This is a genomic window from Streptomyces sp. NPDC002734 (assembly GCF_040295685.1).
Classification (GTDB): Bacteria; Actinomycetota; Actinomycetes; order Streptomycetales; family Streptomycetaceae; genus Streptomyces.
The window spans coordinates 1-104,489 of record NZ_JBEOVU010000028.1 but is presented as its reverse complement, the minus strand read 5'-3'; the positions used below and the strand labels follow the sequence as shown (position 1 = coordinate 104,489).

85 protein-coding genes and 2 pseudogenes are annotated in these 104,489 nt (G+C 73.7%); 50 read left to right on the top strand and 37 right to left on the bottom strand.

The window, feature by feature from the left end:
- Positions 1–49 precede the first annotated feature (49 nt).
- A complete protein-coding gene (locus ABT026_RS23565) occupies positions 50–1,690 on the bottom strand; it encodes a phospho-sugar mutase (protein ID WP_351117100.1) in 1,641 nt (546 codons plus the stop codon).
- 202 nt (positions 1,691–1,892) lie between these two features.
- The gene (locus ABT026_RS23560; RefSeq protein ID WP_351117098.1) at positions 1,893–2,705 is read right to left on the bottom strand and encodes a purine-nucleoside phosphorylase; all 813 of its coding nucleotides are present in this window, start codon (positions 2,703–2,705) and stop codon (positions 1,893–1,895) included.
- 160 nt (positions 2,706–2,865) lie between these two features.
- Here ABT026_RS23560 and ABT026_RS23555 point away from each other — a divergent pair, with 160 nt between their 5' ends.
- Complete coding sequence (locus tag ABT026_RS23555; RefSeq protein WP_351117096.1) at positions 2,866–4,302, top strand: NAD(P)H-quinone dehydrogenase; 1,437 nt, start codon at positions 2,866–2,868, stop codon at positions 4,300–4,302.
- A gap of 231 nt (positions 4,303–4,533) precedes the next feature.
- Positions 4,534–5,493 (top strand): DeoR/GlpR family DNA-binding transcription regulator, encoded by a 960-nt coding sequence (locus ABT026_RS23550; protein ID WP_351117094.1) that lies wholly within the window; start codon positions 4,534–4,536, stop codon positions 5,491–5,493.
- A 671-nt stretch (positions 5,494–6,164) separates the two neighbouring features.
- On the opposite strand, the gene ABT026_RS23545 is transcribed toward ABT026_RS23550, so the two are convergent.
- The gene (locus ABT026_RS23545) at positions 6,165–7,937 is read right to left on the bottom strand and encodes an acetyl/propionyl/methylcrotonyl-CoA carboxylase subunit alpha (protein WP_351117092.1); all 1,773 of its coding nucleotides are present in this window, start codon (positions 7,935–7,937) and stop codon (positions 6,165–6,167) included.
- 427 nt (positions 7,938–8,364) lie between these two features.
- Between ABT026_RS23545 and ABT026_RS23540 the strand changes: the two genes are divergently transcribed.
- Positions 8,365–8,844, top strand: a complete 480-nt coding sequence (locus ABT026_RS23540) for a hypothetical protein (protein WP_351117090.1) — start codon at positions 8,365–8,367, stop codon at positions 8,842–8,844.
- A gap of 736 nt (positions 8,845–9,580) precedes the next feature.
- On the opposite strand, the gene ABT026_RS23535 is transcribed toward ABT026_RS23540, so the two are convergent.
- From ABT026_RS23535 to ABT026_RS23525, 3 genes are all read right to left on the bottom strand, one after another.
- A complete protein-coding gene (locus tag ABT026_RS23535) occupies positions 9,581–10,432 on the bottom strand; it encodes an enoyl-CoA hydratase/isomerase family protein (protein ID WP_351117088.1) in 852 nt (283 codons plus the stop codon).
- Between the two features lie 59 nt (positions 10,433–10,491).
- Positions 10,492–11,916, bottom strand: coding sequence for an adenylate/guanylate cyclase domain-containing protein (locus ABT026_RS23530; RefSeq protein WP_502968038.1), 1,425 nt, complete (start codon positions 11,914–11,916; stop codon positions 10,492–10,494).
- A gap of 155 nt (positions 11,917–12,071) precedes the next feature.
- On the bottom strand, positions 12,072–12,965 hold the full coding sequence (locus ABT026_RS23525; RefSeq protein ID WP_351117086.1) for a biotin--[acetyl-CoA-carboxylase] ligase: 894 nt from the start codon (positions 12,963–12,965) through the stop codon (positions 12,072–12,074).
- 148 nt (positions 12,966–13,113) lie between these two features.
- On the opposite strand from ABT026_RS23525, the gene ABT026_RS23520 reads away from it, so the two are divergent.
- From ABT026_RS23520 to hutH, 6 genes are all read left to right on the top strand, one after another.
- Positions 13,114–14,718, top strand: a complete 1,605-nt coding sequence (locus ABT026_RS23520) for an acyl-CoA carboxylase subunit beta (RefSeq protein WP_351117084.1) — start codon at positions 13,114–13,116, stop codon at positions 14,716–14,718.
- A 14-nt stretch (positions 14,719–14,732) separates the two neighbouring features.
- A complete protein-coding gene (locus tag ABT026_RS23515; protein WP_351117082.1) occupies positions 14,733–14,945 on the top strand; it encodes an acyl-CoA carboxylase epsilon subunit in 213 nt (70 codons plus the stop codon).
- Positions 14,946–15,224: 279 nt separating this feature from the next.
- The gene (gene mmpB / locus ABT026_RS23510) at positions 15,225–15,371 is read left to right on the top strand and encodes a morphogenic membrane protein MmpB (protein WP_351117080.1); all 147 of its coding nucleotides are present in this window, start codon (positions 15,225–15,227) and stop codon (positions 15,369–15,371) included.
- Entirely contained in the window at positions 15,368–16,009 is a 642-nt protein-coding gene (locus ABT026_RS23505) for a Maf family protein (RefSeq protein WP_351117078.1), read from the top strand. Before mmpB ends, ABT026_RS23505 begins: the two co-directional genes overlap by 4 nt.
- A 90-nt stretch (positions 16,010–16,099) precedes the next feature.
- Complete coding sequence (locus ABT026_RS23500; RefSeq protein ID WP_351117077.1) at positions 16,100–17,344, top strand: GGDEF domain-containing protein; 1,245 nt, start codon at positions 16,100–16,102, stop codon at positions 17,342–17,344.
- A gap of 10 nt (positions 17,345–17,354) precedes the next feature.
- Positions 17,355–18,923: a histidine ammonia-lyase gene (gene hutH, locus ABT026_RS23495; RefSeq protein WP_351117075.1), complete on the top strand. Its 1,569-nt coding sequence runs from the start codon at positions 17,355–17,357 to the stop codon at positions 18,921–18,923.
- 51 nt (positions 18,924–18,974) lie between these two features.
- Here hutH and ABT026_RS23490 read toward each other — a convergent pair whose 3' ends face one another.
- Together ABT026_RS23490 and ABT026_RS23485 are read right to left on the bottom strand one after the other, a co-directional pair.
- Complete coding sequence (locus ABT026_RS23490; protein ID WP_351117073.1) at positions 18,975–19,721, bottom strand: hypothetical protein; 747 nt, start codon at positions 19,719–19,721, stop codon at positions 18,975–18,977.
- Positions 19,722–19,791: 70 nt separating this feature from the next.
- Entirely contained in the window at positions 19,792–20,124 is a 333-nt protein-coding gene (locus tag ABT026_RS23485) for a hypothetical protein (protein WP_502968039.1), read from the bottom strand.
- Between the two features lie 130 nt (positions 20,125–20,254).
- Here ABT026_RS23485 and ABT026_RS23480 point away from each other — a divergent pair, with 130 nt between their 5' ends.
- The 5 genes from ABT026_RS23480 to ABT026_RS23460 all read left to right on the top strand — a co-directional run bounded on the left by ABT026_RS23480 (position 20,255) and on the right by ABT026_RS23460 (position 25,831).
- Complete coding sequence (locus ABT026_RS23480; protein WP_351117070.1) at positions 20,255–20,650, top strand: hypothetical protein; 396 nt, start codon at positions 20,255–20,257, stop codon at positions 20,648–20,650.
- A gap of 212 nt (positions 20,651–20,862) precedes the next feature.
- A complete protein-coding gene (locus tag ABT026_RS23475) occupies positions 20,863–22,116 on the top strand; it encodes a L,D-transpeptidase (RefSeq protein ID WP_351117106.1) in 1,254 nt (417 codons plus the stop codon).
- A gap of 236 nt (positions 22,117–22,352) precedes the next feature.
- The gene (locus ABT026_RS23470) at positions 22,353–23,840 is read left to right on the top strand and encodes an ABC transporter permease (protein WP_351117068.1); all 1,488 of its coding nucleotides are present in this window, start codon (positions 22,353–22,355) and stop codon (positions 23,838–23,840) included.
- Positions 23,841–23,932: 92 nt separating this feature from the next.
- Complete coding sequence (locus ABT026_RS23465; RefSeq protein WP_351117066.1) at positions 23,933–24,598, top strand: ABC transporter ATP-binding protein; 666 nt, start codon at positions 23,933–23,935, stop codon at positions 24,596–24,598.
- 192 nt (positions 24,599–24,790) lie between these two features.
- A complete protein-coding gene (locus ABT026_RS23460; protein WP_351117064.1) occupies positions 24,791–25,831 on the top strand; it encodes an NAD(P)-dependent alcohol dehydrogenase in 1,041 nt (346 codons plus the stop codon).
- Positions 25,832–25,907: 76 nt separating this feature from the next.
- Here ABT026_RS23460 and ABT026_RS23455 read toward each other — a convergent pair whose 3' ends face one another.
- Positions 25,908–27,401 (bottom strand): glycerophosphodiester phosphodiesterase family protein, encoded by a 1,494-nt coding sequence (locus ABT026_RS23455; protein ID WP_351117062.1) that lies wholly within the window; start codon positions 27,399–27,401, stop codon positions 25,908–25,910.
- Between the two features lie 240 nt (positions 27,402–27,641).
- Here ABT026_RS23455 and ABT026_RS23450 point away from each other — a divergent pair, with 240 nt between their 5' ends.
- On the top strand, positions 27,642–28,577 hold the full coding sequence (locus ABT026_RS23450) for an NAD(P)-dependent oxidoreductase (RefSeq protein ID WP_351117060.1): 936 nt from the start codon (positions 27,642–27,644) through the stop codon (positions 28,575–28,577).
- Between the two features lie 246 nt (positions 28,578–28,823).
- Positions 28,824–29,873, top strand: coding sequence for a hypothetical protein (locus tag ABT026_RS23445; protein ID WP_351117058.1), 1,050 nt, complete (start codon positions 28,824–28,826; stop codon positions 29,871–29,873).
- Positions 29,874–29,906: 33 nt separating this feature from the next.
- On the opposite strand, the gene ABT026_RS23440 is transcribed toward ABT026_RS23445, so the two are convergent.
- The 6 genes from ABT026_RS23440 to ilvA form a co-directional block, all read right to left on the bottom strand.
- The gene (locus ABT026_RS23440) at positions 29,907–30,713 is read right to left on the bottom strand and encodes a hypothetical protein (RefSeq protein ID WP_351117056.1); all 807 of its coding nucleotides are present in this window, start codon (positions 30,711–30,713) and stop codon (positions 29,907–29,909) included.
- A 145-nt stretch (positions 30,714–30,858) separates the two neighbouring features.
- Positions 30,859–31,542 (bottom strand): peptide-methionine (S)-S-oxide reductase MsrA, encoded by a 684-nt coding sequence (msrA, locus tag ABT026_RS23435; RefSeq protein WP_351117054.1) that lies wholly within the window; start codon positions 31,540–31,542, stop codon positions 30,859–30,861.
- 174 nt (positions 31,543–31,716) lie between these two features.
- Positions 31,717–32,871 (bottom strand): hypothetical protein, encoded by a 1,155-nt coding sequence (locus ABT026_RS23430; protein ID WP_351117052.1) that lies wholly within the window; start codon positions 32,869–32,871, stop codon positions 31,717–31,719.
- 7 nt (positions 32,872–32,878) lie between these two features.
- Positions 32,879–34,522, bottom strand: coding sequence for a M48 family metalloprotease (locus ABT026_RS23425; protein ID WP_351117050.1), 1,644 nt, complete (start codon positions 34,520–34,522; stop codon positions 32,879–32,881).
- Between the two features lie 231 nt (positions 34,523–34,753).
- Positions 34,754–35,878: a hypothetical protein gene (locus ABT026_RS23420; RefSeq protein ID WP_351117048.1), complete on the bottom strand. Its 1,125-nt coding sequence runs from the start codon at positions 35,876–35,878 to the stop codon at positions 34,754–34,756.
- 94 nt (positions 35,879–35,972) lie between these two features.
- On the bottom strand, positions 35,973–37,202 hold the full coding sequence (gene ilvA / locus ABT026_RS23415) for a threonine ammonia-lyase (protein WP_351117046.1): 1,230 nt from the start codon (positions 37,200–37,202) through the stop codon (positions 35,973–35,975).
- 175 nt (positions 37,203–37,377) lie between these two features.
- Between ilvA and ABT026_RS23410 the strand changes: the two genes are divergently transcribed.
- Both ABT026_RS23410 and ABT026_RS23405 read left to right on the top strand, forming a co-directional pair.
- Positions 37,378–37,926 carry a MarR family winged helix-turn-helix transcriptional regulator gene (locus ABT026_RS23410; RefSeq protein ID WP_351117045.1) on the top strand — a complete coding sequence of 183 codons (549 nt, stop codon included), beginning with the start codon at positions 37,378–37,380 and terminating at the stop codon, positions 37,924–37,926.
- A gap of 128 nt (positions 37,927–38,054) precedes the next feature.
- Positions 38,055–38,744, top strand: coding sequence for a SigE family RNA polymerase sigma factor (locus ABT026_RS23405; RefSeq protein ID WP_351117043.1), 690 nt, complete (start codon positions 38,055–38,057; stop codon positions 38,742–38,744).
- 284 nt (positions 38,745–39,028) lie between these two features.
- Here the strand turns inward: ABT026_RS23405 and ABT026_RS23400 are convergent, their stop codons facing one another.
- Positions 39,029–40,189, bottom strand: a complete 1,161-nt coding sequence (locus ABT026_RS23400) for a cystathionine gamma-synthase (protein WP_351117041.1) — start codon at positions 40,187–40,189, stop codon at positions 39,029–39,031.
- A 315-nt stretch (positions 40,190–40,504) separates the two neighbouring features.
- Here ABT026_RS23400 and ABT026_RS23395 point away from each other — a divergent pair, with 315 nt between their 5' ends.
- Both ABT026_RS23395 and ABT026_RS23390 read left to right on the top strand, forming a co-directional pair.
- The gene (locus ABT026_RS23395; RefSeq protein ID WP_351117039.1) at positions 40,505–41,473 is read left to right on the top strand and encodes an ATP-binding cassette domain-containing protein; all 969 of its coding nucleotides are present in this window, start codon (positions 40,505–40,507) and stop codon (positions 41,471–41,473) included.
- A complete protein-coding gene (locus tag ABT026_RS23390; protein WP_351117038.1) occupies positions 41,470–42,336 on the top strand; it encodes an ABC transporter permease in 867 nt (288 codons plus the stop codon). Before ABT026_RS23395 ends, ABT026_RS23390 begins: the two co-directional genes overlap by 4 nt.
- Before the next feature lie 136 nt (positions 42,337–42,472).
- Here ABT026_RS23390 and greA read toward each other — a convergent pair whose 3' ends face one another.
- Together greA and ABT026_RS23380 are read right to left on the bottom strand one after the other, a co-directional pair.
- Positions 42,473–42,970 (bottom strand): transcription elongation factor GreA, encoded by a 498-nt coding sequence (gene greA, locus ABT026_RS23385; protein ID WP_351117036.1) that lies wholly within the window; start codon positions 42,968–42,970, stop codon positions 42,473–42,475.
- Between the two features lie 169 nt (positions 42,971–43,139).
- Entirely contained in the window at positions 43,140–43,592 is a 453-nt protein-coding gene (locus tag ABT026_RS23380) for a DUF4307 domain-containing protein (protein ID WP_351117034.1), read from the bottom strand.
- A 166-nt stretch (positions 43,593–43,758) separates the two neighbouring features.
- On the opposite strand from ABT026_RS23380, the gene mca reads away from it, so the two are divergent.
- Complete coding sequence (gene mca, locus ABT026_RS23375; protein ID WP_351117032.1) at positions 43,759–44,640, top strand: mycothiol conjugate amidase Mca; 882 nt, start codon at positions 43,759–43,761, stop codon at positions 44,638–44,640.
- Entirely contained in the window at positions 44,633–44,890 is a 258-nt protein-coding gene (locus ABT026_RS23370) for a hypothetical protein (protein WP_351117030.1), read from the top strand. The genes mca and ABT026_RS23370 overlap by 8 nt, the downstream gene beginning before the upstream one ends.
- Positions 44,891–45,196: 306 nt before the next feature.
- Here ABT026_RS23370 and ABT026_RS23365 read toward each other — a convergent pair whose 3' ends face one another.
- The gene (locus ABT026_RS23365) at positions 45,197–45,814 is read right to left on the bottom strand and encodes a TetR/AcrR family transcriptional regulator (RefSeq protein ID WP_351117028.1); all 618 of its coding nucleotides are present in this window, start codon (positions 45,812–45,814) and stop codon (positions 45,197–45,199) included.
- A gap of 64 nt (positions 45,815–45,878) precedes the next feature.
- Between ABT026_RS23365 and ABT026_RS23360 the strand changes: the two genes are divergently transcribed.
- Both ABT026_RS23360 and ABT026_RS23355 read left to right on the top strand, forming a co-directional pair.
- The gene (locus ABT026_RS23360) at positions 45,879–46,736 is read left to right on the top strand and encodes an alpha/beta fold hydrolase (RefSeq protein ID WP_351117026.1); all 858 of its coding nucleotides are present in this window, start codon (positions 45,879–45,881) and stop codon (positions 46,734–46,736) included.
- A gap of 212 nt (positions 46,737–46,948) precedes the next feature.
- Positions 46,949–50,122, top strand: a complete 3,174-nt coding sequence (locus tag ABT026_RS23355; protein WP_351117024.1) for a tetratricopeptide repeat protein — start codon at positions 46,949–46,951, stop codon at positions 50,120–50,122.
- A gap of 268 nt (positions 50,123–50,390) precedes the next feature.
- Here the strand turns inward: ABT026_RS23355 and ABT026_RS23350 are convergent, their stop codons facing one another.
- Positions 50,391–52,253 carry a phosphoenolpyruvate carboxykinase (GTP) gene (locus ABT026_RS23350; RefSeq protein WP_351117023.1) on the bottom strand — a complete coding sequence of 621 codons (1,863 nt, stop codon included), beginning with the start codon at positions 52,251–52,253 and terminating at the stop codon, positions 50,391–50,393.
- 288 nt (positions 52,254–52,541) lie between these two features.
- On the opposite strand from ABT026_RS23350, the gene trhA reads away from it, so the two are divergent.
- Both trhA and ABT026_RS23340 read left to right on the top strand, forming a co-directional pair.
- Positions 52,542–53,222: a PAQR family membrane homeostasis protein TrhA gene (gene trhA / locus ABT026_RS23345; protein WP_502968037.1), complete on the top strand. Its 681-nt coding sequence runs from the start codon at positions 52,542–52,544 to the stop codon at positions 53,220–53,222.
- Between the two features lie 178 nt (positions 53,223–53,400).
- Positions 53,401–54,126 (top strand): Mut7-C RNAse domain-containing protein, encoded by a 726-nt coding sequence (locus ABT026_RS23340; RefSeq protein WP_351117019.1) that lies wholly within the window; start codon positions 53,401–53,403, stop codon positions 54,124–54,126.
- A gap of 192 nt (positions 54,127–54,318) precedes the next feature.
- Here ABT026_RS23340 and ABT026_RS23335 read toward each other — a convergent pair whose 3' ends face one another.
- The 3 genes from ABT026_RS23335 to ABT026_RS23325 form a co-directional block, all read right to left on the bottom strand.
- Entirely contained in the window at positions 54,319–56,364 is a 2,046-nt protein-coding gene (locus ABT026_RS23335) for a thioredoxin domain-containing protein (protein WP_351117018.1), read from the bottom strand.
- A 218-nt stretch (positions 56,365–56,582) separates the two neighbouring features.
- Complete coding sequence (locus tag ABT026_RS23330) at positions 56,583–57,011, bottom strand: SCO4983 family protein (RefSeq protein ID WP_351117016.1); 429 nt, start codon at positions 57,009–57,011, stop codon at positions 56,583–56,585.
- Positions 57,012–57,134: 123 nt separating this feature from the next.
- Positions 57,135–58,346: a pyridoxal phosphate-dependent aminotransferase gene (locus tag ABT026_RS23325; protein WP_351117014.1), complete on the bottom strand. Its 1,212-nt coding sequence runs from the start codon at positions 58,344–58,346 to the stop codon at positions 57,135–57,137.
- A gap of 193 nt (positions 58,347–58,539) precedes the next feature.
- On the opposite strand from ABT026_RS23325, the gene ABT026_RS23320 reads away from it, so the two are divergent.
- Positions 58,540–59,595 (top strand): hypothetical protein, encoded by a 1,056-nt coding sequence (locus ABT026_RS23320; protein ID WP_351117012.1) that lies wholly within the window; start codon positions 58,540–58,542, stop codon positions 59,593–59,595.
- A gap of 105 nt (positions 59,596–59,700) precedes the next feature.
- Here the strand turns inward: ABT026_RS23320 and ABT026_RS23315 are convergent, their stop codons facing one another.
- A complete protein-coding gene (locus ABT026_RS23315; protein ID WP_502968036.1) occupies positions 59,701–61,338 on the bottom strand; it encodes an N-acyl-D-amino-acid deacylase family protein in 1,638 nt (545 codons plus the stop codon).
- Between the two features lie 67 nt (positions 61,339–61,405).
- Positions 61,406–62,680, bottom strand: a complete 1,275-nt coding sequence (locus ABT026_RS23310; RefSeq protein ID WP_351117010.1) for an amino acid deaminase — start codon at positions 62,678–62,680, stop codon at positions 61,406–61,408.
- Positions 62,681–62,764: 84 nt separating this feature from the next.
- On the opposite strand from ABT026_RS23310, the gene ABT026_RS23305 reads away from it, so the two are divergent.
- The 4 genes from ABT026_RS23305 to ABT026_RS23290 all read left to right on the top strand — a co-directional run bounded on the left by ABT026_RS23305 (position 62,765) and on the right by ABT026_RS23290 (position 68,380).
- A complete protein-coding gene (locus ABT026_RS23305; RefSeq protein ID WP_351117102.1) occupies positions 62,765–63,172 on the top strand; it encodes a RidA family protein in 408 nt (135 codons plus the stop codon).
- A 313-nt stretch (positions 63,173–63,485) separates the two neighbouring features.
- Complete coding sequence (locus tag ABT026_RS23300; RefSeq protein WP_351117009.1) at positions 63,486–66,191, top strand: ATP-binding protein; 2,706 nt, start codon at positions 63,486–63,488, stop codon at positions 66,189–66,191.
- 85 nt (positions 66,192–66,276) lie between these two features.
- On the top strand, positions 66,277–67,008 hold the full coding sequence (locus ABT026_RS23295; RefSeq protein ID WP_351117007.1) for a hypothetical protein: 732 nt from the start codon (positions 66,277–66,279) through the stop codon (positions 67,006–67,008).
- Positions 67,009–67,090: 82 nt separating this feature from the next.
- Positions 67,091–68,380, top strand: a complete 1,290-nt coding sequence (locus tag ABT026_RS23290) for an Nramp family divalent metal transporter (RefSeq protein WP_351117005.1) — start codon at positions 67,091–67,093, stop codon at positions 68,378–68,380.
- 8 nt (positions 68,381–68,388) lie between these two features.
- On the opposite strand, the pseudogene ABT026_RS23285 reads toward ABT026_RS23290, so the two are convergent.
- The 5 genes and pseudogenes from ABT026_RS23285 to ABT026_RS23265 all read right to left on the bottom strand — a co-directional run.
- A pseudogene (locus tag ABT026_RS23285) lies at positions 68,389–68,826 on the bottom strand (class I SAM-dependent methyltransferase); the annotation flags it as partial.
- 18 nt (positions 68,827–68,844) lie between these two features.
- Positions 68,845–70,548, bottom strand: a complete 1,704-nt coding sequence (locus ABT026_RS23280; protein WP_502968035.1) for a nuclease/transposase family protein — start codon at positions 70,546–70,548, stop codon at positions 68,845–68,847.
- A gap of 36 nt (positions 70,549–70,584) precedes the next feature.
- Positions 70,585–70,803 carry a hypothetical protein gene (locus tag ABT026_RS23275; RefSeq protein WP_502968034.1) on the bottom strand — a complete coding sequence of 73 codons (219 nt, stop codon included), beginning with the start codon at positions 70,801–70,803 and terminating at the stop codon, positions 70,585–70,587.
- Between the two features lie 177 nt (positions 70,804–70,980).
- On the bottom strand, positions 70,981–72,708 hold the full coding sequence (locus ABT026_RS23270) for a chitinase (RefSeq protein ID WP_351117001.1): 1,728 nt from the start codon (positions 72,706–72,708) through the stop codon (positions 70,981–70,983).
- Positions 72,709–73,424: 716 nt separating this feature from the next.
- Entirely contained in the window at positions 73,425–73,751 is a 327-nt protein-coding gene (locus tag ABT026_RS23265; protein WP_351117000.1) for a hypothetical protein, read from the bottom strand.
- A gap of 1,868 nt (positions 73,752–75,619) precedes the next feature.
- On the opposite strand from ABT026_RS23265, the gene cpaB reads away from it, so the two are divergent.
- The 10 genes from cpaB (at position 75,620) to ABT026_RS23215 (ending at position 83,833) form a co-directional block, all read left to right on the top strand.
- A complete protein-coding gene (cpaB, locus tag ABT026_RS23260) occupies positions 75,620–76,330 on the top strand; it encodes a Flp pilus assembly protein CpaB (RefSeq protein ID WP_351116998.1) in 711 nt (236 codons plus the stop codon).
- A gap of 10 nt (positions 76,331–76,340) precedes the next feature.
- Positions 76,341–77,966, top strand: a complete 1,626-nt coding sequence (locus tag ABT026_RS23255; protein ID WP_351116996.1) for a CpaE/TadZ family protein — start codon at positions 76,341–76,343, stop codon at positions 77,964–77,966.
- A gap of 152 nt (positions 77,967–78,118) precedes the next feature.
- Positions 78,119–78,457, top strand: a complete 339-nt coding sequence (locus tag ABT026_RS23250; RefSeq protein WP_351116994.1) for a TadE/TadG family type IV pilus assembly protein — start codon at positions 78,119–78,121, stop codon at positions 78,455–78,457.
- Positions 78,458–78,478: 21 nt separating this feature from the next.
- Positions 78,479–79,858 (top strand): TadA family conjugal transfer-associated ATPase, encoded by a 1,380-nt coding sequence (locus ABT026_RS23245; protein ID WP_351116992.1) that lies wholly within the window; start codon positions 78,479–78,481, stop codon positions 79,856–79,858.
- The gene (locus tag ABT026_RS23240; protein ID WP_351116991.1) at positions 79,855–80,796 is read left to right on the top strand and encodes a type II secretion system F family protein; all 942 of its coding nucleotides are present in this window, start codon (positions 79,855–79,857) and stop codon (positions 80,794–80,796) included. The genes ABT026_RS23245 and ABT026_RS23240 overlap by 4 nt, the downstream gene beginning before the upstream one ends.
- Before the next feature lie 3 nt (positions 80,797–80,799).
- Positions 80,800–81,708 (top strand): DUF5936 domain-containing protein, encoded by a 909-nt coding sequence (locus tag ABT026_RS23235; RefSeq protein WP_351116989.1) that lies wholly within the window; start codon positions 80,800–80,802, stop codon positions 81,706–81,708.
- A 54-nt stretch (positions 81,709–81,762) separates the two neighbouring features.
- On the top strand, positions 81,763–81,963 hold the full coding sequence (locus ABT026_RS23230) for a hypothetical protein (RefSeq protein ID WP_351116988.1): 201 nt from the start codon (positions 81,763–81,765) through the stop codon (positions 81,961–81,963).
- Positions 81,964–81,971: 8 nt separating this feature from the next.
- Positions 81,972–82,565, top strand: coding sequence for a hypothetical protein (locus ABT026_RS23225; RefSeq protein ID WP_351116986.1), 594 nt, complete (start codon positions 81,972–81,974; stop codon positions 82,563–82,565).
- 15 nt (positions 82,566–82,580) lie between these two features.
- Positions 82,581–83,165: a hypothetical protein gene (locus tag ABT026_RS23220; protein ID WP_351116984.1), complete on the top strand. Its 585-nt coding sequence runs from the start codon at positions 82,581–82,583 to the stop codon at positions 83,163–83,165.
- A gap of 2 nt (positions 83,166–83,167) precedes the next feature.
- Positions 83,168–83,833, top strand: a complete 666-nt coding sequence (locus ABT026_RS23215; RefSeq protein ID WP_351116982.1) for an OmpA family protein — start codon at positions 83,168–83,170, stop codon at positions 83,831–83,833.
- Between the two features lie 128 nt (positions 83,834–83,961).
- On the opposite strand, the gene ABT026_RS23210 is transcribed toward ABT026_RS23215, so the two are convergent.
- The 3 genes from ABT026_RS23210 to ABT026_RS23200 form a co-directional block, all read right to left on the bottom strand.
- Positions 83,962–84,966, bottom strand: coding sequence for a hypothetical protein (locus ABT026_RS23210; RefSeq protein ID WP_351116981.1), 1,005 nt, complete (start codon positions 84,964–84,966; stop codon positions 83,962–83,964).
- A 281-nt stretch (positions 84,967–85,247) separates the two neighbouring features.
- Positions 85,248–86,813 carry an MDR family MFS transporter gene (locus tag ABT026_RS23205; protein WP_351116979.1) on the bottom strand — a complete coding sequence of 522 codons (1,566 nt, stop codon included), beginning with the start codon at positions 86,811–86,813 and terminating at the stop codon, positions 85,248–85,250.
- A 145-nt stretch (positions 86,814–86,958) separates the two neighbouring features.
- Entirely contained in the window at positions 86,959–87,954 is a 996-nt protein-coding gene (locus ABT026_RS23200) for an ArsR/SmtB family transcription factor (protein ID WP_351116977.1), read from the bottom strand.
- A 129-nt stretch (positions 87,955–88,083) separates the two neighbouring features.
- On the opposite strand from ABT026_RS23200, the gene ABT026_RS23195 reads away from it, so the two are divergent.
- Positions 88,084–89,391, top strand: a complete 1,308-nt coding sequence (locus tag ABT026_RS23195; RefSeq protein WP_351116975.1) for an MFS transporter — start codon at positions 88,084–88,086, stop codon at positions 89,389–89,391.
- 84 nt (positions 89,392–89,475) lie between these two features.
- Here the strand turns inward: ABT026_RS23195 and ABT026_RS23190 are convergent, their stop codons facing one another.
- Together ABT026_RS23190 and ABT026_RS23185 are read right to left on the bottom strand one after the other, a co-directional pair.
- A complete protein-coding gene (locus ABT026_RS23190) occupies positions 89,476–89,637 on the bottom strand; it encodes a hypothetical protein (RefSeq protein WP_170145095.1) in 162 nt (53 codons plus the stop codon).
- A 216-nt stretch (positions 89,638–89,853) separates the two neighbouring features.
- A complete protein-coding gene (locus ABT026_RS23185) occupies positions 89,854–91,599 on the bottom strand; it encodes a hypothetical protein (protein ID WP_351116973.1) in 1,746 nt (581 codons plus the stop codon).
- A 635-nt stretch (positions 91,600–92,234) separates the two neighbouring features.
- Here ABT026_RS23185 and mscL point away from each other — a divergent pair.
- The gene (mscL, locus tag ABT026_RS23180; RefSeq protein ID WP_351116971.1) at positions 92,235–92,726 is read left to right on the top strand and encodes a large conductance mechanosensitive channel protein MscL; all 492 of its coding nucleotides are present in this window, start codon (positions 92,235–92,237) and stop codon (positions 92,724–92,726) included.
- A gap of 285 nt (positions 92,727–93,011) precedes the next feature.
- Here mscL and ABT026_RS23175 read toward each other — a convergent pair whose 3' ends face one another.
- A complete protein-coding gene (locus ABT026_RS23175) occupies positions 93,012–93,179 on the bottom strand; it encodes a hypothetical protein (RefSeq protein ID WP_351116970.1) in 168 nt (55 codons plus the stop codon).
- Positions 93,180–93,366: 187 nt separating this feature from the next.
- Here ABT026_RS23175 and ABT026_RS23170 point away from each other — a divergent pair, with 187 nt between their 5' ends.
- From ABT026_RS23170 to ABT026_RS23140, 7 genes are all read left to right on the top strand, one after another.
- The gene (locus ABT026_RS23170; protein ID WP_351116968.1) at positions 93,367–94,392 is read left to right on the top strand and encodes a hypothetical protein; all 1,026 of its coding nucleotides are present in this window, start codon (positions 93,367–93,369) and stop codon (positions 94,390–94,392) included.
- Between the two features lie 56 nt (positions 94,393–94,448).
- On the top strand, positions 94,449–97,700 hold the full coding sequence (locus ABT026_RS23165) for a DEAD/DEAH box helicase (protein WP_351116966.1): 3,252 nt from the start codon (positions 94,449–94,451) through the stop codon (positions 97,698–97,700).
- Entirely contained in the window at positions 97,697–99,136 is a 1,440-nt protein-coding gene (locus ABT026_RS23160) for a hypothetical protein (protein WP_351116964.1), read from the top strand. The genes ABT026_RS23165 and ABT026_RS23160 overlap by 4 nt, the downstream gene beginning before the upstream one ends.
- A 110-nt stretch (positions 99,137–99,246) precedes the next feature.
- A complete protein-coding gene (locus ABT026_RS23155; RefSeq protein ID WP_351116963.1) occupies positions 99,247–100,254 on the top strand; it encodes an endonuclease/exonuclease/phosphatase family protein in 1,008 nt (335 codons plus the stop codon).
- Positions 100,255–100,712: 458 nt separating this feature from the next.
- Positions 100,713–101,486 (top strand): isoprenyl transferase, encoded by a 774-nt coding sequence (locus tag ABT026_RS23150; RefSeq protein ID WP_351116961.1) that lies wholly within the window; start codon positions 100,713–100,715, stop codon positions 101,484–101,486.
- Between the two features lie 372 nt (positions 101,487–101,858).
- Positions 101,859–103,184 carry an RNA 5'-3' helicase PhoH2 gene (phoH2, locus tag ABT026_RS23145; protein ID WP_351116959.1) on the top strand — a complete coding sequence of 442 codons (1,326 nt, stop codon included), beginning with the start codon at positions 101,859–101,861 and terminating at the stop codon, positions 103,182–103,184.
- A 471-nt stretch (positions 103,185–103,655) separates the two neighbouring features.
- Complete coding sequence (locus ABT026_RS23140) at positions 103,656–104,354, top strand: aggregation-promoting factor C-terminal-like domain-containing protein (protein WP_351116957.1); 699 nt, start codon at positions 103,656–103,658, stop codon at positions 104,352–104,354.
- 42 nt (positions 104,355–104,396) lie between these two features.
- On the opposite strand, the pseudogene ABT026_RS23135 reads toward ABT026_RS23140, so the two are convergent.
- Positions 104,397–104,489, bottom strand: a pseudogene (locus tag ABT026_RS23135) (non-homologous end-joining DNA ligase); the annotation flags it as partial.

Here is a 104,489-nt window from a genome sequence, read left to right as displayed (position 1 = left end):
GTGAGCCCCGGATTCACTGCTGGAGCAGTGAATCCGGGGCTCACCTCCGTCAGAGGCCTGCGGCCTCGGCCAGGTCGGTGCGGAGGGCGGCCAGGGTCTCGGCGGCGCGGGCGCGGGCGGCGGGGAGACCGGCGTGGTCCGCGACCGGGACCACGGCCTCCAGGTAGCACTTCAGCTTCGGCTCCGTGCCGCTCGGCCGTACGATCACCCGCGCGCCGTCCAGCGTGTAGCGCAGCCCGTCGGTCGGCGGCAGCGCCTCCGTGCCCTCGGACAGGTCCTCGGCCCGGGTGACCGCGAGGCCGGCCAGGCGGGTGGGCGGGTTCTCCCGCAGCCGCCGCATCGCGTCGGCGATGACGGACAGGTCCGCGACCCGCACCGACAGCTGGTCGGTCGCGTGCAGACCGTGCTCCACGGCGAGGTCGTCGAGCAGGTCGAGCAGGGTGCGCCCCTGCTCCTTGAGCCCGGACGCCAGCTCGGTGATCGCCAGCGCGGCGGTGACGCCGTCCTTGTCCCGTACGCCGTCCGGGTCGACGCAGTAGCCGAGGGCCTCTTCGTAGCCGTAGCGCAGGCCCTCCACGCGGGAGATCCACTTGAAGCCGGTGAGCGTCTCCTCGTACCCGAGGCCCGCCGCCCCGGCGATCCGGCCGAGCAGCGAGGACGACACGATCGACTCGGCGAAGGTGCCACGCGCGCCCCGGGACACCAGGTGCGCGGCCAGCAGCGCGCCCACCTCGTCGCCCCGCAGCATCCGCCAGTCGCCGGAGCCGTCCGGCACCGCGACCGCGCACCGGTCCGCGTCCGGGTCGTTGGCGATCACCAGGTCGGGGGCGGGGTCGGCCTTGCGGGCGGTGGCGAAGGCGAGGTCCATCGCTCCCGGCTCCTCCGGGTTGGGGAAGGCCACGGTCGGGAAGGCCGGGTCGGGCTCCGCCTGCTCGGCGACCAGCACCGGCTCGGGGAAGCCGGCGCGGGCGAAGGCCGCCAGCACCACGTCCTTGCCGACGCCGTGCATGGCCGTGTAGACGGTCCGGGCGGTCCGGGCGGAGCCCGGCGCGAGCACCGCGTCGGTGCGCGCCAGGTAGGCGTCCAGGACGGAGTCGTCCAGGATCTCCCAGCCGGACTCCGGCCGCGGCACGTCGTGCAGCGAGGCCACCGCCGCGATCTCGGCGGCGATCTCCGCGTCTGCCGGCGGGACGATCTGCGAGCCGTCGCCCAGGTACACCTTGTAGCCGTTGTCCCGCGGCGGGTTGTGGCTCGCGGTGACCTCGACGCCGGCCACCGCGCCCAGGTGGCGGATCGCGAACGCCAGCACCGGCGTCGGCAGCGGCCGGGGGAGCACGGCGGCGCGCAGACCCGCGCCGGTCATCACGGCGGCGGTGTCCCGCGCGAAGTCGGCGGACTTGTACCGGGCGTCGTAGCCGACGACGACCAGCCCGTCGCCCTGGCCGCGGGCGCGCAGGTAGGCGGCCAGGCCGGCGGCCGCGCGGATCACCACCGAGCGGTTCATCCGCATTGGGCCCGCGCCCAGCTCGCCGCGCAGGCCGGCGGTGCCGAACTGGAGGGTGCCGGCGAAACGCTCGGCGAGCGCGGCCTCGTCGCCCGCCTCGATCAGGGCGCTCAGTTCCGCCCGGGTGTCCGGGTCCGGGTCCTCGGCGAGCCAGGCCTGCGCCCGGGCGATCAGGGTGTCCTGCACGGTGGGTTCGTCCTCCGGTTCGGTGTTCGGTTCGCGGTGGGGCGGGTTCCCCCGCACGGGGATTCCGCTCCCGGTCCGTGAACCCGGCCTGCCCGGGGCGGGTCGTCCTGCCGGGGGCCGACCTCCCCGGGACGGGAAGCCCGCCGGGGCGGAGCCGCAGCCTCGTGCGGGCCCACCCCGGTGCGCGCGGGGCGCGGCGCCGTCAGAGGCGCGGCAGCAGCCGGGCGAGGAGCTCGCCCATGCGGGTGGCGCTGTCGCGGCCGGACTGCAGGACCTCCTCGTGGTTGAGCGGCTCGCCGGTCATGCCGGCCGCCAGGTTGGTGACCAGGGAGACGCCCAGCACGTCGGCGCCGGCCTCGCGGGCCGCGATCGCCTCGAGGGTGGTGGACATGCCGACCAGGTCCGCGCCCATGGCGCGGGCCATCCGGATCTCGGCGGGCGTCTCGTAGTGCGGGCCGGGGAACTGCGCGTAGACGCCTTCCTCCAGGCTCGGGTCGACCTCACGGCACAGCTCGCGCAGGCGCGTGGAGTACAGGTCGGTGAGGTCCACGAAGTTCGCGCCGACGATCGGGGAGGTGGCCGTCAGGTTGATGTGGTCGGAGATCAGCACCGGCTGGCCGGGACGCATGCCTTCGCGCAGGCCGCCGCAGCCGTTGGTGAGGACCACCGTGCGGCAGCCCGCGGCGGCCGCGGTGCGCACGCCGTGGACCACGGAGGCGACGCCGCGGCCCTCGTAGTAGTGGGTGCGGCCCAGGAAGACCAGGACCCGGCGGTCGCCGAGCAGGTACGACCGGACGCGCCCGCCGTGGCCTTCGACCGCCGGGGGCGGGAAGCCGGGGAGCTCGGTGACCTCCAGATCGGTCTCCGGAGTGCCGAGGGCGTCGACGGCAGGGGCCCAGCCCGAACCCAGCACCAGGGCGACGTCGTGGGTCTCGGCGCCCGTGAGCTGCCGGAGGCGGTCGGCCGCCGCCGCGGCGGCCGCGTAGGGGTCGTCCCGAAGAAGAGAAGCGTTCACCCGCCAGACCCTATCCCTTCTACCCCTACGCGCGTAGATCCGAGGGGGTTCGCGGCCCGATCGTTGCCGTGTCGTTTCCGTCCCCGCACAGGGGCCCCGCCGCCCCCGCGAGGTGGCGTCGGCGGACCCCGGGCGGTGTGATCTTGAAGGGTGCGGGACAATGGGGCACGTGACTCGGATCGTGATCATTGGTGGCGGGCCCGGCGGATACGAGGCGGCCCTGGTCGCCGCGCAGCTCGGCGCGGAGGTGACCGTCGTCGACGCGGACGGTCTGGGCGGTGCGTCGGTGCTGACCGACTGCGTGCCGTCGAAGACGCTCATCGCGACGGCCGAGGTGATGACCACCTTCGACTCGTCGTACGAGGAGCTGGGGATCATCGTCGCCGACGACACCCCGCACATAGACTCTCCCGCCCGTGTCGTGGGCGTGGACCTCGGCAAGGTGAACCGTCGTGTGAAGCGGCTGGCGCTGGCCCAGTCGCACGACATCACCGCCTCCGTCACCCGGGCGGGCGCCCGGGTGCTGCGGGGCCGCGGCCGCCTGGAGGGCCTTCAGGCCGCCGACGGCTCGCGCAAGGTGGTCGTGCGGGCGGTGGACGGCAGCGAGGAGACGCTCACCGCGGACGCCGTGCTGATCGCCACCGGCGGTCACCCCCGTGAGGTGCCCGACGCCCGGCCCGACGGCGAGCGGATCCTGAACTGGACCCAGGTGTACGACCTCGACGAGCTCCCCGAGGAGCTCATCGTGGTCGGTTCCGGCGTCACCGGCGCCGAGTTCGCCGGCGCGTACCAGGCGCTGGGCTCCCGCGTCACGCTGGTCTCCAGCCGTGACCGCGTGCTGCCGGGCGAGGACCCGGACGCCGCCGCGGTGCTGGAGGACGTGTTCCGCCGGCGCGGCATGAACGTGATGTCCCGCTCGCGCGCCGCGTCCGCCAAGCGGGTGGGCGACCGGGTGGAGGTCACCCTCTCCGACGGCCGGGTGATCAGCGGCACGCACTGCCTGATGGCGGTCGGCGCGATCCCCAACACCCACGACATGGGCCTGGAGGAGTCCGGCGTCCGGCTGAAGGACTCCGGCCACATCTGGACCGACAAGGTCTCCCGGACCACCGCGCCCGGCGTCTACGCGGCCGGCGACGTCACCGGCGTCTTCGCGCTGGCCTCGGTGGCGGCCATGCAGGGCCGGATCGCGATGTACCACTTCCTGGGCGACGCGGTGGCCCCGCTCAACCTGAAGGCCGTCTCCTCCAACGTCTTCACCGACCCGGAGATCGCCACCGTCGGCTACACCCAGGCCGACGTGGACGCCGGCAAGATCGACGCCCGGGTGGTGAAGCTGCCGCTGCTGCGCAATCCGCGCGCCAAGATGCAGGGCATCCGGGACGGCTTCGTGAAGATCTTCGCGCGGCCCGGCACCGGGATCGTGGTCGGCGGCGTGGTGGTCGCCCCGCGCGCCTCCGAGCTCATCCACCCGATCTCCATCGCGGTGGACAACAACCTGACCGTGGAGCAGATCGCAAACGCGTTCACGGTGTATCCCTCGCTGTCCGGCTCCATCGCCGAGGTGGCGCGCCAGCTGCACACCCGCAAGTCCTGACCCCCCCTTCTCCAGCGCAGCGCCGGCCCCAACTCGGGGCCGGCGCTTGGCGTTTCCGGGGCCCGTGCGGAGCCGGCCGACTTCGCCGATCACGGTCCGTCGTCGCCCATGCGTGTGGCATAGTCCCCCGCGCGACGCCTTATACCACCCTGGACCTTCGAGTGCGTACATCTTCTGCAATTCGCCGCAAACTGCTGAAACCCGGCGGTCGTTGGGGTTACTGTCAGTTTCGTGTTCGCTGCAGAACGTCGTCAATTGATCCTCGAAATGGTGCGCGCCAACGGAGCGGTGTCGCTCCGTGAGCTCGCCCGCGTCGTCCAGACCTCCGAAGTGACCGTGCGGCGGGACGTGCGCGCGCTGGAGGCAGAAGGACTCCTCGACCGCCGTCACGGCGGTGCGGTACTGCCCGGCGGGTTCACGCGGGAGTCGGGCTTCCCGCAGAAATCCCATCTCGCCACCGCCGAGAAGACCGCCATCGCCGACCTCGCCGCGGGCTTCGTCGAGGAGGGCGAGGCCATCGTGGTCGGGGCAGGCACCACTACGCAGGAGCTGGCCCGCCGGCTCGCGCGGGTGCCCGGCCTGACGGTGGTCACCAACTCCCTGCTGGTGGCGCAGGCGCTCGCCCACGCCAACCGGGTGGAGGTCGTGATGACCGGCGGCACCCTGCGGGGCTCCAACTACGCGCTGGTGGGCAGCGGGGCGGAGCAGTCCCTGCAAGGGCTGCGGGTCTCCAAGGCCTTCCTGTCGGGCAGCGGCCTGACCGCCGAGCGGGGCCTGTCCACGTCCAACATGCTCTCCGCGTCCGTCGACCGTGCGCTGGTGCAGGCCGCCTCCGAGGTGGTGGTCCTGGCGGACCACTCCAAGCTGGGCACCGACACGATGTTCCAGACGGTTCCGACGGAGCTGATCACCCGTCTGGTGACGGACGAGCCGCCGGGTCACGACGAGCGCTCCGCGACGGAGTTGCAGGCGCTGGCCGATCAGGGGGTGCAGATCGCGGTGGCCGGGACGCCGGGGTCGGAGCGGGCGGAGCCGCCGGGGAGCGGGCGTCAGCGGCGGGACGTGCCGCTGCCGGGGCCGCGGCGGGGGCACGCGCCCGGGGGGCCGCAGCTTCGCGCCGCGTCCGTCCTCGGGGAGGGCGCCCAGCAGGAGCGGACCGCGGCCCGCGTCGCCGACATGCGCCGCCGCTGACCCCGCCCGTGTGACGGGGCCTCCCTTTCACGAGGGCGGGGGCTCCCTTTCGCGGGGCGCGTCCCAAGGGCGAAGCCCGCGCAAACACCGCGTCCCCCTGGGCCCCGCCCCCGGGGGGCGGCGCCGGGTGCACTCCCCTCCACCCCTGCGGGCAATCGTGCCGCTGGGCGATGGGGGTCCCCCCGGACGAAGTCTGGGGGAGGGTGGGCGCAGGGGCCCACGTACTCGGGGGACGGTTCGCTCCCCGGAACCTCAGGTCCCTCCTGGGAAGGGGGCGGGTCGGGGGACAGAACGGTGCTGTCCACCTGGGCCGGTGCTCAGGTCGCGCTGCGGTGAGGACACGTGCGTGCGGTGCCGTTGGCTTGCGCGGGGTGGGGGGAGCCGCTCGCCGCGGAGGCGCCGCCCTGCGCCCGCCTCCCCCAAGGACTTCGTCCAGGGGGTACCCCCACCCCCAAGCTCTCGGCTTCGCTCGAGCAGGGGGGACCCCCATCGCCCCCTGGGCGGCCCAGCCGCCCGCAGGGGGTGGCACCGGCACCTCCCCGCGCGGGCCGGCCGGGCAGGGGGCGGAGGCGGTGGCCGGGCGGTGGTGTCCGGTGAGGCGCCGGGAAACGACGCCGCCCGCGCCGGTGGGGGCGCGGGCGGCGGGGTGGACGGGAGGCTCCCGGGGGAGGTCAGTCCTTGATCTCGCAGATGGGGGCGCCGGAGCTGATGGAGGCGCCGATCTCCGCGGAGAGCCCCTTCACCGTGCCGGACCGGTGCGCGTTCAGCGGCTGCTCCATCTTCATGGCCTCCAGGACGACGATCAGGTCGCCTTCCTTGACCTCCTGGCCCTCCTCGACCGCGACCTTGACGATCGTGCCCTGCATGGGCGAGGCGAGGGTGTCGCCGGACGCGGCCGGCCCGGACTTCTTCGCGGCGCGCCGCTTCGGCTTGGCGCCCGCGGCCAGCCCCGTGCGGGCCAGGGACATGCCGAGCGAGGAGGGCAGCGAGACCTCCAGCCGCTTGCCGCCGACCTCGACCACGACCGTCTCGCGGTCGGCCTCGTCGTCGCCCTCGGCGTCGGCGGGGGCCGCGAACGGCGGGATCTCGTTGACGAACTCGCTCTCGATCCACCGGGTGTAGATGGTGAACGGGTCCTCGGAGCCGGTGAGCTCCGGGGCGAACGCCGGGTCACGGACCACCGCGCGGTGGAACGGGATGGCGGTGGCCATGCCCTCGACCTTGAACTCGTCCAGGGCGCGCGCGGCCCGCTGAAGGGCCTCCTTGCGGGTGCGGCCGGTGACGATCAGCTTGGCGAGCAGGGAGTCCCAGGCCGGGCCGATGACGCTGCCGGACTCGACGCCCGCGTCCAGACGGACACCCGGACCGGACGGCGCCTCGAAGACGGTGACGGTACCCGGCGCGGGCAGGAAGCCGCGGCCCGGGTCCTCGCCGTTGATGCGGAACTCGAAGGAGTGGCCCCGCAGTTCGGGGTCGCCGTACCCGAGCTCCTCGCCGTCGGCGATGCGGAACATCTCGCGCACCAGGTCGATGCCGGCGACCTCCTCGGTCACCGGGTGCTCCACCTGGAGACGGGTGTTGACCTCGAGGAAGGAGATCGTGCCGTCCGCGCCGACCAGGAACTCGACGGTACCCGCACCGACGTAGCCGGCCTCCTTGAGGATGGCCTTGGACGCCGCGTACAGCTCCTCGACCTGCGCCTCGGAGAGGAACGGCGCGGGGGCCTCCTCGACCAGCTTCTGGTGGCGGCGCTGGAGGGAGCAGTCACGGGTGGAGACCACGACGACGTTGCCGTGCTTGTCGGCGAGGCACTGGGTCTCGACGTGACGCGGCTTGTCCAGGTAGCGCTCGACGAAGCACTCGCCCCGGCCGAAGGCCGCGACGGCCTCGCGGACGGCGGAGTCGTAGAGCTCCGGCACCTCTTCGAGGGTGCGGGCGACCTTCAGGCCGCGGCCGCCGCCGCCGAACGCCGCCTTGATGGCGATGGGCAGGCCGTGCTCCTTGGCGAACGCCACCACCTCGTCGGCGCCGGACACCGGGTCCGGGGTGCCGGCGACCAGCGGGGCGCCCGCGCGCTGCGCGATGTGACGGGCGGCCACCTTGTCGCCGAGGTCGCGGATGGCCTGCGGCGGCGGACCGATCCAGTTCAGCCCGGCGTCGATCACCGCCTGCGCGAACTCCGCGTTCTCGGACAGGAACCCGTAGCCGGGGTGGATCGCGTCCGCGCCCGAGTCCGCGGCGGCCTTGAGCACCTTGGCGATGTCCAGGTAGCTGGTCGCCGGGGTGTCACCGCCGAGGGCGAACGCCTCGTCCGCGACCCGCACATGCAGAGCGTCCCGGTCGGGGTCGGCATACACGGCCACGCTCGCGATACCGGCATCCCGGCACGCCCGGGCGACGCGGACTGCGATTTCGCCACGGTTGGCGATGAGCACCTTGCGCACGATTGAGGCTCCCTCCTTGAAACAAGCCGAGTTTAGGGACTGCCGACACGTCACTACGACCCGTACACAGTGGTGAGCTTGCCCACACGGAGTGTGAAGCGAGGGCCTGGCGGCGGGTGCCGAACCGTGAAATCCCTTGTAGCACCGGGCGGTGCGGGACTCCCCCCGGAAACCCTAGCCCGGCGATGTGGCCCAGGTCTCTGTAAAGCCACGCCGCCGCGGGCCGTGTTTCTTTGTCGGGTCCCTACGAACACCTCGTGGAATCTTTGCGGTCGCCGGAACTCTTGTCGCTTCTCTTACCCGTGAGTAACGTTCACGCCACCTTGGGAAGTACCCCGGGTAATACGCCGGGCGGGTCAATGGGAGCCTTGCGGAGGGCTCTTCCAGCCCCAGGGCACGGCGGAATCAGCGGAAGTGGGTGGGGCCGGTGGTGCGCAGGACGGTGGGCTTCGTCCTGGCGGTGGCGATGTTCGCCGAGGCGGCCGGGGTGGCGTGGCTCAACTGGTTCTTGGCCATGATGGTGCAGAACCAGCAGATGTCTCTGGCGGGCCTCGACCCGGACATGGTGGCGCGGTCGTCGCGCGTCGGGGCGGTGCTGTTCGCCCTCTTCTTCGTGGGGTGCGGCGTGCTGGTCGTGGTCTCCGCGGTCCGCAACCGCGCGCCGGGACGGTTCGCCACGGGGCTGCTGGTGACGGTGGCCGTGGTGCACGGAGTCCTCGGCGCGGCGGCGTTCGCGCTGGTGGGGGTGAAGGCGTTCGCGGTCCTCGCGGCGGTGCTGGTGCTGATCCTCCTCTTCCTGTCCTCGCCGGGACGGCCGCGGGTCGCCGGCCCCGACGCCGCCTCCGGCCCCGGGGCCGAGCAGCCGCCGGCGGCACCGTCCGACCCGGCGCCGGCCGTCGCGGGCTGACCCCGCCGCACGACGGGAGCCGGGCGGGGCGCCGCCGATGCGCGTTGGGGCGGCACCACCGGTTCACCCGGCCGGTGCCGTCCCGGCCGCCGTCCCCGGCGCCCCGTTCGGCGCACCACCCGCGTGCCGTTCACGGGGCCGGCGACGGGGGCGTCTCGCCCATCCCTCCACCGCGCCTCGACCCGCCGCCGAGCCGGGTCAGCCCCCGCTCCGTCGCGACCCGAGCCGTCGTCGAGCCGGGTCAGCCCCCGCTCCGTCGCGACCCGAGCCGTCGTCGAGGCGGTGCGAGCCCCGCTGCACCAAGGCCCGACCCGCCGTCGAGGCGTATGAGCCTCCTTCGACCCCGGCCCGACCCTCCGTAGAGAGGGCGCAAGCACCGCTCCACCGCCGCTCGACCTGCTGTCGAGCCGGGCAGGCGCCGCTCCACCGCAGACCCGCCTCCCGTCGAGCCGCAGCACAGCGGGAGTCGACCCCGGCGCTCGCGCCGGAGTGACACATCGTCCGGGGCGGCGCCGGCCGAACCGGGCGCTCGAGCCTCGCCCCACCGCGCCCCGACCCGCCGTCGAGCCGGGTCACGTTCCGCCCCACCGCGCCCCGACCCGCTTGCGAGGCGGCGGACGCCGGTGCGGGTGTGCCCGGGCCGCCGCTCCGGCACCGCCGGACGCCGCCTTCGCGTGCCCTTCAGCCGGGCCGGGCCGGGCCGTGCCGCACAACTGTGGCCCGGCCCGGTTGCGGTCTACTCGCCGGGCCAGTTCGGGCGGCGCTTCTCGTTGAACGCGGCGACCCCCTCCGCGCGGTCGCCGGAGAACGCCACCGTGCGCCACGCGTTGTCCTCGAGGTCGAGGCCGGAGGGGAGGTCCTTGCCCCAGCCGAGCCGCATCGCCCGCTTGGCGGCGCGCAGGCCCACCGGGGAGTTCGCGGCGATCCGTGCGGCGAGGGCCAGGGATTCCTCGCGGTCCGTGCCCTCGTCGACGAGCAGGTCGACCAGGCCCAGTTCACGGGCCTCGGCCGCCTCCACCCGCCGCGCGGTGAAGATGAGCTCGGCGGCCCGCGCCGCGCCCACCCGGCGCGGCAGCAGCTGCGTGCCGCCGCCGCCGGGGATGACGCCCACCGACACCTCCGGCAGCCCCACCACCGCCGTGCGGTCCGCGACGATCAGGTCGCAGGAGAGCGCGATCTCGAAGCCGCCGCCCAGGGCGAAGCCGTGCACCGAGGCGATCGTCGGCATCGGCAGTTCCAGCACGCCCGTGTACGCGGCCCGGTTGACGGGCCGCTGAAGCCGCAGCTGCGCGTCGCTGAAGCCGTTCCGCTCCTTGAGGTCCGCGCCCACGCAGAACGCCCGCTCGTGACTGGAGGTCAGCACGACGACGCGGGCGTCCGGGGCCGCCGACAGCGCGTCGCAGGCGGCGGTGAGGGAGCGGGCCATGTCCGTGGAGACCGCGTTCATCGCCCGCGGACGGTCCAGCACCAGCTCGGCGACGTACCCGTGCCGGACCACCCGCACGAACTCCCCGTACCGCTCGCCGTCCTTCGGCTCCGCCTGCTCCGCGCCCCGCGCGCGTTCCGCTGGGGCCTGGTGCTCGCTCATGGTGGACGACCTCCCGGTTCGACGACTGCACTGTTGTCGCCGGGGATCATCTCAGGGCGTCAGGGACGGTTGCCCCGCCGGGTGAGCAGCCACGGCTCGACCACGCCGAGGCCACGCACCGGCCGCTGCCACATGGGCTGCAGGGCGAACCGGTACCGCTCCTCCTCGTCCTCCTTGACCTGCTCCTCGGCGGCCGGCGCGTCCTGGGTGCGGCGCAGCTCCTGAGCCAGCTCGCTGTCGACCAGGACGGCGTCCTTCGGGGCTATGGAGGTGAGGCGGGAGGCCAGGTTCACCGTCGTGCCGAAGACGTCGCCCATCCGGGTGGTGACGGTGCCGAAGGCCATGCCGACGCGCAGTTCGGGCATGGTCTCGTCGTGGGAGAGGGTCTCGATCAGACGCAGCGCGATGTCGGCGGCGACCCCCGCGTCGTCGGCGACGTAGAGGACCTCGTCGCCGAGGGTCTTCACCAGCCGGCCGCCGTGCGCGGCGACCAGGTCGGCGGCGGTCGTCTCGAACGCCTCCACCAGCTCGCCCAGCTCCTCCTCCTCGAGGCGGCGGGTCAGCCGGGTGAAGCCGACCAGGTCGGCGAAGGCGACGCACAGGCGGCGGTCGACCATCTCCTCGTCGTCGGCCGTCTGGATGACGCGCCCGGTCGCGGCGGCGAGCTGGCGGCGCCAGACGTAGACGAGGAACTCCTGAAGCTCGGGCAGGAGCAGCTCGATGAGCGGGTAGGTCACCTCGGTGCGGGTCATGCCCGGCTCGGGGGGCTCGGTGAGGCCCTCCAGAAAGGAATCGATCTGCCATTCCGCCAGACGGGCGGTGGTCTGGCCGGTCGAGCGGGCGACCTGGACCGCCATGGCCTCGCTGAGCAGGCCCGCCTCGACGAGACCGGCGAGGCGGCGCAGGGCGAGCACGTCGGCCTCGGTGAGGGCCTTGGCCTGGCCGATGTCGGCGAAGCCCATGGCGCGCCAGAAGCGGGAGGCCAGCTCCATGGAGACGCCCGCGCTCCGGGCCGCCTGGAAGGGGCTGTAGCGGCGCTCGGCACCGAGGATCAGGGACTCCAGGCGCAGGGCCAGCGGGTCCTCGTCGGACGTGCCCGTGGTGTTCTGCGCGGCGGTGCGGTCGGCGGCGGTGGGTTCCTCGCCGCGGTCGGAGCCGGAGAAGGGGCGCTCGTCGCCGGCTCTGCCGGGCCGGCTGTCGCCGTCCGTGGACCCGGCGGCGCCCTCACCCTCGGAGCCGTCGTCGGCGGGTGCCGCGGAACCGTCGGAGCCGTCGGAGTCACGGGACCCGGAGCCGGAGCCCGGGCCGGACTCGGAGGCCGGGCCGGAGTGGGAGCCGGAGTCGCCCGCGGCCTCCGCGTCGGCGGGCCGGGGGCCCAGGGAGGCGTCGGCGGAGCGGTCGGCAGCGCGGCCGGGGCCGGGCCGGGGGTCGCCGTCCGGTCCGGGATGTCCGCCGGTGCCGGAGCCCGCGTCGTCGACGGTCACGCCTGTTGCCCTTCCGATCTGCCGAGGTCAGGTTTGGACCGGCCTCAACTCTACGGCAGGTGTGCCGCAGCTCACTCCCCGATCGCACCGCCGGAGTGGTGTGCCCCGGGCGCACCGCTCCGCGGCCCTCACCACCCCGCGTGGGCGGGCCCTCGTCACGCCGGGCGGAGGTGGACGATGTCGCCGGCGGAGACGGGGTGGCGGGAGCCGTCGGCGGCGGTGATGACGAGGCGGCCGTCGCCGTCGAGCGCGGTGGCCTCGCCCACCAGGTCGTCGCCGCCCGGCAGCTGGGCGCGCACCTGCCGCCCGAGGGTCGCGCAGCCCGCCGCGTACGTCTCCAGGAGCCCGCTCATCTCGGGGTCGCCGCCGACCACCCGCCAGCGGGTGTACCACTGCTCCAGGGAGCGCAGGACGCCGCGCAGCAGCGTGTCGCGGTCGGTGACCTCCGCGCCCGCCAGCGCGAGGGAGCCCGCCGTCGGCACGGGCAGCTCGTCCGCACGGAGCGTGACGTTGAGGCCGACGCCCACCACCACGCCCTCGGTGCCGGCCCGTTCCGCGAGGATCCCGCCGGCCTTGCGCTCCTGCCCGTCGACCGTGACCAGCAGGTCGTTGGGCCACTTCAGGGCCGTGTCGAGGCCGGCCGTGCGGGCCAGACCGGTCGCCACCGCGACGCCGGTGAGCAGCGGCAGCCATCCCCAGCGGGTGACCGGGACGTCGTTGGGGGCCAGCAGCACGGAGAAGAACAGCCCCGAGCGGGCGGGCGCCGACCACACCCGGTCCAGCCGCCCGCGCGCCGCGGACTGCTCCTCGGCCACCAGCACCGCGCCCTCCTCGGCCCGGCCCGCGCGCGCCGCCGCGACCAGGTCGGAGTTGGTGGAGCCGGTGACCGGCACGACGTCGAGGGCGGTCCACACGGAGTCCTCCCGCACCAGCGCCCGCCGCAGCGCGGCGGCGTTCAGGGGCGGGCGGTCGAGGTCCGACCAGCGGCCTGCGGCCGGGACCCCGTCGCCGGGGGAGGAAGGGCGTTCTGAGCGATCACGCGGCGTCATGCAACCCAGCGTAGGTGTGGGATACGCCGCACTGCCGGACGGGCGGTCCGCCATTACGCTACGGCTGAGTAACCATCCTCCCGCCGACACCCCCCTCCACGCCGAACACCGACGTCAAACACACCACCAGCAGGGAGCCGCACCCCCGATGGCCGAGCCGGAAGAGCTGCAGCAGGGCGACATTCACACCACCGCGGGCAAGCTGGCGGATCTCCGGAACCGCATCGAGCAGGCCACGCACGCCGGTTCGGGCAAGGCGGTGGAGAAGCAGCACGCCAAGGGCAAGCTGACCGCCCGTGAGCGGATCGAACTCCTCATGGACGACGGCTCGTTCGTGGAACTCGACGAGTTCGCCCGGCACCGTTCCACCAACTTCGGCCTGGAGCGGAACCGGCCGTACGGCGACGGCGTGGTGACCGGCTACGGCACCGTCGACGGCCGCCCGGTCGCGGTGTTCTCCCAGGACTTCACCGTCTTCGGCGGAGCCCTCGGCGAGGTCTACGGGCAGAAGATCGCCAAGGTGATGGACTTCGCGCTGAAGACCGGCTGCCCGGTCATCGGCATCAACGACTCCGGCGGCGCCCGCATCCAGGAGGGCGTGGCCTCGCTGGGCGCGTACGGCGAGATCTTCCGCCGCAACACGCACGCCTCGGGCGTGATCCCGCAGATCAGCCTGGTCGTCGGCCCGTGCGCGGGCGGCGCGGTGTACTCGCCCGCCATCACCGACTTCACCGTGATGGTCGACAAGACCTCGCACATGTTCATCACCGGCCCCGACGTCATCAAGACGGTCACCGGCGAGGACGTCGGCTTCGAGGAGCTGGGCGGCGCGCACACCCACAACTCCCTGTCGGGCGTGGCCCATCACATGGCCGGCGACGAGAAGGACGCGGTCGAGTACGTCAAGCAGCTGCTGTCGTACCTGCCGTCGAACAACCTGAGCGAGGCGCCGTCCTTCCCGGAGGAGGCCGACCTCACGGTCACCGACGAGGACCTGGAGCTCGACCGGCTGATCCCGGACAGCGCCAACCAGCCGTACGACATGCACACCGTGCTCGAACACATCCTGGACGACGGGGAGTTCTTCGAGACGCAGCCGCTGTTCGCGCCGAACATCCTCACCGGCTTCGGCCGCGTCGAGGGCCGCCCGGTGGGCGTGGTCGCCAACCAGCCGATGCAGTTCGCCGGCTGCCTGGACATCAAGGCCAGCGAGAAGGCGGCACGGTTCGTCCGGACGTGTGACGCCTTCAACGTGCCGGTGCTGACGTTCGTGGACGTGCCCGGCTTCCTGCCGGGCGTCGGCCAGGAGCACGACGGCATCATCCGCCGCGGCGCCAAGCTGATCTACGCCTACGCGGAGGCCACCGTCCCGCTGATCACCGTGATCACCCGGAAGGCGTTCGGCGGCGCGTACGACGTGATGGGCTCCAAGCACCTGGGCGCCGACCTCAACCTGGCGTGGCCGACGGCGCAGATCGCGGTGATGGGCGCGCAGGGCGCGGTCAACATCCTGCACCGCAGGACGCTGGCCGAGGCCGAGGCCAACGGCGAGGATCTCGAGGCGGTGCGGGCGCGGCTGATCCAGGAGTACGAGGACACGCTGCTGAACCCGTACATCGCCGCGGAGAACGGTTACGTGGACGCGGTGGTCGCGCCGTCCCAGACCCGCTCGCAGATCGTCCGCGGGCTGCGTCATCTGCGCACCAAGCGGGAATCACTTCCGCCGAAGAAGCACGGCAACATCCCGCTCTAGGAAGGGTCCTGGCTATGACGATCAAGGTCGTGCGCGGCAACCCGACACCCGAGGAGCTGGCCGCCGCACTGGCGGTGGTCCGAGCCCGCGCCGCGGCCGTCGCCGCGGCGCCGGGGGAGGGGGCCGACGGGACGCGGGACGCCTGGTCCGACCCGGCCGCCCTGGCCGCGCGCCGGCTCCCGCAGCCGGGCCCGGGCGCCTGGGCCCGCACCTACTGGCCCGCCTGACCCGCACCCCCAGGGAGGCCGGGGCCGAACGACACGCAGGGGCCGGTGGACGACCACCGGCCCCTGCGCCGTTCCCGCGGCGCCGTTCCCGCGACGCGGCGCCCCGCCGTGCCGCCCCGAGTGCCCCGTGCCGCGCCGCCCCGGCCCGTGCCGTGACGCGGGCCACTCCACCGCGGTGACCCGTGTGACCTGCGGGGACGTGGGCGACGGGGGAGGCCGGGGGCGGCCTGAGTACGCGTACTCAGGCGGCGGGCGGGGCGGGGCCGCATGCTCGGTGGTGTGCTCTGGTCCGACCCCGATCCCCAGGCCGGGCCGCCCGAGGAACTGCGCAGGACGCAGGTCATGCTCCGGCGGCTCGGCGTCCTGATGGCCCTCGCGATGATCCTCGCCATGGTGGTCCTCGGCGTCGATACGCTGCCCCTATGACCGATCAGATCGACCACCGGCCCGCAGGCCACGCCGCCGGCCGGCCCCGCCGCCTCGTCCTGGCGTCCCAGTCCCCCGCCCGGCTCGGACTGCTCCGGCAGGCCGGGTTCGCCCCCGAGGTGATCGTCAGCGGCGTGGACGAGGACGCCGTGACCGCCCCCACCCCCGCCGAGCTGGCCCTCGCGCTCGCCGAGGCCAAGGCATCCGTGGTCGCCGCCCGCCCCGAGGCGGCCGGCGCCCTGGTGATCGGCTGCGACTCCGTGCTCGACCTGGACGGCGAACCGCTGGGCAAGCCGGCCGACGCCGCCGAGGCCACCGCCCGCTGGAAGGCGATGCGGGGCCGCGCCGGCGTCCTGCAGACCGGTCACTGCGTGTACGACACCACCACCGGCCGGTACACCTCCGGCACCGCCTCCACTGTGGTCCGCTTCGGCGACCCCACCGACGAGGAGATCGACGCCTACGTCGCCACCGGCGAGCCGCTGCACGTGGCGGGCGCGTTCACCCTGGACGGGCGGTCCGCGCCGTTCGTCGAGGGGATCGACGGCGACCACGGCAACGTCATCGGTCTCAGCCTCCCGCTCCTGCGGCGCCTGCTCGGCAAGCTCGACGTCAGCGTCACCGAGCTCTGGGTCTGACCCCGTCCACCGAGCGGTCCCGTCACGGAAAGTGACTGCCGCTCGCTCTCCGACGTCACGTTTGCGGCGAAACGTCCCTAGCCTGAAGGCATGGCAGAGGAGAACCGCCTGCGCGCGGTCGTCACGCTGGCCCAGGGCATGGCCGCCGCCAGGACGCCCCGGGAGTCCTGGCGGGCCGCCGCCCTGGGCGCGAGTCACGCGCTGGGCGGCAGCTTCGCCGCGCTGTCGGTGTGGGAGCGGGAGATGGGCCGGCTCCGCGTCCTGGTCAACGTCGGCGAGCGCGCCCCGGACGAGGAGGAGTTCCCCCGCTCCGAGTCCTACCCGGTGCACCAGTTCCCGGAGATCACCGAGTTCCTGCACGAGCGCTGGGCCAACGGCGGGGAGCCGGACGCCTGGGTGGAGACCGTCGACGGCGGCCCGGCGAAGGGGTCCCCCGACGACCGCGCCGGGTACTGCCACCAGCGGGTCGCCGCGCTGCGCCGCCGGGGCCGCGGCTGCTGCGTGATCGCGCCGATCGTGCTGCACGGCCGCGCCTGGGGCGAGCTGTACGTGGCCCGGCCGCTGGGCGCGCCCGTCTTCGGCCGCTCCGACGCCGACTTCGCCACCGTCCTGGCCGCCGTGGTCGCCGCCGGGCTCGCCCAGATGAAGCGCCTGGAGGAGGCCGAGCGCCTCGCCTTCACCGACGCCCTGACCGGCCTCGCCAACCGCCGCGCCGTCGACGCCCGCCTGGACGAGGCCATCGAACGGCACCGCAAGGAGGGCGCCGTGGTCAGCCTGGTGGTCTGCGACCTCAACGGGCTCAAGCAGGTCAACGACACCCTCGGTCACGCGGCCGGCGACCGCCTCCTGGAACGGTTCGGCTCGGTGCTGTCGCTGTGCGGGGCGATGCTGCCCGACGCGCTGGCCGCCCGCCTCGGCGGCGACGAGTTCTGCCTGATCGCGGTCGGCCCGTCCACCGAGGAGGTGGTGCGCGCCGCCGAGGAGCTGTGCCGGCGCGCCCGGGACCTCGAACTGGGCGAGGGCGTGGCCTGCGGGATCGCCACCACGGAGGAGCCGGTCGGCCCCGTCACCTCGGCGCGGCGGCTGTTCCGGCTGGCCGACGCCGCCCAGTACCGCGCCAAGGCCGGGCGCACCGCCGGGCCCGTGGTCGCGGGCGTCGAAGGGCCGCAGGACCCGGTCCTGCGGCTGGCCGACGCGCCCCCGCCGGAGGGCGGCGGGGAGCGGCGCGCGCTGCGTGGCCGGGACCTCCCGCCGCCGGGCGCCGACCGCCCCCTCAAGGACGCGCCGCCCGGTGTGGCCCAACCCACCCATGACACCGATGAATTCAAGCTCTAGGCTCCTGAATATGGATATGCACACCGGTTCGACGGAAACTGTGGTGGTGGGAACCTCCGGCCTCACCCCCGAGCAGGTGCTCGCCGTGGCACGGCACGGCGCGCGCGTGGAGCTCTCGGACGAGGCGGTGCGCGAACTGACCGCGTCCCGCGAGGTCATCGACGCCCTCGCCGCCAAGCCCGATCCCGTCTACGGCGTGAGCACCGGCTTCGGCGCGCTGGCCACCCGGCACATCGGCCCGGACCTGCGCACCCGGCTCCAGCGCAACATCGTCCGCTCGCACGCGGCCGGCATGGGCCCGCGGGTCGAGCGCGAGGTGGTGCGCGCCCTGATGTTCCTGCGGCTCAAGACCGTCTGCTCCGGCCGCACCGGCGTGCGCCCCGAGGTCGCGCAGGCCATGGCGGACCTGCTGAACGCCGGCATCACCCCCGTGGTGCACGAGTACGGCTCCCTCGGGTGTTCCGGCGACCTCGCCCCCCTCTCGCACTGCGCGCTCGCCCTGATGGGCGAGGGCGAGGCCGAGGGCCCCGACGGCGAGCTCCGCCCCGTCCGCGAACTGCTCGCGGCGCACGGGCTGCGCCCCGTCGAGCTCAAGGAGAAGGAGGGCCTGGCCCTCCTCAACGGCACCGACGGCATGCTCGGCATGCTGCTGATGGCCCTGGCGGACCTGCGCCTGCTGTACACCTCCGCCGACGTCACCGCCGCGATGACCCTGGAGGCGCTGCTGGGCTCCGAGCGCGTCCTGGCGCCCGAGCTGCACGCCATCCGCCCGCATCCGGGCCAGGCGGACTCCGCCGCCAACATGCTGGCCGTGCTGCACGGCTCGGAGATGACCGGACAGCACCAGGGCGACGAGCCGCGGGTGCAGGACGCCTACTCGGTGCGCTGCGCCCCGCAGGTGGCGGGCGCGGGCCGGGACACCCTCACGCACGCCGAGCTGGTGGCCGGGAGGGAGCTGGCGGCAGCCGTGGACAACCCGGTGGTGCTGCCGGACGGCCGCGTCGAGTCCAACGGCAACTTCCACGGCGCGCCGGTCGCCTACGTCCTCGACTTCCTCGCGATCGCCGCGGCCGACCTGGCCTCCGTCGCCGAGCGGCGCACCGACCGGCTGCTGGACAAGGCCCGCTCGCACGGGCTGCCCGCGTTCCTCGCCGACGACCCCGGCGTCGACTCCGGGCTGATGATCGCCCAGTACACCCAGGCGGCCCTGGTCAGCGAGCTGAAGCGGCTCGCCGTCCCCGCCTCGGTGGACTCCATCCCCTCCAGCGCGATGCAGGAGGACCACGTCTCCATGGGCTGGTCCGCGGCGCGCAAGCTGCGGCACGTGGTCGACAACCTGGCCCGGGTCGTCGCCGTGGAGCTGGTCGCCGCCTCCCGCGCGCTGGAGCTGCGCCGCGCCGCCACGGGGCTGGGCGCCGCGCCCGCCACCTGGGCGGTCGTCGAGGCCGCCCGCGCGGCCGGTGTCGAGGGCCCCGGCCCGGACCGCTACCTCGCCCCCGACCTCGCGGCGGCCGAGGCCTTCGTCCGCGAGGGCGGCGTCGCTCGCGCGGCCGCGGCGGTCACGGGCCCGCTGAGCTGACGGCACGCATCGCCACCGGGCCGGTCCTCATCGGCCGGTCCGGTGGCGGCTTCAGCCTCGGCTCAGCTTCTTCGACTGTGCGGTGACGACCGTGGCGTCGAGCTCGTACGGCGTGCCGTCCGTCATCTTGCCCATGTTGAGGGTGACGTACGTGACCACGGTGTTCCCGTGGCGGACCATCTGGCAGTAGACGCTGCTGGTCGTCGGGGAGTTCGGGGTCGGGCCCTTGCCGCTCAGCGAGAAGGCGACGGCCTCGTCGGCGCCCTTCGCGGCCACCGCCTTCCGCGGTGTCACGGCGGTGTAATCCGTCGAGCTCCGGTCCCGTGCCGTACGGCTGACCCACTCGCGGCAGGCTTCGACCGCGTCGGCGACCGTTCTCAGCGCCCGCTGCGCGCCCTGCCCGTTGTACGAGGCCAGGTTGACCGAGGTGACGTCCACCCGCAGCGCCTCCTTGAAGTCCGCGCCAGGATCAGGATCTGGTAGCGCCACGCGGACGGTCTCGGCGGCCGGGGTGCCGACCGCGCCACCCCTGTACACCTGCGCGAGCGGCCCGCAGAACCTGTCGGGCTTCGCCTGGTCCTTCGCGCCGGACCTGTCCTGCCGCACGACCTCGACGGCGAAGCCCTCGAGGTCGTGCCCGGTGAGACCGAGTGCGGTGAGCTCCTTCTCGGAGAGCGCCACGGGCGCGGATGCGGCGGCCTCGGCGCCGGAGCCGCAGCCGGTGAACAGAGCCAGGGTCAGGGCCGCCGCGCCTGCGGCGGCGACGGCGCCCGTACGCGCCCGCGGGGTGATCTTCACCGTCGGACTATGCGGTCTCCGTCACAAGCGGTCAAGGGAGTGCACGCCCGCGTCCCGAGCGGTTCTCCGTCTACAGCCCCATGCGCTCCCGTCGGACCGAGTACGCCACGAAGGCCGCCCCGATACCGAGGAACGCGGTGCCGCCCATGATGTACGGCGTCGTGTCGAACGCGCCGGTGTCGGCGAGCTCGGTGCCGTCGGCCTGGGAGTGGACCGTGGTCGACGTCGAGGTGGTGTCGGAGACGGTGGTCATGGTGCGCACCCCGGAGGCGTCCTCCGCGCCCGCGGCGGCGGGAGCGGCGGCGGACCGCGGTTCCGGTTCCTCCGGCGTCATCGTCGCGTTGGCGGACGGGACGAAGGAGAGGGCGCCCAGCAGGGCACCCGCGGCAGCGGCGGTCAGCAGTGAGCGGCGCGTCGTGGACACGGATATCGATCCCCTTGTGGCGCTGGCGAATTGACCGTGTGACCTGATGCTAGTGAAAGGCGCGGGTCGCGGGAAACCCGAGGGCCCGGACCACCGTACTCTCCCTGCCATGACTGCAACCGAAAACAGCCGCTTTGTCCGTCTCGACGTCCAGTTGATCGTGGAGGTCGACGACCCGGAGGCGCTCCGGCGCACCGCACAGGACCGGATCGCCGCGGACGGCGCCCTGCCGGACGGCGAGCGGGGCCGGATCGGGGCCGTGGTGACGCATGACACCGCGGAGGCCCTGGCCTACCTCGTCGACCCGTTCGACCTGGTGGGGGCGCTGCCGGGGATCGAGCTGACCCACACCTCGTGGAGCGCGGAGCACGTGGACGGGGGCCTGGATTCGCTCGACGGCGACCTGTACGGCGATGATGGCGAGCACGAGGAGGACTTCCCCGGCGATCGGGCCGGCGGTCCCGTCGCAGGCGGGGACGTGACGGTTCGCATCGGCATCGGCTGACCCCTGGCGGGGAAGGCGACCCCTACGGAACGATGTCTTCCGGTCCTCCGCGGGCCGTTCCGGCGGTCCGCGGCGTGGCGCATTGCACAATTCACCGCGAGACGGAACCGGAACGGCCCGTCCTGGCGTTGAGAATGCTGAGGGGGATGTCTGCCCGCACCGGGCCGCGGCACGGGCGGGGGCCTCCCCACGGGGTCGGGTGACCAGCGATGATGGAGATACGTGTGAAGACGGTCGGTGAGCGGCGGCGGCGCAGGGGTCTGGCGGTCGCGTCCGCACTTCTGGGCGGCGTGATGGTCCTGTCCGGTTGTGGAGGGGGCGACGAGCCTGCCCGTCCGGACGCCCAGGAGAGGGCCGACGAGGCGGCCGCGAAGGAGACGTCGGTCGCCGAGATCTCCATCACGCCCAAGGACGGCACGGACAACGCGTCGATCAACAACGCGGGTCACGTCTCCGTCAAGAAGGGCAAGCTGACCGAGGTCGAGGTGAAGACCAAGGACGGCGAGGCGGTCGAGGGCGAGATGTCCGGCGACAAGACCTCCTGGAAGCCCTCCGTGCAGCTCGAGCGGGCCACCACCTACAAGATGTCGGTGACGGCCGAGGACTCCAAGGGCCGCGCCTCCCACGAGAACGCCACCTTCACCACCGTCTCGCCCACCAACAGCTTCATAGGCAACTTCTCCCCCGAGGACGGCTCCACCGTCGGTGTCGGCATGCCCGTGTCGATCAGGTTCGACAAGGAGATCACCGACAAGAAGGCCGTCCAGCAGGGCGTCGACGTCTCGGTGAGCAGCGGCCAGGAGGTCGCCTGCCACTGGTTCAGCACGACCCGGATGGACTGCCGTCCCCAGGACTACTGGAAGGAGGGGGCGACGGTCACCATGAAGCTCGCGCTGGACGGCGTCGAGGGCGCGCCGAACGTCTACGGCGTCCAGCAGAAGACCGTCACCTTCCACATCGGCCGCAACCAGGTCTCCATCGTCGACGCCGAGACCAAGCAGATGAAGGTCACGCGCAACGGCGAGACCATCCGCACCATCCCCATCTCCGCCGGCTCGCCCGACAACAAGACCTACGAGGGTCAGATGGTGATCTCCGAGAAGTTCAAGGAGACCCGGATGGACGGCTCGACCGTCGGCTTCACCGACGACGACGGCAAGGGCGAGTACGACATCAAGGACGTGCCGCACGCCATGCGGCTGACCACGTCCGGCACCTTCATCCACGGCAACTACTGGGGCCAGGGCGTCTTCGGCAACGTCAACACCAGCCACGGCTGCGTGGGCCTGGAGGACGCCAAGGGCGCGAAGGACCCGAACAAGCCGGGCGCCTGGTTCTTCGACAACTCGATGATCGGCGACGTGGTGGTCGTCCAGAACACCGGCGACAAGACGGTCGCCCCGGACAACGGGTTCAACGGCTGGAACATGCCGTGGGACCAGTGGGTGGCGGGCTCCGCCGTCTGATCCCGACGGCGGTGATCCCCCGGCCCTGACGTGGCGCCGCCCCCCGAGGCGGTGCCGGAGGCGCCCGGTGACGCGTGCACGACGCACGCGTCACCGGGCGCCTCCGCCGTTTCCGGGACTCCCGCGTTCCCGGAGCTCTCGGCCTCGCGTTCCCGGAGCTCTCGGCCCTCGCGTTCTCGGGGTTTTCTCACACAACCCACGGGGGTCTACCAGCCCGCCCCTCTAGCGTCCCGCGCATGTTCCTCACCTATCTCCGCCGCGAACTGCGCCGCCGCAGAAAGGCGTCGCTGGTCGTCGCCTCCGGTCTGGCGCTCGGCATCGCGCTCGTCATCGTCGTCAACGCCGTGTCCTCCGGCATGGGCAGGGCACAGGACCAGGTCCTTCAGTCCCTCTACGGGCTGGGCACCGACATGACCGTCACCAAGGCCCCCGAGGCGCCCTCCGGCGACGGGGACGACAACGGCGGCCGGCCCAGGTTCAGGTTCGACGCCAAGCCCGGTGAGGACGGCGACGACAGCGGCGACCGGCAGAGCAGCGACCGTGTGATGGTCCAGGGCTTCCAGACCCTGTCCGCCTCCACCGCCGCGAAGGTCGCGAAGACCGACGGGGTGGCCGAGGCGGTGGGCGGGCTCAGCCTCGACGTGATGAAGGTAGACGGCCGGTTCACCCGCGGCGAGTTCAAGCAGGACCAGGGCGGTGGCGGCCGTCCGGCCGCCGGCGGCGGTCCCGGCGGCTCCGTGGAGGGCGGCGGCGCCGACTTCTCCATCGACAGCTTCAGCGTGTACGGCACCGACGTCACCCAGCCCGGCCTCGGCCCGCTGACCTCCTCCGAGATCACCTCCGGTCGCGGCTTCGAGGAGTCCGAAACCTCGGCGAGGACGGCCGTGGTGGACAGCGCCTACGCCAAGGAGAAGGAGATCGGGACCGGCGACAAGGTGACCGTCGGCGGCACGAAGTTCACCGTCGTGGGCGTGGCCACCGCCTCCAGCGGCGACGCCGCCGCCGACGTCTACATCCCGCTCGCCCAGGCGCAGACGCTGGCCGACGCCAAGAACAAGATCACCACCGTCTACGTCCGGGCGGACGACGCGCAGCAGCTGGACACGGTGAAGAGCGCGGTGCTCGAGGCCGTGCCGGACGCCACCGTGACCACCTCCGAGGACCTCGCCGACACGGTCTCCGGGTCCCTGTCCACCGCCTCCGGGCTGGCCGTCACGGTCGGCCGGTGGCTGTCCGTCGTGGTCCTCGCCGCCGCGTTCCTGGTGGCCGGCCTGCTGACCTCCTCCGCCGTCGCCCGCCGGGTCCGCGAGTTCGGCACCCTCAAGGCACTGGGCTGGCGCTCGCGCCGCGTCACCGGCCAGGTGGTCGGCGAGGCCGTGGTGACCGGCCTCCTCGGCGGCGCGCTGGGCATCGCGCTCGGCCTTGCCGGCGCGTGGGCCGTCACCGCCTTCGGGCCCTCGCTGACCGCGCAGCTGGGCGGCTCCACCGGCTCCGGCGCGGGCGGTGCGGGCGGTCCCGGCGGCGGCATGGGCGGCGGCCCCGGCGGCGGCATGCGGCAGGCGGCCTCCCGGTCGCTCGACGTGGCCCTCACCGCTCCCGTGAACCTTTCCGTGATCGCGCTGGCGGTCGGTCTGGCCGTCGCGGGCGGCCTGGTCGCGGGCGCCTTCGGAGGGTGGCGTGCCTCCCGGCTGCGCCCCGCCGACGCCCTCTCCCGCGTCGCCTGACGGGTGCCCCGCCCGACCCTCCCGCACCCGGTACGCCCCTCTCCGCCCCTCCCCGCCCTTCCTTCCGCCTTTTCAGCAGGAGCAACGACACCATGTACGAACTCACCGGCGTCACCCGCCGCTACACCCGCGGCAAGGGGGTCGTGGACGCGCTGGCCGGCATCGACCTCACCATCGCCGACGGCGACCGCCTGGTCATCCAGGGCCCCACGGGCGGCGGCAAGTCGACCCTCCTCCAGATGCTCGGCGGCCTCGACCGCCCCACCGCCGGCAGCGTCGTGCTGGACGGCGTGGACCTCGCCAAGCTCTCCGAGGCGCGGCTGACCCGGATCCGCAGCGAGAAGATCGGCTTCGTCTTCCAGGGCTTCAACCTCATCCCGACCCTCACCGCGCAGGAGAACGTCGAGACGGCCTTGGTGCCGCTCGGCGTGCAGCGCAGGGAACGGCGCGAGCGGGCCGCCGAGGCCCTCGCCTCGGTGGGGCTGGGGGAGCGGCTCGGGCACGTGCCGAGCGAGCTCTCGGGCGGCCAGCAGCAGCGGGTGGCCATCGCGCGCGCCCTGGTCAAGCAGCCCAAGGTGCTGCTCGCCGACGAGCCGACGGGCAACCTGGACGAGTCCACCCGGGACGAGATCATGGCCGTGCTCGAGACCCAGTGGAAGGAGCACGGACTGACCTTCGTCATGGTCACCCACGACTCCCACCTGGCCCAGCGGTCCCCCCGCGTGGTGACCCTCCGCAAGGGCCGCGTCGCGAACTGAGGCGGAGGCGCGCGCTGTGGGTGACTCCCTGCTGCCCCGTGTCCTGGTTCCCTCCGATCCGCCATGCGGAATGAACCGGGTCACGGGGCAGTTGTCTCTGAAGGACGTTCGCGCCACGCGCACGGACGTCCGTGCGCGCCGATCAAGCGCGCGAGCCACCCAGCACCCGAGGAAACCGGAGAACCACCCGGCATGACTTCTGTCGCCGCCTACGCCGCCCCCGCCGCCAAGGCTCCGCTGGAGCGCACCACCGTCGAGCGCAGGGAGGTCGGCGAGCACGACGTCCTGATCGACATCAAGTACGCCGGTATCTGCCACTCCGACATCCACACCGTCCGCGAGGAGTGGGGCAAGGCCCACTTCCCGCTGACCCCCGGCCACGAGATCGCCGGTGTGGTCACCGAGGTCGGCCCCGGCGTGACCCGCTTCAAGGTCGGCGACCGCGTCGGCGTCGGCTGCATGGTGGACTCCTGCCGTGAGTGCGAGAACTGTCTCAACGGCATCGAGCAGCACTGCCTGAAGGGCAACGTCGGCACCTACGGCTCCCGTGGCCGCGACGGCGAGATCACCCAGGGCGGTTACTCCACCCACATCGTCGTCGACGAGAACTACACCGTCCGCATCCCCGAGGGCCTCTCCCTCGATGTCGCCGCCCCGCTGCTGTGCGCCGGCATCACCACGTACTCCCCGCTGAAGAACTGGGGCGCGGGCCCCGGCAAGAAGGTCGCCGTGGTCGGCCTGGGCGGCCTCGGCCACATGGCCGTCAAGATCGCCCACGCCATGGGCGCCGAGGTGACCGTGCTGTCGCAGTCGCTGCGCAAGAAGGAGGACGGCCTCAAGCTGGGCGCCGACCACTACTACGCGACGGCCGACCCCCGCACCTTCGAGGAGCTGCGCGGCGAGTTCGACCTGATCGTCTCCACGGTCTCCGCCAACGTCGACTTCAACGCCTACCTGGGTCTGCTGAAGACCGGTGGCACCCTGGTCAACGTCGGCGCCCCCGAGAACCCGATCTCGCTCCAGCTCTTCGCCCTCATCGGCGGCAACAAGAACCTGGCCGGCTCCATGATCGGCGGCATCGCCGAGACCCAGGAGATGCTGGACTTCTGCGCCGAGCACGGGCTGGGCGCGGAGATCGAGCTGATCTCCGCCGACCGGATCAACGAGGCCTACGAGCGCGTCGTCGCCTCCGACGTGCGCTACCGCTTCGTCATCGACACCGCCACGATCTGACGGAACGTCTCCGCGCAGTGAGGAAGGGCCCCGGCGGGCGACGCCGGGGCCCTTCCCCGTGCTCCTCCCCTGCGGCTCAGCCCTGCTGTGTCTGCTGCGTCTGCTGCCAGGCGATCAGCTCCGCCGAACGGTTGGTGATGACGGCGTCCACCCCCAGGGCGTCCAGCGTCTTCCACTGCGCGGGCTCGTCCACCGTCCACGCCATCGTGGCGACGCCCGACCGGTGCAGGTCGCCCACCACGGACGGCCTGGCGGTCAGCGCCGACGCCTTCGGGTTGTACGCGGTGAGGCCCAGGTCGCGGGCGACCGCCACCGGGTCGGCGTCCAGCGTGGACGTCAGGTAGCCGCGGGGCAGCGTGGGGGCCAGTTCACGCGCCCACTTCAGGTGCTGCTTGCTGAAGCTCTGCACGAAGACCCGGTCCGGCGAGAGGACCCCGGCCGCCCGGAGCGCGTCGAACATCCGGGCCACCTGGTCCTTGGACGAGGCCCGCTTGATCTCCAGGAGAAGCTTCCCGCCCCGTGCCTTCAGGTCCGCGCCCTGTGCCCGCAGGGTCGGCACGTGCTCGCCCTTGTACGCCGAGGAGAACCACGACCCGGCGTCCAGCTTGTCCAACTGCGCGGAGGTGAGCGTGGTGAGGTCCCCGGTCCCGTTCGTGGTGCGGTCCACCGTGCTGTCGTGCATGACGTACGGGACGCCGTCCTCGCTGATCTGCGCGTCCGTCTCGATGAGGTCCGCGCCCGCCCGGCGCGCCAGCTCCTGCGCCGCCAGCGTGTTCTCCGGCGCGGCGGCCGACGCCCCCCGGTGCGCCACCGCCAGCGCGGGCTCGCCCGGGCCGCGCAGGTAGGGGTTGAGCGAGGGCAGGGCGGTGACTCTCACGTCGTCGAACGCGACGGTCGCGCCGTCCACCAGCAGCGCCTGACGGCCGTTCGCGGAACGCCGCAGCTCGTTCGTGCTCAGCACCTTCCGCCCGTCGAGGTACCAGGTCGCCTTCATGCCGTGGACGTCCACCCGCACCCGCACGTCCTTGCCGGTGCCGGCCGCGGCGGGAGCGGCGGCGGTGTCGGTGACGTTCCAGGTGCCGGCCGTCGTCCGCTGGGCGAACTCCACGCCGTTGGCGGCGGTGGAGCGGGAGCGCAGGGTGGCGATCCACCACGGGGTGGCCCCGCTCGACGGCAGGTCGAGGCCGAGCGCGAACCAGCGGGAGGTGTCGTCCACCGACTCGAACCGGGCGGTGGCCTCGAAACGGTAGTCGATGAGCTGGGTGCCGAAGGTGATCCGGGCGCGGGTGCCGCCGTCGCCGACGAGACGGCCGTTGCGCACCTTCCAGGCGCCGCTGACGGCCTTCCAGCCGGAGGGCAGGGCGGTGCCGCCGAAGGATTGACGGACCACCGTGGTGCCGGGGGCGGCGGCGGTCGCACGGATGGGTGTCGGTGCCGCCGGGACGTCGGGCATGGCCACCGCCGACGGGGCGGACGCCCCCGCGGTGAACGCGACGCTGATCGCCAGTACGGTCGGTACGGTCGTGGGCCTGAAGGTCCGGCTTCGCGTGTCCCTGGTTTCCCTGGTCATGTTCACGACGCTAGGGAGCGGCGGGTAACGCGCCGGTACCGCGAAGTGACGGTCCGTGGACGGTCGGATGGCGGGCGGACGCCGGGATTCCACGGGCGTGACACCGGAGACCCCGGGGGTGCGTGAGGTGCTCCCGCGGGTTCTGCGGCCGGGTCTCGCCGCTTGGGGATGCGTCGGGGTGACCCGGGGCGGGCGCACGGTGGGCGCAGGTGACGTGAGAGGCACGGGATGAGCGTGAGCGTGGAACGGCAGACGGCGGCGGCGACGGACGTCGCGCGGGAACTGGACCGGGCGGTGGTGGTCGCCGGGGACGAGGTCTCCGCCCCGTTGCGGGCCGCCCTCGCGGAGGCCCTGGGCCGCCCCGTACTCAGCGGCCCCGCCCCCGACGGCGCCCCGGTGGTCCGGGTCGGCTCCCGGCGGCCCGCCTTCACCGAGGGCGGTGAGCGCGTGGTCTGGTTCCACAGCGTCAACGCCGGCGTGGACGCGCTGCTGCGCGGCGGCGAGGACCAGGACGCCTGGCCGGCCGACGTCCTCCTGACCCGCACGGTCGGACGGATGGGCGACCGCATGGCCCAGTACGTCCTCGGCTGGGTCCTGGCCGAGTGCCAGCGCGTCCCCGACTTCCTCGCCGCCCACGACCGCGCCGACTGGGGCCGCCGCGACACCGAACTCGCCGCCGGCCAACTGGCCCTCGTCTACGGCGCGGGCCGCATCGGCACCCGCGTCGCCGACTACCTGCGCGGCGCGGGCATCCGCGTGGTCGAGGCGGGCCGCGCGGCCGTGCCCGACGCCGACGCCCTCCTCCCCGACGCCCGCTGGGTCGTCGACGTCCTCCCCCTCACCCCCGCCACCCGCGACTTCTTCGGCCCGCGCCGCCTCGGCGCGATGCGCGGCGCGACGTTCCTGAACATCGGCCGGGGCGCGACGGTCGACCTGGCGGCACTGGAGGCGGCGCTGCACGCGGACGCCGTCCGCTCCGCCGTCCTCGACGTCCTCCCCGACGAGCCCGCCGGCCCCGACCACCCCGCCTGGCGCCTGCCCCGCACCACCGTCACCTCCCACACCTCGGGCCCCACCACGGACGAGGACGTCGTCACCGACCTCCTCTCCGCCTGGCGCTCCCTGGAGGCGGGGCAGCCCCCAGCCCTGGCCGTCCCCACGGGCCGCGGCTACTGACGCACCCCCGCCCTTCCGCGCCCGGAGCCGCCCTGCTGCCGGGGCCCCGGCAGTCGTCCCCAGCGGGTGAGCCGTGAATGTGCTGCTCCAGCGACACATTCAGGGCTCACCCGCACCAGGGTGGGGTGGCCGCAGATGCCGGTGTGGGGCGGGGACGAAATCCACTGGAGCCCAGGTCGAGGGCGGGGCACAATCCGGCCGGGGCAAGAACCCGTGCAAGAGGGTTCGGGGCAAGGGGGAGCTCGGTTGGACGTGTTCATGTGCGCCGGGTGCGGCGCGGAACTGACGGCGCCGGTGTCCCGGGTCGCTCTCCCGGTGCACACCGGCCACGGCGGGTGGGAGGAACTGCATCCCCCGCTGATGGACCCCGCGACGTACGCCGTCGACCCCCGCCCCTCCGGGCCGCCCTGGCGGCGGTGGGAGGACGTGGGGGAGGACGAGGCCGCCCGTCGGGGCGTGTACGCGCCCGTGTACTCGCTCTCCTTCGGCGCGCCGAACAGGATCGTCATCGCTCCCGGCGACTCCCGGAGCATGCGGTTGATCCCCGAGAAGTGCGAGGGCTACTGCCGGGGCGTGGACGGCCGGGCCGGCCCCAACCTGGCGTGCGAGGGGTGCGGGCGGGCCGTGGCGACCCGTGAGGACGACTGCGGGATGTGGCAGACGGTGTGGCTGGAGCCCGACGCGGTCGTCCGCCGCCCCGCGCCGGGCCCGGCCGCACGGACTCCCGGATGGGACGACCTGTTGCGCCCCGAGCACCGCCTTCCGCCCGTGGAGACGGACGGGTCGTGGAGCCGCCGCTGGGACGCGGCGGTCGGGGTCGCGCTCGCCCACCTCGTGGCGGTCACCGGGGCCCGCCCGGTGACCCTCCCCGCCGGCCCCGTCACCGAACTGCTCGGCCACGCCGTCGGCCGCCACCTCCCCACGGGTCCCGATCCCCGCTCGGTCGGCCTGGCCGGCCCAGGGGTCGGCACGCCGCGGCCGCGTCCCGACGTCCTCCTCGTCCCCCGGCACCCCCTCACGGGCGAACCGTGGCGTGAGCCCGACGACGCCGGGGCGGTGGTGCCGCTGGACAGCGGGGTGTGGGCGTACCTCGCCCTCCCGGGCGAGACCTCGCCGCTCCCCGCGACCGGCGTCCTCCCCCCGGGCGTCCTGCGCGACGACTACCCCCTTCCGCCGCTCCCCTGGCACGCGCTGACGGGGCACCCCGGTGCCTTCCGCGCCACCCTGATCCGCCTCCCCGCCGTCCGCACGCCCCGTCTGCGGGAGTACCTCGAGGGGCGTCGCAGTCGGCGCTGAGGCGTCGCGGGGTCCGTCCGTTCCACACGGCGGTCAGGTCGCGGTGGGGATGTGGGGCGCCGCGGCGACCTGGGCCATCGTCCGTAGCCTCGTGAAGTAGAAGGCGCAGTACTCCTCGTGCACCAGGGGGACGACCCTGTCGAGGTCGGTGATGCGGTGCCGGAGGAACGCGACGCCGTCGTCGTCGAGTCCGCCGTTCAGTTCCGTATGCACAAGGCCTGCGACGTCGGAGTCCAGGAGGACCAGATCCACTCCGTCGATGTCCACGCCGCGGAACCCGTCGGGGAACAGAGCGCGCCGATGGTCCTCCCACAGTGTGGCGAGACCGTCCTCGGGCTGTGTTCCGTCGACAGGGGCCACCGTCCCGGCAGCGGACGGCGGAGGGAGAAGCAGAGAGACGGCGTCGAAGACGGCACGCAGCAGTGCCACGGCCCCGAGCGGGCGGAGGGCTGCGCTGGACACGGCGCCCCGCGTGAGCTTGTCGCGGAGCAGCCGGACACGGTGAAGTTCGGCGGCGAGTTCGGCCGTGACGAGCCCTGTGTCGGTGGCCTGCTCGATGAGGTCGTGGAGTGGTCCGTCCGTGGCCAGGCGCTCGGCGAGGACGTGCTCCAGGGCGAACAGGGAATGCGTGACCGCGACGGTGGCGAACTCGTAGCGGTAGTAGGAGTGCCGGAGGAGTTCGCGGCAGGTTTCCATCGCGCTCATGACGTACATCGAAGCGCCGCGCGGCAGAACCAGGTCGGCGACCAAGGCGTGCATGCCCGCGTAGTCGAGAGCAAGGTCAAGGGAGCGGGGGTCCCGCACCGGCATGAGGGACGGGTCGGGCGGCGGGGTGATCACCGGTGCAGTCTCACCGTCGGAAGGTTGCCTGCGCCATCGCTTTTGCTCGGGTGCTGTCGTGATCCGCCGCCGCCCATGAGGAGCCGGCGGGCGGTCCCTTCGCCCCACCGCTCGACGGGGTGGGGCGAACCAGGGACCGCGTTGCTCAGCTCGCGTCCGGGGCCGCTGCCACGCCCACCGGGCAGGAGAGGCCCGTGCCGCCGATGCCGCAGTAACCGTTCGGGTTCTTGGCGTCGGAGAGGTACTGCTGGTGGTAGAGCTCGGCCGGGTAGAAGGGGTGGGCGGCGGCGGGCTCGATCTCGGTGGTGACGGAGCCGTAGCCGGCCTCGGCGAGGACCTGCTGGTAGGCCGCGCGGGAGGCCTCGGCGGTCGCCGCCTGCTCGGGGGTGTGGGTGAAGACGGCGGAGCGGTACTGGGTGCCGACGTCGTTGCCCTGGCGGTAGCCCTGAGTGGGGTCGTGGGACTCCCAGAACGTCTTGAGGAGGGCCTCGTAGGAGAGGACGTCCGGGTCGTAGACCACGCGGACGGTCTCGGTGTGGCCGGTGAGGCCCGAGCAGACCTCCTCGTACGTGGGGTTCTCGGTGAAGCCGCCCTGGTAGCCGACGAGGGTGGTCCACACCCCGGCCGGAAGCTGCCAGAACTTGCGCTCGGCGCCCCAGAAACAGCCGAGGGCGAAGTCGGCCACGGCCATGCCCTCGGGGTGGCCGAAGAGCGGCGTGCCGAGGACGGTGTGGGCCCCGGCGGCCTCCGGCGTGAGGACCGGCGCGGCGCGGCCGGGCAGGGCCTGGTCGGCGGTGACCATCACGGGCGTCGTACGGCCGAAGAGCATGGGGGTCCTCCCGGGTCGGGTGGGGACCGGCGGGCCTGGGGCCGCCGGAGGGTGCGCTCGTACAACGCGCGGGGCGGGCCGGTGATTCCTCGGCTCCGCCCCGGAAACGGCAGCGGCCCCGTCCCCTTGGGAAAGGGGGCGGGGCCGGGTGGGCGGGAGCCGCGGACGGCCGGGTCAGGCGGTCGTCGCCGTGCGGGCCTCGGCCGCCTCCAGGACGCGCTGGGCCGTGAAGTCGCGGATCGCGATGTACCGCTCGGCGAAGCGCGGCTTGCCGGCCAGGTAGGTCCACGGGCTGGTGCCGATGTGGCCGTCGATCAGCGTGAACTGCTCCATGGCGGCCTCGTACCGGTCCTGCCAGTACAGCATGTACGCGAGCATGTGCCGCATCGGCAGCAGGCGCCGGGCCTTGGGGTCGCCGGCCTCGGCAGCGGCGGCGGCGAGGTCGAGGAGCGCGGCGTCGACGGCCTTCATCAGCTCGGGGCGCTTGTAGTACTCGTCCTCGTCGAGGTCGCTGTGGGCGAACTCGAACTCGAAGTGCGCCTCCAGCAGGACCAGCGTCAGCAGCTGGCCCGGAGTGCCCTTGGCCGCGGCCTCGCGGGCGAAGGAGAGGGCCAGCTCGTGCGAACCGCGCCACTTGGCGCACCAGTACTGGAGGGCGGACTGGTGCGCGCCGAGGTGGTGCGGGGCGCGCGCCATGGCCTGGTCCCACAGCTCGTCGAAGTCCTTGTGGGAGTAGCCGAGGCCCATCGCCAGCGGCATCTCCACGACGTACGGGTTGGGGTCGTCCCCGCCCAGCGCCTGGGCCTCCGCGCAGGCCTCCCGCGCCTGGGCGAGGATCCGGTGGAAGCTGTCGAACTGCTCACGGGTGGTGTTCTTGGCCTGGAGGCTGCCCCGGACGTCCCAGGCCAGGTAGATCATCGAGTCCGCGTTGACCAGCGCGGCGTCCGCGTCGCCGGGGCGCGCCGCACGCCAGGCCAGCAGCCAGGCGTCCTCCTTGGCGGCCTCATGGCCGAGGATGCTGACCCGGCGGCCGCGTTCCTCCCAGTCCCGGCCGGCCTCGGCCAGGAACCGGGCGCCGGCCTCCCAGTCACCGCGCCGGACGGCCTGCAGGACGGCCTCGGCGGCGGGGTCCGCGACGCCGGGCCGGTCCAGGTCGAGCCGGGAGAGGGGGAGCAGTCCGAGCTTCGCGGCCGCCTCGGCCCCCGCGTTCTCGTCGGGGGCGTCGGGGTCGTGCTTGATGAACGTCTTGACGAAGACGAAGGCGATGTAGAGGCCGAACGCGACCACGGGCAGGGCGAGGATCCCGAGGACCCAGAGCAGTGCGGTCATCAGGAAGTCACACGCTTTCGATGTCGGTGTCGGTGCCCGTCTCGGAGGGCGTCGGCGGGAGCAGGGCGCGCAGCGGGGCGGTGTCCGGGCGGTCGGCGACCGCGGCCGTGACGGCGGCGTCGAGCGCCTCGCCCGCGGCCTCCGGGTCGCCGCCGGGGAGGACCACGGTGGCCGACTCGGACCAGGAGAACTCCCAGTCCAGCAGGCCCTGCTTGCTCAGCTCGGAGATCACCCAGGTGCGCACGAGACCTTCGAGCGAGGGGCGGACGAACTCGCGGAAGGCGCGGCCCTGCGCGGCGGACGCCTCCTCGGAGAGGGGGAGGCGGCGGGCGAGCTGCCAGAGGTGGCCCTCGTCGATCACCTGGAGGAGGGCGGGCAGCGTCGGCGCCGACTTGGTGTACACGGCGAGGGCCCGGTGCAGAGGGGTGTCGAGCTCGCCGAGGCGGGCGGTCATGCCGGAACGCAGGAGTTCCGGCCAGTCCTCGGCGCGGCGGAAGCCGAGCAGTTCCTCGGCGAGGACGGCCGGCTCCAGGGCGGTGGCCAGGGCGCGCGGGTCGGCGAGCAGGCCGAGGGCGGAGCCGCGGCCGTCGTCGGCGCGGCCGTCGTCCGGCAGGGCCTCGACGGCGCGCACCCGCTCGCCGATCGGCGGGTGGGAGTCGTAGGGGGAGAGCTGCTGCACGGGGAGCTCGGCGCGCATGTCGGCGAGCTGCAGCTCACGGGCGGTCAGCAGGTCGTTGAAACCGCCGAAGAAGGCGCCGCGCGGGGGCATGGTGCGGGCGTCCAGGCCCAGGGTGGCGTACGACTCGAGGTAGAAGTCGTAGGCCGAGGACAGGACCGGGATCTCGCGCAGGGCCGAGGCTGTGGCGTCACGGCCGGCCAGGCGGGCGGCGGAGCGGTCCGCGGCGAACTCCTCGGCGCGGGCGGTGGACTGCGAGGCGCGCAGGAAGAACTTGCCGTACCAGGTGTAGATCTTCGCCATGGCCCGGTAGGTGGCGCCGGCTCCCGTGGTGTCGACCTCCTTCGCCTCCTTGCCCTTGGCGACCCGGCGGGCGGACTTCTTCTCCTGCTGGGCGCGCTCCCGCGCGACCTTCTTGTCGGCCTTCTCATGGAAGTGGGCGATGGTGCGCCGGATCTGCAGGCGGCCGCGGGCCACGATCGGGCCGAGGCGGGTGTCACCGCCGACGTAGTGGCCGTACTCGTGGGCGAGGACCGAGCGGAACTGGGCCTCGCTCAGGCCGGTGAGCAGCGGCAGACCGAGGTGGAGGCTGCGGCGGCCGGGGAGCAGGCCGCCGAACCGGGGGCGCTCCATCACGGACGCGTTGACCTCGGCGGTCAGGATGATGGTGTCCGGGGCGCGGGTCCCGGCGGCCTCGGCCAGTTCGCGGACCATGGCCCACAGGCGGGGCTCGGCCTCCTCGGTGAGCGGGACGCCCGGGGGCTCCTCGATGTCCGGCAGGCGGAGCATGAACATGCCCCGGACCACGGGGATCGCGAGCACGACCGAGACCAGCCAGACCTTGCCGGTGACGCTGGTCGGGGCGTGGATCGCGGCCCAGTCGACGGCCGCCAGGACACCGAGCAGGACCAGGCTGAGCAACTGGAATCCCGCGAGCAGGATCAGGGCGCGGACGGCCCGCAACGTGGAACTCATGGAGCTTCCCTACACATCACTGGAAGAGGGCAACGGGGAGGAATGACGGCTGGGTATTACGGGGAAAGCGGCTGGAAACGGGCATGACAAGGCGCGGCCGGGGCCGTGTGGGGGATGCGGATTATGACGCACCGCCGCCCCGAACCGCAAAGGTGTTCGGGGCGGCGGTGGGCGGTGGTGACGGCCGTGAGGAGTCCCCGCCCGCGGAGAGCCCCGGGCGGTGACGCGCGGTCAGCGCAGGAGCGACGCCGGGTTGCCGCCGTTGGCCTCGAAGCCGGCCACGGCGAGGGCGCGGTAGACGGCGTACTCGGCGGCCGGGTCCTGGCTGAGCGTCCAGGGCAGCGCGCCCACGTGCCCGTCGACGTGGATCAGCTGACCCATCGCCTCCGACCAGCGGGAGCCGTTGACCAGGAACCAGATCAGCAGGTGACGCACGTGGGGGAGGACCGCGTCGTCGGGCCGGGCCCGGCCGGCCGCGTACAGCGCGCCGTGCATCGCCTTGGTGACGACCTCGCTCTCGTACAGGTTGGCCACCAGGGTCAGGTCCTGAAGGTGCTCGAAGACGGCGAACAGCGGGAGCGCGGAGAGGAGCGAGCCCTCCGGGGCCCGGGCGGCCGCCGACTCGGCGAAGGAGTAGGCCAGTTCACGGGAGCCGTACCACTTCTCGCACCAGTAGTGCAGCGCGGCCAGGTGGGCGCCCATGTGGTGCGGGGCCCGGTCCAGGACCTTGAGCCAGAGCTGCTCGAACTCCTCACGGGAGTAGCCCAGTCCGCGGGCCACCGACAGCTCGGTGAGGTACGGGACGGGGTCGCCGGGGGCGAGCAGCGCGGCCCGGCCGCACGCCTCCTTGGCCTCCTCCATGATGATCCGGAACTCGTCGCTGCCGGGCGTGGACGTGCGCCAGGCCTGCTGGACCAGGAACTCCGCGTGCACGGCCGCGCCGCCCGCGTCCTTGGGCTGCTCGGTGCGCCACACGCGCAGCCACTGGCCGCCGGGCGTCTGCGACGGGTCGCCGGCCGGCTTGCGGGCGAGCTCCAGCGAGGCAGCCCCGGCGAAGGACTGCACGCGCTGCCAGCGCGCCTCGCCCTCGTTCTCGGTACCGGCCAGCAGCTGGGCCGCGGCCCGGTAGTCCTGGGTGCGCTGCACCAGGTCCAGGACGTCGGTCAGGTCCTGGTCCGGGCCCGGCAGCCGGACGTCCAGGTCCTCCTGGCGCAGGAACCCGTACGCCGCCGGGTCGGCCGCGTCGGGGTCGCCGGGGCGCGCCAGGGCGATGCCTCCGGCGCTCCTGCGGCGGTAGATCGACGCGACGACGAAGCCGAGGAGGGCGACGGCGAAGAGCACCCAGATGAATTCCATGCCACCAGCGAACCAGACGGGGTGGGGGTGGGGCCAATGTGGGGGTGACCTGCACGGCCTCCACGCCGGGCAGCCGCACCCGCCTTCGGCCGGGTCAGTCCGCTATGGCGTAGCCCGCGGCGCGCAGCGCCCGGTGCACCTCGGCGCAGTGCTCCGGGCCCTTGGTCTCCAGATGGACCTCCACCTCCGCCTCGGTGGGCCCCAGGCGCGGGGCCGTGCGGCGGTGGCTGACGTCGAGGACGTTGGCGTCCATCTCGGAGAGGACCGACAGGAGGGTGGCGAGGGAGCCCGGGCGGTCGTCGAGGCGGACGCGGACCGCGAAGTAGCGGCCCTGCACCGTCATGCCGTGCCGTAGGACGCCCTGGAGCAGCACCGGGTCCACGTTGCCCCCGGAGAGGACCGCCACCACCGGGCCCCGGAACGACCTCGGGTCGGCGAGCAGGGCGGCGACCGGGCTCGCGCCGGCCGGCTCCACCACCAGCTTGGCGCGCTCCAGACAGTGCAGCAGCGCCGCCGACAGCTGGTCCTCGCCGACCGTGCGCACCTCGTCGACCAGCTCGCTGACCAGGGCGAACGGCACCTCACCCGGCCGGCCCACCTTGATGCCGTCGGCCATCGTCACCGGCCGGGGCACCGCCACCGGATGACCCGCCGCGAGCGAGGGCGGGTAGGCGGCCGCGCCCTCGGCCTGCACGCCCACGATCCTGACGTCCGGGCGCAGCGACTTCACCGCGACCGCTATGCCGGCGGCCAGCCCTCCGCCGCCGACGCCGACCACGATCGTGCGGACCTCGGGACACTGCTCGAGGATCTCCAGCCCGACCGTGCCCTGCCCCGTGATCACGTCGGGGTGGTCGAAGGGGTGGATGAAGACCGCGCCGGTCTCCTCGGCGTGCGCGATCGCCGCGGCCATGGTCTCGTCGACCACCTGGCCGTGGAGTATGACCTCCGCGCCGTACTCCCTGGTCGCGCTGATCTTCGGCAGCGGGGCGCCCTTCGGCATGAAGACCGTCGCCTTCACGCCGAGCAGCGAGGCGGCCAGGGCGACGCCCTGCGCGTGGTTGCCCGCGCTGGCGGCCACCACGCCGGCCGCGCGCTCCTCAGGGAGCAGGCCGGCGATCCGGATGTAGGCGCCGCGCAGCTTGAACGACCCGGTGCGCTGAAGGTTCTCGCACTTCAGGAGCACCGGGGAGCCCACCAGCCGGGACAGGTACCTGCTGCCCTCCAGGCCGGTGACCCGCGCGATGCCGGAGAGCATCTTCTGGGCGCCGCGGACGTCGTCGAGGGTGACGGGAGACGGAGCCGCGGATGTGCGGTGATTCATGGGGCCAGTCTCGCAGGGAGAACTCGCGCGCCACCTGCCCTGTGGAAAACCGCGGCCGGTCGTGCCCAAGGCCTGACGCTCCGGGGGCGGGTTTTCCACAGGCTCATTACGCACCGGTGCGAGTCCGCGTAGCCTGTCCCCCATTACCGGCCCAGATCGAAGTGAGCTTCCGGCCATGCCCACTGCACCCGACATCTCGACGGAGTCGACGGACGTGACGACCACCGACGACGACGGTCTCCTCGAGTCGCTCCAGTATCAGATGGCCCTGTTCGCGCGCCGCGCCGAGCAGACCCGGCTGGGGGCAGTCGGACGGCTGCGCGACTCGATGGACCGTGCGGCGTACCTGCTTCTCCACCGCCTCGAACAGGAAGGCCCGATGGGGGTCAAGGCGCTGGCCGCCGGGATGGGCATCGACTCCTCCACGGTCACCCGTCAGGTGGCGCCCCTGGTCGAGGCCGGCCTGGTCCGGCGGACCTCGCACCCCGAGGACGGCCGTGCCGTCGTGCTCGACCTGTCGCCCCGCGGGCGCGGGCGGCTGGAGGAGGTCCGTGCGTCCCGCCGGCAGTTGATGGCGGAGCTGACCGAGGACTGGTCGGAGGAGGAGCGGGACTCCTTCTGCGGGCTGCTGACGCGGATGAACGACGCGCTGTCGGAACGGATGGCGGGGCAGGCGGGCGGTGCCGGGGGCGTGCGGGGGGCGGCGGAGCCTTCCGGCTCCTGAGCCCGACGGGTCCGGCCGGTCCCGAAGATCCCGAAAGTCCCAAAGGTTCCGAAGGTCCGAAGGTTCCTGAGGCCGCCACATCGCGGGGGCGGTTCCTGACGGGTGGGTGACCGGAGGAGGGGGCGGGTGTGACGGCTCTCGGAGTCGGCGAGGAGTGGGGCGAGGAGGAGTTCCGGGCCTTCGCCGCGGCGTCCGGGGGACGGCTGCTGCGCACGGCCTTGCTGTTCACCGCCGAGGATCCACGGGACTGCCCGTTGGCGCGGCGGCTGCTGGTGGAGGCGCTGGCGCGGACCTATGCCCGGTGGGGGCGGATCGACGGGGAGGACCCGTACGACCTCGCTCGGGTCGAGCTCACGCGGGGGTGTCTGCGGCGGATCCGCTTCCGGCGAGGTGTGCGGGAGGGGCGGCGCGGGCGGGGCGGCGGCGTTTCGCCCGGTCCCGGTGGTGACCTCGGGCCGTTGGTCCAGCTGCGGCCGCTCGTCCGGATGGTGCTGGTGCTGCGGCTCCACGAGGGGATCGACGCGGAGCGCGCGGGGGTGCTGCTGGGGATCACGGCCGGTCGGGTCGATGCCCTGACGACGCGTGCGACCAGGGGGTTCGCGGCGGGGGCGGGACCGCAGTGCGAGGCAGCGGCGCGGCGCGCGCTGGGGGCGGTGCGGTTGCCCGCGGTGCCGGTGGGGGTGCCGGAGCGGGCCGTCACGGAGGGGCGGCGGGTGCGAGGGCGCGTGTGGGTGGTGCGGGGGGTGGGAGTGGTGGGGGTGCTGCTCGGAGTCGGCGTGCTGATCGCTGTGGCCCTGGGGGAGGGCGGCTGGGGCTAGGGGGTGGTGGCGCGGGGTTCCGCCCGGGCGGCGGGCTGTTCACCGGGCCCGAGACTTCCCTGTGCCCGAGACTTCCCCGGAGCCGGGCGGGCCCGCCCCCGGGAAGGGAGACGGGCCCGGTGGACTTCCCCCGATCCGTCCCCTCCCCGGAGACCGAACCGCCGCGGTGAGAGCCGCGCGTGCGCACGTGAGGCCTGCGCCCACCCGTGCCGCGCCGGCGGCACGACTGCCCGCAGAAGTGCCCGCAGAAGTGAGGGGCGTCCGCGGGATGGCTGACCCTAGGCCTAGGCCTGGTCCAAGGCCTGGCGGAGGTCCTCGACGAGGTCTTCGGCGTTCTCGATGCCGACGGACAGGCGCACGAGGTCCGCGGGGACCTCGAGGGCGGAGCCCGCGGCGGAGGCGTGGGTCATGCGGCCCGGGTGCTCGATCAGGGACTCCACACCGCCCAGGGACTCGCCCAGGGTGAAGACCTTGGCGCGGTCGCAGACCGCCACGGCGGCCTCCTCGCCGCCGGCGACCTGGAAGGACACCATGCCGCCGAACGCCCGCATCTGCTTGGCGGCGACCTCGTGTCCCGGGTGCTCCGGCAGGCCCGGGTACAGGACCTTCGTCACCTTGGGGTGACGGCTCAGCATGTCGACGACCTTCGCCGCGTTCTCCGAGTGACGGTCCATGCGGACCGCCAGCGTCTTCGTGCCGCGCAGCACCAGCCAGGAGTCGAACGGGCCGGACACCGCGCCCATGGCGTTCTGGTGGTAGGCCAGCTCCTCGCCCAGCTCCTGGTCGGCGGTGATCAGCGCGCCGCCGACCACGTCGGAGTGGCCGCCCATGTACTTGGTGAGGGAGTGCACCACCACGTCCGCGCCGAGCGCCAGCGGCTGCTGGAGGTACGGCGTGGCGAAGGTGTTGTCGACGACCAGACGGGCCCCGCCGGCGTGGGCGATCTGCGCGGCGGCGGCGATGTCGGTGATGCCCAGGAGCGGGTTGGAGGGGGTCTCCACCCAGACGGCCTTGGTCTTCGGGGTCATCGCGGCGCGCAGCGCCTCCGGGTCGCTGCTGTCGGCGACCGACCACTCCACGCCCCAGCGGGAGACGACCTTCGCGAACAGGCGGAACGTGCCGCCGTAGGCGTCGTTGGGGATGACCACGTGGTCGCCCGGCGCGAGCAGCGTGCGCAGCAGGCAGTCCTCGGCGGCGAGGCCGGAGGCGAAGGCGAGACCCCGGCGGCCGCCCTCGAGCGCGGCGAGGTTCTCCTCCAGGGCGCTGCGGGTGGGGTTGGCGCTGCGGCTGTACTCGTAACCGCCGCGCAGGCCGCCGACGCCGTCCTGCTTGTACGTGGAGACCTGGTAGATGGGGGGAACGACGGCGCCGGTCAGGGGATCGGCGGTGTTGCCCGCGTGGATCGCCAGCGTCTCGAAGTGCTCGCTGAAGTGGGTGTCACTCATGTGCACCGAGCGTAACGGGTCGCGGGCGAGGACCTCGTCGCGGTGACGGCGTGTGGGCCGTGTGGGGCGGTACGGGGAAGTGCGGGGCCTTGTGGGACCGACGGACGGTGCCCGCCCGCCACTGTGCGTGCCACCCCCGCCCGCCACCGCGCCCGCCGCCGTGCGCGCCGCGGCGGGCGGCGAACCCGCGGCGGGGCGGGCGGCGAACCCGCGGCGGGGGAGCCCACCCGTGCCGCCCAGTCCGGCGCGCGGCGGAGGGCAGGCGAACCTAGGCTCGGAGGCGGACGACTGTCGTCGAGCGGGGCCGGAGGCGGTATGCCGGGGGCCATTCGGGCGGAAGGGCTGGTCAAGACCTTCGGGGACGTGCGGGCGCTGGACGGCGTCGATCTGGACGTTCCCGAGGGGACCGTGCTGGGGCTGCTCGGCCCCAACGGCGCGGGGAAGACGACCGCCGTGCGGTGCCTGACGACGCTGTTGCGCCCGGACGCCGGGCACGCCGTCGTCGCCGGGATCGACGTGCTGAAGGACCCCGACGCGGTGCGGCACAACATCGGGCTGTCGGGTCAGTTCGCCGCCGTGGACGAGTACCTCACCGGGCGGGAGAACCTGGTGATGGTGGGCCGGCTCTACCAGATGGGCCGCCGCGCGGCGAAGGTCCGGGCGAACGAACTGCTGGAGCAGTTCCACCTCACCGACGCCGCCGACCGGATCACCAAGAACTACTCCGGCGGTATGCGCCGCCGCCTGGACCTGGCCGCGGCGCTGGTGGTGCGGCCGCCGGTGATGTTCATGGACGAGCCGACCACCGGCCTGGACCCGCGTAACCGGCTCCAGCTGTGGGACGTGATCAAGGACCTGGTCTCCGGCGGCACGACGTTGCTGCTGACCACCCAGTACCTGGAGGAGGCGGACCACCTCGCCCACGACATCGCGGTGGTCGACCACGGCAAGGTGATCGCCCGCGGCACCTCCGACGAGCTGAAGTCCCGCACCGGCGGGGAACGCATCGAGGTCATCGTCCGCGCCCGGGAGCTGATGCCGGAGGCCGCCACGGTGCTGACCGGGTACGGGGTGGGCGAACTCGCCGTCGAGGACCACACCCGCAAGCTGACCGTCCCGGTGAGCGGCGGCCCCAAGCTGCTGGCCGAGGTGATCCGCGAGCTCGACGCGCGGGGCATCGAGATGGACGACGTCGGGCTGCGGCGCCCGACGCTGGACGACGTGTTCCTCTCGCTGACCGGCCACATGGCCGAGGCGGCCGGGACCGAGGAGGCAAACGGATGAGCGCCGTCACCGGGACCGAGGGACGCCGGCCCGTCACGAGCCGCGGCGGGCGGGTGCGGCAGTCGTGGCGTGACTCCGTGATCGTGGCGCAGCGCAACCTGATCCGGATGACCAGGATTCCCGAGATCGTGCTCTTCGGGCTCATCCAGCCGGTCATGTTCGTGGTGCTGTTCACCTACGTGTTCGGCGGATCCCTGAAGGTCGGCGGCTCGACGAGCTCCGAGGCCTACAAGAACTTCCTGATGGCCGGCATCTTCGCGCAGACCGTCACCTTCTCGACCGCCGGCGCGGGCGCGGGCATCGCCGAGGACATGCACAAGGGGCTGATCGACCGGTTCCGCGCCCTGCCGATGGCCCGCGGGGCGGTGCTCACCGGGCGGACGCTGGCCGACCTGGTGCAGACCGCGCTGACCGTGATGATCCTTGCCGCGGTCGCCCTGCTGCTGGGCTGGCGGGTCGGGACGAACGGCGACACCGACCCGCTCCGGGTGGCCGCCGGGTTCGGGCTGCTGCTGCTCTGCGGCTACGCGTTCACCTGGATCGGCGCGCTGATCGGCCTCTCGGTGCGCAGCCCGGAGGCGGCCACCAACGGCGGGCTGATCTGGCTCTTCCCCGTCACCTTCATCTCCAACGCGTTCGTCGACCCGGCCAACATGACGCCCTGGCTGCGGCACATCGCCGAATGGAACCCGTTCAGCGCGATCGTGCAGGCGTGCCGTGTGCTGTGGGCCAACCCGGGGCAGTCCACCTCGGACGCGTGGCCGATGCAGCACCCGGTGTGGGCGTCGCTGATCTACTCGGTGGCGATCATCGTGCTCTTCCGGACGCTGTCCGTGCGCAAGTACCGGTCCGCCACCGTCTGACGCGTCCGCGACGCACGGCGGGAGGCGGCGGCACACGGCGGGAGACACGCGAGGACCCCCGGGCTCGGCGCCCGGGGGTCCTCCTCGTTCCGGTTCCGTGTCCTGCGCGGGGACCGCGCGGCACGCCTGCGGCGGCTCAGCCCTTGTAGGGCTCGGCCTTCAGGATGCGCACGGAGGCCTTCTTGCCGTTGGGCAGCTCGTACTCCGCGTCCTCACCGATCGAGTGGCCGATCACGCCGCGGCCGAGCGGGGACTGCGGGGAGTACGTCTCGATGTCCTCGCTGGCGTACTCCCGGGAGGCGAGCAGGAAGGTCAGGGTGTCGTCCTCGTCGCCGTCGAAGGCGACCGTGACGAGCATGCCCGGAGCGACCTCGCCGTCGGCGGCCGGTGCCTCGCCGACCTGCGCCGACTCCAGCAGCTGCTGGAGTTGCCGCACCCGGAGCTCCTGCTTGCCCTGCTCCTCCTTGGCGGCGTGGTAGCCGCCGTTCTCCCGCAGATCGCCCTCTTCGCGCGCGGCCGCGATCTTGGCGGCGATTTCGGTGCGCGCAGGACCAGTAAGGTACGCAAGCTCGTCCTTGAGCTTGTTGTACGCCTCCTGGGTGAGCCAGGTGACGTTCTCGCTGGTCTGGGTCACAGGTGCTCCTCGTCCGTACTGGAAATACAAAGCAACGCCCTACCCAGAAGAATGGTCCCTCATGGGTGGGCGAAACCACGAGCCTAACAATCGCGCCGCGAAAGTGGGAGAAGAAATGCCAGGCGGCCGGCGGTCCGCGGCCGCCCGGCCGGTGCGGCGGTCCGGCAGCTCAGCCGGTGTGGCAGCCCAGCAGCTCGGCGGTGGTGCCGCGGCTGGTGGTGCGCAGGGTGACCGTCTTGTGGACGCGGGTGGAGTCCTCGTCGAACCGGAAGTCGGCGCGGCCGACCTCGGCGCCGGTCTCCGCCTGGGAGCGGACCGTGCAGTAACCGGTGACGCCCTCGTCCTTGAAGACCTCCAGCTCGACCCGGACGGAGTCCTCGGCGGTCTTGAAGGTGATCATCTGACCGCTGATCTCGCTGCCGCCGACGTGGTAGAAGCCGAACCAGGCGACGACGGCGATCAGCACGGCCCCGAGGACCGAGCCCACGATCTTCAGCGTGCGGTCGGCGCGGCGGTCCGCCTCCGCGTCCGCGGCACGGCCGTAACGGCCGGCGGGCGGCCGGGAGCCCGTGGGCTGCCCGGTGGGCCGGCCCTCGGACTGCTGGGCATTCGCCGTGCTCATGATCGGTCCTCTCGGGCGGGGGCGGAGCGTCCTGTCCGGACCCCGGAATCAATCGTCCCCCGATTCCGTCACTATAGAAGGCGCGGATGGTACCCACGCCCACCGGGGACCGCTCGCGCACGCGTGTGCGCCGCCCGGGCGCCGACCGATCTCTGAGGATTGAGCCTTGACCGAGCAGCTGCGACTGATGGCAGTCCACGCCCACCCCGACGACGAGTCGAGCAAGGGCGCCGCCACCATGGCGATGTACGTGTCCGAGGGCGTCGACGTCCTCGTGGTGACCTGCACCGGTGGTGAGCGCGGTTCCATCCTGAACCCGAAGCTCCAGGGCGACCCGTACATCGAGGAGAACATCCACGAGGTCCGCCGCAAGGAGATGGACGCCGCGCGGGAGATCCTGGGGATCAAGCAGGCGTGGCTCGGTTTCGTCGACTCCGGCCTGCCGGAGGGCGACCCGCTGCCGCCGCTTCCCGACGGGTGCTTCGCGCTGGAGGACGTCGACAAGGCGGCCGGTGAGCTGGTGCGGCAGATCCGGTCCTTCCGCCCGCAGGTCGTCACCACGTACGACGAGAACGGCGGCTACCCGCACCCCGACCACATCATGACCCACAAGATCACGATGGTGGCCTTCGAGGGTGCGAGCGACCTGGAGAAGTACCCGGAGTCGGAGTACGGGGCCGCCTACCAGCCGGTGAAGCTGTACTACAACCAGGGCTTCAACCGGCCGCGCACGGTCGCGCTGCACGAGGCGATGGAGTCGCGCGGGCTGGAGTCCCCCTACGGGGACTGGCTCAAGCGGTGGGACGAGTTCGAGCGGGTGGAGCGCACGCTCACCACGTTCGTGCCGTGCGGGGAGTTCTTCGAGACGCGGGACCGGGCGCTGATCGCGCACGCCACGCAGATCGACCCCGACGGCGGCTGGTTCCGCATTCCGCTGGACCTCCAGCGGGAGGTCTGGCCCACCGAGGACTACGAGCTCGCGAAGTCGTTGGTGGAGACCTCCATCCCCGAGTCGGACCTCTTCGCAGGGGTCCGGGAGAATGGCTGACATGAGCGCAAGCGCAAGCCTCCTGGTTCTGGCCGCGGAGGAATTCGACGAGAACAAGGTCACGCCCGGTGTGCTGGGGTTCATCGTCTTCGCCGTCATGGCGTTGGCGGTGTGGGGACTGATGAAGTCCATGAACAAGCACATGGAGCGGGCGAAGATGGTGGGCCGCGAGGACGAGGCCGCCGCCTCCGGCGCCGCGTCCGCCTCCGGGACGGCCTCCACCGCCTCGGCGCCCTCCGCCGAGAAGTAGCCGCCGCCCGCCGGTCCCGCCCGACGTGGCGGGACCGGCGGCCACGCGCCACCGACCGCCCCGCCTCCGCGCCCCGCGCGGCGGGGCGGCCGTCGCGTTGGCCTGCCCCCGCCCCGGGCCGGGGGGCACCGCCGCATCCGCAGCGCACGCCCGGGCGGGAGACCGGCCCCGGGCCCGCCCGGCTCCGGCCGCACGCTGCCTGCCGCTGCCCGGTCCCGACGCCGGTTCGGGCCGCCCTACGTCCGTCCGGCCGTGCCGCGTGCCCCTCGCGTCCCCGTGACGATCACGGGTGGCCGGGGCGGTGCCTCAGTTCTGGTCCGTCCGGGTGATCGTCGCGTGGAACAGGTCGGCCATCGCGCGGCCGGCGACGCGCAGCGGTTCCGGGTCGCGGGCGGCCCGGCTGAGCATGAAGGCTCCCTCCAGCATCATGACCAGCGAGGTGGCGAGCGACCTCGCCTCCCGTGGCTCGGGCACCCAGCGGCCGAACCACCCCGCCGCGCCGTCCACCCACTCCCCGAACACGTCCGCCGTCGCGACCCGCAGCACCTCGTCGCTGCTCGCGACCTCCAGGGCGAGCGTGCCGATCGGGCACGCGTCGGCGTAGTCGGCCGCCGCGAGGTCGTCCGCGGCTGCCTCGAAGGCGCGCACGAGGGAGGCGGCAGGGTCCGGCTCGCTCTCCAGTACGGCCAGCACCATGCGGCCGTACTCCGGCCCGGTCGTGCGGATCATGTCCTCGGCCAGTTGCTGCTTGCCGCCGGGGAAGAAGTGGTAGATCGAGCCGAACGGGGCCTGCGCCTCCGCAGCGATCCGCTTGAGTCCGGTGGCCGAGTAGCCGAAGCGGCGGAACAGCGTCGCGGCCGCCCCTTTGATCCGGGTGCGCGTGTCGCGCGTGTCGCGGATGCCGCCACTGTCGGGACGTCCCATTGCTCTCCACTCTCCGCGCATGCAGGATGACAGTAGAACAATCTATCAAGTGGGGGAGGCTGCCATGCCGAGTGTCGAACTGTCGGCCGGACCGGTGGACTACCAGGACACCGGCGGTGAAGGCCCGGTGCTGGTCTTCGGGCACGGCCTGCCGATGAACGAGACCCAGTGGCGCAAGGTGGTCCCGCTGCTGGACGGATACCGCTGCGTCCTTCCCACGCTGCCCCTCGGCGGTCACCGCCGGCCCATGAGGCGGGACGCCGACCTGACCCAGCGCGGAGTCGCCCTGCTCCTCGGCGAGTTCCTCGAACGCCTGGGCCTGGAGGACGTGACCCTGGTCCTGAACGACTGGGGCGGGGGCCAGTTCCTGGTGTCCGAGGGGCGTGCGGAGCGGCTCGCGCGCATGGTGCTGGTGGCCTGCGAGGCCTTCGACAACTTCCCCCCGGGACCGGCCAGGGCGATGGCCCACGTGTGCCGGATTCCCGGCGGCGTCCGGCTCCTGACCCGGCTCATGGGCGTCCGCGCGGTCCGCCGTGCCCGGGGCGGGTACGGCGGGATGAGCCTGCGGGGGATCCCGGACGAGGTCATGGACGACTGGTTCGGCCCGGCCACCCGCAGCAGGGCCGTTCGCCGGGACTTCGCCAAGTTCGCCACCGGGGCGCCCGACCGCGCGACGCTGCTGGACTGGAGCGGGCGGCTGCGCGACTTCGACCGCCCGGTCCTGGTCGTCTGGGCGGCCGAGGACCGGCTGATGCCGCGCGAGCACGGACCCCGGCTGGCCGAGCTCTACCCCCAGGGACGGCTGGTCGAGATCGCCGACTCCTCCACCCTCGTCCCCGAGGACCAGCCCGAACGTCTCGCCGAGGAGATGACCCGCTTCCTCGTCGCGACCGGAGCCTCACCGGTCCGCCCCGCCGGCTGACCGGCCCCGGCCCGACCGCCCCGCACGGGGCCCGGAGCGAACCCCGGCGCCCCAACCCGTGGCCGGGAAGGGGCTGTTCGGGGAGAAGGGGCGGTTTCGGCCCCCCGGGGGGTGGGGGAGGAACACTGGGCGGCTTCGGGGGACGCACGGGGGCGGAACACCTCCCCGGGCCGCCGCAGGCGCACGGCATCGCCACCGGAGGGGGACCGGACATGCGCGACCCGCACCGCCAGGACGCCGAGAACCTGCTCGACCGCACGGTCAAGGAGGAGGCGCGCCGCAGCGGCACGGACCCCGCGGTCCTGCTCACCCGCGCCCGCGCCGCCCTGGACGGCATGGCCCGCGCCGCCGAGCCGGAGTACCAGGCCTACCTGCGCGCCCTGGACGCCGCCCGCGACGCCCACCCCACCTTCGCCCGGCGCTTCGCCCGCGAGGGCGGCGGCCCCACCACCTTCCTGGTGGCCGGGGTGGCCGCCGCGACCGCCACCGTCGCCGACCTCGCCCTCGGCACCGGCGGGGCGGTCGCCCTCGGCGCGGGAATCTCCGTCGGGCTGACCGCCACCGCGACCGCCGTCGTGCGGGTCACCGCCTCGCACGTGCCCGCAGCCCACCACCACGCCGGCGCCGTGCTGCAGCCCGGAGGGCACGAGGCGCTGCGGCTCCAGTGGCTGACCGCACTGGAGTTACGCGGCATCCGGCCCTGGCTGGAGCAGCACCGCCGGCTCGCCGCCCCGCCCCGGACGCCGACCGCGCCGCCCCGGCTGCGCGGCACCGACAAGAGCGCCGCCGCCCGCCGCCGCGCCGTGCTGGAGCGGTCGTTCGACCAGTTACCGCCGGCGGACGCCCCGTTCGCCGGCCGCCGCGAGGAACTGGCCGCCATCCGCCGCTGGGCCCGTGCCGCCCGCGCCGACGCCGACAGCCGCCCCACCGTGGTGGTGCTGCACGGCGCCCTCGGCTCCGGCCGCACCGCGCTGGCCGCCCGCGCCGCCCACGACCTGCGCGACGAGTACCGCGGCGCCTGCCTGGTCGACCTGCGCGGCGACTCCCCCTCCGACCCGCCGCTGCCCACCAGACAGGCCCTGCTCCACCTGCTGAACCGCCTGGGCGCGCCCCGCGAACAGCTCCTGTTCCGCGAGGGCTCGACCCCCGAGCAACAGCTGACCCGCCTCACCGAGCTCTACCGCCGCCACCTGGCCGGACTGCCGGTGATCGTGGTGCTGGACGACGCCTCCGACCCGGAGCAGGTGCGCGCCCTCCTTCCGGAGCGTTCCGAGAGCCTGGTGCTGGTCACCTCCCGCACCCCGCTGGCCCTGCTGCGCGACATGCCTGCCCACTCCCACCAGCTGGCCGTGCAGCCACTGCCGGTGGAGGCCTCCCGGGAGGCCTTGGCCGCCTACACGCCACCCGGCGCCGAACGCGCGCAGGACGACGAGGCCACCGAGCGCGTCCACCGGCTGTGCGGCGGCCTGCCGCTGGCCCTGCGCGTCGCCGGCACCGCCCTCGGCGCCCGCGGCGCGGCCCGGCTCGCCGACGACCTGGGCGCCTACGGCCCGGTCACCCCCGTCCAGCGGGCCCTGTGGCTGCGCTACTCCGACCAGCCCGAGCAGGCCCGCCGCCTGCTGCGGCGGCTCGCGCTGGCCGGCCGGGCCTCGCTCGGCGCGGCGGCCGCCGCCTCGCTGCTGGACACCGACGAGCGGGACGCCTGGCGGCACCTCGCCTCGCTGGCCCGGGCCGGCCTGGTCGAGCCGGTCCGCGGCACCCGCTGCCGGCTGCACGACGTCGTCCGCGCCTTCGCCCAGGAACGCCTCCAGGAGGAGGAGACCCCGGCCGAGCGCACCGCCGCCCAGACCCGGCTGATCACCACCTACGCCGCCCTCGCCGACTCCGTGCTGCGGCTGATCGACGGCAACATCTCCACCCGCACCGGCCTGTCGACCCCGGCCGGCGCGGCCCCGCAGGGCTTCTCCTCCCTCAAGGAGGCGCTGCGCTGGCTGGACGACGAGTCCGCGTTCATCACCGCCGCGCTGCGCAACGCGGACGGCGTGGACAGCTCGGCCGTGCACGCCCTGCTCGGCGCGCTCTGCGACTACTGCCTGCTGCGCGGCGACATGTACCGGCTCGGCGAGATCAACGAGCTGGCCCGGTCCGTCGACGAAGGACTGATGCTCCGCTCGGTGACCTGGCGCACCGGCATCGCCGCCCGGCAGATCGGCGACCTCGACAAGGCGAGGAGCACGCTGTCGTCGCTGGTGGACGACTACCGGGCGTCCGAGCAGGAGGCCGAGGCGGCGCGGGCGATGGGCTCGCTCGGCATCACGCTCCACCACCAGGGCAACCTCCCGGAGGCCGCCGCCAAGCTGCGGGAGGCCGTCAACCTCCAGGGCGCGCCGGAGCTGTCCGCCGACCGGGCGTGGACCCTGCACGCGCTGGGCGCCGTGGAGCGCGACCGGGGGAACCTCGCCGAGGCGCGTCAGCTGCTGCGGCAGTCGCTGGCGCTGCACCGGGCCGCCGAGGCGGTGCACGGAGAGGCGTGGGCCCGCTACCAGTTCGGCCAGCTGGCGCTGCGCGCCGGCGACGTGGAGCGCGGACGCCAGGAGCTGCGGGCCGCGCTCGACGGGTACCGGCGCACCCGGGACACCCGCGGCCAGGCGTGGACCCGCACCCAGCTGGAGCGGGCCCGGCTGGCGGACGGGGAGGCGGCCGCCGCCGTGGAGGGCCTGCGCAAGGCGGTCGCGCTGCACCGTGAGGTGGAGGACCTGCGCGGCGAGGCGTGGACGCTGCACTACCTGGGGCAGGCGCTGGAGGAGACCGGCGACCTCGACGAGGCGGGCCGCGAACTGGAACGCTCCCGCGCGCTGTTCTCCCGGATGCGGGACGTCTACGGGCTGGGCTGGGCCCGCCACCACCTGGCCCGGGTGACGCGCGACCAGCGCGCCGCGCGGGCCGGGTCGCTGCGCAACTCCGGCTTCGCGCGGCAGCTGCTGGTGGACGCGCGGGCCGACTTCCGGCGTGCCGGGGTGGTGCACGGGGAGGCGTGGAGCTGCGTGGAGCTCGCGGTGATCGACGCGGGCAACTCGCGCGAGGAACGGGCGCTCGCGCTGTGCGACGAGGCGGTGGAGCTGGCGGCCGCCTGCGGCGACGTCCGGGCGGAGGGCTGGGCGCGGTTCCTGCGCTGCACGCTGCTGCCGTACGCCGCGGCGGACGGCGCCACGGTGGCCCAGCGGGAGCTGGCCGAGCTGCTCCCCACGGTGAAGGACCCCCGGCTGGCCGACTGCGCGGCCACCTGGGAGCTCTACCTGCGCCGCGGCCTCCCGCCCGGCGAGGCGTGGGCGGCCTGGCGCCTGGGCCTCACCCCCACCCGCGCCGCCCGCGAGATCCTGGGCTGAGGCCCCGAGGCCCCGAGGCCCCGAGGCCCCGAGGCCCCGAGGCCCGGGAGCGGCCCGGGAAGGCCCGGGAGGACCAGGCCCGGGAGGCGTGCGAGGCCCGGGAGGCGTGCGAGGTCCGGGAAACGCGGGAGCGGCCCGGGAGGCGTGCGAGGCCCGGGAGTGCCCCGCGGGCTCGCCGCGGTCCGCAAACGGCCGCGGCCGGCCAGGGCGACGTCGCAGGTCAGGGCATACGTCGGGGCGGCCGGCCGCGGGGTGCGGGGGAGCAGGGTCAGCCGAGGCGGCGGACCAGGGACTCGTACTGGTCCCACAGCTCCTTCGGCGTGTGGTCACCGAAGGTGTTGAGGTGGTCGGGCACCAGGGCGGCCTCCTGCTTCCAGACGTCCTTGTCGACGCTCAGCAGCAGGTCGAGGTCCTCCTCCGGCATGTCCAGGCCCTCGGTGTCGAAGGACGCCTTCGCCGGCAGGATGCCGATGGGCGTCTCGACGCCCTCCGCCTTGCCGTCGAGCCGGTCGACGATCCACTTCAGCACGCGGCTGTTCTCGCCGAACCCGGGCCACACGAAGCGGCCGGCCTCGTCCTTGCGGAACCAGTTGACGTAGTAGATCTTCGGCAGCTTGGACTGGTTCTCGCCGGCGGCCTTGCCGACCTCGATCCAGTGGGCCATGTAGTCGCCCATGTTGTAGCCGCAGAACGGCAGCATGGCGAACGGGTCGCGGCGCAGCTCGCCGACCTTGCCCTCGGCGGCGGCCGTCTTCTCGCTGGCCACGTTGGCGCCGAGGAAGACGCCGTGGTTCCAGTCGAAGGACTCGGTGACCAGCGGCACCGCGCTGGCGCGGCGGCCGCCGAAGAGGATCGCGGAGATCGGGACGCCCTTGGGGTCCTCCCACTCCGGCGCGATGATCGGGCACTGCGCGGCCGGGACGGTGAACCGGGCGTTCGGGTGGGCGGCGGGCGTGCCGGACTCCGGCGTCCAGTCGTTGCCCTTCCAGTCCGTGAGGTGGGCCGGGGGCTCCTCGGTCATGCCCTCCCACCAGACGTCGCCGTCGTCGGTGAGCGCCACGTTGGTGAAGACCGCGTTGCCCCAGAGGGTCTTCATCGCGTTGGCGTTGGTGTGCTCGCCGGTGCCGGGGGCGACGCCGAAGAAGCCGGCCTCCGGGTTGATGGCGTACAGCCGGCCGTCCTCGCCGAAGCGCATCCAGGCGATGTCGTCGCCGATGGTCTCCACCGTCCAGCCGCGGACCGTGGGCTCCAGCATCGCCAGGTTCGTCTTGCCGCAGGCGCTCGGGAACGCGGCGGCCACGTACTTGGACTCGCCCCGCGGCGGCGTGAGCTTGAGGATCAGCATGTGCTCGGCGAGCCAGCCCTCGTCGCGCGCCATCACGGAGGCGATGCGCAGGGCGTAGCACTTCTTGCCGAGCAGCGCGTTGCCGCCGTAGCCCGAGCCGTAGGACCAGATCTCACGGCTCTCGGGGAAGTGCGAGATGTACTTCGTCGAGTTGCAGGGCCACGGCACGTCCTGCTCGCCCGGCTCCAGCGGGGCGCCGAGGGTGTGGACGGCCTTCACGAAGAAGCCGTCGTCGCCCAGCTCGTCCAGCACCGGGCGACCCATCCGGGTCATGGTGCGCATCGAGACGGCCACGTACGCCGAGTCGGTGATCTCCACGCCGATGGCGGAGAGGTCGGAGCCCAGCGGGCCCATGCAGAAGGGGACGACGTACATCGTCCGGCCGCGCATCGAGCCGCGGAAGATACCGCCCTGCCCGTCCGTGCCCCGGAAGACCTCCCGCATCTCGGCGGGGGCCTTCCAGTGGTTGGTCGGACCGGCGTCCTGCTCGCGCTCGGAGCAGATGAACGTGCGGTCCTCGACCCGGGCGACGTCGGTGGGGTCGGAGGCCGCGTAGTACGAGTTCGGGCGCTTGACCGGGTCCAGCCGCTTGAAGGTGCCCTTGCCGACGAGCTCCTCGCACAGCCGGTCGTACTCGGCCTCCGAGCCGTCGCACCAGACCACCCTGTCGGGCTGCGTCAGTTCGGCGATCTCGTTGACCCACGAGACCAGTTCACGGTGCTTGGTGGGGGGTTCTTCCGTCGCGTCGGTGGGGACGGACGGGGGAGCCTCGATGTCGCGCGCCACGAATTGCTCCTAATCAGGGTTGCTGCGGCTGGTCTTGCCCGGGACGTGGGTGGTGCCCTTTTGGTGCGTTTCGACCGCCCCGGATGATTGCGGGTGCTCATTCGCGGCAGGTCTCACTCATATGATCTTCGAGGAAGAGTGCCCATCTGTCCAGGGGGGCGCACACCTGAGCGGCGTGAGCAACCTCACTGATTGTGGCGTTCGGGCGCGGGGAAAGGCACACTTGGCTGATCACGGGTCCCTCCGTGACCTGGGCACTCACCTGTGACTTACGGTCCCGTAGGTACGATGATTGACATGAGCGCACCCTCACTTCCGGAGCAGATCTCGCAGGAGATCAAGCCCCGGCTGCGCGGCTGGCTGCATCTGGGGATGTTCCCGGCAGCTCTGATCGCCGGACTCGTCCTGACCGCTCTCGCCGACTCCACCCGGGGACGGATCGCCTGCGGGGTCTACACCCTCACGGCATGTCTTCTCTTCGGTGTGAGCGCCCTCTACCACCGGGGCGACTGGTCCCCCCGAATGGACGGCGTACTGCGCCGACTGGACCACGCCAACATCTTCCTGATCATCGCCGGCACCTACACGCCGCTGACGATCCTGCTGCTGCCGGACGCCCAGGGCCGGTGGCTGCTGTGGGGCATCTGGGCCGCCGCGGTGGCGGGCATTCTCTTCCGGGTCTTCTGGGTCGGCGCGCCCCGCTGGCTCTACACGCCCTGCTACATCGCGATGGGCTGGGCCGCGGTCTTCTTCCTGCCGGACTTCATGCGCTCCGGCGGCGTCGCGGTCCTGGTGTGCGTGGTGATCGGCGGGGTGCTCTACAGCGTGGGCGGCGTGATCTACGCCATGAAGAAGCCGAACCCGTCGCCGCGGTACTTCGGGTTCCACGAGGTCTTCCACGCGTTCACGCTGGCGGCGTTCATCGCCCACTACGTCGGCATCTCGCTGGTCGCCTACACGAAGGCGTAGTCCGCGCGCCGTGGACCGTGCGCCCGGGAGGGCCGGAAATCGCTCCGGTCCGCCCGGGCGCACGTGTCATTCTGGCCGCATGGTCGGCAGTGCGAGCACAGGCGCGGGAACGGGTGCGGGAACGGGTGCGGGCGCCGCGGGCGCCGGAGCGGGCGCGGGGGCCGGAGCGGGGGCGGGGGTGACGGGGATCCACGTGCGCGTCGCGCCGGAGCTGCGGCTCTTCGTGCGCGCCGGGGAGGCGACGGCGCGGGTCGACGGGGTGTCGACGCTGGGGCACGTCGTGGAGTCGTTGGGGGTGCCGCTGACCGAGGTCGGAGAGCTGTTGGTCGACGGCCGGACGGTGCCGGTCTCGCACCATCCGACGGCGGGGGAGAGCGTGGAGGTCCGCGCGGTGCGGCCGCCGCAGCTCACGCCGGGGGCGCCGGAGGTGCCGCTGCGGTTCCTGCTCGACGTCCACCTGGGGACGCTGGCACGGCGGCTGCGGCTGCTGGGCGTCGACGTCGCCTACGAGTCGACCGACATCGGCGACCCCGCCCTGGCCACGCGGTCCGCCGCCGAGCGCCGGGTCCTGCTCAGCCGGGACCGCGGGCTGCTGCGGCGGCGCGAGATCTGGGCGGGCGCGTACGTCTACAGCACCCGGCCCGAGGAGCAGCTGGGCGAGGTCCTGCGCCGGTTCGCCCCGCGGCTGCGGCCGTGGACCCGGTGCACCGCGTGCAACGGGGAGCTGCGGTCCGCCACCAAGACGGACGTCGCCGACCGGCTGGAGGCCGGGACGTCGCGGTCCTACGAGGTGTTCGCCGAGTGCGCGGGGTGCGGGCGGGTGTACTGGAAGGGCGCGCACCACCAGCAGCTGGTCGACATCGTCGACCGCGCCGTCGCCGAGCACGGCCCCGGCACGTCCTGACTCGCCCCGCATGACCTCGCGCCAGGTCTCGGCCCGCACGGCGGCCGGCCGTGCGGTCGTGCGGTCGGTTGACCGCCCCCGGGGCCCGGGACCTGTGTCGCCGGCGATCGTGCCGACGACCCTCGAACCCTGCGCCGGGGCCGACCTCCCTCGGCTCCTGCCGGGGCGACCGGCGCACCCGCGCCCCCGGGATCAGGCCTGGGGGGCGTTGAGCACCTGGGCGAGGTGGGAGGGGTCGGTGGTGGGGGCGTCGCAGGTGAAGTGGCGGCAGACGTACGCGGCGGGCGCGCCGCCCACCAGCGGCCGGTCGGCCAGCAGCGGGAACTCGTCGCCGCCCTCCGCGCCGACCGCCACCACCGCGCCCGGCGCCGTGCCGAGCAGCGCGGTCCGGTGCAGCGCGCGCGTCGCCTCGTCGTCCCGCGGGCCGACCAGGGCCACCTCGCGCGGACCGTCGATGCCCGCCTCGGCCACCGCGAGGCCCCAGCCGATGAAGCGCGGGACCCGCCGGGCCAGCAGCCGCACCACGCCCAGCGCCCGCTCCGCCGCCGTGCGGTGCGCGTCGGAACCGGTGTGCGCCGCGTAGGACAGCATCGCCCCGGCCGCGGCCGTCCAGCCGGAGGGCGCCGCGTTGTCGGTGGGGTCCTGCGGGCGCCGGAACAGCCGCTCGGCGTCCGCCGCCGTGTCGTACAGCGTCCCGGTCTCCTCGTCGGTGAACCGCTCCCGCACGTGCCCGAGCAGCAGCCCGGCGAAGTCCAGCCAGACGCCCTCCCCGGTGACCCCGGCCAGGGTGATCAGGCCCTCGGCGACGTCGCCGTAGTCCTCCAGCACGCCCGCGTTGGCGCCCGCCCGGCCGTCCCGGCTGGTCCGGGTCAGCCCGGCGTGCTCGTCCATGTGGACCCGCACCAGCAGGTCCGCCGCGGCCACCGCCGCCTCCACCAGGTCCGGCCGGGCGAAGTACGCGCCGGTCTCCGCGAGCGCGGCGACCGCCAGCCCGTTCCACGCCGCGACCACCTTGTCGTCCCGGCCGGGAGCCGGCCGCCGGGTACGGGCCTCGGCGAGCCGGCGACGGATCGAGGCGACGCGGTCGGCGTCGAAGACGGCGTCCTGCTGCGGCAGCCGCAGCACCGAGGCGCCCTCCTCGAAGGTGCCCTCCTCGGTCACGCCGAAGACGCGGGCGGCCAGTTCGCCGTCCTCCTCGCCGAGCACCTCGGTCAGCTGTTCCGGCGTCCAGACGTAGTACGCGCCCTCCACGTGACGGCCCGCGCCGTCGTCGCTGTCCGCGTCCAGCGCGGAGGCGAACCCGCCCTCGGCGGTGCGCAGCTCGCGCACCATGAAGTCGGCGGTCTCCAGCGCCACCCGGCGGGCCAGGTCCGAGCCGGTGGCCCGCCACAGGTGGGCGTAGACCCGGCAGAGCAGCGCGTTGTCGTAGAGCATCTTCTCGAAGTGCGGCACGACCCAGTCCCGGTCCACCGAGTACCGGGCGAAGCCGCCGCCGAGCTGGTCGTAGATGCCGCCGCGCGCCATCCGCTCGCAGGTGTCGGCGGCCATCTGCAGCGCGCCCTCCGAGCCGGTGCGGGCGTGGTGGCGCAGCAGGAACTCCAGCACCATGGACGGCGGGAACTTGGGCGCGCCCCCGAACCCGCCGCGCACCGCGTCGTATTCGCGGGTCAGCCCCAGCAGGGCCGCCGCCATGTCCTCCTCGCCGGGCGCCGCGTCGCCCGCGTCACCGAACGGCATGACCCGCCCCGACAGGTCCTGCACGATCTTCCCGGCGACCTCGGTGACCTCGTCGCGCCGCTCCGCCCAGGCGGCGTGCACGCCCTGCAACACCTGGAGGAAACCGGGCTGGCCGTGCCGGGGCTCGGGCGGGAAGTACGTGCCGAAGTAGAACGGCTCGGCGTCCGGGGTGAGGAAGACCGTCATCGGCCAGCCGCCCTGCCCGGTGGCCGCCTGCACCGCCTCCATGTACACGGCGTCCACGTCCGGCCGCTCCTCGCGGTCGACCTTCACGGGCACGAAGTGCTCGTTGAGGTAGGCGGCGACCGTCTCGTCCTCGAAGCTCTCGTGCGCCATCACATGGCACCAGTGGCAGCTGCTGTACCCGACGCTGAGCAGCAGCGGGACGTCCCGCCGGCGGGCCTCCTCGAAGGCGGCGGGCTGCCACTCCCGCCAGTCGACCGGGTTGTCGGCGTGCTGGAGGAGATAGGGGGACGTGGCCTGCGCGAGTCGGTTTGCCATGCCCCCATCCTTGCGCACGCCACACGACGGGGGGCGGCACGGCCGCGCGGACCGAGGCGGTGCGCAGGACACGCCGGCGCCTACGGCGTGAGCGACGTGACCCTCGCGGGCGAAGCCCCGCACGGGAGCGCCGAGGCCCGGGCCGCGGGACAGGTGTCGTGGCACCCGGCCCGCGCCGCTTCGTGGCAGGCGCGGACCGGGGCCGCTCGGGGGAGCCCTCAGCAGGGGCTGAGGGGACGCGCGGCGGCCTCGGCGTGGGCCTCCATGCGCTGGGCGGCGAGGATGGCCGCCCGGGTGTCGGCACGGGACGCGGCGACCACCAGCGCCCGGCCGGCGAGGTCGTGCGCCCGGCGGTGCAGGGCGGTGACCCGCGCCCGGTGCCCGTCCCGCGCCGACGGGCCGGGGAACGCCGCGCGCGCCGGGGCTGAGCCGCCGCGCAGCCGGGCCACCTGCTGGGCCAGCTGTTCGGCCGCCTCGTCCAGATCGGCGCACGGCGCCAGGGCCCGGAGCTCGTCGGTCACCGCGAGCAGCGCGGCCAGGTGGCCGGCCAGCTGGAACTCCAGCTCCGCCTCGCGTGACCTGCGGGGAATGTCCGTGCCGGGGCCGGCCATGGTGTGGACCGACTTGCTGCGGATCGGTTCGTACATGGGGAGGCCTCCTGCGCTCTGACAGGAAGCCATCCTACATTGGAACGAGTCTAAAATTGTGTCGAGTCCCAGCTCGGCGCGGCGTGTCGGACCCGCCGACGGACCGCCCGGGCCGCCCGTCGCTCAGTTCTGGCGGTAGGTCTCCAGGAACCGTCCGATGCGCCCGATCGCGTCCCGCAGATCGGTGACCGAGGGCAGCGTGACGATCCGGAAGTGGTCGGTGTCGGGCCAGTTGAAGCCGGTGCCCTGCACCACCATGATCTTTTCCCGGCGCAGCAGGTCCAGGACCATCCGCCGGTCGTCCTTGATCGGGTAGACCTTCGGGTCCAGCCGGGGGAAGAGGTAGAGCGCGCCCTTCGGCTTGACGCAGCTCACGCCCGGGATCTGCGTCAGCAGCTCGTGGGCGACGTCGCGCTGCTCGCGCAGCCGGCCGCCCGGGAGCACCAGGTCCTGGATCGTCTGCCGGCCGCTGAGCGCGGCGACCACGCCGTGCTGTCCGGGCATGTTGGCGCACAGACGCATGTTGGCGAGGATGTTGAGGCCCTCGATGTAGGAGTCCGCGTGCGCCTTGGGGCCGGAGATCGACATCCAGCCCACCCGGTAGCCCGCCACCCGGTACGACTTCGACATGCCGTTGAAGGTGAGCGTCAGCAGGTCCGGGGCGATCGCCGCCGTCGGGGTGTGGGTGGCGTCCTCGTAGAGGATCTTGTCGTAGATCTCGTCCGAGCAGACCAGCAGGTTGTGGCGGCGCGCGATGTCCGTGAGCCCGCGCAGCAGGTCGTCGCTGTAGACGGCGCCGGTCGGGTTGTTCGGGTTGATGATCACGATCGCCTTGGTGCGGTCGGTGATCTTGGCCTCGATGTCGGCCAGGTCCGGCATCCAGTCGGCCTGCTCGTCGCAGACGTAGTGGACCGGGGTGCCGCCGGACAGGGCCACGGCCGCCGTCCACAGCGGGTAGTCCGGGGCGGGGACCAGCACCTCGTCGCCGTTGTCCAGCAGGCCCTGCATGGCCATCACGATCAGCTCGGACACGCCGTTGCCGACGAAGACGTGCTCGACGTCGGTCTCGATGCCGAGCGTCTGGTTGTGCATCACCACCGCGCGGCGGGCGGCCAGCAGGCCCTTGGCGTCGCCGTAGCCGTGCGCCGAGCCGACGTTGCGCAGTATGTCCTCGAGGATCTCCGGCGGGCACTCGAACCCGAAGGCGGCCGGGTTGCCGGTGTTCAGCTTGAGGATGCGGTGACCGGCGGCCTCCAGCCGGGTCGCCTCCTCGAGCACCGGGCCCCGGATCTCGTAACAGACGTTGGCGAGCTTGGACGACTGGATCACCTGCATGACGTGAGCCTACGGGGATACGTCCCGGGTCGCCTCGTGTTCTCCGACACGTCCGGACGTCCCGCGCGGGGGAGGCCGGGGGGACGGTTCGCCCCTGTTCGCGGTGTGCGGGGACCCGTCCGGCGGTCCGTGCGGGCGGGATGGGGGACTCCGGGTGTGTTCTGCGCCACGCCTGTCTTTACAATTCGCACCCATGTCCATCACCCCAGAACACGGGCCGGGCGCACACGATGCGCCGGAGCCGCCGGCGGTACCTCCGACCGAGGTGCCCGCCCCCTCCGTGTGGCCTGCCGCGGGCGACGCGGAGGCCACCCGTGAGCTGCCGCCGGTGCGGGGTGACCGCCCGGACGGTGAGGACGAGGCGGCCACGCGTGAGCTGCCGGTGACGCCCGGCGGCCCGGGACCGCACGGCGCCCGGCCGCCCGCGCCCGGCGCCCACGCCGCGCCCGAAGGGCCCGCCGCGCCCGGTGGGCCCGCCGGATACACGGCTCCCGGTGGGCACGAGGTCCTCGGGGGGCCCGGCGGCTCGTACGGGTATCCGTCGGCGGGGTACGCCGGTGAGGCCTCCGGGAGCGGTGCGCACGGGTATCCGGGCCACGGCGTGTACGCCGATTCCGCCGCGTACGGGGCGGCCTCGGCCGCCGCCGACTTCGACGACTTCGCGTCCTACGGCGCCTACGGGGCGGCCGCCGGACACGGAAGCCAGGCCGGATACGACGGGCAGACCGGACTCGGCGGGCAGGCCGGGCGGACGGGGGCGGCGCCGGCCGGCCGGGCCGCGGCGCGGGAGGCCGCCCGGGCGGCGGAGCGGGAGGGTGCGCGCACCCGCCGCGTGCGCAGCCGCCAGATGCTGCTGGCCACCGGCGCGGGCGTCGTCGGGCTCGGGGCGCTGACGGTGCTGGGGTTCGCGCTGTCCTCCGGTTCCGAGGAGCCGTCCCGCGGCGGCAACGGCCCCAACGCGCCGGGGCTCTCGGTGGGCGACATGGCCGATCCCGGGCTGATGCCGTCCGTGGAGGCGTCGAAGCCTCCCGCCACGGTCACGCCCAGTGCGGCGCCGTCGAGGACCGCGTCCCCGACCCCCACCCCCTCGGCCACCCGGACGGCTTCGCCCACGCCCACCAGGGAGCCGGTGAAGGAGACGACGTCCGCGCCCGCCTCGCCCACGACGGGATGGCCGGGTTACGACGACAACGACGACGGCGACGGCCGCGGCAACGGCTGGGGCAACAGCACCCGCCGCCCCCGCTAGGACGCACCGCCGGGCAGGAAGCACCGCCGGGCGTCGCGCGCGGCGACGCGGCAGCCCCGCACGCGGCAACGCGGGAGCCTCACCCCCACGCCCGCGCCCGCCGCGTCAGCCGCGGGGGCGGCCCGCGCGCACCGAGCGGCCGGCCAGGACGTCCGTGCGGCGGCCGTCGTCGACGGCGAGGCGGCCGTCCACCAGGACGTAGGGGATGCCGGCCGGCGGTGTCCGGGGCGCCGCGAAGGTGGCGCCCTCGGCGACGGTCGCGGGGTCGAAGAGGACCAGGTCGGCCCGGTGGCCCTCGCGGACCAGGCCCCGGTCCGGCAGGCCGAGCCGCGCGGCCGGCCGCCCGGTGAGGTGCGCGACGCACTCCTCCAGCGTCAGCACGCCCAGCTCCCGCACGTACCTGCCGAGGTACCGGGGAAAGGTGCCGTACGCCCGGGGGTGCGGCTTGGTGCCGTGCAGGATGCCGTCGGAGCCCCCGGTGTGCGCCCGATGCCGCATCAGCGCGCGGACGTTCTCCTCGTGACCGACGTGCTGGAGGACGGACGTGCCGAGCCGGTCCGCCAGCAGCAGGCGGCGGGCCTCCTCCCAGGGCGAGGACCCCGAGCCGGACGCCAGCTCCGCCACCGTCCGCCCCACCCGCCCGGTCAGCGCGGGGTCGACCACCCCGGAGATCTCCACGGTGTCCCACTCCACCGGAACGCCGTGGCAGCCGTCCGAGCCGGACACCTCCAGGACGTGCCGGATCCGCTCCGCGACCGCGTCGTCCCGCAGCCGCTCCAGGATGGCGGCGGGGCCGCCCTCGCTCGCCCACCCGGGCAGCAGCGCGGCCAGCGTGGTGGCGCCCGGGGTATAGGGGTAGGTGTCCAGCGTCAGGTCGCGGCCGGCGTCCAGCGCCTCGTCCAGCAGGGCCTCCAGCTCGCCGTGACGCCCCTCGTTCTCCGAGAAGTTGAGCGTCGCGTGGGCCAGGTGCAGGGCGCAGCCCGCCTCCTGGGCGATGACGATCACCTCCTGGTACGCCGCCAGGGCCCCGGCCCCGTACGAGCGGTGGTGCGGGCACCAGTAGCCGCCCGCCCGGGCGACCACCCGGCACAGCTCGGTCAGCTCCCCGGCGCCGGCGTACATGCCGGGCGGGTAGGTGAGCCCGGACGACATGCCCACCGCCCCCTCGCGCAGCCCGGCCGCCACCAGCTCGCGCATCCGGTCCAGCTCCGCCTCCGAGGGCGGGCGGTTCTCCCAGCCCATCGCCAGCATCCGGACGGTGCCCTGCGGCACCAGGTACGCGGCGTTCACCGCGATGCCCTCGCCGTCGACACCCCGGTCCAGCCGGTCCAGGTACTCGCCCACCGACCGCCAGTCGAAGTCGACGTCCTCGCCCGGACCGTTCCAGCCGGCCACCGCCTGCCGCACCTCGGCCAGCGTGCGGTCGTCGACGGGCGCGTAGGAGAGCCCGTCCTGACCCACGACCTCCAGGGTGACGCCCTGCGCGAGCTTCGCCGAGTGGTCCGGGTCGGTGAGCAGCGCCAGGTCGCTGTGGGAGTGCATGTCCACGAAGCCGGGCGCCAGGGCCAGGCCCTCCGCGTCCAGCATCCGGGTGCCGACCGGGCGCTGGCACCCGGCCGCGGCCGCCTCACGGACGATCTGCACGACGCGGCCGTCCTTGACCGCCACGTCGGCCCGGTAGGACGGGCCCCCGGTGCCGTCCACCACCTCGGCGTCCTGAACGACCAGATCGGCCAGATGCACGGCGGCCCCCACTTCGCTGGGCGGACGGCCGCGGAGCCGTCCGTCGGAAGATCCCTCAGAAGATCCGTCAGAAGAACGTACGGATGTAGTCCACCACCGTGCCGTCCGCCTCGACCAGAGGGATCAGCTGCCATTTGTCGAAGACGGTGCACGGGTGCGACAGCCCCATGCCCACCCAGTCGCCGACCTCCAGGTCCGCGCCGGGCCCGGTCTCCAGCCAGGCGTGCTGGTCGGACAGCCGGGTGACGGCGATGCCCTCGGCCGGACGCTCGACGTCGCCGCGGCGCACCACCTGCGCCTCCGGCATGCCCAGGTCGTACGCGGCGTCCCGCTTGCCCGCGTTGAGGAACGCCTGCTCGCCGGTGGGACGGGAGACGACCTGCGCCCACAGCCGGAACGCCGGCTCCAGCGCGCCCTCCTCGGGAACGCGGACGAACGGCGTGATCGACCGGTAGTGGCCGTCGTCGTGCGAGACGTACGCGCCCGAGCGCAGCAGCTTCAACGGGGGCCGGCTGAGCCCCGGCAGACGGGTGAAGACCTCGGCGACCGTGTCGAACCAGGCGCTGCCGCCCGCGCTGACCACGATCTCCTCCAGGCCGGTACCGGTGAACAGCCCCGCCTTGTCCAGCCTTGCCGCCAGCTCCACCAGCCGCACCAGCCAGGCGCGCACCCGCTCCTCGGTGGCGTCCGGGACCTCGCCCTCGTAGCCCGCCACGCCCGCCAGCCGCAGCGACGGCGCCGCGGCCACCGCCTCGGCGACGGCCAGGCAGTCGGCCTCGGTCCGCGCCCCGGTCCGCGCGCCGTCCCCGGCGGCCAGCTCCACCACCACGTCCACCGGGCGCCCGCCCACCGGCCGCAGGGCCGCGTCCATCAGCTCGACGCCGCGCACCGAGTCGGCGTAACAGATGAAGCGGAACGCCGGGTCGGCGGTCAGCTCGGCGGCGACCCAGCGCAGCGCGGCCGGGTCGACCAGCTCGTTGGCGAGGAAAATCCGCCGCACCCCGAAGGCCCGGGCCACCCGCACCTGGTGCGGCACCGCCAGCGTGATGCCCCACGCGCCGTGCTCCAGTTGCTGCCGGAACAGCTGCGGGGCCATCGTCGTCTTGCCGTGCGGGGCGAACGCCAGGCCGTGACGCTCGGTGTACGACTCCATGAGCCGCAGGTTGTGGCGCAGGCGCTCGGCGGACAGCGTCAGCACGGGGGTGGTGAACCCGCCGGTGAACAGATTCCGCCGCTGCGCCGCCAGCTCGCCCACGGTCAGACCGTCCGCGTCGAGCGGCAGACCCTTGAACCGGTGGTCGATCCGCTCCCCGGAAAGACGGGTGACGGCATCCGCGGACATTCGGGCCTCCTGTGCGCTGCGGGATCCGGGCTGTTTCACTTTCCCATGATCGGGACCCCGTCCACGAGCATCCGGAGGATGACCATGACAGAGAAGACCGCACTGACCCCCAGCACCCACACCGCTCCGCCCGCGGCCTTCTCCCACGGCCTGCGCAAGGGCAACATCCTCCAGGTCGCCGGACAGGTCGGCTTCCTGCCCGCCGAGGAGGGCAGGCCGCCCACGCCGGCCGGCCCGACGCTGCGCGAGCAGACCCTCCAGACCCTCGCCAACGTCGAGGCGGTGCTGAAGGAGGGCGGCTCCGGCTGGGACGACGTGATGATGCTGCGCGTCTACCTCACCGACGTGGACCACTTCGCGGAGATGAACCAGATCTGGAACGCCTATTTCGGCGAGCGGCTCACCCAGCCGCCGGCCTGCCGGACCACGGTCTACGTGGGGCTGCCGCCCGGCCTGCTGATCGAGATCGACGCGATGGCCGTCCTGGACTGACGCCGGACCGGGCCGCCGAGGGTCCGTCTCCGTCCGGGGCGCCGCGGGCCGGTCTCCGCCGGGCCGCGCCGACGCGGCCCGGCGGAGATCAACTCCTCCGCGGAGAGGCCCACATGATGGCCCCCATGTTCCCCAAGACTTCTCCGCGAAGAAGCACCGGCGCCCGACGGTCCCCCGATCACCGGCGAGCGCGGCGAAGGCCATCCTGACCGCTCGTCATGTTGACCACGCGTGCCCAGGCGTCACTGGACAATTACTGGACAACGTGAGATCAAAGCGAACATCGCCGAGTGGCCGGGGGGTCGCACACGACATGGGACGCCGGGAGAAGCCGATCGAGCCCGGGCAGGGGAAGGCCGCCGAGTTCGCGGCCGACCTCCGCATGCTCCGGCGGCGCACCGGCAACGTGCCGTACCGCGAACTAGCCTCCCGGGTGCCCTACTCGGCGTCCAGCCTGTCCGCCGCCGCCTCCGGGCACCGGCTGCCCGCCTGGCCGGTGGTCGCCGCCTACCTGGAGGCCTGCGGAGTCACCGGCACCGGCGAGTGGCACCGTCGCTGGCGGCAGGCGGCGGGCCTGCCGCCCGAGGCGGAGCCGGCCGCCCGTCCCCCGGGCGGGCCGCCGACCCGACCGCCGGCCGGGTCCTCCTTCCCGTTCACGGGCTCCGCGGCGGGCCCCGCCCGCGCGCCGGACCCGTCGGGCGAGCCGCCCTACGGCCCGCCGGTCGGCCCGCCCCGCCGGGGGACGGCCGCCGTGGCGCCGTACGGACCGCCGCCCGACGACCCGTGGCAGGACACCGAGGACGGCCCCGGCGCAGCCGCCGAGGGCGTCCCGCACGCGCCGCGCGGCGTGCCCGACCCGCCCACCCGCTTCGTCGGCCGCGACCACGAGGTGGAGGAGGTGTGCCGGCTGCTCGCCGAGCACCGGCTGCTCACCCTCACCGGCGTCGGAGGCGTCGGCAAGACCCGCCTCGCCCAGCGCGCCGCCCGCACCGCCGGACTGCTGCTGCGCGACGGCGCGTGCTGGGTGGAGCTCGCCGAGGTCACCAGCCCCGACGTCCTGCCCTACGCCGTCGTCGAAGGGCTCGGCCTGGCGCCCGTGCCCCCGCACACCACGCCGACGGCCCATCTGGCCGACGCCCTGCGCGGCCGCGAGATCCTGCTGGTGCTCGACAACTGCGAACACCTCGCCGCCGCCTGCGCCCGGCTCGCCCACCTGCTGCTGGCCTCCACCACCGGCGTCCGCCTGCTCGCCACCAGCCGGCTGCCGCTCGGCCCGGCCGCCGAACGGCTCTACGTCGTCCCGCCGCTCCCCGAGGACGCCTCGCTCGCCTTACTCACCGACCGCGCCGCCCTGCTGGCCGACGCGGCATGGTCGCCGGACGACGTGGAGCACGCCCGCGCCGTCATCCGCCGCCTCGACGGGCTCCCGCTGGCCATCGAGTTCGCGGCCCGGCGGCTGCGCGCGCTCTCCCCGGGACAGCTCCTCGACCGCCTCGACGAACGCCTGCCGCTGCTCAGCAAGGGCGACCCGGTGGCGCCCGAACGGCACCGCTCGCTGCGCGCCATGCTCGACTGGAGCCACCAGCTCTGCACCCCCGCCGAACAGCGGCTGTGGGCACGGCTGTCGGTGTTCGTCGGCTCGATATCGCTGGAGGCGGCGCACGCCGTGTGGGAGGTCCCCCGCACCGGCGCGCGGACCGGTTCGGGCGAGGGCGCCCGCACCGGCGCGGGTGCCGGCCCCGGCGAGGGGACCCGTGCCGACGGGGAGACCGGCCCCGGCGAGGAGACCCGCCCGGAGGAGCTGCTCGACGCCGTCGACGGCCTGATCGACCACTCCCTGCTGCTCACCGAGCCCGGCGACGGCGCCGGCCGCCGCTACACGATGCTGGAGACGGTCCGCGAGTACGGCCGTGACCGGCTCGCCCGCGGCGGGGACCTCGACGACGCCCGCACCCGGCACCTGCTGTGGTTCCGCGACATGGTGCGCGAGGTCTACGAACTGTGGGCGGGACCCGGCCAGGCCGCGCGGCTGCGCGAACTGGGGCGGGAGCTGCCCAACCTCCGCCAGGCCCTGGAGTACGGGGTGCGGGAGGACGCCGAGCCGGCACAGGCGCGCGCCGCCCTGGACATCGCCCACGGCCTCGTCTGGTACTGGACCGCCACCGGCGCCGCCGAACAGGGCGTCGGCTGGCTGCGCCGCGCCCTGGCCGCCACCGCCCCCGCGGACGGCGACCCGGCGGTGCGGGCCGCCCGCACCCGGGCCATGTGGGCCTGCGCCTTCCTGGCCGTCTTCCCCGCCGACCTGGAGGCCGCCGCCGGCCAGGCCGCCGAGGCCGCCGCGCGCGCCCGGGCCGACGGCGACCAGGCCTCGGTGGGCTGGGCCACCACGGTGACCGCGCTGGCCACACTCACCGGCGGCGGGGTCGAGGAGAGCCTGGACGCCTTCCGCGCGGCGGTGACGGACCTGCGGGCCGCCGGCGACCGCTACGGCGAGCAGAACGCGCTCAGCATCCTGGCCAGCGCGCTGTGCGCGACCGGCCGCATCGAGGAGGCGCTGGACCGCCTGGAGCGTGCCTTCGGCCTCTCCCGGGAGCAGGACGAGCGCTGGCACCGCCCCTACCTGCACTGGGTACGGGCGAAGACCCTGATCGTCGAACGGCGCCTGACCGGGCCCGACGGCGCACTGGCGCACGTCCTGGGCGTCCTGGAGCCGCAGCGGGACTTCGCCGACCCGCGCGCCCTCGCGCTGGGCCACGACACGCTGGCCCACTGCGCCTGGCTGCTCGGCCGCCACCGCGAGGCCGCCCGCCTGTTCGGCGCCTCCGAGGCCCGCTGGCCCGTCGAGGAGACGCGCATCGCGGCCTACCGGGTCGCGGCCCTGGACACCGCACGGTGCCTGGAGGAGCTGCGGGCCGCGCTGGGGGAGGACGCGTACCGCGCGACCAGGGCCGAAGGGGCCGCGCTGCCGACCGAGGAGGCACGGGAATGGGCCATCCGTTTCGCCGCGGATGCCATGTAAGTCCCCCGGGCCGCGGCCACGTTCCTCGGTAACGATGCGACGACAGGTTTTCCGCGGGGTGGGGTCGTGGACCATACTGCGGGCTGTGGAGCAGCGCATCGGTTCAAACACCAAGCCCCTGACCCCGCCCGCCGCCGTCGACCCGGCCCTGATCCCGGGGCTCACCGCCCCGGCGACGGCCGACGGCGCGCCCGAGGACGCCGCCGTGCCCGGCGCGGCGTCCGACGAGGCCGACGCCGTCGTGGAGGACGCCGCGCCGGAGCCCGAGGACGCCGCCGAGGCGGACGCCGTGGGTTCCGCCGACGACTCCGGCGAGGCCGCCGACTCCGGCGAGGACCTGGGCGAGGGCGTTTCCGCGTCCGCGCCCGTTCCGGACGGTCCGGTCTTCGAGGCCAAGGACTTCCGCGCCCGCCTCGTCGCCGACCACGCCGGCATCCGCCTGTGCCTGGACGACCAGGAGTGCGAGTTCCGCTGGGACGAGATCGGCGCCGTGGAGACGTCGACCTCGGGCTTCGGCAAGCGGTACACGGTCGTCGTGCACACCCCGGACCGCCGGTGGTACTGGATCGAGATCGACGCCAAGTCCCGCGCGGACATCGCCCGTTGGGAGACGGAGCTGGACGCCGTCCTCGACGCGTACTTCGAGGAGGCCGACGCGCAGCCGGCCGACGCGGAGACGGACGCGGACGTGGACGTGGACGCGGGCGTGGACGCCGAGGCGACGGCCGACACGGAGGCCGACGAGGAAGCGGACGCGAAGGCCGACGCGAAGGCCGAGGGTGCCCGCGGGCGGAAGCCGGGGCCGGCGCAGGCGTAGCGCCCGCGGGGCCGGGGGAGCGGCGGACGTCGTCCTGCCGTGCCCCTTGCCGGTGCGCCCGGGGTCGGCCAGGTTGATCGCCATGGCTGACAACACGAACAACACCGCACCCCGGAAATCGAGTTGGAAGTACATCGGCCCCGGCATCGTCGTCGCGGCGACCGGCGTGGGCGCCGGCGACCTGGTGGCGACCCTGGTCGCCGGGACCAACTTCGGCTACACGCTGCTGTGGGCCGCCGTCATCGGCTGCGTCGTCAAGATCGCCCTCGCCGAGGCGGCCGGCCGCTGGCACCTGGCCACCGGCCGCACCCTCTTCGACGGCTGGGCGTCACTGGGCGCCTGGACCACCGTCTTCTTCGTCGTCTACGCGATCGTCTGGGGCTTCGTCTACGGAGCCGCCGCCATGTCGTCGAGCGGACTGCCCCTGCAGGCGCTGTTCCCCGGCGTGATGGACCTGGAGTGGTGGGCGGTCTCCACCGGCCTGGTCGGACTGGTCTTCGTCTGGTTCAACCGGTACGCGGTGTTCGAGAAGGTCATGACCGTCCTGGTGGGCGTCATGTTCCTGGTCACCGTCTACCTGGCGATCCGCGTGGTCCCTCATCTGGGTGGACTCTTCGCCGGCCTGCTGCCGGTCCTCCCGGACGGCAAGGACTCCGTCCTCAACACCCTCGGCCTCATCGGCGGCGTGGGCGGCACCATCACGCTGGCCGCCTACGGCTACTGGGTGAACGCCAAGGGCTGGACGAACACCGGCTGGATGAAGGTGATGCGGCTCGACAACCGGGTCGCCTACATCACCACCGGCATCTTCGTCGTGGCCATGCTCATCGTGGGCGCCGAGCTGCTGCACTCCTCGGGCATCGCGATCGCCTCCGGCGACAAGGGGCTGATCCAGCTCGGCGACATCTTGGAGGAGGAGTACGGGACCGCCACCGCCAAGTTCTTCCTGATCGGCTTCTTCGCCACCTCCTTCACCTCCCTGATCGGCGTCTGGCACGGCGTGAGCCTGATGTTCGCCGACTTCGCCGCCCGCTACCGCACCAAGCGGGCCGCCACCGGCGAGGAGGTCGCCGAGGGCCGCCGCGAGAAGTCCTGGGCGTTCCGCGGCTACCTGCTCTGGCTGACCTTCCCGCCGATCGTGCTGCTCTTCCAGGGCCAGCCGTTTCGCCTGATCATCCTGTACGGCGTCCTGGGCGCGGCCTTCATGCCGTTCCTGGCGCTGACCCTGATCTGGCTGCTCAACTCCAGCCGCACGCCCGCCGAGTGGCGCAACGGGATCACGAGCAACGTGATGCTGGCCGTCGCCGGACTGCTCTTCCTGGTCCTGTGCGTCAAGCAGATCTGGGACCAGGACTGGGCGAAGTTCTTCTGACCGGACCGTCAGACGGCGCGCTCGGCGCGCAGCACCGCGTCGTGGACGGTGACCTCGCGGCCCTCGTGGGTCACCGTCCGCGGCCGGGCCTCCCGGGTGTGCACGGTCCAGCCGCCGGCCGGGACGAGGTCGTCGGCCAGCTCGTCGGCCGTGCAGAACAGATCCGGCTCCGGCGGCCGCGGAACGGCGCCCTCGGTCAGGTCCCGGGGGTGGTGCAGGATCACGACCAGGCTGCCGCCCGGCGCGACCGCCTCGGCGAGACCCGCGAACACCTGGCGGCGCACGTGCGACGGAAGGTGCAGGAATGTCGCGAACACCAGCTCGTAGGCGGCCGTCTCCGGCATCCAGTCCAGCACGTCGGTCCGCTGCCAGGTGACCCGCGCGGCCAGCTCCGGCGGGGTGTGCCCGGCGGCCCGGTCCAGGGCCACCTGCGAGACGTCCGTCCCGGTGACCGTCCACCGTTCCTAAAGACTGAGCGGGAGTGAGTCCTGGGTCCAGGCCTCGTGCTCGTGCTCAGCCGCGTGTCCCGAACGGTGTTGGGCACGCTGGTCACCCGCTTTCGCCTCGGTGTCCGGTGGAGCGGATCGTGTCCGTTGTCCGGGGATCGAGGGGCGGGTTTCCTCACGCCCTCGTGCACTCAGTGTGGCCTGGGCGGCTCGATGTCCCGCACGATCGCTCCGGTCGTACGGGGGCGTTGCCGTCCGACGCCGGACCGGGTGTCCGAGGGCGCGTCGTCCGATGGCGATGGCGGCGGCGTCGTGCCGGGTCATCGCACGGTGTGGTGTGGTGAGGGGTTTCTGCCAGTGTTGGGCACCCCACAAGCTGGTGTACGCGGGGTCAACCGCGACGATGGTCAGGCCATGCTCGGCGGCCATGTTCACGATCCGCGCCCTCAACCGGCCGGTGGGGATCCCGGAGATCGTCTGCCGGAACTTCCCTCGCCGGCCGTGCTTTTCGCGAGTGGTGCTGTCGGAGAAGTCGAGGTCCTCGATCGCCACCGCGCCCACACCCTCACGGACCGCCCAGTGCATCAGCCGGGTGAGTGCGTGCCGCAACCGCGCATCCCGGTGGGACGCGGTGCCGGTGAGGTCGTAGTCGAAGCGGCGCGGCTCAGCCACCGGGTTGCCGTGCGCGTCGAGGCGGTAGGCGGCGAGGTGGTCGGCGTTCATGTCGACACCGATCATCCCGTCCGCCCGCGCCGCCTCCAGCGGGACGGCCTGAACGGCGGGGCGTTTCCAGGACGCGGTGAGGTACCAGCGGCCCCGGACCGGATCGTGGCGAATCTCGTAGACGACGGCACGGTTGGCTTCGATACGGTCGGCCCACTCCTCACCACGGTGCGCGAACGCCACCCGGCCGGTCAGGACGTACCGGCCGTGCGGGGCGTTCGCCAGGCGCTCCAGCGGCCTGGGCAGCTTGACGCTCACTTCGCCGTCGGGGGTGACACGGATGGTCTCGTTCCCGAACCGCTTGCCCGACTCGCCGTCCGCCGACAGGAACGCCCGCGCGGCCTCCCACCGCGCCCGCCACTCCGCCTCCGACAGACCGGCCTCCTCCAGGTGATGCCGGGTGTTCGCCAGACGTTTACCGCCCCGCACCACGTGGACCCGGCCCGCTTCCCAGTCCGCCCTCACTTGCGCGTGCCGGGCCTCCAGCGTGCGCAGTCGCTGCGCCTTGGCCCGCCACTCACGTGCGGACCGGTAGCCGCCCGGGGCACGTTTGGCGCCTTTGGCGCCGAGGGGCTGGGCCAGGCGGTGGCGGATGACCTTCATGGTGGTCTCGAGCTGGTGGAGGTGGGCGGCCTGGGCGCGACGGGCCAGCGCGTACTGGTCGTGGGTGGCCTTGGTGATCGCCCCCGCCCACCGCGACGAACACGCGGCCGTCAACGCCTGCTTACGCACCGCCCACGACGATGTGTTTCGCTCGAACCCCGCCTGCGCATAGACGCGCAGGTCACGGGAGGCCAGCGAACCCAGATGAGCGCCGACCTCCCGCAGTACTTCCACGTCCTGGGCGGTGAGGTCCTTCAGCCGGGTCCGGATAGCGCACCCGGTGGCCTCCCGCACCACGAACGGCGCACGCAACGGCCGCAACGGCCGGGATGCCGCGACAGCTGACGACACGCCACGCACCCCGTGACTGCCCTCGACCGCCCCAACCGCTCCCATGTACCGGAAACGACAGACACTCGTACACGGTTACGCTCACCCCGAATAGGTGTACAGGCCAACGGTTCCGAACCCCGGCCGGGCGAGCCAGAGGGAGTCCGCGCCCTCCCCGCACCCGGCCTCCAGCGCCCGGCCCGGGGCCAGCCCGGACACCTCGTCCACCAGGGCGGGATTGGGGTCCCCGCTCCACAGCCGGTCGGCGGAGGAATAGCGCTCGTCCCAGAAGCCGGCGGTGAAACGGGGGTCGTCGGTCATGAGGCGCAGGCTACCCGCTCGCCAGGGCGTCACCGGTGTGCGGCGCAGGCGACACCGGGTGCCCGCCGGACACGGTTGCGGACGCACCCGCCCCCGCAGCCGTGTCGCGCTGCGGGGGCGGGGCCCGCCTCCTGGCGGGGGGAGGTGTGGAGGCGGGGTTTCGGGGCGGTGGGGGGATCAGCCGAGGCCGTGGACGTGCGGGCCGACGGCGTTGGACCAGGCGTTGCCGGCCGTGGCGTCCCAGTTGGTCGACCAGGTCATCGCGCCCCGCAGGTCCGGGTAGGCCTTGGAGGGCTTGAAGGTGCCGCAGTTGGTGAGCTTGGTCAGGCAGTCCAGGGCGTTGTTGACGATCGTCGGGGAGACGTAGCCGCTGCCCGCGCCGCGGGTGGAGGCGGGGACGCCGATGCCGACCTGGGAGGGCGCGAGCCCGCCCTGCAGCTGGATGCAGGCCAGCGCGGTGAGGAAGTCCACCGAGCCCTGCGAGTACACCTTGCCGTCGCAGCCCAGCATGGAACCGCTGTTGTAGTACTGCATGTTGACGACGGTCAGGATGTCCTTGATGTTGAGCGCCGTCTGGAAGTAGGTGCCCGAGGTCGACTGCATGTCGATGGTCTGCGGGGCCATGGTGATGATCAGGTTCGGACCGGCCTTCGCCGACAGGGAGCGCAGCGCCTGCGTCATGTACGTCGCGTTGAGGCCGTTCTCCAGGTCGATGTCGACGCCGTCGAAGCCGTACTCCTGCATCAGCGCGTACACCGAGTTGGCGAAGTTGGTCGCGGAGGCCGTGTCGGCCACCCGCACCGCGCCGAGCTCGCCGCCGACGGAGATGATGACCTTCTTGCCCGCCGCCTGCTTGGCGCGGATGTCGGCCTTGAACTGGGCCTCGGTGTAGCCGTTCAGGCCGGCCGAGTCGAGGGTGAAGTCGACGGTGCCCGGCGTGGCGGTGGCGTCGGCGAAGGCGACCGCGATGATGTCGTACTGGCTCTGCACCTGGGCCAGGGTCTGCACGGCGGCGCCGTTGTTGAAGTTCTGCCAGTACCCGGTCACCGCGTGCTTGGGCAGGTTGCCGCCGCCTCCGGTGCCGGTGGGCCGGGTGGTCGCGTTGACCGTGGCGGACTTCGCGGACTCGCCCGCCGCGTTGGTCGCGGTCACCTGGAAGGAGTACGCGGTGGAGGCGCTGAGCCCGGTGACGGTGGCCGAGGTGCCGGTCGCGGTCGCCACCTTGGTGCCGCCCCGGTACACGGTGTAGCCGGTCGCGCCCTGCACGGTGTTCCAGGTGAGGGAGACGGAGGACGAGGTCGTGCCCGAGACCGTCAGCCCGGCCGGGGCCGCGGGGATCGCCGGCTGCTCCGGCTCGCCGCCCCCGCCGCCTCCGCCGTCGGGGCCGAAGACGGAGAAGTCGTCCACGTAGTAGGGCGCCTGGCCGTACCAGCCGTGGGTGTAGACGGTCACCGAGGTGGTGTTGGCGCCGGTGGTGAAGGTGGTGCGCAGTTCCTTCCACGACCCGGAGTCCGGGGTCCAGGTGGAGACGTCCGTGGTGCCGGTGCCGGTGACGCCCAGGTAGGCGTAGCCGCCCTGCACCCAGGTGCTCAGCGTGTAGGTGGAACCGGGCTTCACCGCGACCACCTGGCTGCAGCGAGCGTTGTCCTGCCCGGCCGGGGTGGCCTTGAGGGCGCGTGAGCCGCCGTGCACCGGGGAGGTGACCGAGGCGCCGCTCGCCGCCGAGCAGGTCCAGTCGGTGAGGCCCGACTCGAAGCCGCCGTTGCGCACGTTGTTCACGTCGGCGGCGGCCGCGGGGCCGGCGGCGAGGGCGGTGCCGGTGAGGGCGAGCGCGGAGGTCAGGACGGCCGCGAGTATCCGGGGTCTCGCCTGGGGAGAGGTGAGGGTGGGACGCGTGAGCTTCATGGGGGCTCCCTGCGTGTGAGGGGGATTCGTGTGACGGGATTCGTGTGACGGACTTCGTGTACGACGGGGATTGCGGGGGGCGACGGGGCGGAATCGGGCCGGGGTGGCCGGATCCTGCGGCGGGCGCCAACCGGTCTAGACCAACTTGGTCCAGACCAATGCCGGTGTCAAGAGTCGCGGCGGCACCGTAACTTCACGCTCACGTAGGCGAGTTGGCGTATATGCCGACTCGCCGCGATCACCGGACAGGTCCCGCTTGGGACGATCTCCGCCAAGCAGGTGTCGGAGGCCGTAGCCCGGGGATATCGTGCTGGTGAAAGCGCTGCGCACGTGAAGACGGGGGCGACGGGGGAGGGTGGAGCGGTGCCGACTGCCATCAGCGTGTCCGGTTCCGGCCTGGTACTCCCAGCCGGCGACCGACACACCCCGCCCGCGCTCCTCCAGCCGCGGGCGACCGTCGAGGAGACGGTCTACGAGCTCAACTCCATGGTCGAGCAGCAGGGTTACGTCGTCGCCGTGCACCCGGCGGTCACCGACCCGGCCGTCGTGCGGCGGCTGCACACCGCGCGCTCGCTGCTGGAGACCGACCGGGTGGCCATCGTCGCCGCCGACCTACCGCCGCTCGGGGTCGCGGTACTGGTCCAGCAGTTACGGCAGTTGAGCGTCTGCGACTTCGGACCCGGCGTGCTCGCCTCGGCCGCGCGGCTGCTCGCGCACTACATCTGGTCGGGTGCGCTGCTCCACTCCGTGACCCGGCTCGACCACGTGCCGGTCACGATGACGGCGCACGCCAGGTCATGGCTGCCGGGCGCCCAGTTCGCGGTCCTCGCCACGCCGCGGCCCGCGCTGGTGCGGGTCGGCGGCGAGGACCGGCTGCCGGGGCCCGAGTTCGCGACGCGGATGGTCGCCGCGACCGGAGCGGGCTTCGGGGGCGCCACCCCTGCCGACTGGGTCGGCTCCACGCTCGCCCCCGACTGGCGGGTCCAGCACTTCTCGACGGTGCCGGTGCCGGCGGAGTCGGCGTCCTGGTGGGGGACGGCCAAGCTGGTCGAGTTCGCCGCCGGGCTGCCCGACGTGTCGGTGCTCTACCAGCTCGTCTCCTCCGTGCGGCGGGATCGGTGCCGGTGGTGCGGCCTCGAAATCATCGGGGACCGGTGCGCCTTCTGCGCCTCACCGCTCGCGCCGCCGCCGGAGTTCCCCGCGCTCACGCACAGCGGGACGGGGAGTGCGGTGGTGGGTGCCGGCACCGGTGCGACTGTCGGTGCCGGTACCGGTGCCGGTGCCGGGGCGCGCGCGGTGCGGCCGGGTCCCGCCGGGCCCGCCCCGCTCACGCGCGCGGCGGGGCCCGCGGCCGCCATAGGGCCGGGCGGCGGCGCGCCGCATCCGACCGGGCCCGAGGGACTCCGCCCGATACCGGCTCCGCGGCCGGGTTCGGGGCCTGGGGTGCCGGGTGGGCGGCCGAGTTCGGCGCGTGGAGTGCCGCCGGGTGTGCGGCCTGGCGCGGGACCGGGTGTGCCGGGTGGGGCTTCGGGCGTTCCGGGCGCGGGACCGGGTGCCCGGTCCGGTGCGGCGCCAGGGGTGCCGGGTGCCCGCTCCGGTGCTGGTTCCGGGGAACCCGGCCTGCGGCCTGGCCCTGGCCCGGCCGCCCCCGGCTCACGGCCCGGCCCGGCCTCCGGTCCCGGCCCTGCCTCGGCCTCGCCGGGGGCTCGCCCCGGTCCGGCACCGGACGCCCGCTTCGGTCCGCCCGGTCCTGGTCCCGCGTCGACGGCGCCCAACTCCGCTTTTGGTCCCGGTCCTGCGCCGACAGGGCCCGGTGGGCGCCCCGTTCCGGGTTCCGGTCCGGGTTCCGCTTCGGCCGTGCCCGGCTCGGGCTTGGGTCCGGCCTCCGGTCCTGCGTCCGCGGGGGCGGCGCCCGGCGGGGGTCCTGCTCCGGGTTCCGCTCCGGCCGTGCCCGGCTCGGGCTCGGGTCCGGCCTCCGGTCCTGCGTCCGCGGGGGCGGCGCCCGGCGGGGGTCCTGCTCCGGGTTCCGCTCCGGCCGTGCCCGGCTCGGGCTCGGGTCCGGCCTCCGGTCCTGCGTCCGCGGGGGCGGCGCCCGGCGGGCGTCCTGCTCCGGGTTCCGCTCCGGCCTCGCCGGGCCACCGGCCCGGTGCGGGCTCCGGTCCCGGTTTCGCGCCGTCAGCGCACAACCCCGGCCTCGGTCCCGCCGCCGGGCCCCGGTCCACGCCGGCCGTGGCGGACTCCCGCCTCGGTCCGCCCCCGGGTCCCGGCTCCGCGCCCGCACCCGACCCCCGCTTCGGCCCGCCCCCGGGTCCCGGCTCCGCGCCCGCCGCACCCGACTCCCGCTTCGGTCCGCCCTCCGGCCCCAGGCACCCCTTGGCCGCACCGGGCGCCCACCCCGGTACCGCCCACGGTGGTCTCGCTCCGGCCCCGACCGGTTCCGTGCCGCACCCCGGCCGTGCCCCGGGGGCTGCCGGGGACCTGCCGCGTCACGCCCCGGGGGCTGCCGGGCACCCTCCCCGGACCCTCCCGGGGGACGGCGCCGTGCACGGGCCCGCGTCGCGGGGGGAGCAGGACGGCGCCGGGGTCCGCCAACGCCCCGCGGCGGGCGCCGGGTTCGGCCCCGTGCGGCCGTTGGGGCACGGTGTCGGGCGCGCGGACCCGGACATCACGGAGACAGGCACGTCCGGGCCCACCCCGGGTACCGGATCGCTGACCTCCGGCGCCGACCCCGGCACGGAGGACCGTCCGCCCCGACCCGACCGGCACCCCGGTCCCCTGCCGCCGCAGGAACCGCCGCCACGTTCACCCTGACCAAGCCCAGCCCAGCCCAACCCCGCCCCGCCCCGCACGCCCCGCCGCACACCCCGCCCGACCCGAACCACCGTTCCCGACCCACGAGGTGAAACAGACCGTGAACTCCCGCCAGCGCCGCGGCGTTCTGCTGCTGGTCCTCTCGGCGATAGCCGCCATCGCGGCGTTCGCCGGAGTGCTCGCCGTGGTCAGGGACGTGAAGTCGAAGGTCGGTCCCGAGGTGACCGCCTACCGGCTGAAGGCGGACGTCGCGCCGTACCAGGCGCTCACACCGAGCCAGTTCGAGAAGATCAGCATGCCGAAGCGCTGGCTCTCCGGCACCGCCGTCACGGACCTCTCGAAGATCCGCGGGAAGATCGCCGTCACCACGCTCCGCGAAGGCTCCCTGCTCCAGTCCGACATGGTGGTCGACCGCCCCGAACTCCAGCGTGGGCAGCAGGAGATCGCCATCATGATCGACGCCTCCACCGGCGTCGCGGGAAAGATCACCACCGGCGCGCGGGTGAACATCTTCGCCACCTTCGAGGGCGAGGACCGCGGCCGTGACCAGTCCCGCCTGATCGTGCAGAACGCCCGCGTCATCGACGTCGGCAAGCTGACCGCCCTGGAGCCCGACGGCAGCGGCCCGAACCGCCGCACCGCCACCGAGGCCGTGCCGATCACCTTCGCCCTCTCCACCTCCGACGCCCAACGCGTCGCGTACGCCGAGTCGTTCGCCGAGCACGTGCGCCTCGCCCTGGTGGCCGGAGGCGACGACACCTCCGTGCCGCCCGCCGACCGGACGTACACCCTCGAGCAGGACAAGCAGTGAGGGGCCGTCGATGACCGTCCGCATCCTCCCCGCCGTGGGAGACGTCGACTCCGCCCGCGCCCTCGCCGCCCTCCTCGACCAGCTGCCCGAGGTCGTGCCCGCCCTGCCCGTGCACGACTCGGCCACCCTGCTCGACGCCCTCGGCGCGGGCGCCGCCGAGTCGGTGGACGAGCTGCCCGAGGTGGTCCTGGTCCACGAACGCATCGGCCCGGTGCCCGCCCTGGAGCTGATCCGGGAGATCGTGCTGCGCCACCCGGCGGTCGGCGTCGTGCTGATCACCGCCGACTCCTCCTCCACCACCCTCACCGCCGCCATGGACTCCGGCGCCCGCGGCATCGTCACCCTGCCGCTCAGCCCCGAAGGCCTCGCCGAGCGGGTGCACGCCGCGGCCTCCTGGGCCGCCGGGATGCGCCGCCACCTCACCGCCGGCTCGGGCACCGACCCGTACGGCCGCGGCTCGGGCGGCACCGTCGTCACCGTCACCGGGGCCAAGGGCGGCGTCGGCGCCACCGTCACCGCCGTCCACCTGGCGCTGGCCGCCCGTGCCTCCGGCCGCACCGTCGCCCTCGTCGACCTCGATCTCCAATCCGGCGACGTCGCCTCCTACCTGGACGTCCAGTACCGGCGGTCCGTCGCCGACCTGGCCGGCATCCACGACATCAACCCGCGGGTCCTCCAGGACGCGATCTACACGCACGACTCCGGCATCGCCCTGCTGCTCGCCCCCGCCGAGGGCGAGCGCGGCGAGGAGGTCGGCGACCGCACCGCCCGCCAGGTCCTGTCCGTGCTGCGCTCCCGCTACGACGTGGTCGTCCTCGACTGCGGCGCCCGGATGGACGCCGCCACCGCCGCCGCCGTGGAGTCCGCCGACCACGCGCTGCTGGTCGTCACCCCCGACGTCATCGCGGTCCGCGCCGCCAAGCGCATGGTCCGCCTCTGGGACCGGCTCCAGATCCGCAAGGCCGAGGACACCCTCACCGTCGTCAACCGGCACGCCCGCGGCGCGGAGATCAACCCCCAGCTCGTCGAACGGGTCACCGGCACCCGCACCGCCACGACCCACGTGCCCGCCGCGTACAAGGAACTGTCCGCCGTGGTGGACGCCGGCCGGCTCCAGGACCTGGAGGCCAAGTCCTCCGTCAAGCGCGCCCTGTGGACGCTGGCGGGCGAACTGGGCCTGGTCGCCGCCGCGCCGGAGGACGAGGCGTCGGCGCGCGGGCGACGCCGCAAGCCCGGCAACGGCATCGCCCTGCGCCGCGGCGCGGGCGACCGGGGCTCCGTCACGCTCGAGTTCGCCGGGATCTTCCCCATCCTGCTCGTCGTCATGGGCCTGCTCTGGCAGGCGGTGCTGTGGGGCTACACCTTCTCCCTGGCGGGCAACGCCGCCGACGAGGCCGCCCGCGCCGCCACCGCCGCGCACGCCGTCCACGGCGACTGGGCCGGCGCCTGCTCCGCCGCGGGGACGAAGCACCTCCCCGACGCCTGGAGCGGCGCGGAGATCCGGTGCGCCCCCGAGGGTGACCTGATGCGCGCCACCGTCCACGCGGACGTGCCCCTCTTCTTCCCCGGCGTCGACACGGGCTGGTCCGTGGACGGCACGGCGGGGGCGGCACTGGAGGGGGGTGACCTCGGGTGACGCGATCCGTGATCCGCCCCGCGACGCGTCCCATGACGCGATCCGTGACGCGTTCCGTGACGCGATCCGTGCTGCGCCGAGTGGCGCCGGAACGGTCCGGCCGCGCGGCCGGACCCGTCCCCTCGACGCCGCGCGGGCGCGGTGACCGCGGGGTGTCCTCCCTGGAGCTCGCGGGCTACCTCCCCGTCCTCCTCGTGATCGCGATGGCCGCCCTCCAGCTCGGCCTGGTCGGCTACGGCGCCAACCAGGCCGGCACGGCTGCCCGGGCCGCCGCCCGCGCGGCCTCCCAGGAGGGCGACGGGGCCGCCGTGGGCGCCGCCGCCGTGAGCTCCTGGCTCGACCCCGCCGTCAGCACCGCCCCCGGCGCCGAGACCACCACGGCCCGCGTCGTCGTCCACGTCCCGTCCGTCATCCCGCTGCTCGGCGACGGCTGGGACATCACCCGCGAGGCCATCATGCCCACCGACCGCACCGCCGCGTCCGGCGGCTGACCGAGGAAGGAGACCCGCCCCATGAGCCTGCGATCCCGCCTCGCCGCCAACGGCCCCGACGGCGCCCCGTCCGCCCTCCCCGGCCAGGGCGGCGCCGCCGACGGGCACCGCGAGGACAACCACCTCGTCGCCGTCTACCGCTCCAAGCTCCTCGAGGAGATCGACCTCGCCGAGATGTCCGCCCTCGACGCAACCGAGCGCCGCACGCGCCTGGAACGCGTCCTGGGCCACATCATCAGCCGCGAGGGCCCCGTCCTCTCCTCCACCGAACGCGCCCGCCTGATCCGCCGTGTCGTCGACGAGGCCCTCGGTCTGGGCGTGCTCGAACCGCTCCTCGCCGACCCGTCGATCACCGAGATCATGGTCAACGGCCCCGACTCGATCTTCGTCGAGCGCTCCGGCCGCGTCGAACACCTGCCGTTGCGCTTCGCCTCCGCCGACCAGCTGATGCAGACGATCGAGCGCATCGTCTCCACGGTCAACCGCCGCGTCGACGAGTCCAACCCGATGGTCGACGCCCGCCTGCCCACCGGCGAGCGCGTCAACGTGATCATCCCGCCGCTCGCGCTGACCGGCCCCACCCTCACCATCCGCCGCTTCCCGCGCGCCTACACGCTCCCCGAGCTGATCGGCCTCGGCTCCCTCGACGAGCAGATGCTGCTGCTCCTCGCCGCCTTCGTGCGCGCCCGGTTCAACGTCATCGTCAGCGGCGGCACCGGCTCCGGCAAGACGACCCTGCTCAACGCGCTGTCCGGCCTGATCCCCTCCCACGAGCGCATCATCACCATCGAGGACTCCGCCGAACTCCAGCTCCAGCAGAGCCACGTCATCCGCCTGGAGTCCCGCCCCGCCAACATCGAGGGCAAGGGCCAGGTCGCCATCCGCGACCTGGTCCGCAACTCCCTGCGCATGCGGCCCGACCGGATCATCGTCGGCGAGGTCCGCGGCGGCGAGACCCTCGACATGCTCCAGGCCATGTCCACCGGCCACGACGGCTCGCTCGCCACCGTGCACGCCAACACCGCCGAGGACGCGCTGATGCGCCTGCAGACCCTCGGGTCCATGTCCGAGGTCAACATCCCCTTCGAGGCGCTCACCGACCAGATCAACTCCGCCGTCGACGTCGTCGTCCAGCTCGCCCGGCAGGCCGACGGCACCCGCCGCGTCGTCGAGATCGCCCTGCTGATCTCCCGTGGACGCCAGCCGTACCGCATCGCCACCGTCTCCCGCTTCGTGCCGCAGCCGATGGGGCCCGACCGCGTGGTCCGCGGCCACTACCAGCACCTGCCGCTGCCCCGGGAGGCCGCCGACAAGCTGTTCCTCGCCGACGAGTCCGTCCCGCCCGCCTACGGCGTCACCGACGCGCTCGACGCCCGCAACACCCGGGAGGCGCTGACGTGAACGGGTCCCTCCTGGCCCTCGGCGCGGCGCTGCTCGCCTGCCTCCTCGCGGTGGCCGGTGTCCACGTCTACGCCTCCGGGCGCGCGCAGCGCCAGGCCCTGGTCGACCGCCTCGAAGCCGAACAGGGCGCCGTCGGTCTGGTCGGCGGCCGCCCCCGCCGCTTCACCGCCGTCGACCGCCGCCTGCGCCGCACCCGGCTCGGCCGCGCCGTCCAGCTCCGGCTGGCCGCCACCGGCCTGGACGTCACGGTGGGGGAGTTCGCCGCGTACGCGTGCGGCGCCGCGCTCGCCCTGTGGCTCGTCGCCTCCGCCGCCCTCGCCCCCTTCTTCGGCCCCATCGCCGCCTTCGTCGCCCTGTGGTCCGCGGGCGTCTACCTCAACTGGCAGCGGCAGCGCCGCATCGAGGCGTTCATCAACCAGCTCCCCGACGTGGCCCGCCTCATCGCCAACGCCACCGCCGCCGGCCTCGCCCTGCGCACCGCCCTCGCCATGGCCGCGGAGGAGCTCGACGACCCGGCCGGCTCCGAACTCGCCCGCGTCGCCGACCAGCTGACCCTCGGCCGCTCCATCGACGACGCCCTCGGTGAACTCGCCGAACGCCTCCCCTCCCGCGAACTCGTCGTCCTGGTCACCACCTTGGTGCTGTCCAACAAGGCGGGCGGGTCCGTCGTCTCCTCCCTCCGCAACCTCACCAAGACCCTCGAGGAGCGCAAGGAGACCCGTCGCGAGGTGCGCACGATGCTCTCCGAGGTCAACGCCACCGCCCTGACCGTCCCCGCGCTCGGCATCGGCTCGCTGCTGCTGGTCGACGCCTCCAACGAGGGCGCCCTCGCCCGCGTCACCGGCTCCCCGGTCGGCCAGGCCCTCGTCCTGCTCGCCCTCGGCCTGTACGTCGTCGGCTTCCTCGCCATCCGCCGCCTCGGAAAGATCGAGGTGTGAGCGATGACGCCGTCCGCCCTGCTCCCCCTCGGCCTCGCCCTCCTGACGGCCCTCGCCGCCGTGGGCCTCGTCCAGGGCATCCGCCTGCTGCGCTCCGAGGCCGCCCTCCCCGACGACCTGGCCCTCGCCCTCGAGGTCGGCGCCACCCGCGTCGGCCGCCGTGACTCCGCCGTCGACCGCCTCGGCATGCGCTTCGCCCCGACCGTCCTGCGCCTCATGGGTCCCCGCCGCGCCGACGCCAAGCGGCGCCGCATCGACATGGCCGGCAACCCCGGCGGCCTCACCCTCCAGCGCTACGCCGCGCGGCGTGCGGTCTACGGCCTCTTCGGCGCCTTCATGTTCCTCGTCTTCGCGACGAACGCGTCCTGGCCCATGGCCCTCCTGTCCCTGGCCTTCGGCCTCCTCGCCGCCGACGCCCAGATCTGGCAGGCCGTCCGTGAACGCCGCGAGGTCATCGACCGCACGCTGCCGGACTTCCTCGACGTCCTCGCCGTCGTCGTCTCCGCCGGCCTCGCCTTCCGCCAGGCCCTCGACCGCGTCGCCGAACGGTACGAGGGGCCCTGGGCCGACGAACTCCGCATCACGCTGCGCCAGATGGACATGGGCGTCCCGCGCCGCCAGGCCTTCGACGAGCTGCGCCGCCGCAACGACAGCGAACAGGTCGCCCAGTTCGTCTCCGCGCTCCAGCAGGGCGAGGAACTGGGGTCCCCCATCGCCGAGACCCTCATCCAGATCGCCACGGACATGCGCCGCACCGACGCGCAGAACGCCCGCCGCCGCGCCGCCAAGACGATTCCCAAAGCCACGCTGGTGACCCTGCTGTTCATGCTCCCGGCGACATTGATCCTCATCGCCACGGGCATGTTCCTCGGCACAGCCACCGGCATCGGATCCATCCTGGGGGGCGAATGACCACGTCACCCCGGGCAGCAGCAGCGACACGACGCCATCACCTGGAGGACAGCCATGACCCGACTGCACACCTGGACCCTGACCACCCTCGCCCGCCTACGCGGCCCGGAACGGGACCGAGGGGCGAGCTTCGTGGAGTACGCGGGGCTGCTGATCATCGTGGCGGGGATCTTCGTCCTGATCGACAGCTTGGCGCTGGACAACCTGATCTCGAGTGCCATTCGGCGCGCCGTCACGGACGTGGTCGGCGGCTGAGAGGCCGAGTGCAGGGGGATCAAGGGCAGACCCTGCCGCTCTACATATGGCTCACCGGGATTCTGCTCCTTGCCGCCCTTGCATTCTTCGCGTTCGCTCAAGGGGCGGCTGTCCGCGGCACAACGCAGACGGCGGCGGACGCGGCGGCACTCGCGGCGGCGCAGCAAGCCAGGGACGACTTGATCACCGCGCTCGGCGACGGCGTCACCGAGGGGGACGACTGGCTGGCCTGGTTGGACGGCGAGCTACCTGAGGTCACCTCAGCCGGTGCGGCAGCGCAGGAGTTGGCAGCCGCCAATGAGGCGACCGTCATCGCAGGGCCGCAGCCGTCAGAGGCGCGTGGCTACCACGGGTACCGAGTGGAGGTGCGATCCATCGGGACCGTGGGTGATTCCGTCATCCCCGGCACCGAGACGATGCGGGCCGAGGCTGCCGCGACGGCGGTGATCGAACCGCTCTGTGACTACGACCCGGACGCTGACCCCGAAGAACCGGTCGAGCTCGACTGCGATGGCCAGGTGGTCGAGATCGACCCCGACGACTTCGATCCGGACGTCCTTCCGGACCCCACCACCATGTTCTCCGTGTACCTGGCCGAGTGAAAGGAAACGGCACCTATGAAGCTGCTGCGCACAGCAACGGGCAGGACGATGGGGGCAGCCGCCCTAGCCGCAGGCTTGCTGGTGGTCAGCACCGGTTGCAGCAGTGGCGGCGGTGACGACCCGGACAAGGGTAGCTCTGCCAGTTCGCCCGGTAAGCGCACCGAAGACAAGGCGCCGCCGAAGGATGAGCAGGAAGCTGCCGTGCTCGCGGAGGTTAAGAGCGGCGACATCTCCCTGGCAGTCACCTCCGCGGTCCGTGACGAGGGCGGCTTTGTCACCCTCAACGGCACGGTTACCAACAACGGGGGCGAGTTCTGGATGGCGGGAGACTGGCGCGGTGACGAAAGCGAGCTGAACGGAAACGGCCCTTCAATGGCCGGTGCCTCTCTTGTCGACAGTAAGGCCAAGAAGAAGTATCTGGTCCTGCGAGACACTGAGGGTCGTTGCCTGTGCACGAAGTTCGAGGGCGGTGGCGTGGACTCCGGCAAGACCACCGACTGGTACGCCCAGTTCCCCGCACCCTCGGGAGACGCGACCGAGGTCAAGTTCCAGGTCGGGTCCATGCCCCCCGCGACCATCCAACTCTCGGCAGGGGAGTAGCCATGCCACCCACCCCCCGCCCCACCCCCGCCGCCGGTACCGTCACCGCGCTCGCCGTGTTCGTCACCCTCACCCTCACCGGCACCCCCGCCTTCGCCGACGACGGCGGACCCAGCGAACCCCCCGGGTCCGTGAGCTCCGCCGCGCCGCCGGAGGTGGACGGCGGGGCGTCCGGGCTCCGGCTGGAGCCGGGCGCGAAGCTCGCGCCCGCGAAGGTGCTGGACATCAAGTCCGTCGTCGAGGACCTCGGCGGCGAGGAGCGCCGTGAGGACACCCCCCAGACCGTCACCCTCGCCCTCCAGGCCGAGGTGCTGTTCCCCAAGAACAGCTCCCGCCTGAACCCCGAGGCGAAGTCCCGCATCGCGGCGATCGCGGAGGAGATCAAGGGGCAGCAGGCCACCACCGTCCGCGTCTTCGGGTTCACCGACAACCTCGGCAGCTACGCGCACGGCGAGAAGCTGTCCAAGGACCGCGCCGACCAGGTCCAGCGCGAACTCGCCGCGACCCTGGGCCCGGACGTGAACTACGAGGTCCGCGGCTACAGCGAGGACTACCCCATCGCCGACAACACCACGGAGGAGGGCCGCCGCAAGAACCGCCGCGTGGAGGTCACCTTCCAGAAGGCGCCGTCCCCCGACGTCGCCGCTTCTGCCCCGTCGGGCGCGTAGCGGCGGCGGACGGGTAGGTGTACGCCAAAGGTGAGTCCCGGACATGCTGCCCCAGCGGCACGCCACGGCTCACCCGCAGCGGACACCTACCCCTGCCCGCCTGCTCACCCGGGCCGGCCCGGCACCGGTCACCCGTGTTCCTCCCAGCCGGCGGCACAGAACCTGACCCCGCTGACCAGGGCGTCGCCGGCTCTCTCCGCCTTCAGGTGCACGTTCGGCTCGTCGGACCCGAGGTCGCCCGAACAGCTGATGACGAGTCTCCAGTTCTTCCGCTCCGCGAGGTCGTCCAGCGCGGTGTCGGCCGCCGACGGTACGCGGCCGACCAGTTCGGTGCCTTCCAGTTCGACCTGGGGCCCGGTGCGGCCGTGCACGGTCACGGCGGCCAGAGTGGGTCCGCCCTCGCGCTGCCAGTAGTGCGCGGTGACACCGGCCGTGGGGAACTCGTCGTCGGTGAGGCACCAGTTCCCGGGCCCGTGCCACGGCCGGGGGAAGGTGCCACGCCGGGCGGCCGGGACCGCGCCGTCGAGGGCGGCGGCCACCTGTTCGGGGCTCATCCCGAACCGCAACGGTCCCACCGCCTCCAAGGGCTTTCCCGTCCAGCGCGGGCGCTCCGGGAGAGGGGTGAAGGGCCACGTCCCCGGGTTCGTCCCCCGGGCGCGAACGTCGCGCCAGGCAGTGACCGCAGCCGTGTCGTACGGGCTGTCGGCCAGGTCCCCGGACACCAGGAGCGCGGTGGTGACCAACCGGTCCGTCGGTGATCCGTACCCGTCCGGTGTCCACGGGAGTTCCCGCGACGTGCCCATGGACAACCCCCACGCGGTGATCTCCGGGTCGCCGCTCCAGTTCCGTCGGACCTCCGCACCCTGTGCTCGGGCCAGCTGCTCGAGGTCGGCCCGCACCTCGGACGGAACCCGGCAGATCAGTTCGATGTCGCCCAGCCGTACCCTCGGCCCGACGGGCACGTCGACCTCCACCGCGACCAGGCGAGTCCCGGACCGCCGCCCCGGCTCCGGCGCGTAGATCGCGGTGACGCCGCCACCGCCGAACCCGTGCACGACCTCCCGGTCCTGGGTGGACTGCGACATGCTGAGCGTCTCCTCGCCCATCACCGCGAGGACCTGCGCCGGGCTCATGCCGAACCGCAACGGTCCGACTCCCGACAACGGGTCGAGCACCCACTGCTCGCGCGTCTCGGGACCCTTGCCCCACCAGTGCACCTGGCACCCCCGCCGGCTTCGTCCGTGGCTGTCCCGTCGGGGAACCCGCCGACGGCCTTGCGTCGCTCACCCTAGGCACCTGGGCGGACAGCGAGCCTCCGGTGCCACCCGGCACGACGCTGTCCGCCCGCCCCCGGGAAGCCGGGGGCGGGCGGAAGGTCAGCACCTGCCGGAGGGCAGGGAGAGGCGGCGGTGGCTCAGTGGCCGCCCGTCACCGCCGGGGCGGCGCCCTCGGGGCGGCGGAGGGTGAGGCCGATGAGGAGGCCGGCGACGAGGACGCCCGCGCCGACCAGGAAGGCCAGGTGCGCGCCGCCCGTGAGGGACTCCGCCGTGGGGACGCCCTGGTCGGCCAGGGACTCGCTGCGGGCGGAGAAGAGGGCGATGAACAGGGCGGTGCCGGCCGCGCCGGCGACCTGCTGGACCGTGTTCAGGGCCGCCGAGCCGTGGGAGTACAGCGCGGGCGTGAGGCCGGCCAGGGCGGTGGTGAAGAGGGGGGTGAACATCATGGCCAGGCCCAGGCAGAGCACGACGTGGGAGGCGAGGACCAGCAGCCACGAGCTGTCCGGCTCGACGGTGGAGAGGCCGAGCATGGACAGGACGGTGAGGACCGAGCCCGGGACGACCAGGGGGCGGGGGCCCACACGGTCGTACCAGCCGCCCACCACCGGGCCGAGCAGGCCCATCGAGATGGCGCCGGGCAGCACGATCAGGCCGGTGGAGAGCGGGTCCAGGTCCATGGCCTCCTGGAGGACCAGCGGCAGCAGGATCAGCGCGCCGAACATGCCGAGGGCGGCGACGGACATCGCCGCGAGCGCCTTGGAGAAACCGGGCGCGCGGAAGGCGCGCATGTCCATCAGGGCGTCGTCGGTGCGCTGAAGGCGGACCTGGCGGAAAGTGAAGAGACCCAGGACCACCACGCCGAGGACGATCGGGATCGCGGGGTGGACGGGGGCGCCGCCGCCCTCGCCCATCGCCGACAGACCGTAGACCAGGCCGCCGAAGCCGAGCGCGCTCAGCGGGACGGAGGGCAGGTCGAGCTTCTGCCGGCTCCGCTCGGAGACGTCCTTCACCATCAGCGCGCCGAGGATCAGCGAGACGGCCGCGATCGGCAGCATGACGCCGAAGATGCCGCGCCAGCCGAGCGGCTCGACCAGCGCGCCCGACATGACGGGGCCGAGCGCCGGGGCGGCCGCGATGACGAGCGAGACGTTGCCCATGAAGCGGCCGCGGCGGGACGGCGGCACCAGGTTCATGACGGTGGTCATCAGCAGGGGCAGCATCACGGCCGTGCCACTGGCCTGCACCACGCGGGCCACGACCAGGACGCCGAACGTCGGGGCGAGCGCGGCCAGCGCGGTGCCCGCCGTGAAGAGCCCCATGGCTATGAGGAACGAGACGCGGGTGCCCAGACGCTGCAGCAGGAAGCCGGTCATGGGGATGACCACGGCCATCATCAGCATGAAGATGGTCGTGAGCCACTGCCCGACACCGGCCGAGACGCCGAAGTGCTCCATGATCGGCGGGAGCGCCACGCCCATGGTCGTCTCGTTGAGGATGACGACGAACGCGGCGACCAGCAGCAGCGCGATCAGGGTGAAGTGGCTGCGGGGGAGCTTGCCGTCGGCGGGTGCGGCGGGTGCGGCGGGTGCGGCGGGCGCGCCGGGGGAGGTCTCCGCGCCCGGCGGGGCGTGCTCCCCGTTCATCTCGGGTGACGGCGAGGCCGACGGCGACGTCGGGCGGGGGCGGGTGGACGCGGTCTCCATGGATCCTCCGGGCGCTGCTCACTGCTGGTGCTGGTACTGGTGCTGCAGGGGACGAGGCGACCGTGTGCCGTTGCCCGGCTGTCCAACTCGCACCAGGACGCGATCATTCCTCCAGGCACCCCCGCGTGACGCGTGTCACGGGCCCTCACACTGCCGGGGGACACAGCAGGGCGTCCGCGACGGCGGTGCGGGCGTAGAGGACGGAGCGCCCGTTGCGGTGCGCGGTGACCAGGCCGGCGTCGCGCAGCGCGGTCAGGTGCTGGGAGACCCCGGCGGGGGAGAGACCGCAATGCCGGGCGAGGTCGGTCGTGGAGGCGGGGACGTCCAGCTCGGCCAGCAGGAGGGCGCGGGAGCGGCCGAGGACGGCGGCGATCGCGTCGGTGGAGGCGGTGGTGCGCCCCTCCCACAGCAGGCCCACGCCGCGGGCGGGGTAGGCGACCTGCGGCGGTTCGGGCGGCACCGCGCGGGTCAGCGGTCCGGGCCAGGTGAAGGCGGAGGGGACCAGCAGCAGACCCGGGCCGGACCCGGTGCGCGAGAGCCCGGCCTGACGGCGCAGCAGCCGCAGCGCGCCGTCGTCCCAGCGCACGGAGTCGTGCAGGTCGTTGAGGACGTGCGCGGAGCCGTGCTCGGCGGTCTGCCGGGCGCGGTGGAAGACGTCCGCCTCCAGCAGCTTGCGGATGCGGGCCCAGTAGGGGGCGAGCGCCGCCTCCCAGTAGGTCTCGATCTCCGTGGTGAGCTTGGCCAGGGCTGCCTCCGGGGCCCTCTCCAGCAGCCGCAGCCGGACCTCGGCGCGCGGCTCGGGGTCCGCGTCCAGCAGGCACGCCACGTCCGCCCGGACCCGGGCCGGGTCGGTGCCGCGGATCGCGTCGAGCTCCTCGGTCAGGGAGGCGAACGGTGCGGCGGGCAGCGGGGTGAGGAAGTCGGCGAGATAGTTCCGCGGCGGCACCAGCGCGGCCAGCCAGCCCTGGTCCAGCCCGGCCTCGCGGACCCGCGGACGCACCTGGGCCAGCCAGCTCCGGTACGGCGGCGGCTCGGTCCCGGCGGACAGCAGCCGGAAGCTGGTGACCACCTCCCACATGGGGGATACGGCGAAGCGGGTCTGCGCCAGGTCCGTCGCCGAGAAGGTGAGCTCTGCTTCCACGCAACCCCCGTCGCGTCACGCGGGCGGGCCCGACCTGTCCGATCACCGGCGCGATCCCCGCAAGTCCGTTGGATTCGGTCTGAGCTTAATCAATTGGGACAGGACGGTGACCAGGGACAGCCTCCTCACATGTTCTCCACCCTTCGCGTCCTCCCCGCGACCGTCCGGACCCTCTTCGCGGGCACGATCATCAACAGGATCGGCTGCATGGTCACGCCGTTCCTGGTCTTCTTCCTCGCCTCCCGGGGCATCACCGGCGCCGAGACGTCACTGATCCTCGGTGCGCTCGGCGCGGGCGGCCTGCTGGGCCCTGCCGTCGGCGGGCTGCTCGCCGACCGGATCGGCCGCCGCCCGACCATGCTGATCGGGCTCGTCGGCACCGCGGCCGCGCAGGGCGCGCTCTTCCTGGCGCCGGGCGTCGCCCTCATGGCGACGGCCGCGCTGCTGGTCAGCGCCACCAACGCGATGGTCTCCCCGGCCGTCTACGCGCTGATGGCCGACTCGGTGGAAGGGCCGCACCGGAGGCAGGCGTACGCGCTGTTCGGCTGGGGGATCAACATCGGCACCTCGATCGCCGGCGTGCTCGGCGGATTCCTGGCGGCGCACGGGTACTGGCTGCTGTTCGCCGTCGACGCCGCGTCGATGCTGGCGTACGCCCTGGTGGTGGCGACCCGCCTGCGGGAGACCCGGCCCGCGAAGCGCAGCGGGCACGAGGCGGACGCGACCGGTGTCGTGGCGGCCGAGGTGACGGCGACGGACGGGCCCGAGGCGGCGGGCGCGGCGGCCACCGGGGCCGGGGCCGGGATCGGGGCCGGGGTGAAGGATGCCGGTGGGGCCGGCGTCGGGTACGGCATCGTGGTGCGGGACCGGCTGATGCTGCTGGTGCTGCCGGTACTGGGCGTCCAGTCCTTCGTGTACGCGCTCACCGAGGCCGCGCTGCCTCTGGCGATCAGCGGGAGCGGACTGTCCCCCACGGTCTACGGGACGCTCGGGGCGGTCAACGCGGCGCTGGTGGTGCTGCTCCAGCCGATGGTGACCACCCGGCTCGCCCACCTGCCGCAGCTGTCCGTGCACGCGGCGGGCAGCATGCTGGTCGCGGTGGGGGTGGCGATGACCGGACTGGCCGACGGCGTCACCGGGTACGTCGTCTCGGTGGTGGTCTGGTCGCTGGGTGAGGTGGTGGTGGCCGGCATCAGCGCCACCGTGATCTCGCACCTGGCCCCGCCGCACGCCCGCGGCCGCTACCAGGGCGCCCTGAACTGGACGTGGGGCGTCGCCCGCTTCACCGCGCTGACCGTGGGCGTCCTGCTCTACACGGCGGCCGGTCCGGCGGTGCTCTGGTGGACGGCCCTGGTCGCGGGCGTGACCGCCTCGGCGCTCTCGCTTGCACTGGCCCGACGCGTCACGGCCCGCACCCGGCACGCGCTGGCCGCCTGAACCGCCGGGGGAGGCGGGAACAGGGCGGGCCGAGCGGGGCGGGCGGGGCCGTGAACGCGAGAGCGGGGCGCCGAGCAGGCGGCGTCAGCGGGTGCGGCGGCCGCCCAGTCCCGCGAGGTGCAGGGCGACGGCTGCGAGGCCGAGCAGGGTGAGGTTGCCGGAGCTGAACACGGCGTTGGTGTCCAGCTCGGTGGCGTTGATCAGGAAGGCGATGACGAACAGCACGGCACCGGCTATCGCGAGCATGGGGGCCACTCCTTGTTCGGTTGTGGGTCGTTGTTGTGTATGCGTCGTCCCGGGCGGGCGGCGGCCCCGCGTCCCTGAAGCCGTGGCCACCGCCCGTGCCTTCCGTCTGCCCCGCTTCCCGGCGATCAGACTCCCCGTCCGACGCGGCCTCGTCCCGCGGCCTCCCGCCCCCAACGGCGTTGGCCCGCCCATCAGTTACCTCGGTCGGTCCGGTCCTCAGTTGGTCCGGGTGTTGGTCAGGTGCGCGCCTATGTATCCGACGATCACCCGGCCCGTGATCCCCTTGGTGTCGTCCAGGAAATAGACGCGCGGTGAGGTGCTCCCCTTGCTGTCGATCTTCAGGTGGGACTGCATCTCCGCCATGCCCGAGGCGTCGACCCCCGTCGGCACCGGGAAGATCCGCTCCTCGCCCCACCTGTTCATGGTCGTCTCCGACTCCACCAGCGCCACCTGCTTGCGCGGCCACTCGCCGCCCGACTGCGGCGAGGAGCAGTACTGGTAGAAACCGCCCTTGAAGCCGTCCTTCGCGGCCCTGGCATAGGAGTTGAGGGCCCGCAGCCCCTTCCACGCCTTGGCCGCCCAGATGTGGCCGCGCTGCGCGTCGTCGAGCTCCAGGGCCCGCTGGGCGTCCGCCGTGACCAGGACGCCGTCCAGGGAGTCCAGGCGCTCCCACACCGAGGCGAACGAGTCGGGGGCGCCGGCCGCCTCCTTGACGACCGTCTCCTCGTACCGGCCCTCCTCGCACAGCCGCTCGCGCAGGACGTAGACCTCGGCCCTGGCGGCCTCCTCGCCGTCCATCGCGCGCAGCGCCGTCTCCATGTCCTCCTCGGCCTGGGAGACGGCCCGGTCCCGCTGCTCCTCCAGCGCCGCCAGGCTGCGCGCGGACAACTCCGCGTCCAGCCGGGCCTGCCGCAACTCCTCGCGGGCCCGGTCGAGTTCGGCCCGCAGCTTCTCGGCCTCCCCGCGCAGCCGGGCGGCCTCGTCCGGGTCCGGGTTCGTGGACGACGGCGGCGTGTCCGGCGGTGGCGGCAGGACCGGTACGGCGGCACCCCGCCCGATGCCCGGCCGCCCGTGTTCCCGCCCGCCGTGCCGCCGCGCGGTCTCGTCGGGGAAGAGCACCCTCCGCAGCGGGCGGGGCAGCGGCGCCGCGGTGGACAGGCGCTGCACGGCGCGCACCATGCCGAACCAGGCCCGGTCCTCCGCGTCGCACATGCGGGCGGCGGTCAGGAAGCGGTGGCGTGAGGCGTCCTTGCCCCAGGCGGGATCGACGTCGGTGAGGTACGTGCGCACGGCTCCCGGAGCCACCCCGTGGTCCTCGCCTATCGCCTCCCGGAAGGCGTCCACCGCCTCCAGGTCGGCCAGCCGGTACAGCGAGGCGGCTCCCGCGGCCTGCCGGACGATCCGCTCCAGCCGCTCCGACCACAGCCCGTCGACGGGGGGCCGCACCGGATCGGCGGCCACCACGACGGGCAGCCGGCGCTCCGGGTCGCACAGCACGTCCATCAGCGTCTCGACGCCGCCCGCCTCCACGCACTGCGCGTCCAGCGTCAGCCGGGCCGACCCGTCCTCCGGCCGCAGCGCCGCCACCAGGTCCCGCACCAGCTTGGGCCGCCCGGCCCGTGGCCGCGCGCCCTCGTCGGGGAACACCTCCAGGCCCACCGACACCGCGGCCATGTCCTCCGAGGCCAGGGCCGTGATGGTGGTGCGCCAGACCGCCTCCTCCCTCTCCTCCCGCAACTGGAGGCGTATCGCGCGTTCGGAGCCGTCGGGGAGACATGCCGTCTGGTTGGTCAGCACCGTGGCCCGGTCCAGCCGGTGCCGGCCGGGTTCCAGCGGCGCGGCGCCGTACCTGCCCAGCAGCCACCGGGCACTGGTACGGCGCACGTCCTCGAAGAGCGTCTCGGCATCGGGAACGGTCAGTACCGTTCTGTGGGCGAGTGGATGGTCGCTGAGGTCCGTCACGGTCGGTACTCCCTCCACGCAGGCGGGGCCGTAACGACCCCGCGCCAATCGCAGAGCTCCTGTCCGGCACCCTGCCGCCCACAGGAGTTCGACGCTTGTTCCGCCAACGAGCGTCGAAATGCGTGAGTTCCAACCGTCCTCCGAACGGGTGACGGTTTTTTCCTTCCGGTCCCGATCCGGGGAGCCGGTCCCGGGATCTGAACAATTTCGTTCCGTTTTCCGGGCATGAACCGGGGAGTCCGGGCAACGAGGAGATCACCGTCGTGGCCGGGTGGCCGGACGGGGCGTGTGCGGAGTTCGAACCGCACGACGGCGACGCCCTGTCCGGCCACCCGGCCCGATGGTTTCCGCCCCGCCCCGTGTCGCCCCACGCCGGCGTGCGGGTGCGGGTGCGTGTCGTGCGGACCGTCGAGGTGCCGCAGGTGCCACCGCTGGATCACCCACCGGGTCGCGGACCACCTTTGGGACCGTCGGATGTGCGGGTGAGGTGTGCGTGTTCCGTGGCCCCACCGGGCACTTGTCCACGATCGAGTGAACGGATTGCGCCGGGCTGACGCCCGCCCCCTAGGGTTCGATCGTTGTGTTCCTCAACGGCGGCATGCGTGCCGACCGGTTCGGTACGGAAGGGGCCTCGGGTGAGCGAGGAGAAGGTCAGCGTGCTGGAGGGCTTCAAGGCCTTCCTGATGCGGGGCAACGTGATCGACCTGGCCGTGGCTGTCGTGATCGGCACCGCGTTCACGAACATCGTGAACAAGATCGTCGAGGGTGTGATCAACCCCGTCGTCGGCGCCTTCGGCACGATGGATCTCGCGCAGTACAGCGTCTGCATCGAGGGGGACTGCACGAAGAAGGGGCAGGGCGTCGAGATCATGTGGGGTCTGGTGCTCAGCGCCACGCTGACCTTCCTGATCACCGCGGCGGTCGTCTACTTCCTGATGGTCCTGCCCATGTCGCGCGTGCTGGCCCGCCAGGCGGCCCGCCGCAAGGCCAAGGAGGCGCAGGAGCGGCGGGTGGAGGACCCGGTCACCGTCACCGAGCTCGAGGTCCTGCAGGAGATCCGCGACGCGCTGGTCCAGCAGCGTCAGGGCGGCACGACGGCGGGCGGCAACGTCGTCTCCCCTCGCTGAGTCCGAGGGCGTCCCGCCCTGCCTCAGCGGGGCCGGACGCCCTCCGCCGCCCGAGGGAGGGCGGGGCTCCGCATCGATGCCCGCGACCAGCGGGGCCTGGCCCGGCGCAGACGGCGGCGGCCGGCGGGACTCGGTGCGACGACCGCGCGGAGTCGATCCGCGCGCCGCGTGCACCTGTACGCCGCGAGACCTCTGCGCCGGACCCGACGTCACGCCCGGTCGACCGCTGCGTCAGCCCCCTGGACAGCGCCTCCGCCGGCCAGGTAAGCCCGCCCGCCCCGGCGGTCAGGTGCGGGGTGGCCGGGGGCGGAGTCGCAGGCGGGGCGGCCAGGAGCGGGTGGCCGGAGCGGCGCGGGAGGTCCTGCCGCGGGCCCCGGCCTCGCGGGCGAGCCGGTACTCCTCCGCAGCCCGCAGCAGTTCCTCGGAGCGGTGCGGATACGGGATGTGGTGCACGGTGCCTCCTTCCTGCGGCCGGCACGCCTCTCGGCGCACAGGCCGCCGGCCACCGGGCGCCCATCGCCCGGTGTCACCGATGCTGTGGCCTCACCCAAGGACAGGGTCAAGGACGCCGTGACGGAGGCCCGTCCGGTCTCGCGGGACCGGCCCCCGCGGCCCCACCCCCCTCACTAAGGTCGTGGTCATGACCAGAACCACCCCGCCCCGCCCGTTGGACGTCGAGGCCGTCTTCCCGGAACTCGCCGCGTACCGGGGCACCACCACCCGGCTGCACCCCCGCCCCGGCACGCCCACCGTGGCGGACAGCTCGGTGGGCGGCCCGCTGCTGTGGCCGGAGGACGAGGCGTGGCCGGTCTGCACCGAACCGCACGACCGCGGTACCGGGTACCGCACGCGGGACGTCCGCCGTGCCCGCCGGGGCGAGGGCGATTCCTCCGGCCCGCAGGACAGGCGCCGTCTGCTCGACCTGCCCGACGACCACCCGGTCCCGATGATCGCCCTGGCCCAGCTCTACCGCCGGGACGTCCCCGACCTGCGCCCGGGCCCCGACGGCGCGGACCTGCTCCAGCTCTTCGCCTGTCCCTTCGACGCACACGGCCGGACCGGGCACGGGACGAAGGTCCACGTGCACTGGCGACGCTCGGCCGAGGCCGCCGGAGCCGAGGTGGCCCGCCCCCAGCCGGAGCCCGAGGTCGTCGGCTTCGACGGGTACGTGCCGGAGCCGTGCGTCCTGCATCCCGAGCAGGTCGTCACCTACCCCTTCGCCGGCTGCCTCCCCCAGGAGCTGTGCGAACGGCTCGACGCCTGGGAGGACGAACGCGAGGAGGAGGCCGAGGAGCAGACCGCCGAGCGGCCCTGGGCCGACCGCGGACCGGACGGCGACTACGGCGACGAGACGCCCGACATCCCCCGCTACCAGTACGACCTCTCCGTGCCACCCGGATGGCGGGCAGGCGGGTACGCCTCCTGGCACACGACCGACCCGTACCCCATGGACTGTCAGGTGTGCGCCACGCCCATGGAGTTGCTGCTCACCGCGGACTCCGGCGAATGGGACGGCACCGTCAGCTGGCGGCCGGTGGAGGACGCCGACCTGCCGCCGCACCCGCACGCATCGCCCACCCAGGTGGTGTTCGGGCGCTGGGGCGAACTCAACGTCTTCGCGTGTCCCGGGGACCCCGGCCACCCCCACCGCTGGAGCATCCAGTAGAAACGGTCGATGCCGACGCGCCGGGCGCGCCGTTCACCCTGAGGGAGACTGTGCGCATGGTGTGGTTGACGCGGAGCCAGGCGGCGGAGCTGGTGCGGTGTGCAGCGGTCTTCGAACCGGGCGATCCCGCACGCACCGGGCGGGTCGCCTTCCGGCTCCCGGCCGGGTCGCGGCCGCCGCGCATCCCGGCGGGGGAGCGGGGGTGGGCCCGGCTGGTGGTGCGGGACGACCGTGGCCGCCTCGTGCTGCGCACCGTTCCGGTGCTGCGGCTCACCGTGGCCGACGCGATCCCCGTGCTCGCCCTCGCCCGCCGCCGTGCCTCCGACGCCGCACCCGCCCCGGAGCCCCGGACGACGTCCGCCCCTCCCCCCGCCGCTCTCGTCACCACCACTGACGACGGGCCCGCCGTCCCGCACCCCGCCACCGCCTTCTGGGGCGGCGTCCTCGCGCTGGCCCTGCGGCTGCTCGCCCGGGAGCGTGCGCTGCCGGGGGTCTCGCCGGGCGGCTACGACACGTGGCGGGCCGGACCGTTCGACGCCGAGGACGTGGAACGCCTGCGTGAACTGGTGGCCGCCGCCCCCGCGGAGGCCGTCGCCGCGCCCGACTCCGACGTCACCGCCCTGGTCCGTGGCTTCCTGGACGCCGTCGCCGACACCCTGCCCCGCACCCCGGCCGCGCCCGTCGCGACAGGCCGCGCCGCCTTCGCGGCGACCGAGCCGCAGTACGTGCCGCAGTTGCGGGCCTGGGCCGACGAGATCTCCGCCGGTGTCGACTCCGGCGTCCGCGTCTCCCTGCAGATCGAGATCGTCGACCCGGGAGACCTGGGAGGCCCGGGAGATCCGGGAGGCCCCGAAGGCGCCGGAATCCCGCAGAGTACGGGCAGCGCCGGCAGGACGGGCAGCGCGCGCAGCACGAGCAGCACCCCCGCCCCCGTCGTCCCCGCCGCGCCCACCACCCGCCTCGTCCCCCGTGCCCACAGCCTCGCCGACCCCACCGTCGCCATGGACGCGGACGCCCTGTTCGCCGGCGCCGATCACGCCCTGGGCCCCGCCGCCCAGGTGGACATGGTGCGCGCCCTACGCCGCGCCGCCGACGTGTGGCCGCCCCTGGACCGCCTGCTGCCGGTGCCCGGCGCCCTGGACCTCACCGCCCGCGAGCTGCGGGAACTCCTCGGCCCCGCAGGCGACCGGCTGGCAGCGCACGGCGTCGAGGTGGTCCGCCCGCCCGGTTCCGAGGCCGGCGCCCTCACCGCACGCGCGGTGGTGGGCTCCGGTCAGGACGGCGGTGCCGACGCCAGGGCGCTGTTCGGCGGCGCACGCGGTGATCACGGCGGTCCCGTGCAGCTGACCTGGCAGCTCTGCCTGGACGACGACCCGCTCACCGAGGAGGAGACCGCGGAGGTCACCGCCGTGGTGGAGGCGGGCGGCTCCGCCGTCCGGCTGCGCGGCCGGTGGCTGCTGATCGGCGACGCCCCCGCCCGCACCGTCCGTGAGAAGGGCGGCCTCAGACCCCTCACCGCGGTCGAGGCGCTGGCCGCCGCACTGACCGGCGGGACGGAGGTGCAGGGCGCCGAGGTCTCCGTGCTGCCCGACGAACGGCTCGTCGAGATCGCCCGCAGCCTCACCGCGCCCGGCCGGGGCGACGACACCGAGCTGGTCGAGCCTCCGGCCGCGCTCACCGCCGTCCTCCGCGACTACCAGCTCCGCGGCCTGACCTGGCTGCACCGGCTCACCTCCCTCGGTCTCGGCGGCTGCCTCGCCGACGACATGGGCCTGGGCAAGACCGTCCAGCTGATCGCCCTCCACCTGCTCAGACGCGACCGGGGCGGGGAGGCCGGCGGCCCCACCCTGGTGGTCTGTCCCGCCTCGCTGCTCGGCAACTGGGAACGCGAGGTGAAGCGTTTCGCCCCGGGCGTCCCGGTCCGACGGCACCACGGCCCCGGCCGCAACCTGGAAGGCGTCGAGGATGGCGTCGTCCTCACCACCTACGGCACCATGCGCCTCGACGCGGCCCAACTCGCCGCGGTCCACTGGGACCTGGTCGTCGCCGATGAGGCCCAGCACGTGAAGAACGCCTACTCCTCCACCGCCAAGGCGCTGCGCCGCATCGGCGGCGACGCCATCCGGATCGCCCTCACCGGCACGCCCGTGGAGAACAACCTCTCCGAGCTCTGGGCCATCCTCGACTGGACCACCCCCGGGCTGCTCGGCGGCCACGCCCGGTTCCGCCGCCGCTGGATCGCCCGCATCGACGCCGAACGCGGTGGGCGCACCGACCGCACCGACCGCACCGACCGCACCGATCGATCCGACCGCTCCAACGGCACCGACCGCTCCAACGGCACCGACCGCTCCAACGGCACCGATCGTTCCAACGGCACCCACCGCTCCGTCAGCTCCGACCGTTCCGGCAGCACCGGGACCGCGGCCGCGCGCTCCGCCACCGGCCCGGGTGAACTTCCCGCCGCCGAGCAACTGGCGGCGCTGGTCAGCCCTTTCCTGCTGCGGAGGCGCAAGAGCGACCCCGGCATCGCCCCCGAGCTGCCGCCCAAGACCGAGACCGACCGCCCGGTCCCGCTGACCGCCGAACAGGCCGCCCTGTACCGGGCCCAGGTCGAGCGGGCCATGGCGCGGATCCGCGCCGCGGGCGAACAGGGCAGCAAGGACGGCGCGTTCGCCCGGGCCGGGATGGTGCTGCGGCTGCTCACCTCGCTCAAGCAGATCTGCAACCATCCGGCCCAGTTCCTCAAGGAGGACCCGGCCGAGGCGCGGCTGACCGGCCGCTCCGGCAAGCTGGAGCTGCTGGACGAGCTGCTCGGCACCATCCTCGCCGAGGACGGGGCCGCCCTGGTCTTCACCCAGTACGTCACGATGGCCCGCCTCCTGGAACGTCATCTCGCCGCACGCGGCATCCCCGCGCTGCTGCTCCACGGCGGCACCCCGGTCGCCGAACGGGAGCGGCTGGTGCGGCGGTTCCAGGACGGGGAGGCGCCGGTCTTCCTGCTCTCGCTCAAGGCGGCCGGCACCGGCCTCAACCTGACCCGGGCCGACCACGTCGTCCACTACGACCGCTGGTGGAACCCGGCCGTCGAGGCGCAGGCCACCGACCGCGCCCACCGCATCGGGCAGACCCGGCCGGTGCAGGTGCACCGGATGATCGTCGAGGGCACGGTCGAGGACCGCATCGCCGCGCTGCTGGAGGCCAAGAAGGAACTCGCCGACGCCGTCCTCGGCTCCGGGGAGCAGGTGCTCGCCCGGCTGTCCGACGACGAACTGGCCGACCTGGTCGCGCTGAGGAGCACCGAATGAACGACGCCGCAGCACCGTCGGCCGGATCCGCCGGGGAGCGGACCCTGCCCGCGTTCCCCGTCCGCCGCGGCGGGGCCACCCGCGGCCGCACCGCCTGGGCGCGGGTGTGGACGGCGGCCGTGGAGGACGTCTGGCCGGAGGAGGAGCCGCTCCGGCGCGGCCGTTCCTTCGCCCGCTCCGGCCGCCTCGGGCCCGTCACCGTCGCCCCGGGCCGGGTTCGCGCCGAGAGCTACGCGGGGGACGCGGCGTACGCCACGGAGCTCACCGTGCCGGTGCTGGACGACGCCGCATGGGACCGCTTCTCCGAACACCTCGCCGACCGTCCGGAGTCGGCGGCCGCGCTGCTGGAGGGGACGCTGCCCGCCGAGCTCGCCGAGGAGGCCGGCGAGGCCGGGATGCCGCTGCTCCCCGGCCACGGCGACCTCGACGCCGACTGCGGCTGCGACGCCCCCGAGCACCCGTGCGCGCACGCGCTGGCGCTGGCCGTCCAGACGGCGTGGCTGCTCGACGACGACCCCTGGCTGCTGGCGCTGCTGCGCGGGCGGACCCGCGAGGCGGTGCTCGACGACCTGAAGTCGGAGCTGATGCTGCGGGCCATGACGGAGGTGACGGGGGAGGACGACGGGACGGCCCCGGGCGCCGAGGCCGACGGGACGGCCCCTGAGGAGGAAGTAGAGGAAGAGGAAGAGGCGGCCCCGCAGGAGGTGGACGACGAGGCGGAGGAGGACGTCGAGCCCGTCCCCCTCGACCCGCCGGAGCCCGACGGCCGGGTCCCGCGGAGCAACCGTGACGCCTACGCCCGCCCCCCGGCGGCGCTGCCGCCGCTGCCCCCGGTGCCGAGGCGGCAGGCCGGGGCGGAGGAGGAGCCGCCGGCCACCGGGATCGAGGCGGACCCGCTGGACCGGCTGGTGGCCGACGCGGCGGTACGGGCGCGCGAGCTGCTGGCCCATCTGCACGGCGCGGGCCCCGAGGACCCGCCGCCTCCGCCGGATCCCTGGCAGGACACCGTGCGCCTCGCCGCCACCCACCCGGACCCGCGGGCACGGGAGCGGCTGCGGCAGGCGGTGACCGAGCGGGCCGCCGAGCGCGGCGCCGGGCACGACGTCGACCAGCTGGCCGAGGCGTGGCGCACGGCGGGTGCGGCCGGCCTGGACGTGCTGGAACGTCCCTGGACGCCGGCCCCCGCGGCGACGGCGCGCGCACGGACCGCGCTGGCCGAGGCGTGGTCGCCGGACGAGGAGCCGCGGCTCACCGTGGAGGAGAACCGCTTCACCTTCGGGGGCAGGGGGCTGCAGCTGCGTCTGGGGCGGGACGGGCGCTGGTACGGGTACCGGCGACGCGACGGGGCGTGGTGGCCCTCCGGCGAGCCGTCCACCGACCCCGCGGCCGCGACCGCCGAACTGTTGGCGGCCGAGGAAACCCCTCCCCAGCCCTGACCACCCCCGAGGTCCCACGCGCCGCCTCCCCGCCCGCCACCCCGGCCGCCCGTGCACCGGCACCGCCCGCTCCCGGAACCGCGCCTCCCCGATCCGCGTCCTGCCCCCACATGGCCCCGACCCCGCACCAGCCCCCGCCCCGGACCCCGGCGCGCACCCCGCCCCGGACGCGCCTTTGGAAGCTCACCCTCCTCGCCCGGCGGCACGCCCCCGTCCTGCTCGCCCTGCTGGTGACCGCCCTGCTGGCAGGGCACGCGGCGGTGCCCGACGGGGGGCCGCGGCTCGGCAGCCTCGTGGAGACGTTCCTGCCCTGGCTGGGCCTCGCCGTGCCGCCGCTCCTGCTGTTCACCCTCCTGCGCCGCCGGACGCCCGTCGCCCTGTGCGCCGCGCTGCTGCCCGCCCTCACCTGGGCCTGGCTCTTCGGCCCGCACCTGCTGCCGCGCGCCGAGCCCCGCACGGACCTCACCGTCGTCCAGCACAACGTGAACGACGTGAACCCCGACCCCGCGGCCACCGCCCGCGCCGTCGCCGCTCCCCGTCCCGACCTGATCGCCCTCGAGGAGGTGACGCCCGACAGCCTGCCCGTCCTCCGCGCCGTCCTCCGCGAGCGCTACCCCCATCACGCCGCGTCCGGCACGGTCGCCCTCTTCTCCCGCCACCCGCTCGCCGACGTCCGCCCCCTCGACATCCGCCCCGCGGGAGTGGACCCCTCCTGGCAGCGGGCCCTGCGCGCCACCGTCCGCCTGCCCCGCCACGGTGAGCTCGCCGTCCTCGTCGCCCACCTCCCCTCGGTCCGCGTCTCGCCGACCGCCGGGTTCACCTCCGCGCGCCGCGACGAGAGCGCCCGCCTGCTCGCCGCCGCGATCGACGCCGAGCCACTGCCCCGCGTCCTCCTCCTCGGCGACCTCAACTCCACCCTGGACGACGGCGGCCTCGCCCCCCTGACCGCCCGCCTCGCCACCCCCGTCCACGGCGGCCTCTCCTTCACCTGGCCCGCCGCCTTCCCACTGGCCCGCATCGACCAGGTCCTCGCCCGCGGTCCCCGCAGCCTCCACGTCACCTCCCTCCCCCCGACCCCCAGCGACCACCTCCCCCTCCTCGCCCACCTCCGCCTCTGACCGGAGGCGCCCCCCCCGCGTCAGCCGCGGCGTGTCGGGTTCGCCCGGACGGGGGGACGGGCGGGGCGGGAGGGCCGGGACGGGGAGGGGCTGTGAAACGGGGGTGAGGGGGCGGTGATGCCTTGGAATGGAATGTGACATCGGCCCCACGGGATGTGAATCGATCACGGCCGCGCGAGCAGAGCGATCGATATGCCCGGAATGCGGTATGCGCGGCGTCGTCGATCGGCTTCGGAGAGTAGTTGTTTGCCGCCAATGTACGCGCCATCCCTTACGAAGGGTTATGGTGGAACTCCCCCCCTCGGGCCGGTCCGTCTCCCCCCCACGGACCGGCCCGTTTTCTTTGCCGCGCCGGGTCCCGGCGTCCGGGCCCCTCGGCCCCGCAGGGGGCGGGCCGGGCGCCGCAGGGGGCGGGGGTACGCTTCCCGGGGGATCCGCACGGAGGGGCTGACAATCACGTGAAGCTGCGCGACAACCTTCGCCGCCTGCTCGTCAGGGTCTACGCACGCCGCGTAGAGGGCCACCTCGACCATGCCCAGGTGCCCAAACACATCGGCGTGATCGTGGACGGCAACCGGCGCTGGGCGAAGGCGGCCGGCGGCACCACCGCCGAGGGTCACCAGGCCGGCGCGGAGAAGATCGAGGAGTTCCTCGGCTGGTGCGCCGAGACCGATGTCGAGGTCGTCACCCTCTGGCTGCTCTCCACGGACAACCTCGACCGCCCGCAGGAGGAGCTCGTCCCGCTGCTCGGCATCATCGAGGGCGTGGTGAACTCCCTCGCCGCCGACGGCCGCTGGCGTCTGCACCACGTGGGCGCCACGGACCGTCTCCCCGACGGGATGCTGCGCACCCTCAAGGAGGCCGAGGAGGCCACCGCGGGCAACACGGGGATACTCGTCAACGTCGCCATCGGCTACGGCGGGCGGCAGGAGATCGTCGACGCGGTGCGCTCCGTGCTCCAGGAGGCGTCCGAGCGCGGACGGACCCTGGACGAGGTCGCCGAGACCCTCGACGTCGACCTCATCGGGCGTCACCTCTACACCGGCGACCAGCCCGACCCGGACCTGGTGATCCGCACCAGCGGCGAACAGCGCCTGTCCGGCTTCATGCTCTGGCAGACCGCGCACTCCGAGTACTACTTCTGCGAGGTCTTCTGGCCGGCCTTCCGCAAGGTCGACTTCCTGCGCGCGCTGCGCGACTACGCGGCCCGGCACCGCCGGTTCGGCGGCTGAAACTCGACGCCCTCCGGGCCCCTCCGCCGGGGCCGGAATCACCTGCTTTTTCAACTCCCCCTCACCGCCGATGAGTTCGGACACTCGCGGGTGGCGTGGGGGAGTTGTCGTACGACGGGGCGGGGCGACGGCATGGCGAGGGCCGTGGGCGGGCATAACCCCTGCAGGTCGACGCCCGAACCACGGGTGTCACACCTCAGCGGGCGGCACAGGGGCCGCCCGTCCGGGAGGCCCTTTGCACCAGCCCGACCGTGCCGCCGAGGCAGTCACGGACGCAGCGGGGGGCCGGTTCTCGGCCCGCGCATCGGCGCCCGAGACCGGTCCACATTCCGTCGTCGCTCCCCGACCTTCCCCGAGGGGGTACGTCCTTCCGTGGTGACCAGCGCACAGCGCCACAAGCCCGACCGGCGCACCTACGTTCTCGACACCAGCGTCCTGCTGGCCGATCCCAACGCCGTCCACCGTTTCGACGAGCACGAAGTCGTGCTCCCCGTCGTGGTGGTGACGGAGCTGGAGGCCAAGCGGCACCATCCCGAGCTGGGGTACTTCGCGCGGCAGGCGCTCCGCCTGCTCGACGACCAGCGGGTGCAGCACGGGCGGCTGGACGCGCCCATCCCGATCGGAGACCTGGGAGGCACCCTCAGGGTCGAGCTCAACCACTCGGATCAAAGCGTGCTGCCCTCCGGCTACCGGCTGGGGGACAACGACTCCCGGATCCTCGCGGTCGCCCGGAACCTCCAGGCCGAGGGATTCGACGTCACGGTCGTCTCCAAGGACCTCCCGCTCAGGATCAAGGCGTCGTCGGTCGGGCTCCTCGCCGAGGAGTACCGCGCCGAGCTTGCCATCACGGACTCCTCCGGGTGGACCGGAATGTCCGAACTCACCCTTTCGGCCGAGCAGGTGGACCTGCTCTTCGAGGAGGGGGTGGTGCACGTCCCCGAGGCGGTCGACCTCCCGGTCCACACCGGCCTGAGGGTCACCTCGGAGCGGGGCAAGGCGCTCGGCCGGGTGACCGCCGACGGCGACGTGCGCCTGGTGCGCGGGGACCGCGAGGCGTTCGGGGTGAAGGGTCGCAGCGCCGAGCAGCGGATCGCCCTCGACCTGCTGCTGGACCCGGAGATCGGGATCGTCTCGATGGGCGGCAGAGCCGGCACCGGCAAGTCCGCGCTGGCGCTGTGCGCCGGCCTGGAGGCGGTGCTGGAGCGGCGTCAGCACAAGAAGATCATGGTCTTCCGGCCGCTGTACGCGGTGGGCGGCCAGGACCTCGGCTACCTGCCGGGATCCGAGAGCGAGAAGATGAACCCCTGGGCGCAGGCGGTCTTCGACACGCTCTCCTCGGTCACCGGCCGCGAGGTGATCGAGGAGGTCACCTCGCGCGGGATGCTGGAGGTCCTGCCGCTCACGCACATCCGCGGCCGCTCCCTGCACGACGCGTTCGTGATCGTCGACGAGGCGCAGTCGCTGGAGCGGAACGTGCTCCTGACCGTGCTCTCCCGGATCGGCGCCAACTCGCGGGTGGTGCTCACCCACGACGTCGCCCAGCGGGACAACCTCCGGGTGGGCCGCTACGACGGAGTCGTCGCCGTGGTCGAGCGCCTGAAGGGCCATCCGCTCTTCGCCCACGTCACTCTCAACCGGTCGGAAAGGTCCCAGATCGCCGCGCTGGTCACGGAGATGCTCGAGGAGAGCGCGATGTGACAGTCCGGAAAAGATGGATATCGGGTGATCTGCGAGAAATGCACATGGTCATCCGGTAATCCGGACACTCCTCCGATCACCGCCAACTGAGCGGCACAGCAGGGAAGTCGAGCGCCGTCCGGCAAAGGCACGAGAGCCTAGCCGGGCGGCGTTCGCACGTCCTCCGGATCGGTGAAATTCCCCTGTGCGTGGGCCATGTGAGCTTTCACACGGCACTGGGAATTGCCTTGCGGTGTCCGTTACGGCAGAGTCTCCCTTCTGTCAGGCCCCGCATGCGGCTCATCGGTACCCCCAGCGGTACCGCCCCCCATGAGCATCAAGGCCAACTGCATAGCGCAGCCGCATGCCGCCCGAGCTGTACACGGCGCTCCCGCAAGGGAGTCGCCCACCGGGCCCGCGCCTCCGTGACCCGTTGTTGGGAGGCCAGCGCCAGGGGCACGAACGCGTCCGCCAGGGTCACCGATGCGGGCGATGCTGGAAGGAAATCGTGTGAGCCGGATCTCGGTCCGGGGATTCGCGGTGGCTTCGGCCACGGCGGTCACCGCAGTCGGAAGCGTGGTCGGCGTCGCGACGGGCAGCACCGCCCAGCCGAACGACGCACAGGCAGCCGCCGAGGGCGCCACGCTGCTCCTCGCGGACATCCCGGCCGGCCAGCAGGCCGACGTCCAGGTCGCGCACCTGGAGGCCCAGGCCGACGCACAGGCCATCGCAGCCGACTACGAGGCCCGCAAGGGCGCCGAGGCGGAGGCCCGCGTCGCGGCGGCCAAGCAGGCCGTCGCCAAGAAGGCGGCCGCCGAGCGCGAGGCCGAGCAGAAGAAGGCCGACCGCGCCGCCCGCGAGAAGGCCGACGCCGCCGACTTCGCGGTGCAGTCCTCCTACACGACGGCTCAGGTCCAGGCGATGGCCCGCCAGATGGTCGCCGCCGACCAGTGGCAGTGCTTCAGCAACATCGTCTCCCACGAGTCGGGCTGGAACTACAAGGCGGTCAACGCGTCCTCCGGCGCCTACGGTCTCTTCCAGGCGCTTCCGGCCTCGAAGCTGGCCACGGCGGGCGCCGACTGGCAGACCAACCCGGCCACCCAGATCAAGTGGGGCTTGAACTACATGGAGTCCCGCTACGGCAGCCCCTGCGGCGCCTGGGACTTCTGGCAGGCCAACCACTGGTACTGACCGGACCCGTACCGCGGTGACCCGGGGGCTTCGCTCCCGGGGCACCATCACCATCCGCGACGGCCCGTCCGACCGCGGGACGTCCGCGGTGGTGACCCACTCGGGCGTACCGGGCGGCACGTTCTTGGAGAAGAA

What these genes read in the sequence shown, in the direction of transcription:
- ABT026_RS23140 (WP_351116957.1), top strand. Translation starts at nt 103,656, where the DNA reads ATGCTGGAAGGAAATCGTGTGAGCCGGATCTCGGTCCGGGGATTCGCG.
- ABT026_RS23235 (WP_351116989.1), top strand. Translation starts at nt 80,800, where the DNA reads ATGACGCCGTCCGCCCTGCTCCCCCTCGGCCTCGCCCTCCTGACGGCC.
- ABT026_RS23480 (WP_351117070.1), top strand. Translation starts at nt 20,255, where the DNA reads ATGACTGCAACCGAAAACAGCCGCTTTGTCCGTCTCGACGTCCAGTTG.
- ABT026_RS23280 (WP_502968035.1), bottom strand. Translation starts at nt 70,548, where the DNA reads ATGGGAGCGGTTGGGGCGGTCGAGGGCAGTCACGGGGTGCGTGGCGTG.
- ABT026_RS23355 (WP_351117024.1), top strand. Translation starts at nt 46,949, where the DNA reads ATGCGCGACCCGCACCGCCAGGACGCCGAGAACCTGCTCGACCGCACG.
- ABT026_RS23505 (WP_351117078.1), top strand. Translation starts at nt 15,368, where the DNA reads ATGACCGATCAGATCGACCACCGGCCCGCAGGCCACGCCGCCGGCCGG.
- ABT026_RS23515 (WP_351117082.1), top strand. Translation starts at nt 14,733, where the DNA reads ATGACGATCAAGGTCGTGCGCGGCAACCCGACACCCGAGGAGCTGGCC.
- ilvA (WP_351117046.1), bottom strand. Translation starts at nt 37,202, where the DNA reads ATGAATCACCGCACATCCGCGGCTCCGTCTCCCGTCACCCTCGACGAC.
- ABT026_RS23220 (WP_351116984.1), top strand. Translation starts at nt 82,581, where the DNA reads ATGAAGCTGCTGCGCACAGCAACGGGCAGGACGATGGGGGCAGCCGCC.
- ABT026_RS23320 (WP_351117012.1), top strand. Translation starts at nt 58,540, where the DNA reads ATGTCCATCACCCCAGAACACGGGCCGGGCGCACACGATGCGCCGGAG.
- ABT026_RS23190 (WP_170145095.1), bottom strand. Translation starts at nt 89,637, where the DNA reads ATGCTCGCGATAGCCGGTGCCGTGCTGTTCGTCATCGCCTTCCTGATC.
- ABT026_RS23290 (WP_351117005.1), top strand. Translation starts at nt 67,091, where the DNA reads ATGGCTGACAACACGAACAACACCGCACCCCGGAAATCGAGTTGGAAG.
- ABT026_RS23500 (WP_351117077.1), top strand. Translation starts at nt 16,100, where the DNA reads ATGGCAGAGGAGAACCGCCTGCGCGCGGTCGTCACGCTGGCCCAGGGC.
- ABT026_RS23305 (WP_351117102.1), top strand. Translation starts at nt 62,765, where the DNA reads ATGACAGAGAAGACCGCACTGACCCCCAGCACCCACACCGCTCCGCCC.
- ABT026_RS23520 (WP_351117084.1), top strand. Translation starts at nt 13,114, where the DNA reads ATGGCCGAGCCGGAAGAGCTGCAGCAGGGCGACATTCACACCACCGCG.
- ABT026_RS23270 (WP_351117001.1), bottom strand. Translation starts at nt 72,708, where the DNA reads ATGAAGCTCACGCGTCCCACCCTCACCTCTCCCCAGGCGAGACCCCGG.
- ABT026_RS23245 (WP_351116992.1), top strand. Translation starts at nt 78,479, where the DNA reads ATGAGCCTGCGATCCCGCCTCGCCGCCAACGGCCCCGACGGCGCCCCG.
- ABT026_RS23160 (WP_351116964.1), top strand. Translation starts at nt 97,697, where the DNA reads ATGAACGACGCCGCAGCACCGTCGGCCGGATCCGCCGGGGAGCGGACC.
- ABT026_RS23460 (WP_351117064.1), top strand. Translation starts at nt 24,791, where the DNA reads ATGACTTCTGTCGCCGCCTACGCCGCCCCCGCCGCCAAGGCTCCGCTG.
- ABT026_RS23255 (WP_351116996.1), top strand. Translation starts at nt 76,341, where the DNA reads ATGACCGTCCGCATCCTCCCCGCCGTGGGAGACGTCGACTCCGCCCGC.
- ABT026_RS23230 (WP_351116988.1), top strand. Translation starts at nt 81,763, where the DNA reads ATGACCCGACTGCACACCTGGACCCTGACCACCCTCGCCCGCCTACGC.
- ABT026_RS23455 (WP_351117062.1), bottom strand. Translation starts at nt 27,401, where the DNA reads ATGACCAGGGAAACCAGGGACACGCGAAGCCGGACCTTCAGGCCCACG.
- ABT026_RS23420 (WP_351117048.1), bottom strand. Translation starts at nt 35,878, where the DNA reads ATGGAATTCATCTGGGTGCTCTTCGCCGTCGCCCTCCTCGGCTTCGTC.
- ABT026_RS23370 (WP_351117030.1), top strand. Translation starts at nt 44,633, where the DNA reads ATGGCTGACATGAGCGCAAGCGCAAGCCTCCTGGTTCTGGCCGCGGAG.
- ABT026_RS23205 (WP_351116979.1), bottom strand. Translation starts at nt 86,813, where the DNA reads ATGGAGACCGCGTCCACCCGCCCCCGCCCGACGTCGCCGTCGGCCTCG.
- ABT026_RS23535 (WP_351117088.1), bottom strand. Translation starts at nt 10,432, where the DNA reads ATGAGCGAGCACCAGGCCCCAGCGGAACGCGCGCGGGGCGCGGAGCAG.
- ABT026_RS23365 (WP_351117028.1), bottom strand. Translation starts at nt 45,814, where the DNA reads ATGGGACGTCCCGACAGTGGCGGCATCCGCGACACGCGCGACACGCGC.
- ABT026_RS23165 (WP_351116966.1), top strand. Translation starts at nt 94,449, where the DNA reads ATGGTGTGGTTGACGCGGAGCCAGGCGGCGGAGCTGGTGCGGTGTGCA.
- hutH (WP_351117075.1), top strand. Translation starts at nt 17,355, where the DNA reads ATGGATATGCACACCGGTTCGACGGAAACTGTGGTGGTGGGAACCTCC.
- ABT026_RS23170 (WP_351116968.1), top strand. Translation starts at nt 93,367, where the DNA reads ATGACCAGAACCACCCCGCCCCGCCCGTTGGACGTCGAGGCCGTCTTC.
- ABT026_RS23275 (WP_502968034.1), bottom strand. Translation starts at nt 70,803, where the DNA reads ATGACCGACGACCCCCGTTTCACCGCCGGCTTCTGGGACGAGCGCTAT.
- ABT026_RS23215 (WP_351116982.1), top strand. Translation starts at nt 83,168, where the DNA reads ATGCCACCCACCCCCCGCCCCACCCCCGCCGCCGGTACCGTCACCGCG.
- ABT026_RS23475 (WP_351117106.1), top strand. Translation starts at nt 20,863, where the DNA reads ATGGAGATACGTGTGAAGACGGTCGGTGAGCGGCGGCGGCGCAGGGGT.
- ABT026_RS23390 (WP_351117038.1), top strand. Translation starts at nt 41,470, where the DNA reads ATGAGCGCCGTCACCGGGACCGAGGGACGCCGGCCCGTCACGAGCCGC.
- ABT026_RS23360 (WP_351117026.1), top strand. Translation starts at nt 45,879, where the DNA reads ATGCCGAGTGTCGAACTGTCGGCCGGACCGGTGGACTACCAGGACACC.
- ABT026_RS23300 (WP_351117009.1), top strand. Translation starts at nt 63,486, where the DNA reads ATGGGACGCCGGGAGAAGCCGATCGAGCCCGGGCAGGGGAAGGCCGCC.
- ABT026_RS23310 (WP_351117010.1), bottom strand. Translation starts at nt 62,680, where the DNA reads ATGTCCGCGGATGCCGTCACCCGTCTTTCCGGGGAGCGGATCGACCAC.
- ABT026_RS23465 (WP_351117066.1), top strand. Translation starts at nt 23,933, where the DNA reads ATGTACGAACTCACCGGCGTCACCCGCCGCTACACCCGCGGCAAGGGG.
- ABT026_RS23470 (WP_351117068.1), top strand. Translation starts at nt 22,353, where the DNA reads ATGTTCCTCACCTATCTCCGCCGCGAACTGCGCCGCCGCAGAAAGGCG.
- msrA (WP_351117054.1), bottom strand. Translation starts at nt 31,542, where the DNA reads ATGCTCTTCGGCCGTACGACGCCCGTGATGGTCACCGCCGACCAGGCC.
- trhA (WP_502968037.1), top strand. Translation starts at nt 52,542, where the DNA reads ATGATTGACATGAGCGCACCCTCACTTCCGGAGCAGATCTCGCAGGAG.
- ABT026_RS23525 (WP_351117086.1), bottom strand. Translation starts at nt 12,965, where the DNA reads ATGACGCCGCGTGATCGCTCAGAACGCCCTTCCTCCCCCGGCGACGGG.
- ABT026_RS23210 (WP_351116981.1), bottom strand. Translation starts at nt 84,966, where the DNA reads ATGAGCCCGGCGCAGGTCCTCGCGGTGATGGGCGAGGAGACGCTCAGC.
- ABT026_RS23555 (WP_351117096.1), top strand. Translation starts at nt 2,866, where the DNA reads ATGGGGCACGTGACTCGGATCGTGATCATTGGTGGCGGGCCCGGCGGA.
- ABT026_RS23425 (WP_351117050.1), bottom strand. Translation starts at nt 34,522, where the DNA reads ATGAGTTCCACGTTGCGGGCCGTCCGCGCCCTGATCCTGCTCGCGGGA.
- ABT026_RS23410 (WP_351117045.1), top strand. Translation starts at nt 37,378, where the DNA reads ATGCCCACTGCACCCGACATCTCGACGGAGTCGACGGACGTGACGACC.
- ABT026_RS23430 (WP_351117052.1), bottom strand. Translation starts at nt 32,871, where the DNA reads ATGACCGCACTGCTCTGGGTCCTCGGGATCCTCGCCCTGCCCGTGGTC.
- ABT026_RS23335 (WP_351117018.1), bottom strand. Translation starts at nt 56,364, where the DNA reads ATGGCAAACCGACTCGCGCAGGCCACGTCCCCCTATCTCCTCCAGCAC.
- ABT026_RS23325 (WP_351117014.1), bottom strand. Translation starts at nt 58,346, where the DNA reads ATGCAGGTGATCCAGTCGTCCAAGCTCGCCAACGTCTGTTACGAGATC.
- ABT026_RS23330 (WP_351117016.1), bottom strand. Translation starts at nt 57,011, where the DNA reads ATGTACGAACCGATCCGCAGCAAGTCGGTCCACACCATGGCCGGCCCC.
- ABT026_RS23155 (WP_351116963.1), top strand. Translation starts at nt 99,247, where the DNA reads ATGGCCCCGACCCCGCACCAGCCCCCGCCCCGGACCCCGGCGCGCACC.
- ABT026_RS23400 (WP_351117041.1), bottom strand. Translation starts at nt 40,189, where the DNA reads ATGAGTGACACCCACTTCAGCGAGCACTTCGAGACGCTGGCGATCCAC.
- ABT026_RS23195 (WP_351116975.1), top strand. Translation starts at nt 88,084, where the DNA reads ATGTTCTCCACCCTTCGCGTCCTCCCCGCGACCGTCCGGACCCTCTTC.
- ABT026_RS23380 (WP_351117034.1), bottom strand. Translation starts at nt 43,592, where the DNA reads ATGAGCACGGCGAATGCCCAGCAGTCCGAGGGCCGGCCCACCGGGCAG.
- ABT026_RS23395 (WP_351117039.1), top strand. Translation starts at nt 40,505, where the DNA reads ATGCCGGGGGCCATTCGGGCGGAAGGGCTGGTCAAGACCTTCGGGGAC.